The following is a 115,343-nucleotide window of genomic DNA, read 5'->3' on the forward strand; positions in this document are numbered from 1 at the left end:
GCGGCTCCGCGCTCGTCGGCGTCGGCGATCTCCTCCGGCACCGGCACCGAGCCGGACAGCGGCAGCCCCTGGCCCGGGTTGGTGCCCCACGTGACGAACGGCTCGAGGTCCTCGGCCTTGAGGACGACCTCGACGTCGAACTCGGCGTCCTCGTCGGTCTTCAGCGTGCTCCAGTAGGCCACCGCGGCGTCCCAGTCGGCACCCTCGGGCGCGTGCGGGCGGCCCTGGAGGTAGTCGAACGTGGTCTGGTCGGGGGCGATCATCCCCGCGCGGGCGCCGGCCTCGATCGACATGTTGCAGACCGTCATGCGGGCTTCCATCGACAGTGCGCGGATGGCCTCGCCGCGGTACTCGAGCACGTAGCCCTGCCCGCCGCCGGTGCCGATCTTGGCGATGATCGCCAGGATGATGTCCTTGCTGGTGGCACCCGGGGGCAGCTCGCCGTCCACCGTGATCGCCATCGTCTTGAACGGCGCCAGCGGCAGCGTCTGCGTGGCCAGCACGTGCTCGACCTCGCTGGTGCCGATGCCGAACGCCAGCGCACCGAACGCCCCGTGCGTGGACGTGTGCGAGTCGCCGCAGACCACGGTGAGCCCGGGCTGGGTGAGCCCGAGCTGCGGCCCGACCTGGTGGACGATGCCCTGGTCCGCGTCGCCCAGCGAGTGGATGCGCACACCGAACTCGGCGGCGTTGTTGCGCAGGGTCTGGATCTGCGTGCGGCTCGTCTCGTCGGCGATGGGCCGGTCGATGTCGAGCGTGGGGGTGTTGTGGTCCTCGGTCGCCAGGGTGAGGTCCGGGCGGCGCACGGGGCGACCCGCGAGACGCAGGCCCTCGAACGCCTGCGGGCTCGTCACCTCGTGCACGAGGTGGAGGTCGATGTAGAGGAGGTCGGGCGCCCCGTCGGTGCCCCGTCGCACGACGTGCGCGTCCCAGACCTTCTCCGCCAACGTGCCGGCCATCTTCTCGGTCCGTTCTCTCGTTCGATCTGTCGGCCGGGAGTGTGGTTTTCCCGGCTCGTCTGCTGCCGTACTTGCATCTCAGCCTTCGAGACGCCAATATCGACCTATGGACAACTCTAGCGGAGTCGGCGTGCTGGACAAGGCCGCGTCCGTTCTCAGCGCCCTCGAGGCAGGCCCGGCCACGCTCGCGCAGCTCGTCACCGCCACCCATCTTGCTCGACCGACGGCCCACCGGCTGGCCGTGGCGCTCGAGCACCACCGGCTCGTGGCGCGCGACATGCAGGGTCGGTTCGTCCTCGGACCGCGCCTCTCGGAGCTCGCGACGGCCGCCGGCGAGGACCGGCTGCTCGCCGCCGCCGGCCCCGTGCTCGCCGCGCTGCGCGACCACACCGGCGAGAGCGCCCAGCTCTACCGCCGCCAGGGTGACCAGCGCATCTGTGTCGCCGCGGCCGAGCGCCCCATCGGTCTGCGCGACTCGATCCCGGTCGGCGCCACGCTGACCATGCACGCCGGTTCCGCCGCGCAGATCCTGCTCGCCTGGGAGGAGCCCGACCGGCTGCACCGCGGCCTGCAGGGCGCCAAGTTCACCGCGACCATCCTGTCCGGCGTCCGCCGGCGCGGCTGGGCGCAGTCGGTCTCCGAGCGTGAGGTCGGGGTCGCGTCGGTGTCCGCGCCCGTGCGCGGTCCGTCGGGCCGCATCGTCGCCGCCGTGTCGGTCTCCGGGCCGCTCGAGCGCCTCTCCCGGCAGCCGGGCCGGCTGCACGCCGCTGCCGTCGTCTCGGCGGCCAACCGGCTGACCGAGGTCCTGCGACGGACGGCGGACTGACGTGGCCGTCCGCGGGGCCGCTGCCTCGCGACGCCGCCTGCGCCGACGCGTCGCGCTCGTCGCGGGCGGGGCCGGGCTCGTGCTGGGCGTCGTCCTCGCCCTCCTGGGCGGCGGCGGCGCCGGCGATGCCGTGGTCACCGGGTTCCTCGTCGGCGCGGTCGCCGCGGTGATCGGCTGGGGCGTCGTCGCGCTCCTGCCGACGTCGTCGCACGGCCCGCCCGGCCAGCACTGATCAGCTCGGGGAACGCCGAAGGCCCGGTCACCGTGGTGACCGGGCCTTCGAGTACGTACCCCCGACCGGATTCGAACCGGCGCTACCGCCGTGAGAGGGCGGCGTGCTAGGCCGCTACACAACGGGGGCCTATACGCTGCTCGGCCCGTGGGCCTCGCTTGCGAGTGAACACTCTACCCGATGCTCCGAGGAGATCGAGCCAGCGGTGCTCGCGCTGGGGTACCAGGACTCGAACCTAGACTAACTGAACCAGAATCAGTCGTGCTGCCAATTACACCATACCCCATGGGGGTATAACGCCCGGAGCTCGGAGGTCGCCTGGCGGGGCGGACCCACGCGCATCCGGACGTCGTACCGGCGGTGAACACTACCCGAGCGCCGAGGCCGGGTCCAACTGGCGGCCCGTCACGTGACGAAGGCCACCCGAAGGCCACCCCCGCCCTCCGGTCAGCGCGGGACGTTCCCGAGCTCGGTCGCGTCGTACCAGAGCAGGTCCCGCTCGTCGAGGCGCGCAGCCGCGGCCTCGTCTCCCCCGGCAGCCAATGCGACATCGGCCGCTGCGCCGGGTTCGTCGACGTGCGCGCAGATGACGTCGCCCTGCGGGACGGCGCGGGTCAGCTCGACCGCGCTCGGCACGTCGTCGTCGTCCGACAGGGCGAGCACCGCCGCGTCGGCGACGTCCGCCGACACGACGCACCGCAGCTGCGGGGCGTCCGGTCGCTCTCCCAGGAGGACCAGGGAGTCGTCCGCCGCTGCCAGCTGCGCGGCGTACTCCAGCCCTTCGTCGTCCTCGTCGGGGAACATCGCCCGGAGCGCCGGTGTCACGGCGTGGGCGCGACGGGCCGACAGCGGACCGGACGCGGGATCGAGCTGGTCGAGCGAGGCGGGGAGGTAGATGCGCACGAGCCCAGTGTGCCCGGTCCGCGCACGACCGCCCGCTCACGCGCACCGGCACCGCCCAGGCACGCGCACCTGCTCAGGCGCGCACCGGCTCGGTGACCGGCCCCTCGACGGTGGTCGCGACGAGCAGGGCATCGACCCGCGCGGCGACCCCCGCCAGGACGCGGCGCGCGGGTGAACCCGGTGCAGCCTCCCGCAGCGTCCGCGCCTCCAGCAGGGCCGTGTCCAGAGCCGCACGGTCGTCGGGCACCAGGTGCGCGTCGGTGACTCCCGCGTACCGGGCGAGCGCCTGACCGACCGCCTCCGCGGGATGCGGACCCGCGACAGTGGCCCGGACCCGGTTGACCAGCACGAACCGCGTGCTGCCCAGCCCGAGGTCGGTGAGCTCCCCCAGGCCACGGACGAGCCGCTGGATGCCGACCGGGTCCCCTGCACCGACCACGAGCACGACGTCGGCCGCCTCGAGGGCGCTCAGCGTGGCGGCGTTCCTGCGCGGTGCCCGGGTGTCGTAGCTGAGCGCCTCGTCCTGCTCGAGGCAGAAGCCGCAGTCGATCACGGTCCACTCGGCGAGCCCCCGGGCGACCGTCCACACGGCGTCGAGCGACGAGGACGGGAGCTCCGGCCAGCGGTCCGCCCGCGAGATGCCCGACAGCACCCGCAGGTCGGGGGCGATCGTCGGGGTGAGCCGGGCGAGCGTCATCAGGTCGAGCGTGCCCTGCCCGGCGGCACGTGCGGCGGCCGCGAGCCCCGGTGCCTCGTCGAGCATCCCGACCACCTGCGCGACGCTCCCGCCGTAGGTGTCGGCGTCCACGAGCAGCGTCCGGCGCCCGGCCGCGGCGAGCTCCGCGGCCACGTTCACGGCCACCGTCGTGCGGCCGGGCGCGCCCGTCGGACCCCAGACGGCCACGACGAGGCCCCGCGCCGGACGGCGGACGGTGTGCTCGTCGGGCCACGACGGCTCCGGCGCACCGTCCGGTGCGGCACCGAGGATGGCGAGCGCCTCCCGCACGACGTCGCTCGCGGACGCCTCGTCGTGCGGCGCGACGGCCACCAGGTCCGCACCGAGCGCCACCAGCCGCTCGCCGAGCCACGGACGCGTGGCGTCGCCGATGCCCACGACACGGACCCCGGCCCGGTGCAGCAGCTCGATCGCCTCACGGTCGAGCAGGTCGAGGTCGCCCGAGACGACGGCCAGCCGCCCGAGCCCGGCCTCGGCGGCCGCGAGCAGCTCGGTAAGGTCGGCGCAGCGCCGGGTCACGCTGAGCCGGCCGCCCGTCTGCTCGACGGCCTGGACGATGATCGCCTCCGCCGACCCCTGGACGGCGCAGAGCACCCCGACCGCCACGTCAGCCTCCCGTGCCCAGGACCGGGACGACGTCGACGGTGCCCTCGGCCGCGAGCGCCGTGAGGATCGCGGGGAGCAACGAGCTCGGGACCAGGACCTGCACGGCGCTCCCCCCCGACGCGCCGAAGGCTCCGGACGGCGTGCTCACCTCGGCGACCGTGAGGCCGCCCGCCAGCTCGTCCGGTGCGGCCGGCTCGGCGTCGTCCGTCGGGGCCGGCGGGGTGAACCACAGGTCCACGAGCGCGCCCGGGACCACGTCGCTCGACGGTGCACGGGTCAGCGTCACCGAGACGGGCCGCAGGTCGAGGTCCGCCGACGAGCCCACCGCGGACGCGGGCACCAGCTCGCCGCGGCCCACGGCACGCACGGCCACCACGTCGGTCGCGACCGGCCGGTCGGCGCGCAGGTAGTGGTCGAGGTTGACGGTGCCCAGCCGGACGTCCACGACGGCGAGCTCCTCGGCCGCCACGCGGTCGCCCGGTACCAGCGCGGCGCGCGTCACGTAGACGGGGACCGTGGCCTGCGCCGTGCGCACCGCCCACGAGCCGAGCAGCACCGACGCGGCGACCATCGCGATGCCCGCCAGGAGCCGGGGGTCACGCCAGCCGGGACGCCGCAGCCGAGCCGCCGCCGGTGCGGGCAGGTCCATCACGCTCGTGTCCATCGGCTCCCCTGGTTCGTGGTGCGTCGCAGCAGACGGCCATCCTGCCGTCTGCGGACCGACGCGAACGGAGCATTGTGGACAACCAGGTCCGGGCGCCACCGCGTGCCACACTGCGGTCATGTCTTCGCGGTTCCTGACCCTCGCGGACGTCACCGAGGTGCTGAACATCTCGGCGCCGCAGGCCTACGCACTCGTCCGCTCCGGCGAGCTGCCCGCCATCCAGATCGGCGGGCGGCTGCAGTGGCGCGTCGAGTCGACCGAGCTGGAGAAGTACATCCAGCGCATGTACGAGCAGACGCGCGCCCGCATCTCGAGCGACGGCAGCACGATCGACGACGGCGCCGGGGACTGACCGGCCCTCACCCCGTCTGGACCACCCGCAGCGTCGTGAACGCGACGGCCCACCCGCCACGGCGTGCCCCGTCGACGTCGGCGAGGTCGAGGTGGTCCGCCCCGACGCGCTCGATGCGGCCCGTCAGGTCGGCGTCACCGGCCCGCACCCGGACCACGGCGCGGTCCCGTGCCAGCGCACGCAGCGCGTGACCGAGCCCCAGCCGCGACTCCACCGCGCCGGGGGCGGGAGCGGCGTGCCCGACCAGCCCGTCGACCGCCGTCGCGGCTGCGAGCGGGACGAGGGCACGCCGCACGGGCGACGTGGCCAGCAGGAGCCACTCCGGCGCGGCGTCGACCAGCTCACCCTCGACCACGTCGTCGCCACCCACGAGCATCCGCACCGGTCGGCCGACCGACGCGCGAGCCCGCGCCGCGAGGGTGATCGACGCCCGCTCCGCGCGCGCGAGCTCGGCCACGTCGGCGCGGACGTCGGCGAGCCGACCGGCCGCGAGCTGGGCCTCCATGTCCGCGAAGAGCGACTCCCACCGCATGCGTGCACGGTACCGGTGGCGGGTCGTCGTCACCGACGGTCGTCGGCGGCAGGGCGTCGACGGGTCCACGTCTCGTCGACGACGGCGGCGAACCCGACGAGGACGACCATGGCCCAGAACGAACGCCGGTCCGACGCGTACAGGTCGACGACGAACCAGACGAGCACGACGCCGGAGACGGCGACGGCCACCGCGGTCAGCACCGCGGACGCGCCGAGCTCGGTGCGCAACCGGAACGCCGCCACGGCGACGAGCAGGAAGACCGCGAGCGACACCGCGCTGCCGACCGAGGCGAGAGCACCCACGCCGAGCACGGTCACGAGCGCGACCATCAGCGCCGCGGTGATGAGCAGCCCTCCGTGCGGGCCCAGCCGCGTGCCCGGGCCGAACACCCGCGGGAAGGTCCCGGAGTCCGCCAGCGCCGCGCTCAGCCCCACCGCGCCGTACAGCGTCGCGGTCACCGTGGACGCGGTCGCCAGCAGCGCCGCGCACGCCATCATCACGAACCCGGCCTGGCCGAGCGCCGGTTCCGCGGCGACCGCCAGAGCCGTCGGGCCGGCTGCCACGACCTCGTCGACGCTCAGGGTGCCGAACACCGACAGCGCGACGGCCACGTAGAGCACGGTGGTGATCGCCAGGGCCGAGTACAGCGCGACGGGGAGCTCCCGCCGGGGCGCGGCCAGGTCGCCCCCCGAGAACGAGATCACCGCGAAGCCGAGGAACGCGAAGAACGTCAGGGCGATGCTGGCCACGATGTCGTCCACGCCGGGGTAGGTGCTCGGCGCGAGGAGCGCTGCGTCGACGTGCGGGAGCGTGCCGACGACGAACACGGCGAACACGGCGAGCAGCAGGCCGACGACCGCCGTCTGCACCCGGTCGACTAGGCGCGGCCCGGCGACCGTGACCCCCGCGCCGAGCACCACCAGCACGACGGCGCACAGCCGTGACAGCCGGCCGCCCGGGGGTGCGTCGGCGAGCAGGACGGCGGCGTAGTCCCCGAACGAGGCGGCGACCATCGCGCCCACCACCACGATCGCCGTCAGGTACCCCAGCCACGCGGCGACCCCGACGAGCCGGCGGCTGCGGAAGCCGTGCTCCAGGTAGACGATCAGACCGCCGGACGACGGCCAGCGCATCGCGAACTTCACGAGCGTGTACCCGAGCGTCGCGGACATCGCCCCGGCCAGCAGGAACGAGATCCACACCGCGGAGCCGGCGATCGCGCCGGCCTGCCCGAGCAGCGCGAAGATGCCGGCGCCGACCATCGCGCCGATCCCCAGCACCACGGCACCGCGCACGGTCAGCCGGGCTGTCGCCGCCGGTGCCGGCTCGGACATGGGTGCCCCCTCGGGTGCTGCCGCGGGGCCGCGGCCCGTACGCCCGACGATAGCGGCGCTCAGCCCACGGGCTTGCGCGCCACCAGGAGCAGGTGCGTGCTCGGCCACACCGCGTCGGCGCCTCCGGCGACGGTCACCGCGACACCGTGGGACAAGCGGTTCTCCACCAGCCAGTCGTTGCGCCACGGACCCGAGCCGGGCGCGACCTCGAACCCGACCGACGTCACGAGGTCGACCCAGTCGGACCAGGTCAGGTCGCAGAACCGCTCGTGGCACTCCGAGAGCCAGTTGTCGGTGTAGTCACGGGTGTAGAGGAACTCCATCGCGTCACGACGGCTCAGCCACGCACCGCGCACCTCGCCGTCGGGGCCCCGGTCCCAGTCCACGGGAAGCTGTGCGCCCGCCAGCTTCGGGAAGTCACGGGCGAACTGCGCCAACCGACCGGCCGGCGTCAGCGCGACGATCCGGTCGTGCACCCGCTGCCGGTCCCAACCGGTCAGGTCGACGGCGTCCGCGACCGGCTCGGGCGGCGGCTCGAAGCGCAGGTGGACCCGCGTGTCGCCGTCGTCGGGCCCGAGGACGTCGGAGTTGATCCACACGCCTCCCGGGGCGGTGTGCTCGAAGATCCGGGTGGCGAGCCGCTCGAGGTCGGCCCGACCGTCCCCGTAGGAGCTGATCTCGTGGGTCAGCGCGACGGTGATGGTCGTGTTGACCGACGAGCTCGGGAACACCGACGAGCGCAGCAGGTTGCGCTGCGCGAAGTAGACGCTCGGGTTGGCGAAGACGCCCTGCGCCTTGCGGTGCTCGGCCTCCGCGACCAGGTGCCGGGACACGTCCACGCCGTACAGGTCGGACTCGGCCAGGCGCGGGTCGCGGGCGGCGCGCTCGAGCAGCCCGCCCGCCGCGCAGCCCAGGTCGACGACCCTGCCGGGGACGACGAACGGGGCGACCTGCTCCCACTTGCGGTCGGACGCGTCGTCGAACGCCGCGGTGTAGGTGCGGTAGTCGCGGGTCTCGGTCAGGTCGCCCTCGGACCCGACGGTGGGGTCGGTGTGGATGAGCCGGACGGCGTCGTCGAGGCGGTACTGGTCGTAGAAGGTCACCGACTGGTCGTGCGCGAGGTCCCGCCAGGTCGGGTCCCCCGCGACCATCAGCTCCAGGACGTCCCACGGCCGCGCGGGGGTCGGGTCGACGCCCGCCTCGACGGTCACGATCCGGAACCCGAGCTCGGCGTACATCGCAGCGACCGCGGGCGTGGAGCAGGCGACGACGGTGTTCTGCGGGGTCAGGGAGCGCCCCGTGGTCATCTCGACGTTGCCGAGCACGGTGACCGCGAACCGTGCGGACATCGGCACGTCCGGGATCGGTGCGACGAGGGACGGCAGGTGCTCCGACACGCTGACGCGCTCGATCATCGCCTCCCGTCGGTGCGCCGGCAGAGGGTTGCGGCGCGTGCCGGTGTGCGTGGCGGAGGTGACGCCCCAGACGACCACCGCCGCCGGGTCGAGGGCGACGACCTGGCCTCCGGTGTCGGTGATCTCGCCCCGGGACAACGCGTGCAGGTACTCGACCTGGAACCGCGTGACCAGGTGGTGGCGGCCGGGGAACAGGACGTGGTCGACGGAGGTCATGCGGGAGGGTATCCGCCCTCGCGATCACGCTGGTGCACCTTCCGGGCGGCGCCGTACCGCCGCATGCCGGACATCGCTGGACACACCGGCTCGCACTCAGGTACATCTATGTCACGCGAGCATCATCAAACTGCATCAAACAACATGGTCAGGGGCAAACATGGTGGGCACGAGGATGCGACGAGCAGGGACTCCGATCGGAGGTCTGCTCGCGGGGACGCTGGCGTCGGCCACGCTGGCGGGGGTGCTCGCGCTGCACGTGCGGACCGTGCTGTCGGCCCACGTCGGCCCGTGGCAGGTCGACGCCGTGACCGAGGTCGCCGTGACCGCCGTCGGAGCGCTCGTCGCCCTCTGGCTCACGTTCGGCGCACTGCTCGCGACCGTGTGCGTCCTCGTGCGGGTCGCCGGTGCGAGCTGGCGGGCCGGTGAGCGGCTCGTGCACCGGTGCGCGCCGCAGGTCGTGCGCAAGGCACTCGTGCTGGCCGTCGGGGCGGGGATCGGGCTCGGCACGGCGACCGGCGCCTCGGCGGTCGCTCCCGAGCCGTCAGCACCGGCGTCCGCGGTCGTCGAGCCGGTCGACTCCGCCGTGCGCGACGACCTCGGATGGGCGGTGAGCACCACCTCGACGAGCACTCCGACCCTCGCGCCGCAGGCGACCCCCGCGGCCACCGCGACCCCGGGCGTCGCACCGACCGCCCCGGAGCCGGCCGACGGCTCGGCGACGACGGCGCCCGCTCCCCCGGCCGAGGTGGCCGTCGAGACCACCGCCGCCGACCACCCCGTGACTGCCCCGGCGCGCACCGGGATGGGCGCCGTGGTCGTGGAGGCCGGGGACAGCCTCTGGTCGATCGCCGCGCGCCACCTCCCACCGGGCGCGACCGACGCGCACGTCGCCGCCGCGTGGCCGCACTGGTACCAGGCCAACTCGGCGGTGATCGGTGCCGACCCGGACCTCATCCGACCAGGTCAGGTGCTCACGGTGCCCGCCACCGTCGCGGTGCCGGCCCTGTGAGCGCCGACGTCGGGGCCGTCGTGCTCACCCGTGGCAGGACCCCCGCCGAGGACGCCTTCGCCCGGGTCCGCGGGTCGGAGGACAGGCAGCGCCCGCCCGGCACCACCCGGCCGGGACGAGCCCGCGCGCGCCGCCCTCAGGTCCGGCTGGTCCCCGCCCTGGCGCCGACGGTCGTCGAGGAGGCGACCGGTCCTGCGCACGCGGCGCCCCCGACGGCGGACGGTCGGATCGCGGTCCTGCGGGTCACCGACCGGTCGCTCGTCGTGGAGGCCGACGACGACGCCCCCCGCCTGCTCCCCGACGGCGATCCCGCGACGGTCGCCCGCGCGGTCGCGCTGGCGTCGCTGGAGGTGCTGGCCGGCCGGCGCTCCGTCGCGCAGCTCGCCCGCTGGCTGACCCCGGGCGTGTACGAGTCGCTGCAGGTCCGGGCGGGGCTGACCCAGCGCGTCCTCGGCACGACCGGCGGTGGCCGTCCGCCCGCGATCCGCCGCAGTCGCGCCTGCCGCGTCGACCCGCACGTGCTCGAAGCGAGCCTCGTGGCCGACGACGGCGTGCGGGTGCGCGCCGTCGCGCTCCGGCTCGAAGGGCACCGCGGCTCCTGGCGCGTCACGGCGCTCGAGATCGGCTGAGCAGACACACCGAAGCCCGCCCCCGGACAACGGGGGCGGGCTTCCGTGTGCGTCAGCGCTTGCGCTGCTGCTTGGCGGCCTTGCGACGCGCCTCGCGGTTGGACTCGCCGTCGGCCGCGGCCGGACGGGCGCCCGCGTTCCCGCCACCTGCGTCGCCCCGGGTCACCACAGCGCCGTCGCCGTCGACCGACGGCGCGCTGTACTGCAGCGGTGCACGCTGCTCCGGCCCGTCGATGCCCTTGGCCACGAGCTTGCCCGGCGTCGGGCCGTCGGAGACCGAGCGCGGGAGCGTGGCCTGGGCACCGGCGCTGGCCGCGGCAGCGACGGCGGAGTCGGCGGTCACCGCAGGAGCGTCGGGCGCGGCGACCTGGACCTCGAGGTTGTAGAGGTAGCCGACCGTCTCCTCCTTGATGGCGTCCGTCATCGCGTTGAAGAGCTGGTAGCCCTCACGCTGGTACTCCACGAGGGGGTCGCGCTGCGCCATCGCGCGCAGACCGATGCCCTCCTTGAGGTAGTCCATCTCGTAGAGGTGCTCGCGCCACTTGCGGTCCAGGACCGACAGGGTCACGCGCCGCTCCAGCTGGCGCATGTTCTCCGACCCGATCTGCTCCTCACGCTCCGCGTAGGCGTGCTCGGCGTCGGAGAGGATCTCCCGCTCGATCAGCTCGGCGGACAGCCGGGTGGGTCCACCGGCCTGGTCGACGACCTCGTCCGGGGTGATCGTGACGGGGTACACGCCCTTCAGGGCGGTCCACAGCGCGTCCAGGTCCCACTCCTCCGGCCGCCCCTCGGTGGTGGCGCCGGTGATGTACGCCGAGAGCACGTCGGAGCGGAAGTGCCGGACCTGCTCGTGCAGGTCCTCACCCTCCAGCACCCGGCGGCGCTGCTCGTAGATGACGACGCGCTGGCGGGACATGACGTCGTCGTACTTCAGGACGTTCTTGCGGATCTCGAAGTTGCGGGACTCGACCTGCGACTGCGCGGACTGGATCCCGCGCGTCACGATCTTCGACTCGAGCGGCATGTCCTCGGGGAAACCGGCGCGCGTCATCATCGACTCCGCGAGCGAGGAGTTGAACAGGCGCATCAGGTCGTCCTGCATCGACAGGTAGAAACGCGACTCGCCCGGGTCGCCCTGACGGCCGGAGCGCCCGCGCAGCTGGTTGTCGATGCGACGCGACTCGTGGCGCTCGGTGCCGAGCACGTAGAGCCCGCCGAGCTCGACGACCTCGTCGTGCTCCGCGGCGACGGCTTCCTTGGCCTTGTCGAGCGCGGCCGGCCACGCGGCCTCGTACTCCTCCGGCTGTTCGGCGGGCTCGAGGCCACGGGCGGCCAGGTCGGCGACGGCCATGAACTCGGCGTTGCCGCCGAGCATGATGTCGGTCCCGCGGCCGGCCATGTTCGTCGCGACGGTGACGGCGCCCTTGCGGCCCGCCTGCGCGATGATCGACGCCTCACGCGCGTGCTGCTTGGCGTTGAGGACCTCGTGCGGCACGCCCTGCTTCTTCAGCTTGGACGAGAGCAGCTCGCTCTTCTCGACGCTGGTGGTACCCACGAGCACCGGCTGACCGTGCGCGTGCCGCTCGACGATGTCGGCGACGACGGCGTCGAACTTGCCGTCCTCGCTCTTGTAGACGAAGTCGCGCTGGTCGATGCGCTGCATGTCGCGGTTGGTCGGGATGGGCACGACGCCCAGCTTGTAGGTGCCCTGGAACTCCGCGGCCTCGGTCTCGGCCGTACCGGTCATCCCGGAGAGCTTGCCGTACAGGCGGAAGTAGTTCTGCAGCGTGATCGTGGCGAGCGTCTGGTTCTCGGCCTTGATCGCCACGCCCTCCTTCGCCTCGATCGCCTGGTGCATGCCCTCGTTGTAGCGGCGGCCGGGCAGGATGCGCCCGGTGTGCTCGTCGACGATCAGCACCTCGCCGTTCATCACGACGTAGTCCTTGTCCCGCTTGAACAGCTCCTGCGCCTTGATGGCGTTGTTGAGGAAGCCGATCAGCGGGGTGTTGAGGGACTCGTAGAGGTTGTCGATGCCGAGGTAGTCCTCGACACGCTCGATGCCGGGCTCGAGCACGCCGACCGTGCGCTTCTTCTCGTCCACCTCGTAGTCGCGCTCGACCTGCAGGCGGCGGACCACCTTGGCGAACTCCGCGTACCAGCGGTTGGTGTCCCCAGAGGCGGGGCCGGAGATGATCAGCGGGGTCCGCGCCTCGTCGATGAGGATCGAGTCGACCTCGTCGACGATCGCGAAGTTGTGACCGCGCTGGACCAGCTCGTCGGTGCTCCACGCCATGTTGTCGCGCAGGTAGTCGAAGCCGAACTCGTTGTTGGTGCCGTACGTGATGTCGCACGCGTACTGCTTGCGGCGCTCGGCGGGGTCCTGGTTGGACAGGATGACGCCGCTGGTCAGCCCGAGGAAGCGGTACACACGCCCCATGAGCTCGGACTGGTAGCTGGCCAGGTAGTCGTTGACCGTGACGACGTGGACGCCCTTGCCGCTCAGTGCGTTCAGGTACGCGGGGGCGGTCGCGACGAGCGTCTTGCCCTCACCCGTCTTCATCTCGGCGATGTTGCCCAGGTGCAGGGCGGCACCGCCCATGAGCTGCACGTCGAAGTGGCGCTGTCCGAGCGTGCGCCGGGCCGCCTCGCGGACCGTGGCGAACGCCTCGGCGAGCAGGTCGTCCAGCGTCTCCCCCTCGGCGAGCCGGGCCCGGAAACGTTCGGTCTCCTCGCGCAGCTCGGCGTCGGACAGCGCGACGAAGCTGTCCTCCAGGGCGTTGACCTGCTGGGCGATGCCCGACAGCTTCTTGACGATCCGGCCTTCACCGAGGCGCAGGACCTTCTCGAGGATCGCTGGCACGCACTACTCCCGACGTGTTCGCGCTCCGGGCGCTAGCGGCGTCGGAGCGGCTGAGGTGACCGGCCGCACGGCCGGGCGCGTCCATCGTAGGCGAGCCTGCGCGGCGTGGGCGAAGAACGACCACCGCAGCCGCCAGCAGGATGGCCCCGACCACACCGGCGGGGCCGAGGCGCTCGTCGCGCAGCAGGACCGCCCCGACGGTCGCGGTCAGCGGCTCGAGCAGCGCGAGCAGGGCCGCGGTCGTCGCGGGAACGCGCCGCAGGCCCGTGAAGTAGGCGCTGTAGGCCGCCGCGGTGGGGACGACCGCCAGGTAGGCGAGGAGCACCCAGCCCTCCGCGTCGGACGGGACCCCGAGGCCCGGACCGGCCACCGCGGCGACCGGCAGCAGCGAGATTCCGCCGAGCGTGAACGACGTCGCCGTCAGCGGCAGCGGGCCCAGACCGGGCACGTCGCGGCGGTTCAGCCCGGTCATCGTCGCGAACGCCGCGGCAGCCACGAGGGCGATCAGGGCGCCGGCCGCTGTCCCCGGACCGGCCGCGTCCGACGGCCCCACCAGGAGCACCAGCCCGGCCAGCGCCATCCCGAGCGCGACGAGCGTCCGCGGCGACGGGAGCCGCCGGGCGGACACGGCGGTGCCCACCGCGACGAGCAGCGGCGCGGCCCCGAGGGCGACCAGCGTGGCGACCGCGACGCCCGCGCGCTGGACCGCTGCGAAGTACGCGGCCTGGTAGACGGCGGCGAGCAGGGCGGTCTCCACCACGAGCAGGACCACCGGGCGGGTCCGGGCCAGCCCGCGCAGCGCACCGGTCACCGCGAGCGCGAGCAGGAGCACCCCCCCGCCGCCGAGGAGCCGGTAGGCGGCGACGGTCAGCGGCGGCAGCCCCGCGGAGTCGGCCAGCGCGGCACCGGCCAGACCGCCAGTCCCCCACAGGACGCCGCCCAGCGCGACGAGGGCGAAGTCGCGGGGGCGCGTCTCGTGCGTCACGCCGACCGGACGGCGTGCGCCAGGGCTGGTGCGAGGTCACCGCGCAACGACCCGTCCCGGTCGCCGACGACGATGTCGGGCAGGCCGAGCCACCCGGCCAGCTCGTGCAGCTCCGCCGCCAGCGGTTCCACCACGTCGGCGTCGGGCACCGACGAACCGGTCGCGCGGTGGGCGGCGAGCACGCGCAGGGTCCCCGCCTGACGGTCGGCCTTGAGGTCGACGAGCGCCGGCAGCGACTCCCCCAGCAGGAACGGGAGGACGTAGTACCCCCAGACCCGCTTGGGCTCGGGGGTGTAGATCTCGATGCGGTAGCGCAGGCCGAAGAGCGCCTCGAGGCGGCGGCGCTCGAAGACGAGCGGGTCGAACGGGTTGAGCAGCGCTCGGCCGGTGGCCCGGCGCGGCAGGTCCGCGTCGCGGTGCCGCCACACGGTGCCCTGGTTCCACCCGTCGACCACGACCTCGTGGAGCACGCCCTCCTCGACGAGGTCGGTGATGGCGGCGGCGGCGCGGGACTCCTTGATGCGGAAGTAGTCGGCGATGCTGCGCAGCGTGCCGATGCCGTGCGCGCGCGCGCCGATCTCCGTCAGCGCCCGGACCGCGTCCTCGTCCGACGGCTCGGGCAGGGCCAGCACGTCGGGCGGGAGCACGCGGCTGGTCAGGTCGTAGCGGCGCTCGAACGCGCTGTTGCGACCGGCCGACGTGATCTCCCCGGTGAAGAACAGGAACTCCAGCACGCGCTTGGCCACCGACCAGTTCCACCCCCACTCGCCGCGCGTCGTGGGGTGGTCGGCCTCGAAGTCCTCCTGCACCTGCCGCGCGGTGAGGGGGCCGCGCTCGGCGATGATGGCGCGGACCTCGTCGATGATGGGCGAGTGCTTCAGCGGCACCTCCGCGATCGCGCCCCACGCCTGGTCGACGTAGGCGCGCTGCCGCCACCCCAGCAGCCGGAACGTCTCCGGCGGCACGTAGGACGCCATGTGCGCCCACGTCTCGACGAGCCGGCGCGGCGCCGTCCCCGACGCCCTGTCGAGCAGCGCAGGGTCGTACGCGCCCAGCCGGGAGAACGTGGGCAGGAGGTGCGCGCGGGCCAGCACGTTGACCGAGTCGATCTGCAGCACGCCGAGCCGGTCCACCACCTGCTGGAACTGCCGCATGGTCGGCTCCGCGGTACGCACCGGGCGCGGGCGGTCGAGCCCCTGCGCGCGCAACGTGATGCGACGGGCCTGCGACAGGGTGAGGCGTTCGGCGGTCACCCGCCCATCCTGCCGTCCTCCACCCACACGACGACGCCCGGCCGGTCGTGTCGACCGTGCCGGGCGTCGTCGTCGATCGAGTCTGGTCAGCCGCCGACCGTCGCGAGCGGGGCTGCGGTCACCGCGGCGTCGAGCTTGATGACGCCGTAGCTCCACCCGCGCCGGCGGTACGCGACCGACGGCTGGGCGGTCTCGGCGTCGATGAACAGGAAGAAGTCGTGACCGACGAGCTCCATCTCGTAGAGCGCGTCGTCGACCGTCATCGGCTGTGCCTGGTGGACCTTCTCGCGGATGACGACGGGCGAGTCGCCGAGCGTCGTCTCGACCGCGGCGTCCGGGTCGACGGGTGCGGGCGCGGCCGGCTCCGGCTCGGGCGGACGCACGTCGACGGGGGCGATCGGAGTGTGGTTGCGGTGGTCCTTGCGCCGGTCGCGCGTCCGACGGAGTCGCTCGAGGAGCTTCCCGAGAGCCAGGTCCAGAGCCGCGTACCTGTCGTCCGCACACGCCTCGGCGCGGATCACGGGCCCGCGGTCGACGACGGTGAGCTCGACGCGCTCACTGCTGCCTGCCTGTCGGGGGTTCGTCTCGTGCGACACGACGACGTCGATGCGCTGGGCGCGGGGGGCCAGCTGCTCGACTTTCGCGAGCTTCTGCTCGACGTGCGCCCGATACTTCGGGAGCACCTCGGTGTGCCGGCCGGCAACCACGATCTCCATGTGAGCCTCCTGAGAGGGTCAGGGGCGGGTCGTGCCCGCCCGGGGTGACAGTGCGATGGGCTGCCCCAGGGGGCAGTCGGGCGGCGTCACCTCCTCCCGCGGCCGGCCCGGTCGACCCGTGGGGGTCGGTCCGAGCTCGCCGTCGGCTCAGGACCCCACGCTAACCCCGCGCCAGCGCTCGAACCACCCGCGCCGCTCAGTGATCACCCTGTGGACTGCGCTCGCGGGAGTCGGGGCGCAGCCCATGGGCCGGGAGTCGACGCGAGCGTCACCGCGCCCACGACCTGCGCGCCGGCACGCTCGAGCGCGGAGCGGCACGCGGCGATCGTCGCACCCGTGGTGAGGACGTCGTCCACGACCAGGACCCGCCGGCCGGCCAGTCGCGCGACGTGCCTCGTCGGCACGCGGACGTGACCGGCGAGGTTGCGGGTGCGCGCCCGGGCGCCGAGACCGACCTGGTCGTGACCCCGCGTCCGGACGAGCACCGGCGCCGCCGCGGCGACCACGCCCCCGAGCGCGAGACCGTCCGCGACGCCCGTCGCGAGGGCGTCGACCAGGTTGCCGCCCCGGCGTCGACGCGCCGCGCCCGTCGACGGGCTGGGCACGACCAGCAGAGGCCCAGCCACGACGTCGGAGGACAGCCCGGGGGCTGCGTCGGCGAGGGCGGCCACGAACGGGCGCGTCAGGTCGAACCGTCCGCGGTCCTTCCACGCGACGACGGCGCGCCGGACCGGGCCGGTGCAGTCCGCGAGCGTCCACACCGGCAGCGGACCCGACCCGTCCATGCGGTCGAGCCGAGGGACCCGGTCCTCGCACCGCCACAGCCCACCCGCGAGACGGTCCGCGCACGCTGCGCACCACGCGACGTCGTCGAGCCCGCAGCCGGCGCACTCGACCGGGACGAGCAGACCGAGCAGCTCACGCGCGAACGTCATGCGCTGAGCGTGCCCGGCCCCGGCCCCGACCCGCCCTCGACGTGGGGACGACGGTGGGCTGTGGGCGGCTCGTCAGCCGGGGAACGACGGGGACGACACACCCGTCACACCGAGGATCTGTGCCCATGTGGTGCCGAACCTGCGCAGCTCACCGTCGGTCGTCGTGACGTAGATGACCGTGCTCGCGGCGAGGTCGGCGAGGTTCGCGACCTCCGGCAGCGGCCTCGTCGGCCCGGCGACCGGGACGAGGTGCACGTTCGCGCTGCCGACAGACCGCCCGACGACCGCCAGCGTCGACTCCCCCGACCACACGACCGACGACGCGTCCACCAAGGACGCACCCGCCCGGACCGGGGACCCCAGCTGCTGCGGCGCGCCGGAGTCGTCACGGGTGATCGCAGCGATGTCCACCTGGACACCGTCGGCGCCGGCGGAGACGACCGCGATCCGGACGCCGTCACGCGCCACCCGGACCGCACGGACCACCCGGCCCTCGAGCCAGTCGGCGCTCACCTGCACGGACGGTGCTCCGACGCGCGCGGCGACGAGACCGCTGGCCGGCTGCGCCGTCCACGCCCAGTCGAACCGGTCGACGGACGGTGCGGCCAGGCCCGAGCCGGTCACGAGCTCCTGCGGCCCGACCTCCGTGGTCGGCACCGTGGTCAGCGTGCTGGGACCGGACAGCATGACGCGCACCGAGCCGTCCTCGTTGCGTGCCGGGCTGCGCGGGTCGAGCCCGTCGAGGGCGTCGAGGCCGGGCACCGGCTCGATCTGGCCGTCGACGAGCGCGACGAGGCGGTTGTCCTGCACGAGCTCGAGATGTCCCGACGGACCGGAGCCGCTCTCCAGGGTGGCCGAACCCTCGAGCGGCACGTCCCGGGCGTACACCTGCACCGAGCTGATCTCCCGCACGGGTCGCAGGCTCGCCTCGATCTGGGCGATCAGCAGGTCCCGGTCCGCGCGGGTCACGGCGAGCGCGGGCTCCAGGCGGACCGACGCCACCCCGTCCGCCTCGTCGATGAGCACGGCCTCCGGGTTGAGCTCGACCCCGTCGGGCACGGCCGTCACGACCGCGTCCTGCAACCAGGCCGACGGCCCGGCGAGCAGCTCGCTGACGATGGACGTGCTCAGGTTCTTGTCCGGGAACCAGCGCTCCTCGGGGACCAGGAACTTCTGGTCCGGTGAGACGAAGTAGAGCGACGCCGGTCGGTACAGGCGGGCGAAGTCCTCCTGCTGGAGGATCAGGCCGGGTGGCGTCGCGGCGATCCGCCACTCGTCGGCGTCGTTGCGGACCATCCCGAACGTCACGGACTCGCGACCGTCCGGCGGCGCCTCGGCGTAGACCCCGCTCTCGCCGACGCGGGCCTCGACGGGGACGTCGATCGTGACCTCGGTCTCCGTCGTCGTCGGCGCGGGCTCGACGGCACCCGAGACGAGCACACCCGCCGTCGGGTCCCACGTGGCCTTCGCCTCGCCGGCGAGGTACTCGCGGGCCGTCCCGAAGTTGTCGGTGAACCCTGCGGCGCCCGCGGCGAGGAAGCCGTCGACGATCTCGGCCGGGGTGTCTCCCGGCTGTGGGCCCTCGGCGAGCACGTCGATCTCCGAGGGCTCGGTGACCTCCGTGTCACCCTCCTGGACCGGTCCGGACGTCGGGATGGCGGTGCAGGCCGTGAGGACGACGACCGCGCCGAGGGCGACGGTGGCGCGACGGAGCCGGAGCGCGATCATCGGACCTCCTGCCGCTCGTCGTCGGACAGCGTGGCGTCGAGGTCGTCGGACCCCATCTCCGGGAGCGCTGCCGGGTCGTTGTGCGGGCGCGCGACGATCCGCAGGGAGCCCGTGATCGGCGACTCCTCCGGCTGCAGCGGCAGGGGTGACGCGGTGAGCCGGATCCCCGCGCGTCGCGGGAGCGTGAGCCGGAAGCTCGCCCCGCGGCCGGGCCTGCCCCACGCCTCCAGCCAGCCGCCGTGCAGGTGGGCGTCCTCCAACGAGATGGCCAGCCCGAGCCCTGTGCCGCCCGTCGTGCGAGCCCGTGCCGGGTCGGCGCGCCAGAAGCGGTCGAACACGTGCGCGGCCTCGTCGGGGGTCATTCCCACGCCCCGGTCGCGGACGGTGACCGCGACGGCGTGCGCGTCGGCGCCGACGGTGACCTCGACGGTGCTGCCCTCGGCGTGCTCGACGGCGTTGACCAGCAGGTTGCGCAGGATCCGCTCGACCCGGCGGGGGTCGATGTCCGCGACGCAGCGCTCCTCGGGAACCACCACGTGCAGCCACGCGCCTCGGCGCTCGGCGAGCGGGGCGGCGTGGTCGACCGCCTGGATCACGACGTCGCGCACGTCGCGGCCCTCGGCTTCGAGCATCGCCGCACCCGCGTCGAACCGGCTGATCTCGAGCAGGTCCGCCAGGAGGTCCTCGAACCGGTCGAGCTGGGTCTGCAGGAGCTCCGCCGAGCGCTTCGCGGCAGGGTCGAAGTCCGCGCGCGAGGCGTGGATGACCTCCCCGGCCATCCGGATGGTCGTCAGCGGGGTCCGCAGCTCGTGCGACACGTCGGAGACGAACCGCCGCTGCAACGTGGACAGCTCCTCCATGCGGTGGATCTGGTCCTGGAGGCTGTCGGCCATCTCGTTGAACGAGCGGGCCAGGGTGGCCATCTCGTCCTCACCCTTCTCCGGCATCCGCTCGGACAGGTGCCCGTCCGCCAGCCGCTCGGCGACCTCCGCCGCGCGCCGCACGGGCCGGACCGTCTGCCGCGTGACCAGCCACGTCATGCTCCCCAGCAGCACGACCAGCGCGACCGCGGCGAGGCCCAGCGTGCGCTGCAGGAAGTCGAGCCGGTCCTGCTCGGACTGCAGGCTGTAGAGGAAGAAGAGCTGGTACGTCCCGTCGACCGGCACGGTCACGTCCTGCCCCACCATCACCCCGGGCGAGACGCCACCGGTCTCCCGCGGGATCGCCACGGACTGCCAGTGCTGCCCCCCGGTGGCCGTCGCCAGGCGCAGGTCGCGGCTGACGAGCGGGACGAGGGCCTGGTCCGACGCCGCACCGGGGATGAACATGTCGCCGCCCTGCTGCCCGGGTGCGCGCAGCAGGAACACCTCGCGGCGGTCCGACCCGCCGGTGCGCTGTGCGCGGGCGACGTCGCCCTTGAGCCGCTGCACGTCGGGGCTGGTCGCCGCGGTCGAGTTGTCGAACGTGGCCTGGGCCTGCAACGTGGACCGGGCGCTCTCCTGGAGGACCTGGTTCAGACGGTCCTCGAAGAGATCGGCCGCCGTGCGGGCGCTCACGTAGGCACCGATGAGGGTGAGCGCGACGAGGCCGATCGCCAGCGTGGAGGTGATGACGCGGATCTGCAGGGACGAGCGCCAGGCCCGGGTCCACGAGCGGACCCGTCGCCTCGACCGTGCCCGGAGCAGCCGCCAGGCGCCGCTCACCCGCACGGGTCTGCTCCCGACCTCACGTCGAGGCCACGCCCGCCTTGTAGCCGACACCGCGGACGGTGACGACGATCTCGGGCTGCTCGGGGTCGTTCTCGATCTTCGAGCGCAGACGCTGCACGTGGACGTTCACCAGGCGGGTGTCGGCGGCGTGCCGGTACCCCCACACCTTCTCCAGCAGCACCTCGCGCGTGAACACCTGCCACGGCTTGCGCGCGAGCGCCACCAGCAGGTCGAACTCGAGCGGCGTCAACGAGACGGGACGGCCCGCCCGCGCGACCCGGTGGCCGGGCACGTCGATCGTGACGTCGCCGATCGTCAGGTGCTCGGGCGCCGGCTCGTCGCTGCGGCGCAGGCGCGCACGGACGCGGGCCACGAGCTCCTTCGGCTTGAAGGGCTTCGAGATGTAGTCGTCCGCCCCCGACTCCAGGCCGAGCACCACGTCGACCGTGTCGCTCTTGGCCGTGAGCATGACGATGGGCACACCCGACTCGGCGCGGATCTGCCGACAGACCTCGTTGCCGTCCTTGCCCGGCAGCATGAGGTCGAGCAGGACGAGGTCCGGCTGCGTGGCTCGGAACACCCCGATCGCCTCGTCGCCGTCCTCGCAGAACACCGGGTCGAAACCCTCCGACCGCAGCACGATGCCGATCATCTCGGCCAGCGCGGTGTCGTCGTCGACCACCAGCACGCGTCCCTTCATGGCGGCATTCTCGCACCGCACAGGCCCGTACCTGGGCCACCTGGCGCTGCGACGTGTCCCGACGCGGACAGATCACCCGGTCGCGCATCCCGGGACCGTGCCGTCGTGGCACGATGATTCCTCCGTGGGGGGCCCGACGACGGTGCCCCCGACCGCCTGCACCACGACAGCCGAGGAGCCGCGCTCGCATGACGAGCCCGCACGACGACGCGCCGCGACCGCCCTCCTGGGCGGCCCCCGCAGGCCCGGGAGCACCACCGCCGGAGACCGTGCCGCAGCCCGGCCCGCCCGTCGCACCACCTCCGCCCTCACCGTCGGGCTGGGGACAGCAGCCGCCCGGCGGGTACGGCGGCTGGACCCCCGCCGCACCCCCGCCGCCCGGGGTCTCGTGGCGCCCGCAGGCGCTGCAGCCCGGGATCATCCCGCTGCGTCCGCTGGGGATGGGCGAGATCTACGACGGCGCCTTCCGTGCCGTGCGCGCCAACCCGCGCGTCATGTTCGGGCTCGCCGCCCTGGTCATGACGATCGCCGTCATCCTCCAGTCCGTCATCCAGTGGTACGTGAAGGGCATCCTCGCGCGGCAGCTCACGGGCGTGTCGGAGGACCTCGACCCGTCGGGCCAGCTGGGCGTCGCCGACCAGCTGGGCGCTGCCCTCGGCCTGCTCGCCGGGGCACCGGTGGTCACCATCGCGTCGACCGTCCTGACGGGCCTGCTCATCGTGTCCGTCAGCCGGTCGGTGCTCGGCCAGGTGGCGACGATCGGCGAGGTCCTGCGCTCCTGGCGCGTCTGGCTCGTCGTCGGCTTCACGTTCCTGTCCGGGTTCGTGGTGCTGGCGGTGCTCGCGGCGCTCGTCGCGGGGGTCGCACTGCTCGCGGTGAACGACCAGGTCGCGCTCGCGGTGCTGGTCGGGTTGGGTGGCTCGCTGGCGTTCCTCGCCGCCGTCCTCTGGTTCGCGACGCGGACGCTGCTGGTGCCACCTGCGCTGATGCTGGAGGGCAAGAAGTTCTGGCCGACGATCGGCCGGGCGTGGCGGCTCACCCGCCGGACCTTCTGGCGCCTGCTGGGCATCTACCTGCTCACCGCGATCCTCGCCGCGGTCATCGAGTGGATCATCACGGAGCCCGTGGCCCTCGTCGCGCAGTTCGTCCTGCGCGACCCCACCCTGACGTCCTTCGCCTCCGTCGTCATCGTCGGCGTCGCCACGATCATCGCCACCACCCTGTCCACCACGTTCCTGTCCTCCGTGGTCGCCCTCCTGTACATCGACGTGCGGATGCGCCGCGAAGGTCTGGACGTCGAGCTGGCCCGCGCTGCAGAGAGCACCGCGTGAACGTGCTGGCCCGGGTGGTCAGCGGCATCCCGGTCGAGCCCGACGCCGCGACAGCACGGCGCTGGGCCACCGAGGAGCTGCTCGACCCCGTCTACCACGAGCAGCGCTCGCTGCTCAGCCGACTGCTGGAGTGGCTGACCGAGCTGCTCGCGGGCATGCGCACCCCCGCGGCGTTCGAGCCGCTCGCGGTCCTCGCGGTCGTCCTGGTGATCGTCGCCGTCGTCGTGATCGCGTTCCTGGTCGCCGGACCCGTACGCCTGTCCCACCGCCGCGGGGGTGACCGCAGCGTGCTGGCGCACGACGACGCGCGCACGTCGGACGAGATCCGGGCGGCCGCCGACGCAGCGGCTGCGGCCGGCGAGTGGTCCGTGGCCGTGCTCGAGAGGTTCCGCGCGATCGTGCGCGGGCTCGAGGAGCGGGCCGTGCTGGACGAGGTGGCCGCCCGGACCGCGCACGAGGCCGCGCTGGCGGCCGCGGCCCGGCTGCCCGCGCTCGCCGCGGAGCTCGTCGCGGCCGGCCGCACGTTCGACGACGTCGCGTACGGCGACGAGCCCGCGAGCGCCCAGGACGAGATCCGCCTGCGCGGGCTCGACGCACGCGTCCAGGACGCGCGCTCGACGACGGGCTCCGAGGTCACCGACGAGACCCTGGCGGTGCCCCGATGAGCACCCCCGTGGTCACGGTGCACGAGACGGTCGTCGGCGACGGCACCACGACCCGCAGCAGGTCCGCGCGGCGGTGGCGGCGGGCACGCCTGCCTCTCGCCCTGCTGGCGCTGCTCCTCACGGCCGGCATCCTGACGGCGCTGCCGGAGCCACAGACCTCGACCCTGACCCTGGCACCCGACAACCCGGCCGACCTCGGCGGCCGCGCCGCGGCGCAGATCCTCGGCCGCCAGGGCGTAGACGTCCGCTACGTCCGCACCATCGCCGACGTCGAGGAGCTCGCCGGTCCCGGGTCGACGCTGCTCGTCGTCGGCGACTACCTGCTCGGCGACGAGCAGATCGACGTCCTGGACGAGACGGAGGCGGACCTCGTGCTCGTCGACGCGGAGTGGGCGGTCGGGCTCCTCACCCCCTCGCTCACGTCGAGCGGCGGATTCACCGACACGCCCGAGGTCCGTTCCGCGCAGTGCGAGGACCCGGACGCGGTCGCCGCCGGCACCATCACCGCGAGCGGCGGCCTGCTGTCCACCGGCCCGGGCGCGGTCGTCTGCTTCCCCGCGCCCGGCGCCTCGACGGACCAGGGCGGCGCGTACGGCGTGGCCGAGTCCGACGGGCGCCGGGTCGTCGCGGTCGCCGACCTGGCGCCCTTCACCAACCAGTACCTCGCCGACGAGGGCAACGCGGCCCTCGTCCTGCGCACCCTGGGCCGGCACGAACGGCTCGTCTGGTACATCCCGTCGCTCGACGACGTGGGAGCGGGCGGCGGGTCCGGGCCCGCACCGGGGCAGGTGCTGCCGCCCGTCGTCCAGGTCGTCGCGCTGCAGCTGCTGCTCGTCGTCGTGGTCATCGCGGTCTGGCGCGGACGCCGGCTGGGCCGCCTCGTCACCGAGCGGCTGCCGGTGGTGGTCCGCGCAGGCGAGACCACCCGGGGTCGCGGGCGCCTCTACCGGCGCGGCCGGTCCTACGGGCACGCCGCCGCGGCGCTGCGTGCAGGGACGGCAGCACGTAGCGCGGCCCGGCTCGGCCTGCCGCGCTCCGCGCCCGCACCACTCGTCATCGACGCGATCTCCCGCGCCGCCGGACGCCGCCCCACGGACGTCGAGACGCTGCTCTACGGACCCCCACCGACCGACGACCGCGGGCTGGCCCAGCTGGCCCGTGACCTGGACCATCTCGAGAGCGAGGTTCACCGAACGTGAGCGACCAGAGCCCCACGTGGGGCGCGACCGCCCCGACCGACCCGACCGCCCCGCCGCACCAGCCGTCCGAGGAGCTCCGAGCCGCCCTGGGTGCGGTGCGCACCGAGGTCGCCAAGGCGGTGGTCGGTCAGGACGCTGCCGTCAGCGGCCTGGTCATCGCGCTCCTGTGCCGCGGGCACGTCCTGCTCGAGGGAGTGCCCGGCGTGGCCAAGACCCTGCTGGTGCGTGCGCTGTCCGCAGCGCTCGACCTGGAGACCAAGCGGGTCCAGTTCACCCCCGACCTGATGCCCGGCGACGTGACGGGATCGTTGGTCTACGACGCCCGCACGGCCGAGTTCTCGTTCCGGGCGGGTCCCGTGTTCACCAACCTGCTGCTGGCCGACGAGATCAACCGGACCCCGCCCAAGACGCAGGCGTCGCTGCTCGAGGCGATGGAGGAACGTCAGGTGTCGATCGACGGCACCCCGCGCCTGCTCCCCGACCCGTTCCTGGTCATCGCGACCCAGAACCCCGTCGAGTACGAGGGCACCTACACGCTCCCCGAGGCGCAGCTGGACCGGTTCCTGCTCAAGCTCGTGCTCCCCATGCCCGAGCGGCACGAGGAGATCGAGGTGCTCACCCGGCACGCCGCCGGTTTCGACCCGCGCGACCTCGCCGGTGCCGGGCTGCGCCCGGTGGCGACCCCGGAGATGCTCGCGCGCGCCCGGGCGGAGGTCGGTCACGTGCAAATCTCCCCCGAGGTGCTCGGCTACGCCGTCGACGTGTGCCGCGCCACGCGGCAGTCGCCCTCCCTCTCGCTCGGGGTCTCCCCGCGTGGAGCGACGGCACTCCTGGCGACGTCCCGCGCCTGGGCGTGGCTGTCGGGTCGTGGGTACGTGACGCCGGACGACATCAAGGCGCTCGCCCACCCGACGCTGCGGCACCGGGTCCAGCTGCGCCCCGAGGCCGAGCTCGAGGGTGTGAGCACGGAGAGCGTCCTCGACACGGTGCTCGCGTCCGTCGCCGTCCCCCGCTGACGTGGCGGTCACCTGGCGAGCGGTCGTCCTGGCCGCGCTCGGACTGCCGGTGGTGCTCGTCGTGCCCGCCGTCGGCACCGTGCTGCTGTGGACGCTGCTCGTCGTGGTGGTGTGCGCGGTGGACGTGGCGCTCGCGGCGTCGCCCCGGCAGGTCGCGATCCGTCGTGAGGTCCCGGCCTCGGTCCGCCTCACCGAGCCGGCGACGTCCACGCTCACGCTGACGAACCGCGGCGGTCGCCTGCTCCGGGCGCTCGTGCGCGACGCGTGGCCCCCGTCGACCGGTGCGCAGTCGGACCGGCACCGCGTGCTGGTGCGACCGGGCGACGGCGCGCGCGTGCGGACCGTCCTGGTGCCCACCCGGCGCGGCGACGCGCTCGCGGACCTCGTCACGATCCGGACGTTCGGCCCGCTGCGGCTCGCGGGCCGGCAGGCGTCGCTGACCGTGCCCGGACGCCTGCGGGTGCTCCCCGAGTTCGCGTCACGGCGCCACCTGCCCAGTCGCCTCGCCCGGCTCCGGGAGCTGGACGGGCGGGCGTCGGTCCAGGTGCGCGGCCCCGGGACCGAGTTCGACTCACTGCGGGAGTACGTCATCGGTGACGACGTCCGCGCGATCGACTGGCGTGCGACGGCCCGCCGCTCCGACGTCGTCGTGCGTACCTGGCGACCGGAGCGTGACCGTCGGGTGCTGATCGTGCTCGACAGCGGCCGCACGTCCGCCGTGCGCGTGCTCGACGCCCCCCGGCTCGACGCGTCGATCGAGGCGGCGCTGCTCCTCGCCGCACTCGCGACGAAGGCGGGCGACCGCGTCGAGCTCGTGGTCTACGACCGCCGCGTCCGCGGCCGGGTCGCCTCCACCACGGGTGCCCGGGTGATGGCGTCCTTCGCGGACACGCTCGCCCTGGTCGAGCCCGAGCTGGTGGAGACCGACTGGCCGGGCGTCGTCGCGCAGGTCCGGCAGCGGCTGAGCCAGCGCGCCCTCGTCGTGCTGCTGACCGCGCTGGACCCGTCCGCGGTCGAGCAGGGCCTGCTCGGCGTGGTCGGGCAGCTCACCGAGCGGCACCAGGTCGTGCTCGCCTCGGTGTCCGACCCCGAGGTGGATGCGCTGCGCACGGCACGCGACGGCGCGACGGCCGTGTTCGACGCGGCCGCCGCAGAGCGCGTCGGGCTCGAGCGCGCGGCTGTCGCCGTGCGGTTGCGCCAGCGTGGCGCCGAGGTCCTCGACTCGCTGCCCGACGACCTGGCGCCGGCCCTCGCCGACACCTACATCGCGCTGAAGGCTGCCGGCCGCCTCTGAGCGTGTGTCGGTCGGCGTCGGTAGGTTGCCCGGTGTGACGGACCTGCTCACCCGCGCCCACCTCAACCGTGCGCTGCTCGCCCGCCAGCACCTGCTCGACCGCCGGCCCGGTCCGGCGACCGAGATGGTCGACCACCTGGTGGGGCTCCAGGCGCAGAACGCGTGGTCGCCGTACGTCGGCCTCTGGAGCCGCGTCGCCGGGTTCCGACCGGACGAGCTCGGCGAGGCGTTCTGGGACCGCAGGGTCACGCGGATCGCGGTGATGCGCAGCACGATCCACCTCGTCACCGCCGCCGACGCCCTGCTCCTGCCCGGTCTGATCGCGCCGCTGCACGCCAAGGACCTCCGGGTGAACGCCCAGCACGGCGCCGCACTGCGCACGCTCGACCTCGCCGAGGTCACGGCCGCCGCCCGCGCCCTGGTCGAGCAGGAGCCGCGCGTGACCACGGAGCTCGGCCGCCTCCTCGCGCAGCGCTGGCCGGACGTCGCCCCGAGCACGCTCGCCTACGCCGCCCGCGGCACGCTCCCCCTCGTCCAGGTGCCGCCGCGGGGCGTGTGGGGCCGGTCGGGTGCGACGACGTGGACGACGGCGTGGACGTGGTTCGGACCCGAGCGGACCGCGTCAGCCCCGGACCTCACCGATCCGCAGGTGCTGGCCGCCGAGCAGGAACGGTTCGTGCGGCGCTACCTCGCGGCGTTCGGTCCGGCGTCCGTCGCTGACCTGCAGAGCTGGTCGGGGCTCACCGGGATGCGCTCGGTGGTCGACCGCCTCGACCTGGTCCGGTACCGCGCCGAACCGTCGCCGGGTGCCGTGCGCGAGCGCGAGGTCCTCGACCTGCCGGGGGCGCCGCTGCCCGATCCGGACGTACCCGCGCCGGTGCGCTTCCTGGCCGACTACGACAACGTGCTGCTGGGCCACGCGGACCGCACCCGGATCCTGTCGCCCGAGCACCGCCCCCACCTGGCCAGCCCGAACGGCGTCGTCCCCGCGACGTTCCTGCTCGACGGACGCGTCGCGGGCACCTGGGACGTCCCCCGGGACCCGAAGCACCGCGGACCGGTCACGCTCACGGTGCGGCCGTTCGTTCGCCCGACGGCCGTCCAGGCGGATCAGCTGCGGGCGGAGGCGGAGGCCCTCGTCGGGCTCATGGCCGCAGGGGCGGACGACCGCCGCGTCGACGTCGTCGACCCGGGGTGAGACCTCAGCCGGCGGTCGCCAGCACGTAGCCGGCGCGGTCCGGCTCGAGGTCGCCGGTGTACCCCGCGCGGACGGCCCGACGGCCGAGGACCAGCGTGTACGCCCAGAACGCCGCGAGGGCGACCACACCGATGCCGATCTTCACGGCCCACGGCAGGTTCGACCCCGTGACGAAGCCCTCGATCAGGCCCGACACCGCCAGGACGCCCACCAGCCCGACCGCCACGGTGAACAGGGCGCGGGCCTCCTGCGCGAGCGCCTTGCCGCGGGTGCGCGGGCCGGGCTCGATCCAGGTCCAGAAGATCCGCAGGCCCGCGCCCCCGGCGACGAACACCGCGGTCAGCTCGAGCAGCCCGTGCGGGGAGATGAGCTGGAGGAACACGTCCAGGTGTCCGTGCGCGGCCATCATGCCGCCCACGGCTCCGACGGAGATGGCGTTGTTGGCCAGGAAGTAGACGGGTCCGATCCCCGTGATCCCGGTGGCGATGCAGACGGCCGTCAGGAACGCGTTGTTGGTCCACACCATCGTCGCGAAGCCCGCACCGGGCGTGTAGTACTCCGCGAACGAGTTCTCGACGTACTCCTCCTGCTGGCTCGGCGTCCCCATCGACGCGAGCGCGTCCGGCTGCGTCGCCACCCACACCCCGGCGACGGTGCCGAGCGCGAGGAACGCCACCGTCACGCCGACCGTCCACCACCGGATCCGGTAGAGGGCCGCGGGCACGGCGACGGCGACGAACGCCGTGACGTCACGCCAGCTCGGCTCGTGCGTGCCGGCGACGGCGGACCGGGCACGCCCGACGAGCATCGAGAGCCGGGTCACCATCTCGGGGTCCGGGGCGGCCGAGCGCACGCTCGAGAGGTCCGTGGCGACACTCTGGTAGAGGCGCACCAGCTCGTCGGCCTCGGCGCCGGTGCGGCGACGCAGCCGCACCAGCTCGTCGAGCCGCGCCCAGTCGGCCGCGCGTGCCCGTTCGAAGGCGTCCAGGTCCATGGCGCACAGCCTGCCATCCCCACGGACCGGTACGGGCTAACCTGCGCAGCATGGACGGCATCCTCACCGGCGAAGGCGTGCTGCTCGACGCGCGCCCGACCTCCGCGGCGACGCGTCTGCTCGCGGCCCTGCTCGACCTGCTCGTCATCGTGGTGGGGGTGGTCGTGCTGATCGTCGCGCTGGGGGCGCTCGTGCCCAACGCGTCGGAGGAGCTCAGCCGGATCGTCTTCATCATGCTGCTCGCGACGGTCTGGGTCGTGCTGCCCACGACCGTCGACACGCTGACCCGCGGCCGGTCGCTGGGCAAGCTGGCGATGGGCATCCGCATCGTGCGCGACGACGGTGGGCCCCTGGTCTTCCGGCAGTCCCTGATCCGGGCGCTCGTCGGCATCGTCGAGCTCTGGCTCACGTTCGGCGTCGTGGCCCTGGTCACCTCGATCGTGCACCCGCAGGGCAAACGCGTCGGAGACATCCTCGCGGGCACCTACGGGGTACGGGTGCGCGGCGCCGCGCGGGTGCGCACGCCCGTCATGATGCCGCCGCAGCTCGCCGGCTGGGCGCACACCGCGGACCTCGCCCGCCTGCCCGACGGCCTGGCCCTGTCGGTGCGGCAGTTCCTCAACCGTGCCGCCCAGCTGCACCCGGCCTCACGCGTGCAGCTCGGCTCCCAGCTGACCACCGAGGTGCAGCGCTACGTCAACCCGATGCCTCCGCTGGGCACGCACCCCGAGGCCTTCCTGGCGGCCGTGCTGGCGGAACGCCGGGAGCGCGAGCTCGCGGCACGGCTGCGGGCCGGGCAGCGGGACGCCGCGGAGTCGTCGCAGCTGCACCGACTCCCCCACGGCGTCCCGGACCCCGTGAACTGACCGCGCTCAGTAGCGGTAGTGCTCGGGCTTGTACGGTCCCGCGACGTCGACGCCCAGGTACTCCGCCTGCGACTTCGTCAGCTCCGTCAGCCGCACCCCGAGCGCGTCCAGGTGCAGCCTCGCCACCTTCTCGTCGAGCACCTTGGGCAGCCGGTACACCTCGCGGGCGTAGTCGTCCGGCTTGGTGAACAGCTCGATCTGACCGATGACCTGGTTGGAGAACGAGTTGCTCATCACGAACGACGGGTGCCCGGTCGCGTTCCCGAGGTTCAGGAGGCGGCCCTCCGAGAGCACGATGACGGACCGCTCCGGGCCCAGCTCGTCGGCGGGGAACGTCCACTCGTGCACCTGCGGCTTGATCTCGGTGCGGACGATCCCCGGGACGGCCGCGAGCCCGGCCATGTCGATCTCGTTGTCGAAGTGCCCGATGTTCCCGACGACCGCCTTGTTCTTCATCCGCGCCATCTGCGCCGCGGACACGACGTCCTTGTTGCCGGTGGTCGTGATCACGAAGTCGGCCTGCTCGATGACGTCGTCGAGCCGCGTCACCTGATAGCCGTCCATCGCCGCCTGGAGGGCGCAGATGGGGTCGACCTCGGAGATGATCACGCGCGCGCCCTGGCCCCTGAACGCCTCCGCCGCACCCTTGCCGACGTCCCCGTAGCCCGCGACGAACGCGACCTTGCCTCCCATGAGGACGTCCGTGGCGCGGTTGATGCCGTCGGGCAGCGAGTGCCGGATGCCGTACTTGTTGTCGAACTTCGACTTGGTCACGGAGTCGTTGACGTTGATGGCCGGGAACAGCAGGCCGCCGGCCTCGGCCAGCTGGTAGAGCCGGTGCACGCCCGTGGTCGTCTCCTCGGTGACCCCCTTGATCTGGGCCGCGATCGACGTCCAGCGCTGCGGGTCGGCGGCGAGCGAGCGGCGCAACGTGCCGAGGATGACCAGGTACTCCTCCGAGTAGCCCTCCTCCCCCGGCTGCGGGTCGGACGGCACCGCACCGGTGGCCTCGTACTCGACGCCCTTGTGCACCAGCAGCGTCGCGTCGCCACCGTCGTCGAGGATCATGTTCGGCCCCGCACCGCCCGGCCACACCAGGATCTGCTCGGTGCACTCCCAGTACTCGTCGAGCGACTCGCCCTTCCAGGCGAAGACCGGGACACCGGCGGGCTCGTCGACAGAGCCGTGCTGGCCGACCACGACCGCCGCGGCCGCCTCGTCCTGCGTCGAGAAGATGTTGCACGACGCCCAGCGGACCTCGGCGCCGAGCGCGACGAGCGTCTCGATCAGTACCGCCGTCTGCACCGTCATGTGCAGCGACCCGGCGACGCGGGCGCCCGCGAGGGGCTGCGTGGGGCCGAACTCGGCACGCAGGGCCATCAGGCCGGGCATCTCGTGCTCGGCGAGGCGGATCTGGTGCCGACCGGCCTCGGCAAGGGTCAGGTCCCGGACCTTGTACTGGCCGGGGAGCTCGTCGAACGAAGACATCTCACTCCAGGGGTGCGCGATCGGTTGCGGGCGCGACGCATCAGGGCACTCGCCCTGGTCGTTCGCGCCGGCGCGACCCCTCTCGGTCTGCGGGCATCACCCACGCCGTCCGGGCCATGGTAGCCCCGGGTGAGCGACGTCACAGCAGGTTCGTCAGCCTCGTCGGACCGGCACGCCCTCGTCGACGAGGAGAACCGGGATCCCCTCGCGCACCGGGTACGCCAGGGGGTTGTCCGGATCGGTCGACACCAGCGTCGGCGCGCCGTCCGGACCCACGCCGTCGACGAGCGTCGCCCCCGTCACCGGGCACCGCAGCAGCTCACGCGCCCAGGGCTCCAACGAGCGCCCCGTCGACCCGGCCATCAGCCCTCACCGTCCTGCCGCACCAGCGCGAGCACGTCGTCGCGGACCTTCTCCATGATGTCCTCGTCGGCCGCCTCGACGTTCAGCCGCAGCAGCGGCTCCGTGTTCGAGGCGCGCAGGTTGAACCACCACTGCGGGTGTCCGTCCCAGTGCGACACCGTGAGGCCGTCCAGCTCGTCGACCTGCACCGGCCCGGCGCCCTGCTGCGTCACGTACGCCTCCACCACCCGGGCACGTGCGGCCGCGACATCGGTCACCCGCGAGTTGATCTCCCCGCTCGCCGAGTACGGCTGGAACTGCTCCGACAGCGCGGACAGCGGGTGCGGCTGACCGCCGAGGGCCGCGAGCACGTGCATCGCAGCGAGCATCCCGGTGTCGGCGAAGAAGAAGTCGCGGAAGTAGTAGTGCGCGCTGTGCTCACCCCCGAAGACCGCGTCGTTCTGCGCCATCTCCGCCTTGATGAACGAGTGGCCCACCCGGGTGCGGACGGTGGTCGCGCCCGCGGCCGTCAGCAGGTCCGGCACCACCTGCGACGTGATGAGGTTGTGGATCACCGTCGGCGTGCGGCCCGCGGCCCGCTCACGCTCGACCTCGCGCAGCCCGACGAGCGCCGTGATGGCCGACGGGCTCACCGGGTCGCCGTGCTCGTCGATGACGAAGCACCGGTCCGCGTCCCCGTCGAACGCGAGGCCGAGGTCCGCGTCGTGCTCGACGACCGCCGCCTGCAGGTCCCGCAGGTTCTCCGGCTCGAGCGGGTTGGCCTCGTGGTTCGGGAACGTGCCGTCCAGCTCGAAGTACAGCGGCACGATGTCGAGCGGCAGCTCGGGCAGCCCGGCTCCTGCGCCCAGGACGGCCGGCGCGGTGAACCCGCCCATGCCGTTGCCCGCGTCGACGACGACCTTCAGCGGGCGGATGCCCGACAGGTCCACCAGGGAGCGCAGGAACGACGCGTACTCGGCGAGCAGGTCGCCGTCCTCGACGCTCCCCCGCTGCGCGGCGTCGACCTCGGGCACCGAACCGGCCAGGTAGTCGCCGGCGAGCTCGCGCACCGTCGTCAGGCCGCTGTCCTGGCCCACCGGGCGGGCACCGGCGCGACAGAGCTTGATCCCGTTGTACTGCGCCGGGTTGTGGCTCGCCGTGAACATCGCACCGGGGATGCCCAGCGAGCCGGAGGCGAAGTACAGGCCGTCGGTGGACGCCAGGCCGATCCGCAGGACGTCGACTCCTCGAGCGGCGAGCCCGTCGGCGAACGCCGCCACGAGCTCCGGCCCCGACGGACGCATGTCGTTGGCGATGACCACCCGCGGGCGGTCCGTCGACGTGGCCTCGGGGAGCACGACCACGTCGGCGAACGCGGCGCCGATGGCCCGGGCGACGGAGGGGTTGAGCTCGCTGGGGACGAGGCCCCGGACGTCGTACGCCTTGATGAGGGCAGTCAGGTCGACACGTTCGGATGCAGGGGAGGTCACCGCGTCATCGTACCGGGGCGCCCGACGCCGCCCGGCAGGTCAGGAGTCGTCGCCGAGGACGTCGCCGCGGTCCAGCGGCACGCCGTTCCCGTCGAGCGGGAACCAGTTGCGCTGCTCGCACGCCGGGCAGGACACGAAGACCACCTGGCGCCCGTCCGCGAGGGCCATGCGGATGCGGGTCAGGTCGGTCTCGCCGCACCGCAGGCACGCCTGGGTCCCCGGGACTCCGGGCCCGGACGGCTGGCTGATCGAGCCGAGCGGCTCTCCCGCGCGCTCGGCACGAGCGCGGGCGGCCTCACCCTTGCGGCGGGCCACGTCAGCCCTCGCCCCGCAGCACCCGCAGGTGCCCGCGACGAGGCGCGTCGTTCAGGACGGCGCCGACGGCTTCCGGGAGCGGCGCGGGATCCGGCTCGGTGCGCCTGCCGGCCTCGCGCACCGCGTCCGCCAGCGCGAGCAGGTCGTCCCGGCTGGGCGGTGCGGGAGAGAACTCCGGGGTGAGCCGGACGACCTCCCACCCGCGCGGGGCCGTGAGGCGCTCCGCGTGCTCGACGCACAGGTCGTACGAGTGCGGCTCGGCGTGCTGCGCCAACGGGCCCAGCACCGCGGTCGAGTCGGCGTACACATAGGTCAGCGTGGCCACGGCCGCACGGCCACAGGCCGTGCGCGAGCACTGCCTCACGGATCTCACGGGCTGACCGTACCCCCGAGGGACGACAGGCCGTGTCCCCCACGCCGTCGCCCGTCCGCGATCTACAGTGCAGAGGTGAGCTCAGCACCGCCCCCGCCCGCCCGCCGGCCTCCCGGCATCGGCCGCCGCACGGTCGCGCTGCCCACGACGGCAGTGGTGCCCGTGCGCCGTCGTGACCGGCGCGGGCGCGGACCGCGCGGGCCGCTCATGCCGAGCACCATGCCCGCGTACCGGACCCGGGCCGAGCGGTTCGACGACCTCGTCCTCGACGCCGTCGAGCGGATCGAGCGGACGTGGGCGCGTCAGCTGCAGGGCACCGAGTTCGCCGTCGAGGACGTGCCGCCGTCCAACCCGGCGCCGTGGGAGCACGGCGGTGTCCCCCTCGGCCGGTACTTCCCGCCCGACGCGGGCCTCCCGGCGCGGGTCGTGATCTACCGGCGGCCGGTCGAGTCGCGCGCGTCCGACCCCTTCGACATGGCCGACCTCGTGCGCGACGTCGTCGTCGAGCAGGTCGCCCACCTGCTGGGCCGCGCCCCGGAGGACGTCGACCCGCGGTACGGCGACGCGGGCTGAGCCCATTAGCCTGTCCGCACGATGAGCACCTCCGCCCCGCTCCCCCAGTCCCCTCCCGCCGTCCGCGTGGTGTGCGTCGTCTACCACCCCGGAGACGAGCTGGCGACGTTCGCCCGGACGCTGGCCACCTCCTCGACGGCACCCGTCGAGCTCGTGATCGTCGACAACGGGACCGACCCCACCGTCGCACGCGAGGTCGCCGACGAGGCCGGGGCACGCCTCGTGGCCTCGGGGGCGAACGTCGGCTACGGCGGAGGCGCGAACCTGGGCGCGGCGGGCGCGACGGCACCGTGGCTCGTGGTCGCCAACTCGGACATCGAGTGGCAGCCCGGCGCGCTGGACGCGCTCGTGGCGGCCGGGGAGGCCGACGCGCGTGCCGGGTCGGTCGGGCCTGCGCTGCTCAACACCGACGGCACCGTCTACCCGTCCGCGCGCGAGCTGCCGTCGCTGACCCGGGGCGCCGGGCACGCGTTGTTCGTGCGGATCTGGCCGGGCAACCCATGGACCCGCCGGTACCGGGCGCACGAGCGGGACGCGGGGCGGCGCCGAGCCGCGGGCTGGTTGTCGGGCGCGTGCCTCCTGCTGCGGCGCGAGGCGTTCGAGGCCGTCGGCGGGTTCGACGACGGCTACTTCATGTTCTTCGAGGACGTCGACCTGGGCGAGCGGCTCGGCCGCGCCGGGTGGACCAACCTCTACGTCCCGCAGGTGCAGGTCACGCACGTGGGCGGCACGTCCTGGCGGGCCAAGCCGGCCTCCATGATCTCCGCGCACCACGCGAGCGCCGCCCGCTACGTCAGGCGCCGGTACCCGCACTGGTACCAGTGGCCCGTGCGCCGGGCGGCCGTCCTCGGGCTCCGCCTGCGCGAGCGGGCGGAGCTGCGCGCCGCGGGCTGAGTCAGCGGGTGCCGAGCCGCGGGTCCTCCCGGACCGCCACGTCCGGGGTGGTGCGGGGCACGGGCACCGGGTCGAGCACCGAGACCAGGACGCCGTCGGGCCGGTCGGCCTCGGCGACGAGCGCCCACGCGATCGCGGTCTCGGCGTCCTCGTCGGTCACCAGGTCCACGCCCACGACCCCCGCGGGGACCGACGGACCCGAGCCGAGCTCGGTCACCGCGAGATCGCCGCTCCCCGTGGCGAGCTGGTCGACGGACCACGCCCCGGTCGAGCCTGCGTCCAGCCGCAGCCGGCGCTCGGCCAGCACCGATCCGTCGGCGCCGAGCAACCGGAGGGTCGCGGTCGCGGGCCGGCCCTCCGCCGGGTCCGTCCCGGTGGCGACGGCCCCCGCGACGAGCGTCCCCCGGGTGCCCGACGGCACCGCCACGACCCCGCTGCGCCCGACCGCGGTCGAAGCCGCCCACGCCCGCTCGACGCTCGGCACGTCGTCCAGCTCACCGACGGAGCCGGGGCGGGTCAGCACGGCGGACGCCAGCACCGGCTGGTCCGCGTCGACGACCGCCGTGTACGCCCCGGCGGGCAGCCCGCCCAGGGGCACGTCCGTCACCTCACCGGGCACGAGCGCGACCGCCCCGGCCCCCGGCAGCTCGGTGACACCCGAGGGTCCGAGCAACGTCACGCTCGCGGTGGTCCCGGTGTCCCCCGGGGCCAGCAGCCGCAGGGCCGGCGCGGACAGGTCGCCCACCGTCGAGTCGACCACAGCGAGCCCGGGAACCACCTGCCGCCGGGCAGGCGCCGCCCCCGGGACGACGAGCTCGGTCCCCGCCGGGGTGAAGCCGTCGATGGCCGAGTCCTGGACGTGCGCTCCGACCCGGCCGCCCGTCGCGGACACATGCAGCGCGAGCCGCCGCTGCTCGGCGGCGATCCCGCCGAGGACCACGACACGCTGTGCGCCGGGCGCGACCAGGAACCGCTCGCCGGTGAGGTCCACCGGACCGGACGGCCCCCAGATCGCGAGGGTCACCTCGGCCGGGGTCGAGCCGGCGTTGCTCAGCACGAGCTGCGCGGTGCTGGTCAGGTCGGTGGCCCCCCCGAGCAGCCAGGCGTCGGCCGTCGGCTGCTGGCACGACGCGGCCGCCAGGCCTCGCAGGTCCCCCGCGGTGACCAGACCCGCGCTCGCCGCCGCCACCCGGGCGGGTGCCGTGCCCGGCTCGGCGCGGACGACCTGCGGCCCGGTCACGTCCGGCACGACCGCGGCGCTGCCCCCGCCGGGCAGTGTCGCGGTCACCGCGGACCGGTCGAGCGGGGCCACGGTCGTCGCGGAGCTGCCGTCGCGGTCCGGGACCGACGTCACGACGGTGACGGTCGTGACAGGTTCCACCGGGGTCGGGTCGAACGCGGAGTCACCCCTGCCGGTGTCGTCGGGCTGGATCAGCGGGCCGGCACAGACGAGTGTCGACGCGGTCGGCGGCACGGGGATCTCGGTCGGCGGGACGGCGTCCGTCCCCTCGCCCGGGAAGCGCGCGCCCGCGACGACCACGACCACGACCAGCCCGACGACGGCGAGCCCGGACAGCGCACGCGCGGTCCGACCGAGCCAGACCTGCGCCCGCGACGGCACCGTCCCCGCACTGCTCGTCCCGGGGTCGCTCATGTGCGCACCCCCCGACGCCGGCGCACGGGCACCGCCAGGAGGACCGTGACGAGCGCGACGAACCCCTGCAGCGCGAGCCACAAGCCCCGGTTCGGGTCGTCGTACCGCACGACCAGCTCGCCGGCGTCGGCGCCCAGGGCGAACGTCTGCCGCCACCCGCCGTCCACCGACCGCAGGGACCGGCCGTCGAGCGAGGCGTGCCAGTGCGCGTCCGCGCGCTCCGCCAGCACGAGCAGGCGGTCCGCGTCGCCCGCGGGAACCGCGGTGTCGACCGCACGGTCGGACGACGCCACCGCCACGGTCGCGGCGGACGGGTCCGTCACGTCGGCGGTCGCGGGCAGGATCCGGGCCCACGCGGGGACGACCGTCGGGGCGGCGACCCCCGCTGCCGATGCCGTCGCCTGCACCCGCCAGAGCGTGCCCGTGGCGTTCTGCGTCACGCGCTCGAGCCCGGCGGTCGAGTCGAGCCGGCTCACGAGCTCCTCGCGCTGGGCGGCAGCCACCTGCGGCGCGACACCGCCGAGGTCGTCCGGCAGCGGAGGCACCACGACGTCGGCGACCGCGAGTGCCGCCAGCTCGCCCGCGACGTCACCCGTCGCTGCGGAGGCCAGGCGCGCGACGAGTGCGTCGACCTCCTGCGTCGCCGCGTCGTCGGCCGTCACGTCGGGTGCCAGCAGCTCGCCGGTCAGGGACCGGGTCGTCTCCGCGGCGGCCTGGTCGACGAGCTGCGGGCCGTCGGCGCGCATCAGCTGCCACGTCACGGCGGACCCGGCGGTGCCGGGGTCGTCCGTCGGCTCGATGCTCACCGCGAGCACCCGGGACGACAGCGCCGACGCCTGCGCCTGCTGACCGACGGCGGGCACGATCGCACGCTCGACCGCACGCAGTGCGACGGCGTCACCGGTGCGCGCCTGCCACGCCCACGAGCCGAGCCAGACCGCGGGCACCACGACCGCGACGACGGTCACGAGCGCGACGAGCGGCTGCCGCCACCCGAAGGTGTAGCCCGCGAGGCGCTCGCGCAGCCGGTCCGCGCCGAGGACCGCGGCGGCGAGCAGCCCGACGCCGGCCAACGAGAGCGCGGGACCGGCCCATCCGTACGCGACCGTCTGGTCCGCGACCGCGACGGGGACCGCGACGACGACCGTCGCCGTCGCCACACCGATGCCCGCGACGAGCCAGGCGCCGCGCACCGCCCGGGCCACCGGTGCGCCACGCAGGAGCGCCAGCACGGCCAGGAGCAGCACGACCGCACCGAGCGCGAGCGGCCAGGCCGTGGCGACCGCCGCCGGCAGGGCGTCGGGGACCAGCGACGACGCGTCCTCGGGGACACCGAGCAGCCGGCTCAGAGGGTCGGCCGCGGGCGACGCGCTCGGCAGGCCGGGGTCGGCGACCAGCAACCGCCAGCCCGCCAGGCCACGTCCCGCCGCCTCGGCGAGGGTAGGCCCGAGCAGGACGAGCGCCGGCACGGCGACGAGCAGCACGCGGCCGCGTCGTCGCGGGGCGCACAGCGCCACGACGCACAGGGCCAGCAGCCCGGGGACGAGGAGGCTGGGCGCTGCGGCCGCCACGCACGCGAACGCGATCGACGCGGCGGCGGCCGCGGCGATGGACCCGGTCGGGTCGGGAGCGCCGACCCGCTCTGCCGGGACGGGGTCGGTCCCGGCCGGCGCGTCTCCGGAGACCCTCGGCGTCGGCACCGTCGGGGTGCCGCGAACCGGGGTCTCGACCGCGCCCTCGTCGAGGTCGTCCTGCGCACGCCGCGCGGTCGCGACGCCCGACAGGACCTGGTCCACCCGCTGCGCACCGACCGCGCGGACGAGGCCCAGGGCGACCCACGGCAGAGCGACGTGCGCCATGACCGCTCCAAGGCGGCCGTCGCCGAGACCCAGGAGCAACGCAGGAGCACCCGCCCAGACGATCGCGGCCCACGCCCGCACACCCACCGACCGCGTCGCGGCACCGGCCGCTGCCCAGGCACCGAGGCCGGCGAGCAGGACCGATCCGAGCAGCAGCAGCGTCACGGCGGCCGACGACGAGCCGCCGGACAGCAGGGTCGGCACGGTCAGCGCGGAGAGCAGCGCATCAGCCGGCCCCGGACCGCCCAGGCCGTCGGGGACCCAGCCCGACGTCGCGGCGGACCAGAGCTCACCGAGGCGCGTGCTGCTGGGGAGCAGCGCGGCGCCGACGAGACCCGCTCCCCCGAAGGCAGCGGCGACGAGCGAACCCAGTCCGACCCCTGCCACGGCGACGAGACCGGTCACGACCACCGCGAGCGCGACGCGCCGGGTGGTCGCGACCGCGGCCAGCTCGCGCAGCTCCAGCTCGCTCGGCGCCTGCGTGACCCGCCGGGCCTCGGCCCGCGCGAGGCGCCGGTCCCGGGCCTGCGACCACACGTCGCGCCAGCCGGCCTGCAGCGGTCGCAGCGCACGGCGTGGCACCCGCCTGCTGCCCGTGGCGCGGACGCGGGAGCGGACGACGCCGTCCGGCCGGGCCAGCGCGACGAGCGCGGCCCGCACCTCGTCGACCGCCAGGCCGGGCTGCTTGGCCGCGAGCTGACCGAACGCGCGCAGCACGGCACCGAGCAGCGCGGCGAGCGCGACGACGGGCACCAACGGCAGCGGGGCCGAGACGAGCCGGCTGTGCACCAGCGCGCGCCGCCGGGCGGCGAACGAGCGTCGCGGGTCGGCGCGGTCGTCCTCGCCGTCCCCGTCCCGGTCGACGGGTCGGGTGCCGGGCTCGACCGCGTCGGAACGCAGCCCGAGGTACCCGGCCTGCGCGTGCCGGACCACGGCCGACGGCACGACGATCACCCGGTGCCCCGCCAGGCGTGCCCGTCTCGACAGGTCGAAGCCGTCACCGAACGGGCCGAGGAGTGGGTCGGTACCGCCGAGGTCGGTCCAGACGTCCCGCCGGACGAGCGCGCCGGCGATCCCGACGCCGAGGACGTCCTCCCGGCCGTCGTGCTGGCCCTGGTCGAGCTCGCCCGGCTCGACGTCGGTCATCCGGCGGCCCGACCGGGACGAGCGCACCCCGACCTCGAGCAGTCGTTCCGGGTCGGTCCACGTGCGCTGCTTGACGCCTGCGACAGCGACCGACGGGGCGTGGCTGACCGCGCGCACCAGCTCGGCCAGGGCGGACGGTGCGGGTGCGCTGTCGTCGTGCAGCAGCCAGAGCCAGGTGGTCGGGAGCCCGTCGTCGGCCTCGAGGGCACGGCGGACGGCGTGCCCGAAGGTCCGCGCGCCGGGCGTGCGCACGACGCGCAGCGTCGGAGTCGCGGAGCCGCCGGCGGCCGTGAACGCGCTGTGCAGGAGCTGTTCGACGGCCTCGTCGCCCGTGTCGGAGACGTCGACGAGCAGGACCCGCACGGGCCGCCGCGTCTGCGCTGCGAGGGCCGCGAGGGTGGCGGCGAGGTACGGGGTGCGGCCGCGCGTGACGACGACCGCGGACACCGGCGTCGTCACCGGTGTGGAGGAGGTCGCGGTGGGCAGGTCCACCGGCAGGAGGGTGTCAGTCATGCTCGGAACATCATGCCGTCGCGCGGGCCGAGGCCCGCGCGCGACACTCCCCGCCGGCGCAGACCGTCAGACGACACGCCGCTTGAGCTTGCGCCGCTCCCGCTCGGACAGCCCGCCCCAGATGCCGAAGCGCTCGTCGTTCTGCAGGGCGTAGTCGAGGCACTCCGAGCGCACGTCGCAACCCGTGCACACCTTCTTGGCCTCGCGCGTCGAGCCGCCCTTCTCCGGGAAGAACGCCTCAGGGTCGGTCTGTGCGCACAGGGCGCGCTCCTGCCACCCCATCGGTCCCTCGTCCTCGAGGGCGCCGAAGATCGGCAGGACGTTGGAAGCGTGCGTCTGTGCACTCTTCCGTGCGTCCGACGGGAAGATCTCGTCGTTGTCGAGCAGATTCCACATGCGTGCCTCCGTGCGGTTTTCGTGCTGGTCCACTGCTCGTTCCAAGGCTCGGCGTGCGACCCTCTCCCGAGTGCCGCGGGTGGTGCTCGCTCATGAATCCGTTCTAAGGAATTACACGCGTGTCGTTCGCGTTGGTCAAGCGGGAGCGTGGTAACTGTCCGGTTTTGTCGGGTGAACTTGTGGCAGACGGGTGATCCGGGCGTGTCCCTTCCCCCCTCGAGGACGCCTGCGGCGTGCAAGTCGGTTGCCTGAGGTCAAGAGTCGCCCGGGCGGTGCCGATGAGGTGGTGCACGTGGGGTGCCAGCACCCCCGTGGACCGAGCCTGCTCCCGAGGGGAACCACTGTGTCGCTGTCGCTCCGCCGAGCAACCGCCTTCGTCGCCGTCAACGTCCTGGCCGCGGGGTTGCTGACCTCGCTCGGTGCCGGCACCGCGTCGGCGGCCCCACCGCAGGACACGCCCGTGCTGTCCTCCCCGGCCGACGGCCCCGGCAACCCGGTGCTCGCGTGGGAGTCGGTCCCGGGCGCCACCACCTACCGCGTCGAGGTGTCGACCAGCTCCACCCACGCGTCGGGCGGGAAGATCTACTCGACCGACACCTACGGCCTGCACGCGACACCGCCGACCGACCTGCCCCTCGGCACGCTGTACTGGCGGGTCGCCGCGCTGAACGGCAGCGAGCTCGGACCGTGGGCGTACGACGACTTCACGAAGACCTCGGCGCAGGCACCCGCCGCCGTCTCCCCCGCCGACGGCGCGGCGCTCGCCTACCCGGACGACGCCCCGGTCCTGCGCTGGGGCGTGCTGACCGGGGTCAAGGGGTACGAGGTCGAGCTCGACGACGCCGACGACTTCGTCAGCGCGCAGCTGTTCACCACCGCCAACACGTCGCTGGCGATCACCACGCCGCTGACCCTCGACAAGACCTGGTACTGGCGCGTCCGCGGCACGTCCGCGACGAACGGCGTCACCAGCGCGTGGTCGACCGCGCGCTCCTTCACCGTGTCGTGGGGGTCCGCCGACGGCGTCCCGACCCTGATCAGCGCGGGGGACATTGTCTCCGTGCCGGGGGCCCAGGAGGTCCAGGACGTCAGGTTCACGTGGTCGCAGGTCCTCGGCGCGAAGGCCTACGAGATCCAGGTCAGCCCCAACGGCGACTGGGCCAACAACGTGACCGACTCCAAGACGGTGCGTGGCACGCAGTACTCGCCGACGGCGACCTACGCGGCCGGCGGCTACTACTGGCGCGTGCGCGCGATCGCCAGCGCCCCGGGACTGACCGGGCAGGCGGGCCAGTGGTCGAGCGCCGCGCAGTTCACTCGCGGCTGGTCGAACAAGCCCGAGCTCACCTTGCCCGCGAACGGGGCCGAGGTCCGGGCGAACGACTTCCGCCTCGCGTGGAACGGTGTCCCGCACGCGGGGCACTACCGCGTGAACATCTCCACCGACCCGAACCTCTCGACCGCAGTGACCTCCTGCTACACGCTGCACACGTCGCTGACGCCGCACCTCACCTCCCCCAAGGTGCCGTCGTCGCTCGTGGTGGGCTCCGACTGCACCTTCGAGCCGCGCCCTGGCGCCGTCTACTACTGGCAGGTGCAGGCCATCGACACCTCACCGGGGACGTCGACCACGGTGCTCGGGGTCCTGTCCGACCGACGCTCCTTCACGTTCGACCAGCGCGTGGTGCAGCCGCTCTCGCCGACGAACGGGGCGGAGGTGTCCGCCATGAGCCTGCGGTGGTCGCCCCTGGCCGGCTACCACCGCTACCAGGTCACCCTCGTCAAGGACGCGCCAGGCGCGCCGACGACCGTCGGTGAGACCAGCGCCACGACGTGGTCACCGACCGTGAAGGACCCCGGCCCCGGCGCCTACACGTGGTACGTCCGCGGCATCTCGCCCGACGGGTCGTACACACCGGTCCCCGGCGCGCGTGGATCGTTCACGCTCGTCGCACCCCCGACCACGGCGCCGGCCATCACGGCGATGTCCGCGACCGGATCCGGCCTCGCGCAGGACGCCCCCGTGCTCAGCTGGACCCCCGTGACCGACGCTGCGTACTACCGCGTCTACCACGCGCCCGCGGCGAGCAACGTGTTCACCGAGCTCACCGACGACAACGAGGAGCTCCCGCAGGCCGCGTTCACGCCGACGAGCGCCCTCACCGCCGGTACGTGGAAGTGGTACGTCAAGGCGTTCACCGCCGAGGACGTGCTGCTGGACGACTCCCCCGTGTCGACCTTCACGATCACGGAGAGCCCGTTCGTCTCGTTCGTCGCCCCCGCGCGGGGCTCGCAGCAGCCGGACGTCCCGGAGCTGCGGTGGGCGCCGGTCCCGGACGCGTTCGAGTACAAGGTGTGGCTCGCCAACGACCCCAACTTCACCAACGTGGTCCGGACGTACATCACCCGGTTCCCGTCCGTGACCCCCCGGGAGTCCATCCCCGACAACACGTCCGACCAGCAGTACTACTGGTACGTCCAGGTCTGCCGGTCCGAGACGGTGTGCGGACCCGGGCCGCAGGCGGCGTACGAGGCCGGCGAGACCAACATCTCGACGTTCCGCAAGGCGAGCCCCGCGATCGTCCTGCAGACCCCCGCCAACGGCGCGGGCGTCGTCGACCAGGTCGCGTTCGACTGGCAGGACTACTTCGAGACGGACCCGAAGGCGCCGGGCGCGAAGATGTACAAGATCGACGTCGCGACCGACCCGTCGTTCAACACGATCATCGACACCGCGACCGTCGACCAGTCGCTGTACGCGCCGTGGGGCAAGACGTACCCCGACTCGGTGTACTACTGGCGGGTCCAGGCGATCGACAACGCCGGCCAGGCCCTGACCAGCAGCGTCAACGGGCAGGACCCGCGGTCGTTCCAGAAGACGTCGGCACCCCCGACCGACGCGGACGCCTTCGTCGTCAACGGGCTGCCGACGCTGACCTGGTCACCGCTCAGCCACGCCGGCACGTACACGGTCGAGCTCTACAAGGGCACCACGCCCACCTACCCGGCCGTCAACAAGCTCCGCACGGACACCACGTCGTACGCGGCCTTCACGCCGGACAAGGCACTCCCCGTCGGTGAGTACAGCTGGCGGGTCCGCAAGAACGACATCGCGGGCAACCCCGGGACCTGGGCGGCAGGCGAGAACTTCACGGTCGTGGCCGCGACGCCCACCCTGCTCGAGCCCGACCAGGACGCCCGTCCGACGTCGAACGACATCGTCTTCGGCTGGTCCTCGGTCCGGGGCGCCTCGGCGTACCGCATCGAGGTCAGCACGTCGGCGGCCTTCTCGTCGACCTTCGAGTCGCAGAAGACGACCGGAACGTCGTGGGCGACACCGAAGTACTACCTCGACGGCACCGCGTACTACTGGCGCGTCACGGCCCTGGACGCCGCGGACAACGTCGTCGGCTTCTCGGACGTCCGGAACTTCACCAAGAACGAGGTGACGGTCACGCTGGCCAGCTCGGCCAACCCCGCCGCCTCGCGCCAGTCGGTGACCCTGACGGCGACGGTGGCCCGCAGCGGCAAGGTCCCCACGGGCAAGGTCGGGTTCTACGACGGCGAGACCAAGCTGGGCGAGGGGACCCTGTCCTCCGGCACGACCACGTTCCAGACCACCACGCTGGCGGTCGGCACGCACCAGCTCACCGCCCGGTGGGTGGGCGACTCCAGCTCGGCGGCGACGACGTCGGACCCGCTGAACCAGACGGTCACCCCGGCGGGTGCCGCGTACACGCCGGTGACGCCGACGCGTGCGATGTCGTTCGAGCAGGTCGGGGCCGGTCAGACCTACACGCTCCAGCTGGACGGTGCCCCCACCGGGGCGACGGCCGTCGCGCTGAACGTGACGGTCGCCAACCCGTCCTCGAACACGTACGTCTCGGCGTGCCCGGGCGGGACGTCGACGACGGTCTGCAAGAAGTCGTCGAACGTGAACCCGTACGCAGGCCGCAACACGCCGAACATGGTGATCGTCAAGCTGGGCGACGACGACGACGTGACGTTCTACAACGACGCCGGCACCGTCCAGCTCATCGCCGACATCCAGGGCTGGTTCGTGGAGGGCGGCACCGGCGGTGCCACGTACTCCCCGGTGACGCCGACGCGAGCGATGTCGTTCCAGAGCATCTCGGGCGGGCAGATGTACACGCTCACGCTGCCGAACGTGCCGACGGGGGCCACCGCGGTGGCGCTCAACGTCACGGCGGCCAACCCGTCGTCCAACACCTACGTCTCGGCGTGCCCCGGCGGCACCGGGCTGACGATCTGCAAGAAGTCGTCGAGCCTCAACCCCTACGCGGGCGCCAACACGCCGAACATGGTGATCGTGAAGCTGGGCAGCGGCGGGAAGGTGTCGTTCTACAACGACGCCGGCACGGTCCAGCTCATCGCGGACGTGCAGGGCTGGTTCGTCGACGGGTCCGGTGACGCGTCGTACCTGCCCGTCGAGCCCACCCGCGCGATGGCGTTCCAGAGCGTGGCGGGCGGCAAGACGTACACGCTCACCGTGCCCGACGCCCCGGCGGGTGCCACGGCCGTGGTGTTCAACGTGACGTCGGCCAACAGCACCAGCAACACCTACGTCTCGGCGTGCCCGGGCGGGACGGCGCTGGCCGACTGCAAGGCGTCGTCCAACCTCAACCCGTACGCCGGCAAGAACATCGCCAACCTGGTGATCGTCAAGCTCGGCACCGGCAACAAGGTGACGTTCTACAACGACGCCGGCACCAGCCAGCTGATCGCCGACGTCCAGGGGTGGTACGTCAAGTAGCCCCCGCGCACGGCACGACGCCGGTCCGACGCTCGCCGTCGGGCCGGCGTCGTGCGTCCGCCGCCCTACGCTGTGCGGGTGCCGCCCACCACCGTCGCCGACCTGCTCGCCCTCCTCGTGCGGGAGCCCGGACGCCCGCGCGTCACCTGGTACGGAGACGGCGGCGAACGCGTGGAGCTCTCCGGGGCCGTCCTCGGCAACTGGGTCAGCAAGACGACCAACCTCCTGGTCGAGGAGTTCGACGCCGCTCCGGGCACCCGGATCACGCTGGACCTGCCGCCGCACTGGCGGACCGTGGTGTGGGCGCTGGCCGTGTGGCGCAGCGGTGCCTGCGTGGTCGCGCCTGGTGGGGCGGACGGGGACGTCCTCGTCTCCGACTCCCCCGCCGGCACACCCACCACGGCCCAGGTCGTCGCCGTCGCGCTGCCCGCGCTCGCGCGGGCGTTCCCCGGCACGCTGCCGCCCGGGGCGATCGACGCGGCGAGCGCCGTCATGACGTACGGCGACGCCATCGGGTGGACAGCTCCGGTCGACCCCGCCGCTCCCGCGCTCGAGGGGGCCGACGAGCGCTCCCGCACCCACGAGGACCTGCTCGCCGGTCCCGCGCCGAGCCCCGGACGGGTCCTCCGGGCGGCCGGGGACCGGACGCAGCTCGCGCCGTTCCTCCTGGACGTGCTCGCGGTCCTGTCCGGCGACGGGTCCGTGGTCCTGAGCAGCCCTGCGACCGCCGCGGAGCTCGCCGCGGACGCTCCTCGCCGCGCCCGACTGGTCGACTCGGAGCGCATCACCACGGAGGCCTGACCGGCTCACCCGGCCCGGCCGGGGCACACGGGCGACCGGTTATCGGGAGGAACCGGACGGCGCGGGTTTCGAACCGCCGATCCGCGCCGGCGGGAACCTACATTTGACGTACCTGTCCCCCCGCACAAGGCCCTCACCCATGAATGCTGGTCCCCGGCGCCTCGTCGTCACGGCCGTCGCGGTGCTCCTCGCCGTCGCCGTGGCCGTCACCGTCATCGCCCTGATGCGCCCCGTCGACGCAGGCACGGGTGCGACGCCGAGCCCCAGCCCGTCGCCCTCGGCCTCCGCGAGCACCACGGCCACCGGCACCCCGAGCTCACCGGTCGCACCGTCGTCGAGCGCACCTCCCGCGACCGACGGTCCCTCGGTGCCCCCGGCTCCGGGGCCCGGCCCGACGGACGCACCGCCGGCACCGGCCACCGTGACGGTGACCTTCTCCGGGTACGACGCCGCGGCGGCGGCCGCGGTCGTCGGCGGCTACGTCGACGCGCTCGAGACCACGGGGACCTGCACGATCACGATGACCCTCGGGAGCAGCGTCGTCACGAGGGCGGTCGCAGCCACCCCCGACGCGACGACCATGAGCTGCGGTGAGGTGGCGGTGCCGCGCAGCGCGCTGTCCGCCGGCACGTGGCAGACGGTCCTGTCGTACTCGTCCACGACCCGCGCGGGCTCGGCGCCCGCCGTCACCATCGAGGTCCCCTGATGTCCCCCGCACCCCTCCGTCGGCGCACCGTCGCGCTGCTCGCCGCTCTCGTCGTCGTCGTCGCGCAGGTGGTCACCGTCGTCGCCGGTCCGCTCGCCACCCCCGCCCAGGCCGCGGACCTCAGCAAGTTCGACCCCGGCTTCATCATCAGCGACGCGATCTTCTACGACTCCGGGGCGATGAGCGCCGCGGACATCCAGTCGTTCCTCAACCAGAAGGGTGCGTCGTGCGTCGCGGGCGCCGACGGGACGCCCTGCCTGAAGAACTTCCGCCAGGCCACCTCGTCCCGGGCGGCCGACGCGAAGTGCACGGGCGCGTACTCCGGGTCGGCCGACGAGTCGGCCGCGTCGATCGTCGCCAAGGTCGCACAGGCCTGCCGGATCAACCCGCGCGTGCTGCTCGTGATGCTCCAGAAGGAGCAGGGCCTGGTCACCGGGTCCGGCAGCGGGCTGTATGCCAACCGCTACCGCAGCGCCATGGGCTACGGGTGCCCGGACACCGCCCCCTGCGACGCCCTGTACTACGGCTTCTTCAACCAGGTGTACTCGGCGGCCGCGCAGCTGCGGAACTACGCCAACAACCCGACGCGCTACAGCCACCGTGCGGGCCTCACCAACAACGTGCGGTACCACCCGAACGCCGCGTGCGGCACGTCGCCGGTCTTCATCCAGAACCAGGCGACCGCCAGCCTGTACAACTACACGCCCTACCAGCCGAACGGCGCCGCCCTCGCCGCGGGCTACGGCACCGGCGACGCGTGCTCGTCGTACGGGAACCGCAACTTCTACCAGTACTTCCGCGACTGGTTCGGCCCGACGACCGACCGCCAGCCCGTCGGGTCCCTCGACTCGGTCACCACGACGGGGAGCACCGTGACCGTCACCGGGTGGGCACTCGACCCCGACACCACCGACCCGATCGCCGTGCACATCTGGATCGGGTCGTCGTCGGCCGCGTTCACGGCCAACCTGTCCCGCCCCGACGTCGGCGCCGCGTACAAGAAGGGTGACCTGCACGGGTTCAGCGCGACCATGCCGGCATCCCCGGGCACCGTCACCGTGTGCGTGTACGCGATCAACGACTGGGCCGCCGGCGGCAACTCCCAGATCGCCTGCCGCACCGTGACCGTGGTCAACCGTGCCCCGTTCGGGAACATCGAGACCGTGACGGCCGGCAACGGGACGGTCTCCGTGACCGGCTGGGCCCTGGACCCGGACACCGACGACCCGATCACCGTGCACATGTACGTCGACTCGGCCTCCGCCGCCTTCGTGGCCAACGGCTCACGACCCGACGTGGGCCGGGTCTGGGGGCGCGGCGACGCGCACGGCATCTCCGCGACGATGAACGCGACCTCCGGCCCGCACAACGTCTGCCTCTACGCGATCGACGCGTCGCAGGGCACCAACCCGCAGCTCGGGTGCCGCACGGTCACGGTGCCCGCCGTCGTGACCCCGCCCGAGGCGAACCGCCCCCCCATGGGCAACCTCGAGACAGCCGCCGTCGGCGAGGGCACCGTGTCGGTGTCCGGCTGGGCCCTCGACCCCGACACCGACGACCCCGTCACCGTGCAGGTGTCCGTGGACGGCAGCGTGGCGACGTCCCTCGTCGCGAAGGGCTCGCGACCGGACGTCGGCCGGGTCTGGGGCCGGGGCGACCTGCACGGCTTCGCGACGACCCTGAGCACGACGTCCGGTGCGCACGAGGTCTGCGTCACCGCGCTCAACGCGACGACCGGGCCGAGCACGCAGATCGCGTGCCGCACCGTCACCGTCCCGGCGGTGCAGACTCCCCCGGGATCGAACCGACCGCCCTTCGGGAACATCGAGACGGTGAGCGCGACCGCCGGCGCCGTGACGCTCACCGGCTGGGCCCTGGACCCCGACACCAACGACCCGATCACGGTGCACATGTACGTGGACTCGGCGTCGGCGGCGTTCACGGCCAACCAGTCCCGGCCGGACGTCGGGCAGGTGTGGGGCCGCGGCGACCTGCACGGCTTCACCACGACGATGGCGGCAGCCCCGGGGGTGCGCACGGTGTGCCTCTACGGCATCAACGCGACGGCCGGGACCAACCCGCAGATCGGCTGCCGCACCGTCACCGTGCCCTGACCCGCTCGTGGGCCGGCCCGACCGTCACCAGCTGACGACGCGGTCCGCGAGCCCGTCGCCGGCGAGCCCCGCCCGGACGGGCTCGAGGAAGTCGGGGCCGACGACCACGATGGCCACCGGGTCGGCGGTGAGCACACCCCGCGTGCCACCTCGACGGCACGGGCGGGCGTCTGCTCATCGACGCCGAGGAGACCTGCGGTCGCGTTGCCCTCGTCGGTCCACGCACCGGTGAGGGCGTAGAACCACTGCGCGGCCGCCACGGGGTGCACGCCGCCCGCTGCGGGGAACGACAGGTAGACGGGGTGCGACCAGCCGGAGGGCAGCGCCGCGTCGGCGGCGTCCAGGAGCAGACGGGCCGTCAGCGGCGGGTGGGCGGAGGCTTCCGCGAGACTCCCCCGCGCGGCGAAGCCCGGCGCGGCGTCGGGTCCGACGGCCGGCAGTGCAGGATGCACACCGCCCCAGCCGAACAGCGCCACCGCGACGACCGCCGCCCCGGCGAACGCCCGACCGGCCCGCGCGGGACGCGACCGTGCCGCGCGCACCGTGCTGAACAGCGCGGCGGCACCGACCGCGAGGAGGACGACCGACAGCAGCTGCAGCGCACGCGTGAACTTCCAGAAGTAGTACCCGAGCGACCCGTCCGCACTGATCTGCAGCGCGGCGATCCCGGCGGCCGCAGCGAGTCCGACGATCACGACCAGCATGCTGGCGGCCGAGCGCAACGAGACGGTCGAGCGGGCCCCGCGCCGCCGCAGGACGAGCAGGACGACGGCGACCACGACCGACGCGCCCGTCAGCAGCGCGGTCAGCCGCAGGGAGGCCGGGCTGATCCCGCCGTCCACCACGAGGATCGCGCCGACCTGTTGTCCTCCGATGACCGCGACCCCGTAGGCGGTGGCCGCCAGCGTCGCGAGGGCCAGGGTGGCGGTGCACCACGACGCCGCGCGACCGCCACGCCGCCGGGCGCGGCCCCAGGGCAGGAGGACAGCGAGGGCGAGGGGTGCGGCGAGGCACAGCAGGAGCGTCCAGTTGTGGGCCACCGCGACGACGGCCCCGCCCGCCGCCGCGGCGTGCACCGGCAGGATGATGCGCGCCGCGGGCACGAGCACGAGCGGCAGCGCGGCGAGCATGAGGGCGGCCACGAGGAAGTTGGGGAACCCCTCGGACAGCATTCCTCCGCCCGGGCCGAGCACGAGGGCCGACCAGGTGACGATCGCGACGACGGCGGCGGCCCAAGGTCGGCGACGCAGCCCGGGCAGGGCGCACACGCCCGCGACGACCACCGTCACGCAGACCACCGCGACCGTCGCCATCACGCGCGTGTAGTCGACCAGGTCGGCCGCCGCGGAGACCCGCACCGGCGACACCAGCTCGAGCAGGGTCGCCGCGACGGCGTGGAACCCCTGCGGGTAGTGCGCGTACGCCCAGTGCTCGCCCCCCGGTGCCGCTCCGAGCTGCCCGATGACGACCCCGTGCTGACGCAGGGACTGCGTGATCCCGGCGTGGGCGGAGTGGTCCCACCCGGTCGCCAGCATCGCGAGCGCGGACTCGGCCGACGGCACGCGGAACCACGGCGCGAGGACCCAGACCGTGACCGCGGCCGAGCCGACCGGCAGTACGTCCACGGCGCGCCAGCGCGGGACGTACGACCGCAGCCGCGCGACCGGGTCGATCGCACCCGCCGCGACGCCCGCCAGCGTGCCGGCGAGGGCCGCGAGGATCACGGTGGCACGACCGAGCGTCCCGACCGGTCCGGGCAGCCACCACAGGACGGGCACCCAGCCGAGAGCGAGGCAGCCTGCGAGCAGCACCCGCCGCGCGAGGTCCCGCGACGTGGGCACGGCCAGGGTCAGCGCCACGAGGACCACCGCCGCCGCGGCGTGCTCGAGGACGCCGACCGCCCGCAGCGCTACGACGACACCGGCGACGAGGAGCCCGACGAGGATCCCCCGCCCCCGCCGCGCCCCCGGCCCTCCCGAAGCGCCAGGAAGGGCCGCAGGGCGCGCGACGGTGAGGGCGTCGTCGGTGACGTGCACTGGTCCCTCGCTGTCCACGCGCCGGCCGACTGCTTCGACCGGGAGTCGGGTGCGAATCTTACTGAGTGAAGAAGCCCTGGACGTCCACGACGAGATCGGTGTCGAAGGACTGCGAGTAGAACGACACCGAGCCGTTGGCGCCCACCGGCACCATGACGAGATTCGGCTCGTCCCGCCCGCGCACCACGTTGAGGTTCGACACCGTCGGCACCGGGCCGCCGACGACCGTCGGGAAGACGCGGATGTTCGTCGTCCCCCGCGGCGAGGCCGCCGTCACGTTGAGCACCACCGCGGTGGCCCCCGACGGGACGCCGCCCACGCCGGTGACCTTGAGCTGCGAGGTCACCCCCGCCCGCAGCGTCGACGAGAGGCCGACCCCGGACCGCGTGTCCGCGATGCGCGACGGGTCGACCGGGGTGAACCCCTGCCTCCCGGTCGGGCTGTAGTAGCCGGCCAGGTCGGCGATCAGCCACAGGTCGTGGCTCTGCGTGTAGAACCGCACCTTCCCGCCGTCGCCGACGAGGACGGTCACCAGGTTGGGCTGGTCCCGGCCGCCGGTGAGGTTGAGGTTCGAGACCGCGGGCGGCTCCTGCGGCTCGGACGCCGCCGGTCGCGGGTACACACGCACGTTGGTCATGCCGCCGGGCGCGACGCCCGTGACGTTGAGCACGACCGCCGTCGCGTCGGCAGGGACACCGTTCACCCCGGCGACCTGGAGGTCGACGTAGTGGTCGTACCGGAGGCGGCCGGTCGGCACGCCGCCCGTCCCGTCCATGAGGTTCATGACGCGCACGGGGCTCACGGGTGTGTAGGCCGTCCCGCCGCCCTCGCTGTAGTAGCCCGCGATGTCGGCGACGAGGTCGGCCGTCGCGCCCTGGATCGCGAACCGGACGGACCCCTCCGCGCCGAGCTTGACCGTGACGAGGTTCGGCTGGTCGGCCCACTGGGCGAGGTTGAGGTTCGACACCGTCGGCACCGCGTCGCCCGACGCCGGGGTGGGGAACACCCGGACGTTCCCCAGCCCGCTCGGCGACACCGCGGTCACGTTGAGCACGACGGCCGTGGCCGTGTCGGGCACCTCCCAGCCGCCGAGCTGCAGGTCGATCGGCTCCCCGGGGACCACCCGCCCGGGCTCGACGCCCGTGCCGTCGCGGGTGTCGAGGACGCGCACCGGCTCGAGCGGCGTGAACCGGTCGCCGCTCGCGCCGACCGTGAAGTACGTCCGGTAGGCCTCGTCCTGCACGGCACCGTCGGCGTCCGTGAGCCCGGCGACCCGCAGCTGGTAGTGCCGACCGACCACGAGGTCGGCCGACGGAGTGATCCGGATGGTGTCGGTCGCCGGGTCCACCGTGCGGGTCGCCGCGACCGCGGAGCCCGTGGTGCCGTCGACGAGCCGGACGGTCGACGTCGTGGCGGCACCGGCCGGCAGCTGACGTCCCGAGACCACCGTCAGCGTCGGTCGGACGGGCACGCCGCTGCGCTGCGTCTGCGGTCCGTCGACGATCCACTCCGCACCTCCGGGCGGCTCGGCGAGGTAGCGGTTGCGAAGCACGTTGATCGTGCCGCCGGCGCTCGCGACGAGGACGTCGCCCCGCCCGTCACCGGACAGGTCACCGACGGCCAGCCCCCGTGCGCCGGTGTCGGAGGCCGTCCCGATCTGCGAGACGTTGGTCCGTGCGCCGAACGTCCCTGGCCCGGTGCGGCGGACCCAGGTGACGGAAGAACCCCTGCCGGAGAGGATGTCCGGCAACCCGTCCGCGTCGACGTCGAGGACCGCCGCGTTGCGCGACACGTACCCGGTGAACGTCGAGGTGGCGGCACCCAGGGTGTGGTCCGCCCCCTGGGCGTGGAACGTCACGGAGTTGCTCGTCCCGTCGACCCCGATCGCCAGGACGTCACCGTCACCGTCGCCGTCCACGTCCGCGACGTCGACGAACGCCGGCGCCTCACGCGTGGGGACGAGGCTCGACGCGCCGAACGTCCCGGCCGGTGCCTGCGGGACGACCTCGATCGACGCGGCACCTGCGGGACCGGCACCGACCAGGTCGGGGCGACCGTCGCCTGTGACGTCGCCGACCGCGAGCCGCACGACCGGCCCGGCCAGCAGCGTGACGGGGACGAGCGCGCTCCCGTCGTGCCGCAGGAGCACCGTGGACGCGGCGGTGGTGAGCACGAGGTCGTCGTCGCCGTCACCGTCGACGTCGGTGGCGCGCACGGCGGTGGCGACGTCGGCGGACAGCAGCGTGGCCGCGCCGAGGGTCCCGGCGCTCCAGGGCCACGCGCGGACGCCCGACGGGGTCGCGGCGACGACCTCGTCGCCGCCGCCCGGGAGCACGTCGGCCAGCACGAGCGTGTTGTCGACGAGCGCCTCCGGGACGACGACCTCGGCGCGGAGGGTCGTCGGCACGCCTGTGACGACCGAGAGGACACCCGTGCTCCCGTCCGTCGACGCGACGACGCCGTCGAGAGCGCCCCCCGGCACCAGGTCCCCGACGGCCACCTGCGACGAGGTCGCCGAGACGTCGTCCCGGACCAGCTCGGGGTTCAGACCGAGCTCGGTCCCGGCCCGCACGTCGAGCCGGTAGGACCCCCCGGTCGCCGCCGCCACGCCCCGGACCCTCAGGTACACCGTCCCCGCGGCCGCGACGGGGACCGTGGTGCTTTTCGTGCCGCCGTACTGGCCCGTGCGCGCGGTGCCCAGCCGGCGGTACGACGCATCGACGACGTCGACCTCGACGTCCGCGTTCGTGCTCGCCGTCAGGGTGATCTCGCGCCACCCGGCGCCGCTCACGGGCACGGACCACCAGTCCGCGTCGCCGTCCACGTCGATCACGCCGTTCCAGTTCCCGGCCGGCTCGGTCGTGGGGAGCGGGTGGGCGCGCGCCGGGACGTCGTCGTCGGAGTCCCCCTCGGCGCCCGTCGCCCGGTCCAGCGGCACGCCCCGGGTCTGGCCGAAGGCGGCCGACACGTCGAGGACGCCGGCACCGAGGTACGGGTCGCGCCCACGGGACCCGGCGTCGCGCGCGGACGCCACGAGCGCGTCCGCGACCTGCGCGGCGGTCCAGCCGGGCTTGGCCTGGCGCAGCATCGCGGCGGCCCCGGCGACCAGCGGCGACGCCATCGACGTCCCGGTCCCCACGACGAACTGGGCGTCCCCCAGCGACGACGGCCCGACGATGTCGACCCCCGGCGCCGCGAGCGAGACGGTGTCGCCCCAGCTCGAGAACCCGGCGCGCGTGCCCCAGTCGTCCGTCGCGGCGACCGACAGCACACCGGGGACCTGCGCGGCGTACGCGGCGGGGTACAGCGGCGCCTCGGTGCCCTGGTTGCCGGCCGCCGCCACGACGACGACCTTCTTGCCGACGGCGTACTGCAGCGCGGCGAGGATCGCGGGTGCCGGTTCCGGCCCGGTGAGCGACAGGTTGATCACCGTGGCGCCCTTGTCGACCGCCCAGGTGATGCCCGCGGCGAGGTCGGAGTCGTTGCCGAACCCCTCGTCGTCGAGCACCCTGACCGGGAGGATCTTCGCGTCCCAGGCCGCACCCGCCACGCCGAACCCGTCGTTGCCGCGTGCAGCCGCGATCCCGGCCACGAGCGTGCCGTGGCCCTGCTGGTCGCTCGCGTCGGTGTCGTCGTCGACGAAGTCGTACCCGCTCGCGGTCAGGACGCGGCCGCCGGCGAAGTCCTGGTGGGTCGAGCGCACGCCCGTGTCGAGCACGGCCACCGTGGCACCCGCACCCCGCGTCACGTCCCACGCGCGCGGGAACCGCGTGAGGTCGAGGTAGGGCCACGTCGAGGACTGCACCAGCGTGTCGTCCGGCCACACCGCCGCGGACCGGACGTGGTCCACCTGGACGTCGGCCACCCGCGGGTCGTCGGCGAGGTCGGCCGCGACCTGCTCAGGGTCCTGGTCCCCCACCGCGACGGCCACGAAGCCGGTCGCGCCGACCGTGTCGTGCTCGGTCACGCCCGCGGCCGAGAGTGCCGAGCGCTCCTGCGCGTCGGCCACCCCGTCCACGAACCGGACGAGCACCTGGTCAGGCTCGGGCGCTGCGTTGCCGGTCTCGGGCACGCGGGGGATCTCCGTCCGCGCCGACGGCTCCGAACCGGTCGGGTCCTCCCCGCGCGGGACCGCGCCCGCTGCGGTCGGGACCAGCGACGTCGCCAGGAGGAACGCCGCGAGCGTCCCCCCGAGAACCGTCCTCGCGCGTCGTGCGCGCCTTGTCGTCGACCGCACCGACTTCACGCGTGAGCTCCCTCTGGTCCGCTGATCCACGCGGAGGGTATCGGCACGAACAGGGCCTGACAGGAGGGTTGCGGCAAACCCGCCGGTCCCGATCTCTCGGCACGTCCCCGGGCGTCCGCGGAGCCTGGCCCGCGGGACGCCCGGGTGCGGTGCTACGGCGTGAAGTAGCCCTGGACGTCCACGATGATCTCGGTGTCGAACGACTGCGAGTAGAAGGACACCTCACCGTCCTCGCCCACGGGGACGATCACGAGGTTCGGCTCGTCGATCCCGAGGTTCACGTTGAGGTTGGACACCAGCGGGACCGCGCCCCCGGCGGCCGCGGGGAAGACGCGGATGTTCGTCGTGCCGCGCGGCTGCGACGCCGTCACGTTGAGCACGACGGCGGTGGCGTCCGCCGGCACGCCACCGACGCCGGTGACCTCGAGGTCGGCGGTGACACCCGCCCGCACCGTCGAGGCGAAGCCGAGACCGGAGCGCGTGTCGCCGATCCGGGCCGGGTCGACCGCGGTGAAGAGCTGGCCGCCGGTCGGGCTGTAGTAGCCCGCGAGGTCGGCGACGAGGAACGTGTCGTACGCGTAGTTGTAGAACCGCACCATGCCCTCGGCGCCGATCTGCACCGTCACCAGGTTCGGCTGGTCCTCGCCGTTGCCCACCGGGTTCAGGTTCGAGATCTCCGGCGGCTCCTGCGACGCCCCGTCCGCCGGGCGCGGGTACACGCGGATGTTGGTCGGCCCGAAGGGAGCCACCGCGGTGACGTTCAGCACGACCGCCGTCGCGTCGGCGGGCACGCCGTTCCTCCCCCGGACCAGCAGGTCCACGTGGTCCCTGAGCCCGAGTCGACCGGCATCGACGCCGCCCGTCCCGTCGCGCAGGTCCATGGCCCGCACCGGGCTGACCGGCGTGTACGCGGTGGCTCCGGTGGGGCTGTAGTACCCGGCGAGATCGACCGCGAGGTCGGCCGTCGCGCGCTCGATCGCGAACCGCACCGCACCACCTGCACCGAGCTTGACCGTCACCAGGTTCGGCTGGTCGGTCCACTCCCGGACGTTGAGGTTGGACACCACCGGCACGGCGTCGCCGGAGACCGGCGTGGGGAAGACCCGGATGTTGCCGAGGTCGCTCGGGCGCACGGCGGTGACGTTGAGGACGACGGCCGTGGCGTCGGCGGGGACAGACGTCCCCCCGAGCACCAGGTCGATGGGGGCCGACGGCTCGAGGCGCTCGGCGTGGCCGCCGGTGCCGTCACGCGTGTCGAGCACCCGCACCGGACTGAGCGAGGTGAACCGGTCCCCGCCGGCCGCGGGCGCTGCCCCGGCCGTGGACGGGACCAGCGCGATCGCCAGCGCGACCACCGCCACGACCCCTCCGAGTGCCGCCCTGGAGCGTCCTGCCCGCCATGCCGTCGTCATCATGCCCTGTCTCCCTCGGTCGTCGTTCCACGCGGAGGGTAGCGCTGGGACGAGCCGCACGGAGCACATTGCGCGGGACTCACCCGTCCGGTGCGGCACACTAGGTGCCCATGCGCGGAATCATCCTGGCCGGCGGCTCCGGCACGCGGCTGCACCCGATCACTCTCGGCGTCAGCAAGCAGCTCGTCCCCGTCTACGACAAGCCGATGATCTACTACCCGCTGTCGACGCTGATCCTGGCGGGGATCAAGGACGTGCTGGTCATCACGACGCCGCACGACGCGGAGCAGTTCGAGCGGCTCCTCGGCGACGGCTCGCAGTTCGGCATCTCGATCACCTACACGGTGCAGGCCGAGCCGAACGGCCTCGCGCAGGCGTTCGTGCTGGGCGCCGACTTCGTGGGCACCGACTCGGCGGCACTCGTCCTCGGCGACAACATCTTCTACGGCCCGGGACTCGGCTCCCGGCTCCAGCGGTTCGAGAACATCGACGGAGGAGCCGTCTTCGCCTACCGCGTCGCGGACCCGACGAGCTACGGCGTGGTCGAGTTCGACGACTCGGGCAAGGCGCTGTCGCTCGAGGAGAAGCCGACGAAGCCGCGCTCGAGCTTCGCCGTCCCCGGCCTGTACTTCTACGACAACGACGTCGTGGAGATCGCCCGTGACCTGCAGCCGTCGGCGCGCGGGGAGTACGAGATCACCGACGTCAACCGGGTCTACCTCGAGCAGGGTCGGCTGCAGGTCGAGGTCCTCCCCCGCGGCACGGCCTGGCTGGACACCGGCACGTTCGACTCGCTGCTCGAGGCCTCGGACTACGTGCGCACCATCGAGCACCGGCAGGGCCTCAAGGTCGGCTCGCCGGAGGAGGTCGCCTGGCGCCGAGGATTCCTCACCGACGACGAGCTGCGCACCCGCGCCGAGTCGCTGGTCAAGTCGGGGTACGGAACGTACCTGCTCGGTCTGCTGGAGGAGGGGCAATGAGCGCCGCGAGCGCCCTCGAGGACCCGCAGTCGCAACCGCGGCCACCGTGGCGCGCGCGGCTGCGCGGCCTGACCGGCCGGGAGCTCGACCCCCGCAACAACAGCTTGAACCTCATCCGGCTGGTGCTGGCGTCGACCGTGCTGTTCGCGCACGCCTACTACATCGCCGGCATGGGTGTCGGGCCCCACATCGACGGTGAGAACCTCGGCGGCTGGGCGGTGTTCGGGTTCTTCACCATCAGCGGCTACCTCATCACCGCGAGCCGCCTGGGCAACAACCTCGGTACCTATCTCGTGCACCGCATCGCCCGCATCATGCCCGCGTTCTGGGTCTGCCTGATCGTCACCGCCGGCGTCTTCGCGCCCATCGGGTACTGGGCGGCGCACCGGACCTTCGACGGCTTCCTCACCACGCCGACCGCGCCGGCCAGCTACGTCTTCGCCAACTTCTTCCTGAAGATCGGCGCCTACGACGTCGCCGGGACGCCCGCGAACGTCCCGTACCCGGGTGCGTGGGACGGCTCGCTGTGGAGCCTGTACTACGAGTTCCTCTGCTACCTGGTCATCGCCGGCCTGCTCAGCCTCGCCTGGTTCCGGCGCTCGGCCTGGCCGCTGGCCGCCGCGTTCCTCCTCTCGGTCGCCGTGTGGGCGAAGATCGAGGTCGTCCTGCCGTACCTCGGCGGCAACCCGGACGTGCTGCTCCTGTCCAAGCTGCTCCCGCTGTTCCTCGGCGGGGCGCTCGTGCAGGTGCTCCGCTCGCGGCTCCCGCTGCACTGGGTGGGGGCGCTCGCCGCCGCCGCGCTCTCGGGTGTGGCCATCGCGGTCCTCGACGGCTGGGGGGCGCAGCTGACGGCACCGCTGATCACCTACCTGCTCCTCTGGATCGCGTCGGTGGTCCCGGCCCCGCGCCTGATCCAGAAGCACGACATCTCCTACGGCGTGTACATCTACGCGTTCCCGGTGCAGCAGCTGCTCGCCATCGGCGCCGTGTACGTGCACGGCCTGTGGGTCTTCAACATCGCCGCGCTGCTCGGCACGATCCCGCTGGCGATCGCGAGCTGGCTCCTGGTGGAGCGCCCGATCATGCGGCGTGCGCGCCGGACCACGAAGGCCGCGTCCACGCCACCCCCGACGCCGGCCCCCGAGCCGACGCCCGAACCGGAGGACGGCGTACCCGCGGGCCGCACGACCTCCCCCACCCCGGTCGGCGCCTGAGCACGCGATAGGCTCGACGCCACCTCCACCACCTCACGTACGGGACACCATGACGCGCGCTCTCATCACCGGCATCACCGGCCAGGACGGCCTCTACCTCGCGGAGCTCCTCCTGTCGAAGGGGTACGAGGTCTACGGCCTCATCCGGGGTCAGAACAACCCGAAGTACGAGCTGGTCGAGCGCACCGTCCCGGGCGTGCACCTGGTGACGGGTGACCTCACCGACCTGTCGAGCCTGCTGCGGGCGCTGGCTGTCTCCCAGCCCGACGAGGTGTACAACCTGGGCGCGATCTCGTTCGTGGCGTACTCCTGGGAGAACGCGCACCTGACGTCGGACGTGACCGGCAAGGGCGTGCTGAACATCCTCGAGGCGATCCGTCTGCACGCGGGCGAGAACGCCGACAAGGTGCGCTTCTACCAGGCCTCCAGCTCGGAGATGTTCGGCAAGGTGCAGGAGGTCCCGCAGCGGGAGTCGACGCTGCTGTGGCCCCGCTCGCCGTACGGCGTGGCCAAGGTGTTCGGCCACTACATGACGATCAACTACCGCGAGTCGTACGGCATGCACGCCTCGTCGGGCATCCTGTTCAACCACGAGTCGCCGCGCCGCGGGCCGGAGTTCGTGACCCGCAAGGTCAGCCAGGCGGTCGCGCGCATCTCGCTGGGCCTGCAGGACGGCATCACGATGGGCAACCTCGACGCCAAGCGCGACTGGGGCTTCGCCGGCGACTACGTCGAGGCCATGTGGCGGATGCTGCAGCAGGACGAGGCCGACGACTACGTGGTCGCGACAGGCGAGACGCACTCGATCCGGGAGCTGCTCGACATCGCGTTCCGCCGCGTCGGCATCGACGACTGGGCAGGCCTGGTCCACCAGGACGCCCGGTTCATGCGCCCCGCCGAGGTCGACCTGCTCATCGGCGACCCGGCCAAGGCGCACGACGTCCTCGGCTGGAAGCCCCAGGTCGGCTTCACCGAGCTCATCGAGATGATGGTCGACAACGACCTGCAGGAGCAGCGCGCGCTCGCCGGGAAGTGACCGCGTGAGCGTCGCGCTCGTCACCGGCATCACCGGGCAGGACGGGAGCTACCTGGTCGACCGGCTGCTCGGGGACGGCGTCGAGGTGCACGGCATGGTGCGCGCCGGCGACCCGTCGACCAGCGCCCTGCAGGCGGCGCACCCGGAGGTGCACCTGCACGAGGCCGACCTCGCCGACGGCCCCGCGCTGCACGGGCTGGTCCGGGACGTCGCGCCCGACCACCTGTACAACCTCGCCGGCATCAGCTCGGTCGCCACGTCGTGGCAGGAGCCGGCGCTCACGGCCCTGCTCAGCGGCGTCGCGGTCGCCGAGCTGCTGGCCGCCGCCCTGGAGGTCCAGGAGGCGACGGGCAGACCGGTCGCGGTGGTGCAGGCCTCCAGCGCCGAGATCTTCGGCGAGCCCGACCGCGTCCCCCAGGACGAGGCCACGGCCGTCCGTCCGACCAACCCGTACGGCGCCGCGAAGGCGTACGCCCACCAGATGTCGGGCATCTACCGTTCACGCGGGCTGGCGGTGTCCAGCTGCATCCTGTTCAACCACGAGTCGCCGCGTCGACCACCGGCCTTCGTCACGCGCAAGATCACGCAGGCCGCGGCCCGCATCGGTCGGGAACGCACCGGGGAGATCACGCTGGGCAACCTCGACGCCCGGCGGGACTGGGGCTGGGCGCCCGACTACGTCGACGCGATGGTCCGGGCCGCGCACCATCCCGGGGGCGGGGACTTCGTCGTCGCGACCGGCGAGACCCACTCGGTGGCCGAGTTCGCGGCCGCGGCACTCGCCCGGGTCGGGATCGACGACTGGGAGCGCTGGGTCCGCACCGACCTCGCGTTCGTCCGTCCGACGGACACCGCACAGCTGGTCGGTGACCCGACCCGGGCGCGCGAGGTGCTGGGCTGGGCGCCCACCCGCTCGTTCACCGAGGTCGTGCACGCCATGGTCGACCACGACGTCCAGCTGCTCGGCTGACCCCCGCACGACAGAGCCCCGGCGTCCACCTGCGACCGCCGGGGCGCTGTCAGTGGGTCAGATGCTCACGCCGGGCTGGGTGTCGATCCAGGAGGCGAGCCGGGCGACGCCGGCCTCGAGGCCGAGCTCGGGAGTCCAGCCGATCGCGTCGCGGGCATGGGAGACGTCGGCCCACGCGTGCCGCACGTCGCCCTGGCGGAACTGCCCGGTGACGTGCGGAGCCGGGGCGCCGTAGTGGGCCGCGATGAGCTCGGCGGCACGGGCGATGGTCTGCTGCTCCCCCGAGCCGATGTCGATCGGGGCGGTACCGGGCGCGTCGGCCAGCGCCGCGGCGACCACGGCCCGCGCGACGTCGTCGATGAGCACGAAGTCGCGGCGGACCTCGCCGTCCTCGTACAGCGGGATCGAGCGGCCGGCCTTCGCCAGCCGGCAGAACAGCGACATGATCCCCGTGTACGGGTTGATGAGGGACTGCCCCGGGCCGTAGACGTTCTGCAGCCGCAGCGTCACCGGCTCGACCCCGACGGACTGTGCCCAGGAGGCCAGGACGTGCTCCTGCGCGAGCTTGGTGGCGCCGTAGACGCTCACGGGCGCCGGGGAGACCACGTCGGCCGCCATGGCGACGGGCTCGGCTCCCGGGAAGTCCCACTGACCCGCCTCGAGGATCGCGCTGGTGCGCTGCCCCGGGTAGAACAACGAGCCGTCGGGGCGGCGCCAGGCACCCTCGCCGTACACGGCGCGGCTGCTGGTCAGGACGACGCGGGCGGGCAGCGCCTCGTGGCGCAGCAGCGCGTCGAGCATCTGGGTGGTGCCCACGACGTTGACCATCGCGTGCCGCGAGGCCTCGGCCAGCGACTGCCCGGTGCCCGTCTCGGCGGCCAGGTGCACGACGACGTCCGGGCGGACCTCGGCCAGAACGGCGTCCCAGGTGCCCGGGTCGGTGACGTCGCCGACGCGCAGGTCGACGCGGGCGTCCAGGTCGGCGGGGCGGGCGGCGCTCGGGTGGATCTGCGGGTGCAGGTTGTCCACCGCGACCACGTGCTCGAACGCGTCGGCCAGGGCCGGGGCGATCGCCGTCCCGATGAAGCCGGCACCCCCGCTGACGAGAACCGTGCCCCGTCGCGTCGAACCGGACTCGGACGTCGAGGACATGCTCACTGCTCTCCTAGGGTTTGTCGGCCCACCGATCTTTCCACGGGGGGCCGGGCGGGTCACTCGGGTGCGGTGCCCGGCCGGAGCGCGTGGCGCAGCAGGGTGCCGACGGCACCGGGCCGCTTCGACGCCACGGCCTGCGGGACCAGCGTCAGGGCGTGCAGCCGCGAGGTCAGGTGGGTGCGGGCGGCGCGCTCCGCCCGGCGCCAGCCCAGCTCGGCGACCTGGTCGCCGGCCTGCCGGAAGTAGTCGCGCTCGCCGCGGAAACGGCTGCCGTCGAGGGCCTTGGCCGAGGAGGCGCTCGCCGTGTGCCGACGGTAGGAGAAGCACAGCGTCGGCTCGAGCAGCATCTGACCGCCCGCGCACACCACGTCGATGACGAGCGCGAGGTCCTGGATGATCGGCATGCCGTCGCGGAACGGGGTGGAGACGAGGATCTCCCGCCGGAACGCCAGCGACGGCCAGTAGAGCCAGTCCGCGCGCAGGAGGCTGGCGGCCAGGTCCTCCCCGGACAGCACGCGCGGTCGCTTCGTGCGCGGCATCATGAGCCTCTGCTTGACGGTGTCCGCGAGCGTCGAGACGACCGTCCCGGACTCGTCGATGACCTGCACGCCCGGCTGGATGATGTCGACCGTGGGAAACGCCGCCGCCGCCGCGAGCACGACGTCGACGTAGTTCGGCAGGAGCACGTCGTCGCAGCCGAGCAGGACGACGACGTCCTGGGTGGCCAGGGAGACGCAGGTCCGGTAGTTCTCGGTGATCCCCTGGTTGCGCTCGTTGCGCACGTAGGTCACGCGCGGGTCGTCGAGCTCGGCGAACCAGGCGGCGACGGACGCGTCGGGGTATGCGTCGTCGACCACCGTCAGCAGCCAGTCGTCGTTGCGCTGCGCCAGGACGCTGCGCACGGTCTCGCGCAGCAGCGCGGGCTCGCCCCAGAACGGGACGAGGATGTCGAGAGGCATGCGGACGGGCCTTTCCGGGGGTGGGATGCCCCGACTCTACAAGGGACGCGAGTTCGTCGGCGCCGCTCCCCATGGGCCACACTGAGGGCGCGCGACGACGAGCCGCGCCCGACCGGCCGCGGGACGCGCCCCGCCCAGACTTCACGGAGACGCACCCGATGACACCCCAGAACGACCCGCTGCGGGTCGCGCTGTCGATGCTCACCCTCGTCCCCGGCGGGATGGGTGGGTCGGAGACGTACGCCCGCGAGCTCGTCCGTGGTCTGGCTGCGTCCTCGACGGTCGACGCGACCGGGTTCGTCGCGGAGATCGGCGCGGGCTTCTGCGCCCCGCTGCCCGAGCACGTGGCGCACGGCGTGACCGGCGGGCACTCGACGGTCGACCGCGTCCGCACGCTCGCCCAGGCCGGTCTGCGCGGCCGCGCGCTGCGCCAGGCGATGAGCGGGTTCGACCTCGTGCACGTCCCGTTCACGGCCCCGGTGCCGAAGCCCCCGCGCGGCGTGCCGATGGTCCAGACGTTGTTCGACGTCCAGCACCTCGACCTGCCGCACCTGTTCAGCCGCGCCGAGCTGCTCTACCGGACGCGCTTCTACGAGGGTGCCGCGCGCGACGCGGCCGCGGTCGTCACGATCAGCGAGTTCGCCCGTCAGCAGATCATCAGCCAGGTCGGCGTCGACGCCGACCGCGTGTTCGTGGCGCACCTCGGGGTGGACGCCGACGCGTTCACCCCGCACCTCGGCGAGCGCGAGCCGTTCGTCTTCTACCCCGCCCGCGGTTGGGCGCACAAGAACCACCCCCGCCTGATCGAGGCGGTCGGCCTGCTCCGCGAGACGCGTCCGGACCTGCGCCTCGTGCTGACCGGTGGTGCGCTCGACTCGCTCGGACCCGTGCCGTCCTGGGTGGACGTGCGGGGGCTCGTCCCGTTCGACGAGCTCCGCCGGCTGTACCGCACCGCGAGCGCCCTGGTGTTCCCCAGCCTGTACGAGGGCTTCGGCCTGCCCCCGCTCGAGGCGATGGCGTCAGGCTGCCCGGTCGCCGCGTCGACTGCCGGGTCGCTGCCCGAGATCTGCGGCGACGCCGCGGTCCTGTTCGACCCCACCGACCCCGCGGACATCGCCCGCGGTGCGCTCGAGGCGATCGCCCGGACCCAGGAGCTGCAGCCGCTCGGTCTGACCCGCGTCGGCGAGTTCACCTGGGAGAACTGCCTGCGCGTGCACGACGACGCCTACGCCGCGGCGGTGCGCACCGCATGACCTCGCCCGAGACCGAGTCTCCGGGGGCCATGACCCGCGGGAGCGCCACGGGGGTCGGCGTCGCGTCGATCATCGCGGCCGCCTCCGGCTACGGCGTGATCCTCATCGCCGCGTGGTCCCTCGAGCCCGCCCGCAACGCCGACTTCCTCGCGTTCTGGTCCTTGCTGTTCTTCTCGTTCGGCATGCTCGCGGGGATCCAGAACGAGACGACACGGGCGGTGCGGAGCGCCTACGACGGTCTCGCCGGGCGCGCCCCGGGCGCGCCCGTCCTGCCGCTGGCGCTCGCGATCGGTGCCGGGCTCGGGCTTCTGCTGGCCGTCACCTCGCCGTGGTGGGCCGGACCGGTCCTCGGTGAGCACGAGCCCGTGCTCATCGGCGTGCTCGCGCTGGCCGTCGTCGCGTTCGCCGGGCAGGTCGCCGTGGCCGGGGCCCTCGGCGGGGCCGGCCGCTGGTCGGTGTTCGCCGTGCTCGTCGGCTCCGAGGCCACCGTGCGGCTTGCTCTCGTCGCGGCCGCCGCCGTGGCGGGTGCCGCCATCGCGGGGCTCGAGGTCGCCGCCGCTGCCGCCGCCGGCACCTGGCTCCTCGTCCTGGCCGCCTCGCCTGCCGCCCGGCGGGCCACGGGCGCCCGCGCCGACGTGACCACCGGGCCCTTCCTGCGCCGCGCCGGAGCCGCGATCGTCGCGGCCGCCTCGAGCGCCGCGCTCGTGGTCGGCTTCCCCGTGCTCCTGCGGCTGACCTCGACGCCGGCGGAGTACGCGCTGTCCGCACCGCTGCTCATCGCCGTCTCGCTGACGCGCGCACCGCTGATGATCCCGCTGGGCGCCTACCAGGGCGTCGCGATCACGCACTTCCTCACCCACCGCGACCGCGGCGTCGCGGCGCTGCGACCCGTCGCGCTCGCCGTCCTGGGGGCCGGGGTCCTCGGCGCCCTGCTCGCATGGCTCGTGGGTCCGTGGCTCATGACCACCCTGATCCGCTCGGACTACCGCGTGGACGGGGTGGTGCTCGCAGGCCTGACGTTCGCCGCCGCGCTGCTGGCGCTGCTCACGCTCACGGGCGCCGCCGTGCTCGCGGTCGACCGGCACGCGGCCTACACGGGCGGCTGGATCGCGGCGACCGCCACCTCGGTCGTGGTGCTCCTCCTGCCGCTGCCGGTCGAGCTGCGCGCGGTCCTCAGCCTCGGCGTCGGTCCCGTCGTCGGCGTTGCCGTCCACCTCGTCGCGGCGTCCCGAGCGCCCCTGATCGGTCGGTAGAGTGCAGGCCATGCCCGCCAGCCCCGAGCAGAGAGTCCTCATCATCGTCCCCGCGTGGAACGAGGAGGAGACCGTGGGCACCATCGTCCACGAGGTGCGCGAGACCCTTCCCGACGCCGACATCCTGGTGGTCAACGACGGCTCCACGGACCGCACCGCGACCGTCGCCAGGGCTGCGGGCGCCCGCGTCCTGGACCTCCCGATCAACCTCGGCGTGGGTGGGGCGATGCGGGCCGGCTACACCTTCGCCTACCGCAACGGCTACGACCGCACGGTCCAGCTCGACGCCGACGGCCAGCACGACCCGGCGGAGGTCCGTGTGCTGTTCGAGACGCTCGACGCCGAGCAGGCCGACATCGTCATCGGTGCCCGGTTCGCCGGTGTCGGCGAGTACGAGGTCCGCGGCCCGCGCAAGTGGTCGATGACGATCCTGTCGAAAGTCCTCTCCCGCGTGGCGGGCACCCGGCTGACCGACACCACGTCCGGGTTCAAGGCGTGCGCCCCGCCGGCGATCCGCCTCTTCGCGTCCAACTACCCGGCCGAGTACCTCGGCGACACCATCGAGTCGCTCGTGATCGCGTCGCGTGCGGGCCTACGCGTGCGGCAGGTCGGCGTGAACATGCGCATCCGTGCAGGTGGGCGTCCCTCGCACAGCCCCGTGAAGGCAGCCGTGTTCCTCTCCCGAGCGATGCTCGCCCTGCTCATCGCGCTCTCGCGCCCGAGCGAGCCCGTCGCGGTCGAGGGTGCCACGGCATGAGCGGCTACCTGTTCGCGGTCTCCCTGTCCGTCCTGGTCGTCGGGCTGCTGTTCTTCCTCCTGCGCACGCGCCGGATCCGGGAGAAGTACGCCGGCATCTGGATCGCCCTGGCCGCGGCCGTGGTGATCGTCAGCATCTTCCCGCAGCTGGCCTTCTGGCTCTCCCGGCTGTTCGGGGTCGAGACCCCGGTGAACCTGGTCTTCGCGACCGGCTTCGTGGTCCTGCTGCTCGTGTGCATCCAGCTGTCCGCCGAGGTGTCCAACCTCGAAGAGGAGACGCGGACGCTGGCGGAGGAGATCGCGCTCCTGCGCCTGGAGGTCACCGAGCTCGCGGAGCGTCAGAGGGCGATCGAGCCGGGCTCGGAGCCGCAGGCGGGAGCGGACCCGCCGCTCACTCAGGGCTGAGCACGCACACCACGTCGGACGTCGACAGCACCACCTTGAGCGCGGGGAAGTAGACCGCCCGGCGCAGCGTGCCGGCGACCTCGGCGTACGCCCCTGCCGTCATCCGGTGCACCCCGTGGATCAGCGAGGTCTGGAACCCGCGCCGCCGGGCGCCGCGGAACAGCACGATCCGCAGACCCGCCTCGTGCGCGTAGTACGTCATCTTGTGCGCCCCGATGGCGTTCACGTGCGTGGGGTCGCCGTTCTGGAACGCGTTGCCGAGCCAGCTGTCGGCGTTGGGGAAGCGCAGGAACAGGGCGCCGTGCGGCCGCAGCTTGGCGCGTAGACCGCGCAGGAACTCCACGCTCTGCGCGGGGTCGATGTGCTCGAACACGTCCCACCCGGCGATGAGGTCGAACGACGCGTCCGGCAGGGTGTCGAGCTCGTCGGCCCCGAGCGCCGTGAACCCGGCGCCCCGGGCGGTGGTGACGAGCTCGGGCAGGATCTCCGTCCCGGTGACGGCCCAGTCCTGGCGTCGGCAGTAGCCGAGGAACTCCCCGTTCCCGAAGCCGACCTCCAGGACGTCGCGGACCTCGGTGAGCCGGCAGACCTCGCGCAGCTCGGAGCGGAAGTATGCGTCGTCCCCCCGCCCGACCGCAGCGAAGGCCTCGGGCTCGTCCCAGCCCTTCCAGGCGCTGTAGACGCTCTCCGCGCCGGGGCGCACCGTCGCCTGGTCCCGGTCCGCGCGTCGCTCGTGGCTCACGCGCCGAATGCTAGCCACATTCGACGCGTACCGGTCAGTCCCTCGCCCGGTTCAGGCCAGGACCGTGGGCGCCGCGACGTCCCACCGCCCCTGCCAGTCCCCGATGCCGGCCACCCCCGCGAGCGCGAACGCGTCGTGCCCGAGGACCGAGTACGCGGGCCGGGGCGCGGGGCGGACGAACGCCTCGCTCGTGGTCGGCCGCACGATCGCCGGGTCGAGCCCGGCGGCACCGACGACCGCCTGCGCGAACTCGTGCCAGGACGCCGCGCCCGAGGAGGTGCCGTGGTAGGTCCCCGCCGGCGCCCCGGCGACGACCAGGCGGGCGACGAGGTCAGCCAGGTCGACCGTCCACGTCGGCTGGCCCACCTGGTCGGCCACGACGTCCAGGCCACCGCGCTCGCGGGCGACCCGCGCGATGGTCTTCGGGAAGCACGGGCCGCCGGCACCGTAGAGCCACGCGGTGCGCACGACGAGGTGGTCGGGGCACGACGCCCGCACCGCCCACTCCCCCGCGGCCTTCGTGCGGCCGTACGCCGACCGCGGCGCGAGCGCGCCGTCCTCGGGGTAGGGGGTCGTCGCGACCCCGTCGAACACGTAGTCGGTGGACACCTGGACGATGCGCGCCCCGTGCGTCCGGGCGGCCCGGGCGAGCAGCCCCGCACCCGTCGCGTTGATGGTGAACGCTGCCGCCTCCTGCGTCTCGGCATCGTCGACGGCCGTCCACGCGGCGCAGTTGACGACGACGTCGTGCCCGCGCACCGCGTCGTCCACCGCGGACTCGTCGCTGATGTCCAGGTGCGCGCGCGCCGCCGCCGTGACCTCGTGCCCGTCCTGCGCGAGCCGTCGGACCAGGTCCTGGCCGAGCATCCCACCCGCACCTGTCACCAACCAGCGCACCGTGCACTCCTTCGGTCGTCGTGTCCGGGCCGTCGCCGCACAGTCCGCCAGCCTAGCCGCGCCGCTAGGATGGGCGGTCGCTCCGGCCCGTGCGTGGACCGGTGACCGATCGACGGAAAGAGGACGACGTGGAGTTCCGCGAGCTCGAGGTCCCGGGGGCCTGGGAGATCACCCCGAAGCAGTTCGGCGACCCGCGAGGCGTCTTCCTCGAGTGGTTCAAGGGGGGCCTGTTCGAGCAGACCGTGGGCCACCCGCTCGACCTGCAGCAGGCCAACGCCTCGGTCTCCGCGGCCGGGGTGCTGCGCGGGATCCACTTCGCCGACGTCCCTCCCGGCCAGGCCAAGTACGTCACGTGCGCCAAGGGGGCCGTGCTCGACGTCGCCGTCGACATCCGGGTGGGCTCGCCCACGTTCGGCCGCTGGGACAGCGTGCTGCTCGACGACGTCGACCGTCGTGCGATCTACCTGTCCGAGGGCATCGGCCACGCCTTCATGTCGCTTGAGGACGACTCGACGGTGCTCTACCTGTGCTCGACGGGCTACTCGCCCGGTCGCGAGCACGGCATCCACCCGCTGGACCCCGAGGTCGGCATCGACTGGCCGACGACCGGCCGGGACGGTCGCGCGCTGACGGCCCAGCTGTCGGACAAGGACGTCGTGGCGCCCTCGCTGTCCGAGGCGGCGGCGCAGGGGCTGCTGCCGACCTTCGCCGCGGTCCAGGAGTACGTCGCGTCGCTGCGGGCCTGACGCGTGCCGCTCTCGTCCGCCGGCCCGGCCCGGGTGGTCGCGGTCGTCGTGACCTACCGGCCGGACGTCCCGGCGACCGCTCGACTCCTCGGCTCGCTCGCCGCGCAGGTGCACGGCCTCGTCGTCGTGGACAACGGCAGCGACCCGCAGGTGCGCGCGCAGCTCGCCGTGGCGGTCGACGAGCTCGGCGGCACCCTCGTCGCGCTCCCCGAGAACCTCGGTATCGGTGCGGCCCAGAACGTGGGCACCGAGCACGCACGCGCGGCGGGTGCGACGCACGTCCTCTTCTCCGACCAGGACAGCCTCCCCGCGCCCGACATGGTCGCGCAGCTGCAGGCCGGCTTCCGACGCGCGCAGGCGCGGGGCGTGCGCACGGGTGCCGTCGGGCCGCTCCCGGTCGACGACCGCGACGAGACCGCGACGCTCCTGTTCGAGCCGCAGCGCTGGGGTCCCCGCCGCGCGCCGGTCCCCGAGGACCCGGACGCGCTCGTGCCGGTCGCGTTCCTGCTGGCGTCGGGCTGCCTCGTACCGCTGGAGGTCCTCGACGACGTCGGCCCCATGCGCGCGGACTGGTTCATCGACCACGTGGACCTCGAGTGGGGTCTGCGGGCCCGGCGCGCGGGCTACGAGCTGTTCGGCGTCGTCGGCGCCCGGCTCGGCCACCAGCTCGGCGACCGGCTGGCGCGCGTGCCCGGCCGCCGTCGAGAGGTGCACATCCACAGCCCGCTGCGCAACTACTACATGGCTCGCAACACCCTGCTGCTCGTCCGGTCGGGCCTCATGCCCTGGGCGTGGCAGGTCGGCTACGTCGCGTGGATCGTCAAGTACTCGGCGTACTACGTGCTCGCGGTCAGCCCCCGCGCGGCGCGGCTGCGCCAGCTCGGCGCCGGGCTGCGGGACGGGGTGCTCGGCCGCACGGGCCGCCGCTGACCCGCGTCAGAGGTAGTAGTGCTGCACGACGACGCCGATGGACATCGCCTGGAGCAGGAACACCCCGGCGGCCACGACGACCATGGGGACGGTCGGGCTCCACCGACCACGGCTGAGTCGCGCGACCAGCAGACCGGGCAGCGCCAGGAGCGCGGGGACGGTCATCAGCGCGTACCGGCCCTGGAGCAGGTCGGTCCGGCCCGACGAGGCGAAGTAGAAGTACTCGATCCCGTACAGCAGGAGGAGCGTCGCGACGCCGAAGCCGACGCAGACCGCGATGATCCGGTCGAGCTGCGCGGACCCCTCCGTACGGAACCGCTTCATCGGCAGCACGACGAGCCAGGCCAGGACGCCCAGCGCGATGAGCAGCGAGAAGAACCACAGCGCGTTGTAGACGACCTGCGGCAGCGGGGTGTTCACCCAGCCGAAGTCTCCCCACAGCTGCGAGACCCAGATCAGCCGGAACTCGGCGAAGTCCGGCGCGTACTGCGACGCGAGGTAGACCACGAGCGAGCGCCCGGCGGGGTCGCCGTCCGCCGTGGGGAAGCCGTTGCTCGTGGCGATCCCGAGCAGGCGCGCCACGACGACCCAGAGCCCGTAGGTGAGCGCCACCCCGAGCGCCGCGAGCAGGGGCTCACCGACCAGGACCCGCCACGACCGCACCCGGTACCGGAGCTTGCCGAGCAGCCAGCCGATCGCGACCGGGACCACGGCGGCCACGACGAAGGGCTTGCCCAGGAGCCCGAACCCGACGAGCGCACCGGCGAGCAGCATGAGCCACGGGGCACGTTCCAGCCGGGTGAGCCGAGCGCCGGCCCACAGGGCACCGAACCCGGCCAGGATCACGACGGCGTCGTTGTTCACGATCGCGAACTGGTGCGCGATCATCGGCTGCAGCGCGACCGCGACCACCAGGCCGGCCTGGGCGAGGCGCCGACCGGGGAAGGCCTCGCGCGCGAACATCCAGGCGAGGAAGATGGCCAGCGCGCCGAGCAGCACCGTCCAGAGCCGGATCGCGTGCACCTGGTCGACCGTGTCGTCCGCCGCCACCAGGTAGAACGGCACGGCGGGCGCGTAGTAGACCGGGCCGTAGCCGGCCGCAGGACCGGCGCCGTCGGAGTACGTGCCGGCGCGGGCGTCGTCCTGCCGGAGCTCGGCGACGGCCTCCAGCGAGTAGTCCGGCCGGTCCGTGGGGACCACCGCGGACACGTGCATGCCCTCGCTGGCCACCTGGAGCGAGGCACTGTACGGCGTGTACGGGGTCCCGGGGTCGTCGGCGTTGGGGACCCGACCCTCCTCGGCCATGAACTGCACGTTGGCGAAGTGCGCCCCCTCGTCCATGCCCTGGAGCGGCGGGATCAGCGCGGACCAGAGCAGCCCGCGCACGACGACGAGCGCGAGCAGGGCGACCAGGCCCCAGCGCGGACGGGTGAGCAGCAGCACGATGCCGGCGGCCGCGAACACCACGAGCGAGACGATGCCGACGGGCGTCCCCCACACCGGTCCGTACGCGGCGACCCGGTCGAGCACCTGGCCCAGGTGACCCGCCATGAGCGGCTCGGGGTCGTAGGCGGCGACGAGCGCGTCGTCGCCCTCCTGCGTGTCCCACACCGACGGGCCGACGACGCTGCCCGGAACCAGCTCGATGTCGAGGTCGAAGGTGCGACCCTCGCTGTCGGCGACCGGCGGGAACGAGAGCACCGGCGTGAGCAGGTTGTCCTCGAGCCCGTCGCAGTCGACCGTGTCCGACCCGACGACCTCACCCGAGGCCGGGTCGGAGAGCCGGACGTCGAGGGTGCAGTCGATCGAGCCGAGGTACGTCGCGAAGATCACCGAGATCCCGGCGAGACCGTCCTGCGTCGCCTCGAGCTCCCCGGAGTACGGAGCCGTGGCGGAGATCTGCGGGAGGGGCGACTTCAGCGAGTGGTGCTGCGTGTCCTCACCGGTGATCGTCCCGCCGGGACGGAGCAGCCCACTGGCCAGGACCGCGAGGAACGCGGCGACGACGGCGAGCGTCGGGATCCACCAGGCGACGCGGCGCTCGGCCGTCGTCGCGGGGGTCACGAGATCGGCGTCCTGAGCAGCGTCCGGGCCCTCGGCCACCTCGGTCGCACGTCCGTCCGGACGCGTCGAGCTCGACATCGTGCGACTTCCCCCGACCCTCTCGTCATGGCTGCGGCGACCGTTCGGTCCCGGCACGCTCCGAGGCACCGTCCGGCGCCTCGCTGCGCGGCGGGCAGGTCGCAATCGGCGCTCATCCTCTCATGCGACCCCACGGCGTCCGGCATCGATCACGTCACCTGCACCGCACCGGCACCGCACCGGCACCGCAGCCGCACGTCATCGACCGAGGCGGCGGCGAGCGACGTCGACCGACTTGCGCGCCACGCCCCGCACACCGCCGGTGCCGTAGACGCGACGCACCGCGTCGAGCGTCGGACGCACCGCGCCCGGCACCCGGGACCGGTGCCCGTCCACCGGGATCCCGGGGTACGGCTCGACGTACGCGTCGGTGGCGCTGAGCGGCTCGTCGTCGGCGACAGGCTCCCAGGTCACGGTGCGCTCCCGCCCACCGTCGCGCACGTGCTGCGCCGCGTCCCGCAGGATCGACTCGTACACGGCCGCCTGCGTGTGCGGCGAGAGCGTGAGGAGGGCGTGCCGGCCGGCGCGCCGACCGAGGGCCGCCCGCTCGGCGTCGTCGTCCAGCAGCCGGGCGAGCGCCGCCGCCCACTCGTCCGCGTCCGACGCGAGCAGACCCGTGCGGCCGTGCTCGATCACCTCGGCGAACGGCTGCGTCGGCGTCGCGATCGTCGGCGTCCCGACCATCGCGGCCTCCAACCACTTGATCGCCGACTTCGACTCGTTGAACACGCTCCCGGGGACCAGGGGCGCGAGGTTGACGTCGACGTCGCGCAGCAGCCGCGGGAGCTCGTACCAGGGCACCATCGGCTGACGACGGACCCGCTCCCCCATCTCGTCGAGCGCCGGGGTCGGCACCAGGTGGCCACCGAGCCAGAGCTCGACGTCGGGCCGGGCCCGCATGACGTCGAGCACCGCAGGCTCGACCTGCGCCCAGTCCGCGTCGTGCGTCGTCGTGCCCGAGAAGTAGCCGATGCGCAGCGGTCCCGGCGCGCGGGGTGCGGCGGCCGCCCGCTCGCTCACCTGCGCCATCGCACGGCCCACCCCGTTGGCGAAGCGCCGCGTGGGCAGGCCCGTCAGGTCCCCGACCCGCTCGCACAGCAGCTGCGTGCTGCCGACGTAGAGGTCCGCCGCCTCCAGCGTCGTGCGGTACCGGGCGACCCCGTGCCACCAGAGGTCCTGCTCGGCCTCGGAGAGCACGTCGAGGCCGTGCACGCTCCCGCGCAGCGAGGGATCCACGATCAGGTCGTCCACGTCGAACAGCACCGGGACCACCCGCGGGCGGGCACGCACCCGCTCGATCAGCTCGAGCGTCTGGACCGTCGCCGGGACCCGGTAGAGGACCACCGCGTCCGCGCGGTCGACGAGCTCGGTCAGCTCGGGGTCGCGGTAGTGCCGCACGAGAGGGGTGGCACCACGGGTCCGCAGCGCCTCGGCGGCGAGCTGCACGCGGTAGCGCAGCGGGGCGCCGTTGATGCCCGTGACGAACAGGACGTTGCGCAGCAGGCCGTCCTGGGCGGTCTGGACCGCGCGTGCGGACGCCACCGCACCGTCGTCACCCGCCTCGCGGTCACCGAGCAGCTCGAGGTAGAGCGCCTCGAGCCCGGCGACCTGGTCGCTGGCCCGGCGCAGGGTCGCGGACGGCGTGTGCGTGCGCATCGAGGCGACGAGCGCGGGGTCGGCGACGAGCCGGCTCAGGGCCGCGGCCAGCGCGGCCGGGTCCCCCGCCGGGACCACGAGCCCGTTGCGGCCGTCGTCGACGGCCTCCTCGGGCCCGAGCGTGTCCGTGCACACGACGGCCAGACCGGCCGCCAGCGCCTCGCGCGTGACGATCGAGTGCGACTCGCGCATGACGGACGGGAGCACCAGGACGTCGTGGGTCGCGAGCACGTCCCGCAGCTCGTCCGGCCGGTACGGAGCCCGCGACACCACGGCGGACGGCAGGCCAGACGGCAGGTCGCCCGCGCCGAAGAGGTCGAGCGTCCAGCCGTCGTCCGGCAGGTCCCGAGCCGCCTCGAGCAGGACAGGCAGGCCCTTCATCGGGTCGGCGCCGCCGGTGAACAAGAGGCGCAGCGGCCCGCCGTGCCCGGGGGTCGAGCGGGCGGGCGCCGGTGCCGCCACGTCGTCGAGCACCTCGTCCGGGACACCGTTCTCGTCGACCCGCAGGATCTCCGGGTCGACGCCGTTGGCCGCGAGCACCCGCGCGGCGCTCGCCGACGGCGCCAGGACGACGTCCGCGTGCACCAGGTGCGCCGACAGCGCAGCGTCCCGGCGCAGCAGCCACTCGTGGTCGACCTGGCACGCACAACCGCCGCAGTCGACCACCAGGGAGCACGGCCGCATGTCGCGGTCGACGAGGAACTGCCGCGCGCACGACCACCAGAAGTCGTGCATGGTGACCACGACCGCCGCGCCGGAGGCCTTCGCGGCGTCGACGAGGCCCCCGCCGAGCGTCTGCAACGAGTGGATGTGCACGACGTCGGGCCGGATCTCGGCGAGCCATGCGTCGAAGTCGGCCGCCACCGCCGGGTTCTCGCTGTTGCGCGGGTCCGCCCAGCCCGTCCACGGCGTCGTGACGACCCAGCGGACGTCGACGCCGGCCCCGTCCGACTCGGTCCACGTGGACAGCGGCTCGCGGTCCGCGTCCAGATGACCCGCGTAGACCCACGACTCGTGCCCGCGTTCCGCCATGCCTCGGGCGACCCGCTGCGGCACCAGGGTGCCGCCACTGACGAAGTTCGGCGGGTAGTGGGCGGAGACCTGGACTACGCGCATCGGTTCATCCTAAGGGGGCTTCCTGGACAGTCGTGCGAGTGTCCAGGAGTGCTATACCCTCTCGCCATGCCGCACGACTCAGGAACACCGACGTTCCGGGAATGGCACGCTGCACTGGCTGCGAACGACCTCGCGGCCCGGGCTGCCGAGGACGCGCGCGTGCGTTCCGCGGCCGTGGCCACGCTCGAGGAACGACTCGACACCGCCGCCGCCGAGCTGCGTGCGCTGCGCGCCTCCGTCACGCTGCGCGACAACCTCCTGCGCGAGCAGCAGGTCGCCCTGGCCGAGCGCGACGCGCGGATCGACCAGCTCCAGACCACCGTCGTCGCCACCGAGCAGCGCCGTCCGCTCACCCGCCGCGCGCTGTCGCGGGCCCGCCGGTACGCCGCGGGGATGAAGGCCCGGATCGCCGCATGACCGTGCCGATCAGCCTGCTGATCGCCGACCCCACGCTGGACAGCGTCGCCGTCGCCCGCACCCTCGCCTCCGTCCGTCGGCAGGCGCCTGCCACGTGCGACGTCGTCATCGCCCGGCCCCGGTCCGCGGACCACGACGCCGCCCCGCTCGAGCACGGCTCCCACGTCCGCGTCATGCTCGTCGACCTCGGCTCGACGCCCACCGAGGACGTCACGTCCGTGCTGCTGCTGAGTGCCCTGCGCGCCGCCCGGACGACCTACGTCGGCGTCCTCGCGCCCGGCGACGAGCTCGAGCCCGGTGTGCTGGTCGCGTGCCGGGACCTGCTCCGGTCGCGGCCGGTCGACGTCCTCTTCACCGACGAGCAGTACGGCGGCGAGGGCGGCGGCATCGTCACCAAGCCCGGGTGGTCGCCCCACTACCTCGAGAGCTACCCCTACCTCGGTCGGCTCTGCCTCGTCCGGCGCGAGCTCCTCCTCGAGGTCGGCGCGTTCTCGCCCGGCCACGGCGGGCTCGAGGAGTGGGACGCCGCACTGCGGGTGACCGAGCGGACCCGCTCGATCTCCCACCTGCCGGTCATCGCGGTCACCCGTCCCGCGGTCCCGGGCGTGGGTACCGAGCGTGCGGCGGTCGCCACGGTGACCGAGCACCTCGACCGGACCGGTGTCACGGGCTGGGCCGAGGCGGGCTCCCCCGCACCGGGCGTGCGGGTCTGGCGGACCATCGCCGACGAGCCCCTGGTGACCGTGGTCGTCCCGACGGCAGGGACCGTCCGCGAGGTCCGCGGGCAGGACCGACGGCTCGTCACCAACGCGCTCACGTCGCTGCGGGACCGGACGACGTACGACCGGTGGGAGGTCGTCGTCGTCACCGGGCCGAACACCGCGCCCGAGGTCCGCGACGAGCTGACCGCCCTCCTCGGCGACCGCGTGCGGTTCGCGCCCGTCGACGGTCCGTTCAACTTCTCCCGGGCCGTCAACGAAGGCGCCCGCCACGCCCGCGGTGACCTGCTGCTCCTGCTGAACGACGACACCGAGGTCCTCGAGCCCCGCTGGCTCGAGCGGATGGTCTCCGTCCTGCAGGATCCCGCGGTCGGCGCGGTCGGCGCGAAGCTCGTCCTCGAGGACGGGCTCATCCAGCACGTCGGCGTCGTCATGGGCGAGCGCCTGGTACCGGCCCACGCGTTCGCGTTCGAGGCGGACGTCGACGACCGTGCAGGGGCCAAGACCCTGGACCGCGACTACATCGCCGTGACCGGCGCGTGCCTGCTCACCCGGACCGAGCTGTTCCAGCGGGTCGGCGGCCTCACCGAGTCGTTGCCGCTCAACTTCAACGACGTCGACTACTGCCTCAAGGTCGGCGGGGCGGGCTACGACGTCGTGGGGACGCCGTTCGCTCTCCTCGCCCACTACGAGAGCAGCACGCGCACGCCTGTGCTGACCGAGGAGGACCAGCTCTTCCTCGAGCGCTGGTGGACGCTGCGGCTGGCCGCGGACCCGCACGTGGCGTTCCGCTCCGACCGCTGACGCGGCGGCTCAGCCGCGGCCGAGCCGCATCCGGACGCGCTCGACGAGCAGCTTGGGCCCCCCGGCGCGCAGGTGACGCGTGGCGGTCACGACGTCCCACCACAGCTGCTGCACCCGGTGCTGGGCCGCGACCCGCGCGCCGTGGCTCGCCCAGTCGGCCGCCCGGTGCGGTGCCCGGCAGAACTCCACCAGCGGCGACAGCGCGCGCGACCAGCGGAACCGCTGCGCGACCACGGCGACCTGCGCGCGGTACCGGTCACGGTCCACGTCCGAGACGAGCACGTGCTCGAGCGCGTCGGCGAGCGCGTCGACGTCCTCGGGCGGCACGACCCGTCCCAGCCCTTCCCGTTCGACCAGGTCGGCGAAAGCGTCCCCCTCGGTGCACACGATCGGCAGGCCGGCCCACAGGTAGTCGAGGATGCGGGTGCGGAAGCTGAACTCCGTCTCGACCTGCGGGAAGTGGCAGCTCACCCCGAGGTCGGCGTCGAGCAGGTAGTTCGCCCGGTCCTCGTACGCCACCCACGACTCGTTGAAGAACACGTGCGTGCCGGTCAGCCCCAGCTCGTCCGCGAGCGCCCTCGTCTGGCTCGCGACGCGCATCTCGGGGACGTCCGGGTTCGGATGCTTCATGCCGAGGAAGAACAGCCGGACGTCCGGGACGCGGTGGCGCAGCTCGTCGACCGCACGGACCAGGGTGATCGGGTCGAACCAGTTGTAGACGCCGCCGCCCCAGAGGATGACCTTGTCGTCCGCCCCGATGCCGTCGACCTGCCCCTTGATGGCGTGCCTCTGCTGGACCGGAGGCTCCTCGGGCAGGCCGAAGGGTGCGATCCGCAGGAGCGAGCCCAGCGTGGGGTCGTCCTCGTACGTCAGCGGGTTGATGCGCCCCCGGCCCGCGAGGTGCCCGATCCACAGGTCCCGCTGGCGGTGGGACGCGCACAGGAAGAAGTCGCCCCGCACGGTCTGCGCGTCGAGCTCCCGCAGCGCGTTCGCGAGCGCCGCGTCGCGGCGGGCGAGCGGCTTGAAGCGCTCCACCTCGAGGCTCTCGAGGTGGAACGGGTCGTACAGGTCGACGACCAGCACCCGGTCGATGGCGTGCAACCACGGGAACGTCGCGACGACGTAGCCCTGCACGACGACCACGTCCGACCACTCCACCTGCGCGCGGAAGCCGGCGACGTCGACGTGCTGGACCTCGAACCCCGGCCCTCCCCGCTCGGCACGGCCGAACGTCAGGAGCCGGACGTCGTGCTCCTGGCCGAGCAGGGACGCGATCTCCCACGCCCGGATCGCGGGACCCGCCATCCGTTCGGTGATCTGGTCGAGGGTCACGACGAGGATCCGGCGCGGACGCTCGGACCCCCCGGCCGACGCCGCCTCCAGCTCCGTCGTCATGCGCGCTCCACGCCCGACCGGACGCCCGACCACCGGGGCTGGAGGGCCATGGGTCCGCCCGACTCGCGGACGGGACCGTGGTCGACGCTGAAGCGCCCGGCGTCCCGCAGGTAGTCGTAGGTGTGCGTCGTGGTGCTGTCCACGATCGACGCGAGCACCACGAACGTCCCCGGCTGCAGCGCGAGGCTCGGCAGCCGGCAGTCGACCGACCCCCGCCCCGAGATCCGGTCGACGCTCAGCCCGGCGTCGCGCGTGTTGCTCGCCCACAGGTAGGTCCCGTCGGACGTCTCGATCGCGAGGCCGAACACGGGCTTCTCGACCGGCTCCTTCGCGTCGAAGTGGATGCGCACGATCGCCTCGTCGCCCGAGCGCAACGTGGCGCCCCCGTGCTCCGAGATGACCTCGACGTCCCGTACGCGCGCTTCGCCGGAGCCCCAGCGGACGCGGCCCTGCTCGTCGATCTGGACGTCCGAGTGCGTCGAGTCGAGGTACCGCTCCAGCACTCCCGCGGCGGGGCCCGCCTCCTTCAGCACACCGTGCTCGAGCCAGGCGGCGTGGTCGGCCATCGCGCGCAGGGACGGCATCGAGTGCGACACGACGACGACGGTGCGGCCCTCGCGCTTGAAGGTCGCGAACTTCTCGGCGCACTTCTCCTGGAACGCGGCGTCGCCGACGGCCAGCACCTCGTCGACGAGCAGGATCTCGGGCTCGACGTGGATCGCGACGGAGAAGCCGAGCCGGACGTACATGCCCGACGAGTAGTTCTTCACGGGCTGGTCGATGAACCGCTCGACCCCGGAGAACGCGACGATCTCGTCGAACTTCCGGTCGATCTCGGGCCGCTTCATCCCGAGGATCGAGCCGTTGAGGTAGATGTTGTCGCGCCCGGACAGCTCGGGGTGGAACCCGGAGCCGACCTCGAGGAGCGCCGCCATCCTGCCGCGGGTCACGACGCGTCCCTCGGTCGGGAACAGGATCTTGGCCAGGCACTTTAGCAGCGTCGACTTCCCCGAGCCGTTGTCGCCGACGAGGGCGAACGTGCTGGCCTCGGGGATCTCCAGCGCGACGTCGCGCAGCGCCCAGAACTCCTCGTACTGCGAGCGGCGGCGGCGCATGACCGCCGCCTTCAGCGTCTGGTTGCGCTCGTGATAGATGCGGAAGCTCTTCGAGACGTTCTCGACCGAGACGGCGGCGGGGCTCACAGGACCTCCGCCAGTCGCTCGGTGTGCCGGTTGAACACCCAGGCACCGATGAGCAGCGCGGCGACGGACCACACGGCGCAGGCGACTGTGTCCCCCAGCTCGGGCCAGCGGTTGTCGTACATGAGGTTGCGGAACACCTCGGCGAACCGTCCCATCGGGTTGAGCTCGTACAGGTCCAGCAGCGTGACCGAGCCGAACAGCGGGCCGATCGAGGCGGACTGCTCCGCCACCAGACGCACGGGGTAGACGATCGGTGTCAGGTAGAACCAGATCTGCAGCAGGATCGCGACGAAGTGCTGCGTGTCCCGGAAGTACACGTTGGCGACGCTGAGCATGAAGGCGATGCCGAGCGAGAAGCACGCCAGCAGCACCATGAACACGATCACGAGCGGCAGCCACACGAAGAGCTGGGACCCCACGAGCACGAGCACGGCGGCGAGGACCACCATCTCGATCGACCACTGGTAGGTGGCCGAGAACGTGCTGGCCACGACGAGGGTGGACCGGGGGAAGTACACCTTCTTGATGAGGTTCTCGTTGCCCACCAGCGCGCCCATGCCGCCGTTGACCACGGCGGTGAAGAACGTCCACGGCAGCAGCGCGCACATCAGCCACAGCGCGAAGATGTCGAGTCCGCTGGGGTCACCCGGGTCCGGCTCCATCCGGATGATGAAGCTGAACACCACCGTGAAGATGAGCATCTGCGCCAGCGGGTTGGCCAGCGACCAGAGCTGACCGAGCGCGGTGCGCTTGTACTTGCCCTTGACCTCACGCCGAGTGAGGTTGACCAGCAGCTCTCGCGAGTCGCGCAGGTCGGCGACGAGACTCACGCGCGGCCCCTCGACGTCGCACGGCGCGCGGCGGCGTACCACCGGCGCGGCACGGTCAGCGCGCGGAACCCCGCCGTCGAGCGCAGGGTCTCCACGTCGTGCTCGGCCGCGAGCCGCGCCTCCCGCTCGGTGTCCCGCTCGCGTTCCGCGCGCTGGAGGCGCTCCTCCGCGTCGGCGGCCCGGTGGGCGAGCTGGGTGACCGCGGACTCGGCGTCGTCGACGACCGCCCGCACGACGAACTGGTAGGTGTCGGCGTCGGGCTGACCCGCGAGCCACTCGACGACCCCCGCCGGGAGCTCGGCGGCGTCGATCTGCACCTCGACACCCAGCGGGTCGGCCGTGGTCCGGCGCACGTCGACCGGCGCGAGGCCGGCCGAGGCCAGCAGCTCGAGCAGCGACCGACGGGTGAAGAAGCGGATGTGCGTGCGGTCCAGCAGCCCGGTGTCGGTGTAACGCCACCGGCCCTGCAGCAGGGCGAGCCGCAGCGACCCGTGCGCGACGTTGGGGATCGAGATGACCACGGAGCCGCCGGGGGCGAGCAGCGGGACGGCGCTGCGCAGCACGCTCACCGGGTCCAGGAGGTGCTCGAGCACGTCGCCGAAGACGAGCACGTCGAACGTGCCGGCGCCGAACTCCGCGACCAGGTCGAAGTCGTTGAGGTCCGCGACGACGAGCTTCTCGAGGAAGGGACGCGCCTTCTCCGCTGCCTCGGGCACGTACTCCACGCCGCTCACCGTGCACCCGTTGGCGCCCAGCGCCTCGGCGAGGTACCCGGTGGCGCACCCGAGGTCGAGCACCCTGCGGTCCGCCCCGACGAGCGAGAGCAGCAGGCCGTGACTGGTGTTGTCCGCCGCCGGGTCGATCGTCGTGTCGTACTGGAACATCCGTGCTCGCTTCCGTCGCAGCCCGCGGCTGGCGAGCCGCGTCATCATACCGGTCCAGGTCAGAGGCCCTGAGGCCGGACGTCAGCGGAAGTAGCCGAAGACGTCGCCCACCAGGTGGGTCGAGCCGAGGTTGTTGTACACCCGGATCGCACCGCCCGACGATGGTCGCACGACGGTGAGGTTGGACTCGTCCCGTCCGCCCCCGGTGTTCAGGTCGGACGTCGGGGGCCGCGGCACGCTGCCGCTCCACGCGGTCAGGTACGTCGCCCACGCGGTCTGCTGCGTCGCGGTGACGTTGAGCACGATGCCGACGGCACCCGCCGGGACACCGGCGGCCGTGCCGACCGCGAAGTCACGGGTCTGGCCGGCTCCCAGCGCCCCTCCGGACGCGCGGGTGTCGAACGCCCGCTCCGGCTCGATGGGCGTGAATGCGGCGCCGGAGCCCGGCGCGTACCACCCGACGAGGTCGACGACCACGTCGGCGCTGCCGCCGACGTCCCGGATGTCGAGCGCGCCCCCGGCGAGGGTGACCGTCGCCCGGTTCGTGGCGTCGCCGCCCGGCCGGTGGTTGACGGTCGAGGCGGTCGGCGAGGTGCCCTTGGGCACGGCAGCCAGGTACCCGGCGGCACTGGCCGCCACGGAGGTGATGTTGACCACGACCGCCTGCGCGTCGGACGGCACGCCCGCCACCCCGGCGACCGGGACCGTCCGGGTGCCGCCGGACTGCAGGCGCGGCCCGGACAGCCGGGTGTCGAGCAGACGGGCCGGTGTGGCCAGCGTCTGGAACCCGGTCCCGCCGGACGCCACGTAGTAGCCGGAGACGTCGACGGCGACGTGGATCGAGCCGGTGTCGTTGTAGACGCTGATCTTGCCCTCGCCCCCGACGCCTGCGACGACGTGCGCGGCGACGGTGCGGCCGGGATCGGTGTTGAGCACGGACGACGGCGGCATCGCCTGCCCCGCGGGCCAGGCCCGCAGGTGGGTGCGCGAGGTCGCGTGGACCCCCGTGAGGTTGAGGGCGACGGCCTTGGCGTCGGCGGGGATGCCGGCTACCCCGGTCACCGCGACGTCCATGCGCGACGCGGGTCCGAGCGAGGTCACGGACGTCCGGGTGTCGGCGATCCGCTGGGGGGTGATCGGCACGAACCTGAGATCGGAGCCGAGCGGGACGGGACTGACCGTCGGGGGGTTCTGCGAGCCGGTGACCTCGAGGTTCATCGACCAGGGGACGACCGGCGTGCCGGTCGCGCGGTCGGTCGCCTCGAGCGCCAGCCGGTACGGACCGGCACCCACCACACCTCCCGGACCCCGTCCGTCCCACCGCGCGGCGAGGATCGCCCCCGACGCGGCGACGCCCGTGGTGCGCGAGACGAGGACGCCGGTGCGCGCGTCGGTCACGGTCAGGGCCCAGTCCAGGTCACCGAGCGCGCCGGCCTGGACGTCGACCGGGGTGCCGCGTGCCACGGACGACGTGACCGTCGGCGCGGGGTTGACGAGGCTCGCGCCGATGATCTGCCGTGCTCGCGCGCGCAGCCAGCCGAGCGTGTTGTAGCCGAGCTGGCCCGGGCAGGCCGTGAACGCGACGTCCCGGTGCCCGAGGACCACGGGCAGCGCGAGCGTGGTGCCGGCCGCGTAGCGCGAGTTCTCGCCACCGAGCGTGGTGTAGGTCGTCGTGCTGGCCGGGTCGCGGTGGTAGGCGGACAGGCGCCACGCGATCAGGCGCGCCACGGACTCCTGGACGCCGGCCGACGGGGGGATGCTGCTGTAGTCGCCGAGCATCGAGATCCCGACGGTGCGGGTGTTGAACCCTCCGGCGTGCACGCCGATCACGGGCCGGAACGAGCTCTCGGCGCGCCCCTCGTAGATGTTGCCCCACTTGTCGACGAGGAAGTTGTAGCCCATGTCGCACCAGCCGCGGCCCTGCTGGTGGTACCGCTGGTCGTTGCGGATCTGCGCCATCGCCTCGGCCACCGAGTTGTAGCTGTTCGGTCCGGCCGTGTGGTGCACGACGGCCGCCACGAGCGTCGACGCCACGTCGAACGCACACGCCTGCGGCGCCGCGCCCCACTGGGCCCGGGTGAACAGAGGTGGTCCGGCGACAGCCGCGGCGATCACCGAGGAGGCGGTGTCGGAGGTCGAGGTGTCGGCCGAGACGTCGTCGGCGGTGGCCGTCCGTGCGCCACCCGCGCCCGCCGTCGCGTCGACCGGTCCGGTCCCGACGAGCGCGAGACGGACGTCCGCGGGCGTCCCGGTGGCGGGGAAGGAGAGCTGGACCGCGTCGGAGCCCCCGATCCACACGGAGCTCGTACCACCGCGCAGCGTGCGGGCGCTCTCGGCGGTCCCCGCGTCGGGCGTGGTCGCCTCGTCGCCGAGCTCGACCCAGTCCGACCAGACAGACCCGGTGCGCGTGCGCACCTCGACGTCGACCGCCACCGCGGGATCGGCCCAGGTCACCCCGAGCGACTGCCGGCCGACGACCGGGACCTCCGCGGTGCGCACCCGGTCGGCCCCCTCGGCCTGGTCCGCCGCGATGGCGCCAGGGGCAGCAGCGGCGCGACGGCCGCCGGCCGCCGGCGCGAGGATCGTCACCGGGGTCTCGTCGAACGTCGCGGGCGCCGCGCTCCCGGTCGTCCCCACGCTCGCGGTCGCCGCCGCGCTCGCGGTCGTCGCCGCGAGCGGGACGGCACCGACCTGCGCGGCGCCGGACGCACTCGCCGGGAGACCGCCCAGCACCAGTGCTGCGGTCACCACGAGCACACGTATCGACATCGGTCCTCCCCCGGCTTCCCCCGCAGTGTCCGGGGGCCTCCTGCCGCGGTCAAGGACCGCAGGTCGGCGCGCCCGATATGATCTGCATGCTTCCCACCCCTCCTGGAGGTCCCCCCGTGCACGTGCTCGTCACCGGCGGAGCCGGCTTCATCGGTTCCAACTTCGTCCACCAGACCGTCCGCGAGCGTCCCGACGTGCAGGTCACGGTCCTCGACGCGCTGACCTACGCGGGTGACGAGCGGAGCCTGGACCCGGTCGACGGCAAGGTCGTGTTCGCCAAGGGGGACGTCGCGGACCCTGACATCGTCGACAGCCTGGTCAAGGACGTCGACCTCGTCGTGCACTTCGCGGCCGAGTCGCACAACGACAACTCCCTGCACGACCCGTGGCCGTTCCTGCGCACCAACATCATCGGCACGTACCAGCTGCTCGAGGCCGTCCGCCGCCACGACGTGCGCTTCCACCACATCTCGACCGACGAGGTCTACGGCGACCTCGAGCTGGACGACCCGGCGAAGTTCACCCCCGAGACCCCGTACAACCCGTCGAGCCCGTACTCCTCGACGAAGGCGTCGTCGGACCTCCTGGTGCGCGCGTGGGCCCGCAGCTTCGGCGTGCACGCGACGATCTCCAACTGCTCGAACAACTACGGCCCGTACCAGCACGTGGAGAAGTTCATCCCGCGGCAGATCACCAACGTCATCGACGGGGTGCGGCCCAAGCTCTACGGGTCGGGCGAGAACGTCCGGGACTGGATCCACGTCGAGGACCACAACAGCGCCGTCTGGGCGATCATCGAGCGGGGCCGCCGCGGCGAGACCTACCTGATCGGCGCGGACGGCGAGGAGAACAACAAGTCCGTCGTCGAGGACATCCTCGAGATCATGGGGCAGCCGGCCGACGCGTACGACCTGGTGAGCGACCGCCCGGGCCACGACCTGCGCTACGCGATCGACTCCACGAAGCTGCGCGAGGAGCTCGGCTGGAAGCCGCGGTACCCGAGCTTCCGGACCGGCCTGGAGGCCACGGTGGCCTGGTACCAGGCCAACGAGGCGTGGTGGCGGCCCCAGAAGGACGCCACGGAGGCGAAGTACGCCCAGCTGGGCCGCTGATCTGCACAGATCCTCCACGACGCCCCTGCGGGCGCTCCCCCGCAGAGGCGGGTCGCCCTCCTACGATCGTCACGTGACCTCCCGCCACGCTGCTGTCCAGCGCCCTCGTGCCGCCCGGCACTCCCGACGCCTGCACTCGCACGGTGTCGTGCGGGGGATCGCGCTCACCGTCGCCGCACTGGTGGTCTTCGGCGCCAGCGGGGTCGCGGCCGTCGCCGCCAAGCTCAACGGCAACATGGACAAGGTCGACGTCTCGGCACTGGTGAACCCGATGCCGGAGCCCACCAAGGAGCCGGACCCGGACGACCCGAACGCCGGCCAGGCCGTGAACATCCTGATCATGGGTTCGGACCAGCGCGACGGTCTCAACGGGGAGATCGGCGGCGAGGCGGCGGGCATGCGCTCGGACACGACGATGGTGCTCCACATCTCCGCCGACCGGTCGCGCGTCGAGCTCGTCTCCATCCCCCGCGACTCCCTCGTGGACATCCCGTCGTGCACCATGACCAACGGCAAGACCAGCCGCGCGACCCACGGCATGTTCAACTCGGCCTTCGCGACGGGGTGGGACAACGGCGGGGACATGACCTCGGCAGCGGCGTGCACGATCAACACGGTGCAGCACAACACCGGTGTCCCGATCGACCACTTCGTCGTCGTCGACTTCGCGGGCTTCCAGCAGATGGTCAACTCCATCGGCGGGGTGCCCATGTGCATCCCGAACGACATGACCGCCAAGGAGGCCGGCCTGCAGCTGTCCGCCGGGTTCCAGACGCTCGACGGAGGCACCGCCCTCGCCTACGCCCGGGCCCGCAAGGGCGTCGGGGTCGGCGACGGGTCCGACACGAACCGCATCGGCAACCAGCAGAAGCTCATCGCCGCGATGGTGCGCGAGGTCCTCTCCCGTGACGTCCTGACCAACCCGCAGAAGCTGATCTCCTTCCTCAGCGCCGCGACGGGCTCGCTGACGACGGACAGCGGGATGTCGATCGGCAACATGACCGGCCTCGCCTACAACCTGCGCAACATCAGCAGTGGCAACATCACCTTCATGACGATCCCGTTCGCTGCCGCGAAGTCGGACCCCAACCGCGTCGAGTGGACGTCCGCGGCCGATGCGGTGTGGGAGAACATGGCCAACGACGTGCCGGCTCTCGGCGAGACCCCCACCGCGCCGGCCACGACGGCCCCGCCCGCGGCACCCGACGCCACGACCGCCCCGGAGACACCGACGACGCCGGTGCAACCGGCCCCGGTGGAGACCAAGAAGGCCGGGCACGAGGCGTTCAGCGTCGACGACACGACGGACGTCTGCTGAGGTATGGCTCCCGACGAGCGGACCTCACGCACCCCTCCGCCGAGCTTCGCGCCGGGAGCGTCGGCCCGTCCGGCCCGACCGGCCGACGCGGAGCCGATCGTCGTCGGTCGCCCGTCGCGACCCACGTCCCCGTCACGCCCCTCCCGCACGCCCGGTCCGGGTGCGGCCCGGCCGGCCGCGCCGTCCGCTGACGGGCGGCCGGCGAGCAGCCGTCCCCCCACGATCGCTCCCGCAGGGCAGGGCGCCCGGCCCTCCGGTCCGTCCGCACCCGTCGAGGTTCCCGGCCGAGCCGGTCGCCAGGCGACCCCGGCCGCGGCACCGACCCCGGCCGCGGCACCCCGGTCCACTTCTTCCCGGCCCGCGACCAGCCGCCCCGCGCAGCCGACCCGAGCTCCCGCCGGACGTCCACCGTCGGGGCCGTCAGGGCCACGGCCGCCGACACCGGTGGCGCAGCCCGGGGCACGACGCAGCCGGAAGGCCCTCGTCGGCGGGATCGCCGCCCTGGTGGTCGTCGCCCTGCTCGCCTGGCCCATCGGCCTCGCGGTGTGGGCCAACGGCAAGGTCCAGCACACTGCGGCGCTCAGCGGTGCTGCGAACACCCCGGGCACGACCTACCTGCTGACCGGCTCCGACTCGCGCGCCGACGGTGGTGTCGCGCAGGACGGGACCGAGGGTGCCCGGACCGACACGATCCTCCTGCTGCACGTCCCCGACAGCGGGCCCACCGCGCTCATCTCGCTCCCCAGGGACACGTACGTCGAGATCCCCGGGAACGGCCCCGCGAAGCTCAACGCCGCCTTCTCCTGGGGGGGTGCCCCACTCCTCGTGCAGACGGTGGAGGGGCTGACCGGCATGACCGTCGACCACTATGCCGAGATCGGCATGGCGGGTGTCGAGCAGATCGTCGACGCGGTCGGCGGGGTGAACCTGTGCCACGACGCCGACGTCAACGACGCCGACTCGGGGATGGTGTGGGTGGCGGGCTGCCACGACGTGGACGGCACCCAGGCGCTCGCGTTCGCCCGGATGCGCAAGGCCGACCTCACCGGCGACGTCGGCCGGGCGGAGCGCCAGCGGCAGCTGATCGGCGCCGTCATGGCCAAGGTGAAGCCCAGCCAGCTGGCCGTGCGGCCGGGCCAGCAGGTCGCCCTGATCGACGCCGGCACCCAGGCGCTGACGGTGAGCGACGAGTCGAACATCCTCGACATGGCGAAGCTCGCGCTCGCGTTCCGGGCGGCCAACGGCCCGGGGGGCATCACCGGCACGCCACCGATCGCGACCATCGACTACCGCCCCGGCGGCAACGTCGGTTCCACGGTGCTGCTGGACCCCGACGCCACCCCGGCGTTCTGGGTGGCGATCCAGGACGGGTCCCTGCCCGCCGGCACCGTGGGCGGCATGCCCGGCGCCTGAGCCGCTCGCGGTCAGGGCCGGTCCGCCACCAGGGTCAGACGCTGAAGCCCACGCTCGGCCGCGCGGTCGTCTGGGCGCGCAGGCGCTCCCCCTTGCCGTCGGCCTGCCCCTGCAGGTCGACCTGGAAGGCAGCCATCGCGGTGCGCAGCCGGGCCGCCTGCTCGCCCTCACCGGACGCGAGGATGCGGACCGCCAGCAGGCCGGCGTTGCGTGCGCCGCCGATCGAGACGGTCGCCACGGGGACCCCGGCGGGCATCTGCACGATGGAGAGCAGCGAGTCCATCCCGTCCAGGTAGGCCAGCGGGACGGGGACACCGACCACGGGCAGCGTGGTGACCGCGGCGAGCATGCCCGGCAGGTGCGCTGCCCCGCCCGCGCCGGCGATCACCACACGCAGTCCCCTGTCCGCGGCGCTGCGGCCGTACGCGACCATCTTCTCGGGCTGACGGTGCGCAGACACGACGTCGATCTCGACGGCGACGTCGAACTCCGCGAGCGCTTCGGCGGCCGCCTTCATGACGGGCCAGTCCGAGTCCGAGCCCATGACGATCCCCACCAGAGGCTGCGCAGCCATCACTGTCTCCGTTCCTGACGCCGTCCCGGTGACGCCGCGCGCCCATCATGTCCCAGGCGCACCACGGTGCGGCGCACTGTTCGCGTCAGGCGGACGCGGCACCCTGCAGCAGGTCTGCGGCAGCGACGGCACGGCGGCGGACGTCGTCGAGGTCGTCGCCGCTGACGTTCACGTGCCCGAGCTTGCGCCCCGCACGGACCTCCTTGCCGTACAGGTGAACCTTGGCGGCCGGGTCGAGTCGACCGACGTCGGCGAGTGCGTCCGTCGGCTCCGGCAGTGCGCTGCCGAGCACGTTCGCCATGACCGTCCAGCGGGCGCGCGCGGCGGGGTCGCCGAGCGGCAGGTCGAGCACGGCACGCAGGTGCTGCTCGAACTGGCTCGTGACGGCGCCGTCGATGGTCCAGTGGCCCGAGTTGTGCGGGCGCATCGCGAGCTCGTTGACGAGCACCCGCGGCGGACCGCCGGCCGGGTCCGCGACCTCGAACAGCTCGACGGCGAGCACGCCGGTGACACCCAGCCCCTCGGCGATGCGGGTGGCCACGTCGACCGCCTCGGCGCGGGTCCTCGGGTCCAGGTCGGGGGCGGGGGCGATGACGAGCGCGCACACGCCGTCGCGCTGGACCGACTCCACCACGGGCCACGTGCGCGTCTCACCGCCGGGCCGCCGGGCGACCAGGACCGCGAGCTCACGGGTGAAGGGCACCTTCTCCTCCGCGAGCAGGGGCGCGCCCGTGCCCTGTGCAGCAGCGGCGAACCAGTCCACGACGTCGTCCGGGTCGCGGACGACGCGCACACCCTTGCCGTCGTACCCGCCGCGGGCCGTCTTGACCACGGCCACCCCGCCGTGGCCGGCCAGGAAGTCTGCCAGCTGCGCGGCCGACGGGAGGACGGCCCACGAGGGGACGGGGATCCCCAGCGCGGCCAGGCGGGTCCGCATGACGATCTTGTCCTGCGCGTGGACGAGCGCGGCCGCGTCCGGGTGCACCGCGACCCCCGCGCTCTCCAGACGGTCGAGCAGCGCGTTCGGGACGTGCTCGTGCTCGAACGTCAGCGCGTCGGCGCCCTCGACCAGCCGGGTGATCGCCTCCTCGTCGGACGCCGACCCGACAGGCGCGTCGACGACCACCTGGGCCGCCGACGACGTCGGGTTCTCGACCAGCACCCGCAGGTGCACCCCGAGAGCGGTCGCCGCAGGCGCCATCATCCGGGCGAGCTGCCCACCACCGACCACGGCCACCACGGGTGCTGTCACGGGCGACGACACTAGCCGAGCGCCGGGCGGAGGCCGAAACGCTTCGCACCGGCCTCGATCGACCGGCTCACAGATCTGCGGGCTATCCTCTCCAGACCGCTTTGTCCGACACCGAGGAGCTCCGTGAGCGCCAGCGACGAGCTGACCGACAGCCGGACCGTCGGCGCGCCCCCGGTCGCCCCGGCCCTGCGCGCCGCCGCACTGCGCGCCCGCGCCTACGAGCTCGCCCGGTTCCTTTCGGTGGGCGGCATCGCGTTCGTCGTCGACCTGGGCCTGTTCAACCTGCTCCGGTTCGGCCCCGGCGAGGTGCTCGGGCACAAGCCGCTCACGGCGAAGGTCATCTCCGTCGTCGCCGCGACGCTGGTCGCGTGGCTGGGGAACCGGCACTGGACGTTCTCGCAGCAGCGCACCGACCGGAGGGTGCGTGAGCTCGCCGTGTTCGCAGGCATCAATGTCGTCTGCGCCGTGATCCCCGTGCTCACCCTCGCGTTCTCGCACTACGCGCTCGACCTCACGACCCCGCTCGCCGACAACGCCGCGACGGTGATCGGGATAGGCATCGGCACCGTCCTGCGGTACCTCGGCTACAAGCGGTGGGTCTTCACGGGGCTGCGGGTCCCGACGACCTGACCGCCGCGACTCGTCAGGGCACGTCCGCCTGGACGACCGTCGCGTCGCCGGACCCGGTCAGAGCACCGTCGGACGCCGGGACGAACACGGACTGTCCCCGGGTCAGCAGGAGTGCGCTCCCGTCGTGCGTCGAGATCTCGACCTCACCCTCCAGGCACAGGACGATGCGCGGGCCTCGACCCGGCAACCGGGTGGGACCGTCGTCCGTGAAGCGCGAGACCGAGAGCTCGAAGTCGTCCACCGGGGCGTAGAAGATCCGGGTCGACGTGAACACCTTCTCGGGGGCGATCCTGATCGGCGGTGCGGCGATGCAGTCCACGTTGTGGAGCAGCTCGACGACGTCGACGTGCTTCGCGGTCAGGCCGGCTCGGAGCACATTGTCCGAGTTCGCCATGATCTCGACGCCGACGCCGTGCAGGTAGGCGTGCACGGTCCCCGCGGGCACGAACAGCGCCTCTCCCCGGTTCAAGGTCACCGGGTTGAGCAGCACGGACGTCACCGCCCCCGGGTCTCCCGGGTACGCCGCCGCGAGGCGCATCACCGTCCGGTCCGTCCGAGGGGACGGCGACCCGTCGGCGAGCCGGCGCGCGCACGCCTCGGCGAACTTGGCGACGTCCGCTGCGCCTGGTCGGGTCTCCGGCCGCAGGAGCCACTCGAACGCCGTCCGGACGCCTGCCGAGCTCGGGTCCGCCGCGAGGAGCGCGTGGAGGTCGGCAGCCAGGGGTGCGTCAAGGTCCGCCAGCAGCTCGGCGGCGCGTCGCGGTGCGCGGAATCCGACCATCGCGTCCAGCCTGCTGAGCGCGTACACCAGCTCCGGCTTGTGGTTGTCGTCGCGGTAGCTGCGCTCGCGTGCGGAGACCGGGATCCCGGCCGCGTCCTCGGCCGCGAAGCCGGCTCGCGCTCGCTCGAGGGTGGGGTGCACCTGGAGCGAGAGTGGTGCGTTCGCCGCGATGATCTTGAGCAGGTAGGGCAGGTGCGTGCCGAACCGCGACGTGACGTCCGCACCCAGATGGTGGTCCGGAGCCTGGGCGATCAGCTCGTCGAGCCCGCGTGGGCCGTCGGCGGTCTGCGCGACGGCCGGCGCGCTCGCGTGGGCACCGAACCACGCCTCCGCCACCGGGCGACCGTCCGGTACGAGCGCCAGCACGTCCGGGATAGCGGTCGTCGAACCCCAGGCATAGTGCTGGGTCGCTGGGGTGATCCGGTACACGGCTGCGCTCCTGAGTGGTGCTGGTCGGCCAGGTGGCATCCCAGATTACTGGTCGCCCGGCGCCCCCCGAGCCGATCACCGGGCGCGACCGGACATACCGGTCATCGGCGGCGGCGGTCCATCCGCGACGAGACCACCGCGCCGAGCGGCAGGACCACGTCGGGTCGCATCGAGGCCGGCACGCCCGAGAGGAACAGCGCGAACACCGCGGGCCGACGCTGCGCCAGCTCGAGCCTTCCGCCGTCCGCGGACGCCAGGTCACGGGCCAGGGCGAGCCCGAGCCCCGTGCCCTTGCCGGAGGTCACCTCCCGCTCGAAGATCCGCGGGGCCAGGTCGTCGGGCACACCGGCACCCTCGTCGGCCACCTCGACCACGACCGCGCCCGACGGCCCGCTCGGCCGCGAGCGCACGGTCGTGGTGCCGGCGCCGTGCCGCAGGGAGTTCTCGATGAGCGTCGCGATGACCTGGGCGAGCGCTCCCGGCGTCGCGAGCACCTGGGTCGAGCGGTCGACCTCGACGACGAGGCGCCGACCCGTCGCGAGGAAGGTCGGCTGCCACTCCTCCTCCTGCTGGTGGACGACCTCCAGCAGCTGCACGGCCTCGGTCGTGCCGCCCTGCAGCCGGCGTGAGCTGGCCAGCAGGTCGTCGACGACGCGCACCAGCCGCTCGACCTGTTCGAGCGAGATCCTGGCCTCCTCGCTCACGTTCGGGTCGTCCGTGGCGACCATGATCTCCTCGAGCCGCATCGAGAGCGCCGTCAGGGGGGTGCGCAGCTGGTGGGAGGCGTCGGAGGCGAACTGCCGCTCGGCCGCGAGCCGCGCTGCCATCCGGTCGGCACTTCGCGCGAGCTCGGCGGCGACGAGGTCGATCTCCTCGACCCCCGACGGCTGGAGGCGTGGCCGCACCTGGCCGGCCCCCAGCTGCTCCGCCGACGCGGCCAGGTAGACGAGCGGCGCGGTCAGCCGGTTGGCCTGCCAGATCGCCATCGCGATGCCGGCCGCGAACGCGACGACGGCGGCGACCACGACGAGCGCGATGACGCGGGCACTGAGCCAGAAGACGTCCCACCACGACACGTACAGCGTGACGACCGCGCCGGAGTCGGCAGTCTCCTCCACCGACAGGGTGCGACCCTGGATCCGCTCACCCGCCTGGAAGACGTCACCGTCGGGGGTGCGGACGATCACGGAGGCCGGAACCTCCCCCACGTCGCCGGTGTAGTTCTCGAGCATCCGGTTGCTCAGGTCGACGTCCTGCTCGACGCGGAAGTCGACCGCCCGCGCGGCGGACTCGGCGCGCGCGGAGAGCGCCTGCATCTCGTTCTCCCGGACCAGCTGTGCGCCGAGGAAGGCGAGGGGGAACCCGAGCAGGACGACCGCGACGGTGACCGCGGCGATCGTCGCCTGCAGGACGCGACGACGCAAGGCTCAGCCCCGCTCGGCGCTCGCGCCGCCCGTCTCGAACCGGAACCCCATGCCGCGCACCGTCGTGACGTAGCGCGGGGCGTTGGCGTCGTCGCCGAGCTTGCGGCGCAGCCAGGACACGTGCATGTCGAGCGTCTTGGTCGAGCCCGTCGGGTCCGAGCCCCAGACCTCACGCATGAGCGTCTCGCGGGCGACGACGGTGCCGGCCGCCCCGACGAGCACGCGCAGCAGGTCGAACTCCTTGGCGGTCAGGTGCAGCTCCCGCTCGCCCTGGAACGCGCGGTGGGCGGCGACGTCGACGCGGACGTTCTGCGCGTGCAGCTCGTCCTCGTCGCCCGGGTCCCCCACGCTGCGGCGCAGCAGCGCCCGGACGCGCGCCAGCAGCTCGGCGAGCCGGAACGGCTTGGTCACGTAGTCGTCAGCACCGGCGTCGAGCCCGACGACGAGGTCCACCTCGTCGGCGCGGGCCGTCAGGACCAGCAGCGGCGTCGTCAGGCCGAGGTTGCGGATCGCGCGCGCGACGTCGAGGCCGTCCATGTCCGGCAGGCCCAGGTCGAGGACGACCAGGTCAGCGGCCGCGGCCCCGTCGATCGCACCTTGACCAGTACCTTGCACGCGCACGTCGTAACCTTCACGCCCGAGGGCGCGAGCCAAAGGCTCGGCAATCGCGGGATCGTCCTCGGCCAGCAGCACCTGGGTCATTCGCCCATGCTAGGTCATGGGACGGTCTTGACCGCCAGTGGGGCGCGCACAGATGTTCACGTGAACCGGGTGCGCCTGCGGGCGGACCCGCGGGCGGCCTCGGTCGTCCTGTGGGGGCACGCTGCTGGGAGGCCTCGCGCCTACCCTCGTGGGGTGACGAGATGGGAACGCCTGCTGCGGTGGGAGGAGGCGCACCGGTTCGCCGTGGACGCGACCGGCACCGGGTTCCTGCTGCTGCTCATGGTCACGACGTCGACGGACATCAACAGCGCCGCGGCGAACGCCACCCGCACGCTCGCCACCCCGCTGATCTCCATGGCGGTGGTCGCTCCCCTGGCCTGGCGGCGGGTCCGTCCGACCGCGTCCGCGGTCGCCGTCTACTCCGCCGCGCTGCTCCAGCTGGCGTTCTTCGCCCCCCTCGTCGTCCCCGCGGACTTCGCCGTCCTCCTCTCGCTCTACTCCGTCACGGTGCACGGCCCACGGTGGGCGCACCGCGTCGCGATCGTCAGCACGCTCGTCGGCTCGGTCCTGCTCGGCATCGCGATGAACGGGTGGTTCGACGCCCCCGGGGCCGCGTCGACCGCGATCTTCACCGGGGTGAGCGCCCTGACGGTCTGGGCGTTCGGGCTGGTCCGGCGCTCACGCCGGGAGACGATCGAGGCACTGGTCGACCGGGCCCAGCGGCTCGAGGTCGAGCGCGACCAGCAGTCCCAGATCGCGACCGCGGCCGAACGTGCCCGGATCGCCCGCGAGATGCACGACATCGTCGCCCACTCGCTCACGGTCATGATCGCGCAGGCCGACGGCGGGCGGTACGCGGCCGACGCCGACCCCGCCGCGGCGACGAGAGCGCTCAGCACCATCGCCGAGACCGGGCGAGCGGCCCTCACGGACATGCGGCGGCTGCTCGGCGTGCTGCGGGGCGGATCCGAACCTCCCGTCTCGACGGGCGCCGTCCCCGCGCTCCCCGGTCCGGGCGGGCTGAGCCACGGCACGAGCCAGGGCTTCGCCCCGCAGCCCGCCGAGTCCGACGTCGGCGCGCTCGTCGAGCAGGTCCGGGCCAGCGGGCTGCGCGCCTCCCTGGTCCGGATGGGCGAGCCGCGGAACCTGCCTCCCGGCGCAGGTCTCACGGTGTACCGGATCGCGCAGGAGTCACTGACCAACGTCCTCAAGCACGCCGGCCCGGACCCCAAGGTCACGGTGCTCGTCCAGTGGCTCCCCGACGCCATCGTGCTCGAGGTGAGCGACGACGGCCGGGGTGCGTCGGCGGACACCGACGGGCTCGGCCAGGGGCTGGTCGGCATGCGCGAGCGCACGACGATGTTCGGAGGGACGGTCAGCGCCGGCCCTCGTCCCGGCGGCGGCTTCCGCGTCCGCGCCCAGCTGCCCACCCCGACCGACACCGCACCCACCATCACCTCCACCGACGAAGGGACCACACCCGTGCCGAGCACCCCGGACGAGGCGACCCGATGAGCGGCGACACGATCCGCGTCGCCCTGGTCGACGACCAGCAGCTGGTCCGCGCGGGGTTCCGCATGGTCATCGACTCGCAGGCCGACCTCGAGGTCGTGCTCGAGGCCGGCGACGGGGCACAGGCCGTACGCGCTCTGGCACCCGCCGCGCGGACCGTCACGGGCCCGGTCGACGTCGTGCTGATGGACGTCCGCATGCCCACCATGGACGGGCTCACCGCGACCGCGCAGATCACCTCGCGCGCGACCGACGACGACCCGGCACCCCGCGTGATCGTCCTGACGACGTTCGACCTCGACGAGTACGTCCTGTCGGCCATCCGCGCGGGAGCCAGCGGGTTCCTGCTGAAGGACGCGCCGCCGGAGGAGATGCTCGCCGCGATCCGGACCGTGCACCACGGCGACGCCGTCATCGCCCCGTCGAGCACCAAGCGGCTCCTGGAGCACCTCGTCACCGCGCTCCCCCCCGACGAGCCGGGCGGACCCACCGACCCCGCACGCCTCGCGGTCGCCGACCTGACGGACCGCGAGCGTGAGGTGCTCGTCCTCATGGCGCGCGGCCGATCGAACACCGAGATCGGCGCCGACCTGTTCGTCGCGGAGGCGACGGTCAAGACCCACGTCGGCCGCATCCTCGCGAAGCTGCACGTCCGCGACCGGGTGCAGGCCGTCGTGCTGGCGTACGAGACCGGTCTGGTGCGGCCCGGCTCGTAGTCGGACCACGGGATGACGGGCGACCAGTCCGCGGCCTGATGTGCGGCTGGGGGGCGCGTCCGTAGCGTCGAGCACGTCATCACCGCACCCGAAGGAGCCCCTCCGTGGACACCACCGTCTTCCGCCCGATCGACGAGGACCAGCCGCGCGTGCCGGGCGGGTCACCGGTCGCCGTGAGCGCCCGGTCGCTCACCAAGGTCTACGGCCAGGGGGCTGCCGAGGTCCGTGCGCTCGACGGCGTCGACGTCGACTTCGCGGCCGGCGCGTTCACCGCGATCATGGGCCCGTCCGGCTCCGGCAAGTCGACCCTGATGCACGTCCTCGCGGGGCTCGACCAGGCGACGTCGGGCACCGCCCGGCTCGGCGCCACCGAGATCACGGCGCTCGACGACACCGCGCTGACCCGGCTGCGCCGCGACCGGGTCGGGTTCGTGTTCCAGAGCTTCAACCTGCTGCCGATGTTCACCGCCGAGCAGAACATCCTGCTGCCGCTCGAGCTCGCCGGCACCACGGTGGACCGGGAGTGGTTCGACACCCTCGTGTCCACGCTGGGGCTCGGCCAGCGCCTCACGCACCGGCCGTCGGAGCTGTCCGGCGGTCAGCAGCAGCGGGTGGCGATCGCGCGCGCGCTCATCGCCAAGCCTGAGGTCGTCTTCGCCGACGAGCCCACCGGCAACCTCGACTCCCGGTCGGGCGCCGAGGTGCTGAGCTTCCTGCGCCGGTCCGTGCGTGAGCTGGGCCGCACGATCATCATGGTCACGCACGACCCGACGGCCGCGGCGTACGCGGACCGCGTGGTGCTGCTGGCGGACGGGCGGATCGCGGGCGACATCGCCGACCCGACGCCGGAGTCCGTCCTGACCGGTCTCGAGGCCCTCCGCACGCTCGACCAGGCGGCCCTCTGATGCTGCGACTCACCTGGGCGCAGATGCGCCTCAGTCTCGGCCGGCTGACCGCTGCGGCCGTCGCCATCGCGATCGGCACGGCGTTCGTCGCCACCACCCTGATCGCCGGGAACGTGATGACCCGGACCGGGTACGACGCCGTCACCGCGACGCTCGCCGACGCCGACGTCGTGCTGGGCGGCGACGTGACCGACGACCAGCTCGAGGCGGTGCGCGCCCTGCCGGACGTCCAGTCCGCCGACGTCCTGGCCCCCACCGGCATCGAGGTCCGCAAGGGCGGCACGAGCCGCTGGCAGCTCATGCTGCCCACCACCGACGACCCGCGGCTGAGCTCGCTGGTGGTCGAGGACGGTGCCACACCCTCGGCGACGGGTGAGATCGCCCTGCCGAGCGCGACCGCGGAAGCCCTCGGCGTCGGCGTCGGGGACCACGTGCAGGTCCGCTGGACCACCTCCGAGCCCGCCGACGACGCGACCGCCGGACCCACGGCACCCACCGAGGACGGCGACGAGGTCTGGCGGACGGTCGACGAGGACGTCGTCGTGACCGGCATCGCGTCCGACCCGGGCTCTGCCTGGTCGCAGAGCGGCGGCGCCGGCCTCGTGACCCCTGCCGACGCCCTGCGCTGGTCCGGCGCCGAGTCGCTGACCGAGCTCGGCTCGACGACGCTCGTGGCCGCCGAGCCCGGCGTCGCCGCCGAGACCCTGCTCGACGTCGTCGGTCCGCTCGCGCCCGGGGCCGACGCCCTCACCAGGGACGAAGCCGCGGAAGAGGCCGTCTCGCGGTTCTCCGACGGCGGCAACGTGCTCGTCACCGTCGTGCTCGGGTTCGCCGCGGTCGCCCTGCTCGTCGCCGCCCTCGTCATCGCGAACACGTTCCAGGTGCTCGTCGCGCAGCGCACCCGCACGCTCGCCCTCCTGCGCTGCGTCGGCGCCGGCAAGGGACAGCTGCGCCGCTCCGTGCTGCTGGAGGCGGCGATCCTCGGGGTCGTCGCGTCGGTCGCCGGACTGGTCCTCGGCCTCGTGCTCGGGCAGTCGGCGCTGATGGTGCTGGGCCGGCTCGACCTCGGTGTGCCGCTGCCGTCCACCATCCAGGTGACCCTGCCCGTCCTGCTGCTGCCGCTCCTCGTGGGGACCGTCGTCACGGTGCTCGCGTCGCTGGTGCCCGCCCGGGAAGCCACCCGGGTGTCGCCCATCGCGGCGCTGCGCCCGGCGGAGGCCCCTGCGGTCGGCGCCCGCGCCGGCCGGGTCCGGCTCGCGCTGTCGCTGCTCCTCACGGCCGGGGGTGTCGGGGTCATGCTCCTCGCCACCGTGCTGTCGAGCAGCGGTCGGGCCGACCCCACGCTGCTCCTGGGGGTCGGGGCGCTCGCCGGTGGGCTCTCGTTCGTCGGCGTGCTCGTGGGTGCCGTGTTCTGGGTGCCGAAGGTCGTGTCCTGGGTCGGCCGCGCGCTGGCGAGCACCGGGACCAGCGCACGGCTCGCCGCGGCGAACACCGTGCGCAACCCGCGCCGGACCGCCGCGACGAGTGCTGCCCTGCTCATCGGCGCGACGCTCGTCGCGATGATGAGCACCGGAGCCGCGAGCGCCCGCGTGTCCCTCGCGCAGGAGCTCGACGAGCACTACCCGGTGGACCTCATGGTCGACGGCTCGGTGTACGGGGAGGTCACGAGCCTGCCGTCCGACGTCAGCGACGCGGTCGTCGCGGTGCCCGGGGTCGACACCGTGCTTGAGATGCGGACCGCTGCCGTGATGCTGGGCGACGACTGGGTCACGGTCGCCGCACCCGCCGACGGCTCGGCGACGGACGTGCTGCGCGACCCGGGCACCGCGGACGGTCTGCGCGACGGGACACTGCTGCTCCCGAAGCGGATGGAGGAGCAGGCGACCGGCACGGCGTCCCCGGTGACGGCGTTCGAGGCCTTCGGGGACGACTCCGAGACGGTGCCCGGTGGCTCCGCCGTCGATCTCCGGGCGGTGCCGAGCGAGCTGGGCGGCGTCTACGCGCTCGTCACCCCGGCAACGCTCGACCGGCTCGCGCCGCAGGCCCCCGTCTCGCTGCTGTGGGTCGGTCTCGACCCGGGCGCCGACCCGGCGCTCGTCCTGCAGGACGTCCGGGCGGCACTGCCGGACACCCCGGCGGAGGTGAGCAGCGCCGGTGCGGAGCGGGCCACCAACGAGCGGGTGATCGACACGCTCCTCGCGATCGTGATCGGGCTGCTCGGGGTCGCCGTCGTGATCGCGCTGATCGGGGTCGCCAACACCCTGTCGCTCTCGGTGCTGGAGCGGCGTCGGGAGTCCGCGACCCTGCGGGCGATCGGCTTGTCCCGCCGGCAGCTGCGCCTGATGCTCGCGGTCGAGGGGATGCTCATCGCGGGCGTCGGGGCGGTCCTCGGTGCGGGGCTCGGGCTCCTGTACGGGTGGGCCGGGGCGGTGATCACGTTCGGGGAGATCGGGGACGTCATCCTCGTCGTCCCGTGGACCGACCTGGCGTTCCTGCTCGTCGTGGCGCTGGCCGCCGGTCTGCTCGCCTCGGTGCTGCCGGGCCGGGCCGCCGCCCGCACGTCACCCGTCGCGGCGCTCGCGGTCGACTGACACCACCGGGCCGCCGAGCCGACCGGCGGGCCTGTGGACGGACCGGCTCGTCCCCGGACCATCGAGGGCGGGCCGGTCCTGCGTCTCGACCGCGGCAGGGTCGGACCGTGCGTTTCACGGTGCTCCACCCCGACCCTGCCCGCGGCCACGGTCTCGTCCCGACCGACGTCGAGGCGGACCGCGGCACCGCCCTGTCCGTGCTGCGCCCCGCCCTCGCCCGCGTGAGCGGGTACGCGGGATGGGCGAGCGCGGGTGTCCGGGCGTCCGTCGCGGACGCCGTGCTCGACGAGCACCACGTCGTCGGCCAGCCGCCGCTCGTCGAGGGCTGCGTCCTGCGCGCCGAGCCCGGCGCCCGACCGGACGCGGAGGTCGCGGTCGGTGCGGACTGGTTCGTCGCCGTCGTCGCAGGTCCGGACAGCGGCGGCCTCGCGGCCGTGCCGCCGACGGGGCAGCTGACCGTCGGCCCGTCCGCGGGTGCAGCCCTGCACCACCCTGCTCTGGCCGTCGACGATCCCGGGCTCCCCCGCGTGCAGGTCAGGCGACGCGGGGACCGCGTGCGGGTGCGGCGCGGCGACGGAGTGCTGTGGCGGCGCTGGCGTCCCCACCGCCCGCTGCGCCTCGGCGCGACCACGCTCGCACTGCGGGGCGCGACCCGCGACGAAGTGCCGAGAGCCGCCGAGCCCGGTCTCGAGTCCCGTCCCGCGACATGGCTGGCACCGCTCCTCGGGTCCGTCGCCCTCGCGGTCGCCCTGCGCCAACCCGTCCTGCTCCTCGCGGGCCTGGCCGTGCCCCTCGTCCTCGTCGGCACGGCTGCCGTCACCCGGTGGCGACGACGCCACGACTCCCGCGAGGACCCGACCGTGCGGGACCTCGCCGCCCTGGTCGCCGCCACCACCCGCGCCGCGGTCAGGGCAGAGGACCCGGTCGTTGTCGACCAGCCCTGGGACCCCGGAGGCACCCTGGCGGTCGTGGGCCCCCGTGCCCTGGCGCTGCCGGTCGCCCGGGGGGTCGCCCTCGGCACACTCGGCACCCACCTGACCGCCGCGCTCGTGGTCCGCACCCGCCGGCCGCAGGACTGGTCGTGGTGCGTGTGGGCGGCCGCGCCCGACGCGGAGCTGCCCGGTCCGGGTGGGATGCTCGTGGTCGCGGACGACCCACCGGACCCCGCGGCACTGGCCCGGTGGAGGGCGTCGGCGCCCGCGTCCCAGCGTCTGCTCCTGCTCGCCGAGTCCTCGGCGGCGGTTCCCGCGTGGTGCCGGGCACGGCTCGAGGTGGGACCGCGCGCGGTGCGGCTGCACGGAGCGGACGGCAGGGTGCACGACGTCCCCCGGCAGGCGGTCGGCACGGACCTCGCCCTGACACAGGTCCGCGCGGCGATGGCGGCCCGGGCGACGGCTGGCCGCGGCGCAGGCGACGAGTCGACCCTTCCCGTGCGCGCGTCGCTGGCCGCCCTCGAGGGCGTCCCCCTGCCGGACCAGGTGGCCGCAGCCTGGTCGACCTCCCGCAGCGGACTCGTCGTGGCGCTCGGGCTGGGACCCGGTGGCCGGACCGTCTGCGTCGACCTCGTCGCCGACGGGCCGCACGCGCTGGTCGCGGGGACGACGGGCGCCGGGAAGTCGGAGCTGCTCACCACCCTCGTCCTCACTCTCGCGCTGACGCACCCGCCGGACCGGCTCGCGATCCTGCTCGTCGACTTCAAGGGCGGGACCGGGCTCGGGGCGGTGGCCGGGCTCCCCCACGTGCTGGAGCACGTCACCGACCTCGACGCCGCGCACGCCCGTCGGGTCCTGGCCTCGCTGCGCGCGGAGCTGCGCCGACGCGAAGGGGTCCTGGCCGCGGCGGGTGCCCGCGACCTGCTGGAGCTCGACCCCGCAGACCCCACGACGCCGCCCCGCCTGCTCGTCGTGGTGGACGAGCTGAGGGCACTCACCGAGGACGTCCCCGACGCGTCCGCGGCGCTCACCCGGATCGCGGCCCAGGGCCGGGCGCTCGGCGTGCACCTCGTCCTGGCCACGCAGCGCCCCGCGGGGGCGGTCGGCGCCGACCTGCGCGCGAACGTCGCCCTGCGCATCGCCCTGCGGGTGACCGACCCGGCCGACTCGACCGACGTGCTGGACGCCCCCGACGCCGCCCGGCTCGACCCGGCGACCCCTGGTCGCGCGTGGGTGCGACGCGGGACCCGGCCGCTCGAACCGGTCCAGGTCGCGCGCCCCGTCCACGTGTCCGCCGCCCCGGCCGCGCGCCTCGCCCGCCCGGACGACGGCGCAGCCTGGTCACCGGCCCCGCAGGACGGTCCCCCGGGCGACGACCTGCGCGGGCAGTGGCTGCGGGCCGCGACGCTGGCGGCAGCCGACCGGCCCCCGGGCGAGGGCTGTCCCTGGCTGCCGGGCCTGCCGGCGGTCGTCCGCGCCGCCGACGTGCCGCTCGGGCACGGCCTCGGCCTCGCGGTCTCCGACCTGCCCGAGGAGCAGCGCCGGGGTGCGGTGCGGTGGGACCCCACCGACGGGCCGCTCCTGGTCCTGGGCGGCCCCCGGTCCGGCCGTACGACGACCCTCGTGACCGCGGGCCTCGCCGGGCTCGAGCAGGGCTGGTCCGTGCACACGGTCGGCCTGCCGCCGACGGCGGTCGAGCGGCTGCGGGCGGGCGACCGGCACGGACTGCTGGGCGGCGACCTGGAGACGGACGACGCCCGCGCGGTCGCCCGCCTGCTCGAGCTCCTGGCCGGGCCCGGACGCCCTCGCGCGCTCCTCCTCGTCGACCGCCTCGACCTGCTCCTGGACTCGCTCGGACGGCTCGCGCGGGGGGCGGGCACCGAGCGGCTGACGGCGCTCTGGCGCGGCGGTGCCGACGGCACGGCGCTCGCGGCCGGGGCGGACGCCGGTGCAGCCGCGATGCAGCACGCGGGCGCGTTCGCCCACCGCCTGGTCCTCCCGCTCGCCGACGCGGCGCTCGACGCGCTCGCGGGGGTGCCCGCGGCGCTGGCCGGCCGTCGCACCACACCGGGCAGGGCCGTGCACCTGCATGCGACGGGCGCCGACCTGTGCCAGGTCGTCCTACCCGGGCTGCCGGACGTCGGGGTCGCGGTGACCCACCGCCCGGACCGCGCCGTGGTGCTGGTGCGACCCCTGCCCGAGCACGTGGAGCTCCCCCGGGACGTCACCGCGGGGCCGGGCCACCTCGAGGTTCCCCTGGGACTCGGTGGCGACGATGCGGGCGTGGTGCGCGTGGACGTGGCGCAGGGGCTGCTGGTCGCCGGACCGCCCGGTTCGGGCCGATCCACGGTGCTGAGCGTGGTGGCTCACGGTCTTGTACGGGCCGGCGTGCGTGTCCTGCACCTCGTCGACCCCCTCGGTGGGCCGCGGACCACGCTGGTCGGGGTGCGGGACGTGACACCGGCGGACCTGGCGGTGGCGGACGGCTGCGACGCGGAGGTGCTCCTCGTCGACGACCTGGACGATCTCCTGCGCGACCACCCCGAGCTCGACGACCAGCTGCCCTCGTCCCTCAGCCTCGTCGCCGGCGTGACCTCGGCGGCGGCGGTGCACGCGTTCCGGGGCACCGTCGCGGCGCTCGTCCGCCGACGACGCGTTCTCGTCCTCGACGTGCACGACCACGCGTCAGCCGAGCTCGTGGGTGCGCGCGCGGCGTGGTGCGTCGAGCCGTCCCGTCGGCCCGCGGGACGGGGAGTCCTGCTGACCGGACGGGCCAGCCTCGTCGTGCAGGTCTATGCCGGCGGGTCCTGACGGTGCGCGGTCGCGGCCACCGCCGAGGGCAGCAGGAGCCCGACGCCGATCAGCACCGCCACGACCAGCACCACGACGGGCCAGACCGCCGGCTCCGCCCCGAGCCAGCTGATCGCGAGGACCACGAGCAGGATCTGCCACATGATCAACGGTGAGCGCGCCCACCGACGACCCCGCCAGAGCCCACGGGCTGCGAGCAGGAGCAGGAGCGCGACACCCACGGCGAATGCCACGAGGAACAGGCTCGCGCCCGGCATCGCCGCCGCCCCTCGCACGACGTCGGCGGCCCACGCGACGGCCAGGCCGAGGAAGGCGGCGGCCTCGAGGATCACCAGCAGGCAGACGATGAGGAGCACGGCGGGACGGCGTTCGGTCACAGGAAGGAGCCTAGGCACGCGACGCACGACGTGTCGCCGCCCCCGTTGACCTGCACCGACGCTCACTCTCCGTTACCACGGATCCGAGGTGACTCACGCCACCTCGTGTCGTTCGTCACCGCCGGGTGGCGACGCCCGGTCCTGGACGTTTGTCCGACTGTCCCCCTCACCTGCGGCAACATGCGGGACGCGTCGAGGCACAGCCGGTCCACAGGTGTGACGAACGCCTCAGTCGTTACGGATATGAAACCTCCTCGTAACCCTTGTGGAGTGACCGGACCGGTGCGAGCCTTGATGCAGTACGTCCCCCACCCCCGATCTCGCGTCCAGACTCGCGCGCCCTGACCCCGGGCGTCCCTCGACGTGTGCCTAGGAGAGAACTCATGGATTGGCGCCACCGCGCAGCGTGTCTCGACGAGGACCCGGAGCTGTTCTTCCCCATCGGGAACACCGGCCCCGCCCTGCTGCAGATCGACGAGGCGAAGGCCGTCTGCCGCCGCTGCCCCGTCGTCGACACGTGCCTGAAGTGGGCCATCGAGACCGGTCAGGACGCGGGCGTCTGGGGCGGCCTCTCCGAGGACGAGCGCCGCGCGCTCAAGCGTCGCACCGCGCGTCAGCGCCGCGCCGGCTGACCGCACCGACACCGCTCGACGTCCGGCCCCGCTGCGCACCGCGCGGCGGGGCTGAGTCATGTCCGGGCCGAGCCACGTCCGGGTCGGACCTTGCGGGCCGGTCGGCGGCCCCTGGACCTCCGCGAGGTCTGCCGCGTTGCTCGTGGCCGCTCGTCAGATCAGCGCCGCGGCGTCCCGAGGTCCACGCAGCCGCGCCTCGATGACCACGGACGTGCCGCCGCCCTCGCGGCTCGCCCACTCGATGGTGCCGCGCATCTCGTTGGTGACCAGGGTCGACACGATCTGCGTCCCGAGCCCGGTACCCGCCCCGCGCTCGGTAGGCAGCCCGGACCCGTCGTCGGCCACCTCGACGCGCAGCGCGTCGTCCTGCCGCGCGACGATGACCTCGACCGTCCCCGACTCGCGCCCCTCGAACCCGTGCTCGACCGCGTTCGTGACCAGCTCGGTCAGGATGAGCGCGAGCGCCGTGGCGTCCTCCGCGGGGATCGACCCGAACGACCCGCGCACCAGCGTGCGCACGTGCGCACCCTCCGTCGCCACGTCCGCGGCGAGCCGCAGGCTGCGACCGACGAGGTCGTCGAACGGCACGCTCTCGTCGAGCGTCTGCGACAACGTCTCGTGCACGAGCGCGATCGTGGCGACCCGCCGCATCGCCTCACCGAGCGCCTCCTTGGCCTCGGGCGACGCCACGCGCCGGGACTGGAGCCGCAAGAGGGCCGCGACCGTCTGGAGGTTGTTCTTCACGCGGTGGTGGATCTCGCGGATCGTGGCGTCCTTGGTGATGAGCTCGCGCTCGCGGCGCCGCAGCTCCGAGACGTCGCGGCACAGCAGCACCGCACCGACCCGCTGCCCGTGCTCGGTCAGGGGTACCGCGCGCAGCGACAGCGCGACCCCGCGCGCCTCGACGTCGACCCGCCACGGAGCACGCCCCATGAGCACCAGCGGCATCGACTCGTCGACGGTGTCGTGCTGCTCGATCAGCTCGGCGGTCACCTCGACCAGCGACCGCCCGACGAGGTCGCCCACCACGCCGAGCCGGTGGAAGCACGACAGGGCGTTGGGGCTCGCGTACAGCACCTCGCCCTCGGAGTTGAGGCGGACCAGCCCGTCCCCGACGCGCGGGGCTCCGCGGCGCGGCCCGGTAGGGGCGTCGGGAGCGGGGAACTCACCCCGACCGACCATCGCGAAGACGTCGTCGGCCGCCTCGACGTAGTTGAGCTCGAGACGGCTGGGGGTGCGCGCTCCTCCCAGGTTGGTCTGACGGGCGAGCACCGCGATGGCCTTGCCGCGCCGGACCACGGGGACGGCCTCCTCGCGCACCGCGTACGACCCGAACCAGCGCGGCTCGCGCGAGCGCTGCGCGGCGCGCTCGTCCAGCGACCGCTGCAGCTGGGGCCGCTGGCCCTCCGGGGCGCTCGACCCGACGACGTCGTCGTAGTGGACTGTCGCGCCGGTCGAGGGACGGGCCTGGGCGATCGCGACGAAGTCACCGTCCGTCGTGGGCAGCCACAGCACGAGGTCGGCGAACGCGAGGTCGGACAGCACCTGCCAGTCTCCGACCAGAAGGTGCAGCCACTCCAGGTCGTGAGCATCGAGCGCGGCGTATCGAGCGGCGAGGGTGCTCAGCGTGGACACGGGCACCAGGGTAGGTGGCGGCGGACCGGTGGTGAGCAGGACGGCCAGGACGTGGGCGGATAGCCTCGGAGCCACCGACTCGATCACCGAAGGACCCACCGTGCGACTGAGCGTGACTCTCGACCTCCCGACGGACGCGCACGCCGCGGCGCTGCTGCTGGCGGACCCCGAGTACGTGCACCAGAAGGTCCGTGCCAGCGGCGCGTTCGAGCAGCACGTGGACATCACCGGTTCCGCGGCCGACGCGTTCACGGTGACGACCCGGCGAGCCCTGCCCACCGACCAGATCCCTGCCCATCTGCGGAGCTTCGTCGGCAGCCAGATCGACGTGCGGCAGGTCGAGGCGTGGGAGGCACCCGCGCCGGACGGGTCCCGCGTCGGGACGGTCGTCGTGGAGATCGCCGGCGCCCCCGTCCGGCTCAGCGGACGCACCGCACTGACCCCGACCGGCACGGGTGCGACGACGGTGACGTACGACGGCGAGCTCCGCGCGAGCGTGCCGCTCTTCGCCTCCGCGATCGAGCAGGCGACCGCCGGTGCGATCCGGTCTGCGCTGGAGGTCGAGCAGGGTGTGGCACGCGAGTGGATCAGCGGTCGGGCCGGCGGTCCTGCCGATGGTCACGGACAGGCTCCGCAGCCGTAACGATTCGGTAACACGGACCGATGTCCATATCGCTCTGACCTGCAGGAACGTCGGTGTGGGATCGCTACCACGGCATTTCCCCCACTCCTCGTCCTTGACACTCGGTGAGGCGCCGACGACAGTACTCCGCAGCGCGTGGGAACGCTCCCGCAATCACTGCGGAAGGGAACGTGACCGCGCCGGGTCCACACGGCCCAACCCGATGTTCGCACGCCCCCTTCGGTGGGTGGACGACGGGTGCCCTAGGGGTACGGCGAGGACGCCGTCCGACTGACAAGGGAGTCACAGTGCGCAAGACCACCAGCAAGATGTGGGCAGCCGCGGCGGGGGTCACGGGCATCGCCCTCCTCGCCACCGCCTGCTCGGGCAACGCGGAGACGCCCAGCGACGAGGGTTCTGAGGGCGGTTCCGAGAACATCACCCTGACGCTGGGCACGTTCAACGAGCCCGGCTACACGGACGAGATGTTCGCCGCGTACGAGGCCGAGAACCCGGGCATCACGATCGAGAACAAGAAGGCCGCGACCTCGAACGAGGCCCGCGACAACCTGAACACGCGCCTCGCGTCGGGTTCGGGTTCCTCCGACATCGAGATGATCGAGATCGACTGGCTTCCGGAGCTCATGACGTACCCGGAGAAGTTCACCGACCTGTCGGACCCGGCCCTCGACGGCCGCTGGCTCGACTGGAAGGTCGCGCAGGCCACGACGCCTGACGGCATCCTCCTCGGCTACGGCACGGACATCGGCCCGGAGGCCATCGCGTTCCGCAGCGACCTGCTCGCCGCGGCCGGCCTGCCCTCCACCCGTGAGGAGGTCGCTGCCGAGCTCGGTGGCGCCGACGCCACGTGGGACGACTACTTCGCGTTCGGCAAGCGCTACACCGAGGCGACCGGCAAGCCCTTCTTCGACGCTGCTGGTGCCATCTACCAGGGCATGATCAACCAGGTCGAGAACGCCTACGAGGAGGAGGACGGCACGATCATCGCCGCCACCAACCCCGAGGTCAAGGAGATCTACGACGCCGTCACCACCGCCTCGGTCACCGACAACCTGTCGGCGCACCTCGGCCAGTGGAGCGACGACTGGACCGCCTCGTTCCAGACGGACGGCTTCGCGACCATGCTGGCCCCGGGCTGGATGCTCGGTGTCATCGAGGGCAACTCCGCCGGCGTCGTCGGCTGGGACATCGCGGACGTCTTCCCCGGCGGTGCCGGCAACTGGGGCGGTTCGTTCCTGACCGTTCCCGCGCAGAGCAAGCACCCTGAAGAGGCCAAGAAGCTCGCTGCGTGGCTCACCGCCCCGGAGCAGCAGATCCAGGCGTACAAGAACAAGGGCACGTTCCCGAGCCAGGTCGAGGCGCTCGCCTCGGAGGAGCTGCTCAGCTCCACGAACGCGTTCTTCAACGACGCCCCGGCCGGCCAGATCCTGGCCAACCGCGCCGTCGGCATCGTCGCCCCGTTCAAGGGCCCGAACTACTTCGCCGTCAACGACGCGATGCAGTCGGCTCTGACCGAGGTCGACGTCAACGGTGGTGACGCCGCTGCACAGTGGGACACGTTCGTCTCCGCGGTCAACGCACTCGGCTGACGCACGCCACGGGGCCGGGCCGATGGGTCAATCCATCGGCCCGGCCCTGCCCGCGTAGGCTCCTGACCACCGCCACGAAGGACACCTGATGGCCACCTCCACCACCCCACCCCAGCTCGACAGCGGTCGGCTGCGCGACCCCGAGCGCGCCCCGCGCCGGGTCGGCTTCAGCCAGACCCTCGGTCGCTGGGACGTCAAGGTCTCGCCCTACCTCTACATCTCGCCGTTCTTCATCCTCTTCGCTCTCACGGGTCTGTTCCCGCTCGTGTACACGGCCTACGTGTCCGTGCACGACTGGAACCTGATCGGCGGCAAGGGTGCCTTCGTCGGCTTCGAGAACTACCTGTTCGTCGTCCAGGAGCCGAACTTCTGGAAGAGCCTGCGCAACACGTTCAGCATCTTCCTCCTGTCGACGGTCCCCCAGCTGATCATCGCGATCGTGCTCGCGGCCCTCCTCGACGCGAACCTGCGCGCGCGCACCTTCTGGCGGATGGGCGTCCTCCTGCCCTACGTCGTCGCGCCGGTCGCTGTCAGCCTCATCTTCGGCAAGCTCTTCGCCGACAAGTCCGGTCTCATCAACACGGTGCTCGGCTACGTCGGCATCGACCCGATCGGCTGGCACGCGCAGATCCTGCCCAGCCACATCGCGATCGCGACGATGGTGGACTTCCGCTGGACCGGCTACAACACGCTGATCCTGCTCGCCGCGATGCAGGCCATCCCGCGCGACCTGTACGAGGCGGCCGTCCTGGACGGTGCCACGCGGGTGCGCCAGTTCTTCTCGGTCACCGTCCCGATGCTGCGCCCGACGATCATCTTCGTGGTCATCACGTCGACGATCGGTGGCCTGCAGATCTTCGACGAGCCACGCCTGTTCGACCAGACCGGCCAAGGTGGCCCGAGCCGCCAGTGGATGACGGCGACCATGTACATCTACGAGCTCGGCTGGGGCAACCAGAAGAGCTTCGGACGAGCGTCCGCGGTCGCGTGGATCCTGTTCGTCATCATCCTCGTCATCGGCCTGATCAACTTCTCGATCACGCGCAGGATCTCGTCCGACTCGTCGACGACCAAGCGGAAGAAGGTTTCCCGATGAGCGCCCCCTCGCTCCCGGTCATCCAGCAGACCGCCGGCCGCGGCGCTGCCCGCGCCGCCGGGCGCAGCCGCTCGACGGCCGCAGGCTCCGAGCGCCGGCCGGGCTGGGTCACGTACGCCCTGATCGGCGTCGCGGTCGCCCTGGCCATCGCGCCGCTGTACTACGCCTTCCTGCTCGCGTCGTCGAACTCGGCGTACATCGCGCAGAACCCGATCCCGTCGCTGATCCCGCAGGGCGAGTTCTTCACGAACGTCGGCAAGGTCCTCAACGGCGACATCCCGTTCTGGAAGGCGCTCGGCAACTCGATCATCGTCGGGACGATCACCGCGCTCTCCGTGGTGCTGTTCTCCACGCTGGCCGGGTTCTCGTTCTCCAAGCTGCGGTTCCGTGGACGCAACGCCCTGCTGGTGTTCGTCATCGCCACGACCGCCGTGCCGACGCAGCTCGGCATCGTCCCGCTGTTCATCGTCATGTCCCAGCTCGGGTGGACCGGCAAGCTCGTCGCCGTCATCGTCCCGGGTCTGGTCACCGCGTTCGGTGTCTTCTGGATGACGCAGTACCTCGAGTCGGCCCTGCCGTACGAGCTCGTCGAGGCCGCTCGCGTCGACGGCGCATCGATGATCCGGACCTTCTGGCACATCGCCCTCCCGGCGGCGCGCCCGGCGGCCGTGATGCTCGGCCTCTTCACGTTCGTCTCGTCGTGGACGAACTTCTTCTGGCCGTTCATCGTCCTGGGACCGCAGAACCCGACTCTGCCGGTCGTCCTCCAGCTGCTCCAGGCGTCGTACTTCAAGGACATGTCCCTGATCATGGCGGGCGTCACCATCTCCACGATCCCGCTCATCATCCTGTTCTTCATCGCCGGCCGTCAGCTCGTCGCCGGCATCATGCAGGGTGCCGTCAAGGGCTGATCCGCGCACACTGTTCGTGGCACGCCCCGGGCGTGAGCCCGGTGGATGGGAAGGGCGGGGTGCTACCCCAGCACCCCGCCTTTCTCATCACCAGCTAGTCATCGCTGCCTCGGCAGCCACAGGAGGGAAGACCAACGGTGGTCGACAACATCCCGGTCCACGTGGACCCTGCGCGGCCTGCCGCGCCGACGCTCGAGCAGGTCGCCGAGCGCGCCGGTGTCTCACGCTCAACAGCTTCCCGCGCCATCAACGGTGGTCTGCGCGTGTCTCCCGAGGCGCTCGCCTCGGTCGAGGCCGCGGTGACCGATCTCGGGTACACCCCGAACCGCGCTGCACGCTCGCTGGTCACCAAGCGCACGGACTCGATCGCCCTCGTGGTGCCCGAGCCCGACGAGCGCGTGCTGTCCGACCCGTTCTTCGCGGGCACCCTGAACGGGCTGAGCACCTCGCTCGCGGACTCGGACATGCAGGTGGTGCTCGTCATCGCCCGGCCGGGTGAGAGCGAGCGCACGGTCCGCTACCTGCGCAACGGTCACGTCGACGGTGCGATCGTCGTGTCGCACCACGCGAACGACGAGCTCGACCGCGCACTGCAGATCAGCCGCGTGCCGAACGTGTTCGTCGGCCGCCCGCTCTCCGCGGACGAGCGCGACGTCCAGTACGTCGACACCGACAACGTCGAGGGCGGTCGGCTGGCCACCCAGCACCTCATCGACCGGGGCTGTCGACGCATCGCGACGATCGCCGGTCCGGCGGACATGTCCGCCGGCATCGACCGACTCACCGGCTGGCGCAACGCGATCCGTGCCGCCGGGATGCCGGACGACGCGGTGGTGCGCGGGGACTTCACGATGGCCTCCGGCACGATCGCCGTCCGTGAGCTGCTCGCACGGTTCCCCGACGTCGACGCCATCTTCATCGCGTCCGACCTGATGGCAGCGGGCGCGCTCAGCGTGCTGGCCGAGCACGGCAAGGATGTCCCGGGGGACATCGCCGTGGTCGGGTACGACAACCTCGGGGTCGCGGCGTCGACCACTCCCCCGCTGACCAGCGTGATCCAGCCTGTCGTCGCGATGGCTCGCGCTGCGGGTGCCCGTCTCCTGGACCAGCTGAACGGTGCGCCGCCGTCGCCGCCGCTGATCTTCGCGCCCGAGCTGGTCATCCGCGCCTCGGCGTAGACGCTCGGACGAACGGCCCGGTGGGACGTCCCACCGGGCCGTTGCGCGTTCCTCAGTCCGTCGTCGGCGGCACGTGCCCGAACCGGTGCAGCGTGCGGCTCACCGCCTGCTCGCGGACGACCGTGAGCAGCTCGCGCGCGGCGCTGGCGAGCACGGGTCCGTCAAGCACCGTGACCTCGCCGACGCGCGTCGCCGCTGCGTCGCGCAGGCCGGGCGCCGATCCGACCACCCGTACCCGGCCGGTCACCGCACCGGCGCGGACCCGCGCGGCGAACGCCTCGTGGGACTCACCGGAGACGTCGCTGACCGTCACGCGGATCCCGGCGGTCCGTGCTGCGTGGCACACCCGGTCGACCTCCCGGGCGGGTGCGTCGGAGCCGGTCCGGACGGTGAGCTGCGGGACACGCCGGTAGCGCAGGACGTTGGCCTCGACGCGCAACCCGGACGGGTCGTGCTCGCGGGAGAGCTCGTCGGCCCACACGCGTGCGTCGTCGGCCTGCGCCCAGGCGAGCCAGGCGTCGTCGTCCTGCGGGACCTCGGCGGAGTCCTGCCAGTCGCCGATCTGCGCGACGTAGTGAGGTCCACCGGCCTTGGCACCGGGACCGACGGTGGACGCCTTCCACCCGCCGAACGGCTGGCGCTGCACGATCGCCCCGGTGATGTGCCGGTTGACGTACGCGTTGCCCACCTCGACGCGGTCCAGCCAGTGGTCGATCTCGGCCTCGTCGAGGGAGTGCAGCCCACCGGTGAGTCCGAACGCCACGGCGTTCTGCAGGTCGATCGCCTCGTCGAGGGTCTCGACGCGCATGATCCCGAGCACGGGACCGAAGCACTCCGTGGTGTGGAACCAGGACCCGGGTGCGACGCCGTACTTCACGCCAGGGCTCCACAGTCGGCCCTCGCCGTCCAGCTGCCGCGGCGCGACGAGCCACGACTCGCCGGGGTCGAGCGTGGTCAGGGCGCGCAGGAGCTTGCCGCTCGCCGGCTCGGTCAGGGGACCGACGGACGTGCCGAGGTCGGTCGCCGGCCCGACGCGCAGGGACGCGACGGCGTCGGCGAGCTGGCGGCGCAACCGGTCGGAGCGACCCGCGGAGCCGACGAGGATCGCCAGGGACGCCGCAGAGCACTTCTGGCCGGCGTGCCCGAACGCGGAGCGCACCAGGTCGGCGACCGCGAGGTCCACGTCGGCGGACGGGGTGATGACCAGCGCGTTCTTGCCGGACGTCTCGGCGAGGACGTCGAGGTCGGTCCGCCAGCCGGCGAACAGCTGCGCGGTCTCGATGGAGCCGGTGAGGATGACGCGGGCGACGTCGGGGTGGGTGACCAGCCGACGTCCGACGTCCCCCTCGGGGCTCAGCACGACCGTGAGGATGCCGCCGGGTGCGCCTGCCTCGTCGAGCCCGCGCTGGATCGCCGCCATCGCGACCTGCCCGCACCGCAGCGCCTGGGGTGCCGGCTTGACCAGCACCGGGCTCCCCGCGGCGAGGGAGGCGAGGACCGAACCGACGGGGATCGCCACCGGGAAGTTCCACGGCGGCGTGACCACGGTGAGACCGGTGGGGCGGTGCACGGCGCCGGGGACGGAGCCGTCGGCGAGCTCGGCCGCCCGGTCGGCGTAGTAGCGGGCGAAGTCGACGGCCTCGCTGACCTCCGGGTCGGCCTCCGCGACGGTCTTGCCCGTCTCGTGGACCATCGTCGCGACGAGGTCCGCCCGGGCGCCCTCCAGCGCGACGGCGACCGCGTGGAGCGCCCGGGCACGGTCCTCGGGCGATGTCGCGGCCCAGGCGGGCAGCGCCGCGGCGGCACGCGCGACGACCGCGTCGACGTCGTCCGTCGTGGCGACCGTGACCGCGCCCGCCGGCACCGGCACGTCCCGATCCGCCAGGGCCCGTGCCCATGCACGGGAGGCTGCCACGGCGGGGTCTGTGTCCGGGGTGTTGGTGAAGGCGGCGTCGACGGGCGGGCGACCCGAGCGCCGGGCCGCGGTCGACGGCTCGTCGCGGTCACGGAACGCCTCGCGGAACGCCGCCTCCTGGGCGTCCATCGCGGCGCCTTCCGCGAAGAGCGCGTGCAGGAAGTTCTGGCTCGCGGAGTTCTCCTCCAGACGCCGCACCAGGTAAGAGATCGCGACGTCGAAGTCGTGCCGGGCGACCACCGGCGTGTACAGGAGGACCGCGCCGACCTCGTCCCGCACCGCGCGCGCCTGGGCGGGTGCCATGCCCTGGAGCATCTCGACGTCGAGCGCCTCGCTGACCTCCCGCCGCTGCGCGAGCAGGTGGGCGGCGGCGACGTGGAACAGGTTGTGACTGGCGACGCCGACCCGCAAGGCGGACGTCCGAGCAGGGTCCAGGGACCGGTCGACGAGCCGCAGGTACGCCGCGTCGACCTCCGCCTTCGAGCCGTACGGTGCCTGCGGCCAGCCGTGCAGCTCGGCCTCGACCTGTTCCATCGCGAGGTTGGCGCCCTTGACCAGGCGGACCTTGAGGCGGGCGCCACCGGCGGCGCGACGTGCGACCGCGATCGCCGTGAGCTCGTCGAGGGCGTCGGCCGCGTCGGGTAGGTAGGCCTGCAGCACGATGCCCGCCTCGGCGTCCAGCAGGTCCGGGTCCATGACGAGCCGCTCGAACACCCGCACCGTCAGGGCGAGGTCGCGGTACTCCTCCATGTCGAGGTTGAGGAACGTCCCGTGCCGGGCCGCGGTCAGGTACAGGGGCCGCAGCCGGTCGACGACGCGCTCGACGCTCCCGTCGGTGTCCCACGTGGAGAGCTGGCTGGCCACCGCCGAGACCTTCACCGACACGTAGTCCACGTCGGGCCTCTCGACCAGTGCCGTCACGCGGGCCAGCCGTGCCGCGGCCTCCCGCTCCCCCAGCACGGCCTCCCCGAGCAGGTTGAGGTTGAGCCGGAAGCCCTCAGCCCGCGTCGCGGTCAGGTGCCCGGCCAGACCGGGACCGTCGTCGGCGACGAGGTGGCCGACGAGGCTGCGCAGCCGCATCCGGGCGGCCGGCACCACGACGTCGGGCAGCACGGGCGCGACCAGCGCACCGACCCCGAGCATCGCCCGGTCGAGCGGTCCGAGGAAGCTCGCCGCCGCGCCCGACGTGAGACCGGCGAGCTCCCGGGCCGCGACCCGGACGTCCTGCGGGCGGGCCACCCGGTCCACGAACCGCACCGCGAGCTCGAGACCCGCCGGGTCCGCGACGAGGGCCGCCAGCCGCCCCGTCGTGCGCCGTTCCGTGGCCGTCTGGCCCTCCGCCGTCGCCGAGAGCCAGGACCGGGCCAGCCGGATCGCGTCCTCGGTGACGTCGTCAGTCGTCGACATGCTGCTCCTTCGTCCGCCGGCCGGCCGGGTCGCGGCCGCACCTCGCTGTGCAAGTCGGCCGGATCCGGCCTGGGCCCAGTCTGGCTGTCAAGCGCCGTCCGTGCGACGTCCGTCGCTCGGATGCCGGTTGACCACCGCGTCGGCAGTCGTCAGGGTGAGCGCAACCGCACGCGACGCCGACGTCGACCCCGAGGGAAGACCTATGCCGACACCTGCACGCACCCGCCGCGCCCTGCTCTCCGGCCTGAGCGCCCTGGCCCTCCTCGCCGGTGGCATCGTCGCCGCCGCGCCGGCGGTCGCGGCCGACCGCCTCGACCCCGCGCTGCTCGAGGTGCAGCGGGGTTCGGGTGGCGTCGTCCAGCCGTTCGCCACGATCGAGAACGAGGAGGCCTTCTGCAAGTGGCTGACCGGGGTCTACGTCAACCACCCCACCTACTACACGGTGCGCGTCTACAACTGCCGGTCCACGGACATCTTCGTCAAGGCCGTGTACCTCAACGGCACGTTCGGGACCTGTGTCCTCGTCCCCGCCCGGCACTCGCGGCACCTCGGCGGGTCGATCGTGAAGCCGATCGACGACGCACAGATCTGCTGACCCCTGCCCGCTGGTCGGACACGCACGGCTCGCCTGTCGGTCCTCACGTGCGCGGGCGCCCGGTGATGCCAC

The 115,343-nt window shown here is 73.5% G+C and carries 92 protein-coding genes and 2 tRNA genes (1 of these 94 running past the window's edge); 46 read left to right on the forward strand and 48 right to left on the reverse strand.

What is annotated here, in order from left to right; genetic code table 11:
• On the reverse strand, positions 1 to 959 hold the 5' portion of the coding sequence (leuC, locus tag ASF78_RS04555) for a 3-isopropylmalate dehydratase large subunit (RefSeq protein WP_056585238.1). The gene continues 496 nt to the left of window position 1, outside the view; the window shows 959 of its 1,455 coding nt (coding positions 1–959); it begins with the start codon at positions 957 to 959; its stop codon lies off the left edge, out of view.
• 106 nt (positions 960 to 1,065) lie between these two features.
• Between leuC and ASF78_RS04560 the strand changes: the two genes are divergently transcribed.
• Together ASF78_RS04560 and ASF78_RS04565 are read left to right on the forward strand one after the other, a co-directional pair.
• Entirely contained in the window at positions 1,066 to 1,785 is a 720-nt protein-coding gene (locus ASF78_RS04560; RefSeq protein ID WP_028046824.1) for an IclR family transcriptional regulator, read from the forward strand.
• 1 nt (position 1,786) lies between these two features.
• A complete protein-coding gene (locus ASF78_RS04565) occupies positions 1,787 to 2,017 on the forward strand; it encodes a hypothetical protein (RefSeq protein WP_056585240.1) in 231 nt (76 codons plus the stop codon).
• A gap of 56 nt (positions 2,018 to 2,073) precedes the next feature.
• Here the strand turns inward: ASF78_RS04565 and ASF78_RS04570 are convergent.
• The 5 genes from ASF78_RS04570 to ASF78_RS04590 all read right to left on the reverse strand — a co-directional run bounded on the left by ASF78_RS04570 (position 2,074) and on the right by ASF78_RS04590 (position 4,926).
• Positions 2,074 to 2,146 (reverse strand) — tRNA-Glu (locus ASF78_RS04570).
• A gap of 85 nt (positions 2,147 to 2,231) precedes the next feature.
• Positions 2,232 to 2,303, reverse strand: a tRNA-Gln gene (locus ASF78_RS04575).
• Positions 2,304 to 2,464: 161 nt separating this feature from the next.
• Positions 2,465 to 2,920, reverse strand: a complete 456-nt coding sequence (locus tag ASF78_RS04580) for a hypothetical protein (protein ID WP_056585242.1) — start codon at positions 2,918 to 2,920, stop codon at positions 2,465 to 2,467.
• Positions 2,921 to 2,993: 73 nt separating this feature from the next.
• Entirely contained in the window at positions 2,994 to 4,262 is a 1,269-nt protein-coding gene (locus tag ASF78_RS04585) for a P-loop NTPase (protein WP_056585244.1), read from the reverse strand.
• A 1-nt stretch (position 4,263) separates the two neighbouring features.
• Positions 4,264 to 4,926 carry a hypothetical protein gene (locus ASF78_RS04590; protein WP_056585246.1) on the reverse strand — a complete coding sequence of 221 codons (663 nt, stop codon included), beginning with the start codon at positions 4,924 to 4,926 and terminating at the stop codon, positions 4,264 to 4,266.
• Between the two features lie 118 nt (positions 4,927 to 5,044).
• On the opposite strand from ASF78_RS04590, the gene ASF78_RS04595 reads away from it, so the two are divergent.
• On the forward strand, positions 5,045 to 5,278 hold the full coding sequence (locus tag ASF78_RS04595) for a helix-turn-helix domain-containing protein (RefSeq protein WP_056585248.1): 234 nt from the start codon (positions 5,045 to 5,047) through the stop codon (positions 5,276 to 5,278).
• A gap of 7 nt (positions 5,279 to 5,285) precedes the next feature.
• Here ASF78_RS04595 and ASF78_RS04600 read toward each other — a convergent pair whose 3' ends face one another.
• The 3 genes from ASF78_RS04600 to ASF78_RS04610 are packed head-to-tail and all read right to left on the reverse strand — an operon-like array spanning position 5,286 to position 8,778.
• Positions 5,286 to 5,810, reverse strand: a complete 525-nt coding sequence (locus ASF78_RS04600) for a hypothetical protein (protein WP_056588149.1) — start codon at positions 5,808 to 5,810, stop codon at positions 5,286 to 5,288.
• Between the two features lie 29 nt (positions 5,811 to 5,839).
• Positions 5,840 to 7,147 carry an APC family permease gene (locus ASF78_RS04605; RefSeq protein WP_056585250.1) on the reverse strand — a complete coding sequence of 436 codons (1,308 nt, stop codon included), beginning with the start codon at positions 7,145 to 7,147 and terminating at the stop codon, positions 5,840 to 5,842.
• A gap of 59 nt (positions 7,148 to 7,206) precedes the next feature.
• The gene (locus ASF78_RS04610; RefSeq protein ID WP_056585252.1) at positions 7,207 to 8,778 is read right to left on the reverse strand and encodes a methyltransferase domain-containing protein; all 1,572 of its coding nucleotides are present in this window, start codon (positions 8,776 to 8,778) and stop codon (positions 7,207 to 7,209) included.
• A 175-nt stretch (positions 8,779 to 8,953) separates the two neighbouring features.
• On the opposite strand from ASF78_RS04610, the gene ASF78_RS04615 reads away from it, so the two are divergent.
• Together ASF78_RS04615 and ASF78_RS04620 are read left to right on the forward strand one after the other, a co-directional pair.
• Entirely contained in the window at positions 8,954 to 9,790 is an 837-nt protein-coding gene (locus ASF78_RS04615; RefSeq protein WP_056585254.1) for a LysM peptidoglycan-binding domain-containing protein, read from the forward strand.
• Positions 9,787 to 10,419 (forward strand): Rv3235 family protein, encoded by a 633-nt coding sequence (locus ASF78_RS04620; protein WP_056585256.1) that lies wholly within the window; start codon positions 9,787 to 9,789, stop codon positions 10,417 to 10,419. The genes ASF78_RS04615 and ASF78_RS04620 overlap by 4 nt, the downstream gene beginning before the upstream one ends.
• 52 nt (positions 10,420 to 10,471) lie before the next feature.
• Here the strand turns inward: ASF78_RS04620 and secA are convergent, their stop codons facing one another.
• The 8 genes from secA to mtrA form a co-directional block, all read right to left on the reverse strand.
• Positions 10,472 to 13,279, reverse strand: coding sequence for a preprotein translocase subunit SecA (gene secA, locus ASF78_RS04625; RefSeq protein WP_056585257.1), 2,808 nt, complete (start codon positions 13,277 to 13,279; stop codon positions 10,472 to 10,474).
• Complete coding sequence (locus ASF78_RS04630; protein ID WP_056585259.1) at positions 13,242 to 14,264, reverse strand: DMT family transporter; 1,023 nt, start codon at positions 14,262 to 14,264, stop codon at positions 13,242 to 13,244. The genes secA and ASF78_RS04630 overlap by 38 nt, the downstream gene beginning before the upstream one ends.
• The gene (locus ASF78_RS04635; RefSeq protein ID WP_056585261.1) at positions 14,261 to 15,517 is read right to left on the reverse strand and encodes a winged helix-turn-helix domain-containing protein; all 1,257 of its coding nucleotides are present in this window, start codon (positions 15,515 to 15,517) and stop codon (positions 14,261 to 14,263) included. The genes ASF78_RS04630 and ASF78_RS04635 overlap by 4 nt, the downstream gene beginning before the upstream one ends.
• An 86-nt stretch (positions 15,518 to 15,603) precedes the next feature.
• On the reverse strand, positions 15,604 to 16,233 hold the full coding sequence (gene hpf, locus ASF78_RS04640; RefSeq protein WP_056585262.1) for a ribosome hibernation-promoting factor, HPF/YfiA family: 630 nt from the start codon (positions 16,231 to 16,233) through the stop codon (positions 15,604 to 15,606).
• A gap of 203 nt (positions 16,234 to 16,436) precedes the next feature.
• Positions 16,437 to 17,168, reverse strand: a complete 732-nt coding sequence (locus ASF78_RS04645; protein WP_056585265.1) for a ComF family protein — start codon at positions 17,166 to 17,168, stop codon at positions 16,437 to 16,439.
• A 72-nt stretch (positions 17,169 to 17,240) separates the two neighbouring features.
• Positions 17,241 to 18,896, reverse strand: a complete 1,656-nt coding sequence (locus ASF78_RS04650) for an LpqB family beta-propeller domain-containing protein (RefSeq protein ID WP_056585267.1) — start codon at positions 18,894 to 18,896, stop codon at positions 17,241 to 17,243.
• On the reverse strand, positions 18,893 to 20,599 hold the full coding sequence (gene mtrB / locus ASF78_RS04655; RefSeq protein WP_235518383.1) for an MtrAB system histidine kinase MtrB: 1,707 nt from the start codon (positions 20,597 to 20,599) through the stop codon (positions 18,893 to 18,895). The genes ASF78_RS04650 and mtrB overlap by 4 nt, the downstream gene beginning before the upstream one ends.
• 22 nt (positions 20,600 to 20,621) lie before the next feature.
• The gene (gene mtrA, locus ASF78_RS04660; RefSeq protein WP_055912929.1) at positions 20,622 to 21,305 is read right to left on the reverse strand and encodes an MtrAB system response regulator MtrA; all 684 of its coding nucleotides are present in this window, start codon (positions 21,303 to 21,305) and stop codon (positions 20,622 to 20,624) included.
• A 188-nt stretch (positions 21,306 to 21,493) separates the two neighbouring features.
• Between mtrA and ASF78_RS04665 the strand changes: the two genes are divergently transcribed.
• Genes ASF78_RS04665 through ASF78_RS04690 form a run of 6 tightly spaced genes read left to right on the forward strand, consistent with a single transcriptional unit; the run spans position 21,494 to position 28,008 of the window.
• Positions 21,494 to 22,636: a glycerophosphoryl diester phosphodiesterase membrane domain-containing protein gene (locus tag ASF78_RS04665; protein WP_056585270.1), complete on the forward strand. Its 1,143-nt coding sequence runs from the start codon at positions 21,494 to 21,496 to the stop codon at positions 22,634 to 22,636.
• Positions 22,633 to 23,301: a DUF4129 domain-containing protein gene (locus ASF78_RS04670; RefSeq protein WP_056585273.1), complete on the forward strand. Its 669-nt coding sequence runs from the start codon at positions 22,633 to 22,635 to the stop codon at positions 23,299 to 23,301. Before ASF78_RS04665 ends, ASF78_RS04670 begins: the two co-directional genes overlap by 4 nt.
• Positions 23,298 to 24,500, forward strand: coding sequence for a DUF4350 domain-containing protein (locus tag ASF78_RS04675; protein WP_056585276.1), 1,203 nt, complete (start codon positions 23,298 to 23,300; stop codon positions 24,498 to 24,500). Before ASF78_RS04670 ends, ASF78_RS04675 begins: the two co-directional genes overlap by 4 nt.
• On the forward strand, positions 24,497 to 25,516 hold the full coding sequence (locus tag ASF78_RS04680) for a MoxR family ATPase (protein ID WP_056585278.1): 1,020 nt from the start codon (positions 24,497 to 24,499) through the stop codon (positions 25,514 to 25,516). Before ASF78_RS04675 ends, ASF78_RS04680 begins: the two co-directional genes overlap by 4 nt.
• A 1-nt stretch (position 25,517) precedes the next feature.
• Complete coding sequence (locus ASF78_RS04685; RefSeq protein WP_056585279.1) at positions 25,518 to 26,810, forward strand: DUF58 domain-containing protein; 1,293 nt, start codon at positions 25,518 to 25,520, stop codon at positions 26,808 to 26,810.
• A gap of 34 nt (positions 26,811 to 26,844) precedes the next feature.
• A complete protein-coding gene (locus tag ASF78_RS04690; protein WP_056585281.1) occupies positions 26,845 to 28,008 on the forward strand; it encodes a winged helix DNA-binding domain-containing protein in 1,164 nt (387 codons plus the stop codon).
• A gap of 4 nt (positions 28,009 to 28,012) precedes the next feature.
• Here ASF78_RS04690 and ASF78_RS04695 read toward each other — a convergent pair whose 3' ends face one another.
• On the reverse strand, positions 28,013 to 29,002 hold the full coding sequence (locus tag ASF78_RS04695; protein ID WP_056585284.1) for a stage II sporulation protein M: 990 nt from the start codon (positions 29,000 to 29,002) through the stop codon (positions 28,013 to 28,015).
• A 50-nt stretch (positions 29,003 to 29,052) separates the two neighbouring features.
• Between ASF78_RS04695 and ASF78_RS04700 the strand changes: the two genes are divergently transcribed.
• Positions 29,053 to 29,868 carry an RDD family protein gene (locus ASF78_RS04700; RefSeq protein WP_056585286.1) on the forward strand — a complete coding sequence of 272 codons (816 nt, stop codon included), beginning with the start codon at positions 29,053 to 29,055 and terminating at the stop codon, positions 29,866 to 29,868.
• Between the two features lie 6 nt (positions 29,869 to 29,874).
• Here ASF78_RS04700 and ahcY read toward each other — a convergent pair whose 3' ends face one another.
• The 5 genes from ahcY to ASF78_RS04725 form a co-directional block, all read right to left on the reverse strand.
• Positions 29,875 to 31,356 (reverse strand): adenosylhomocysteinase, encoded by a 1,482-nt coding sequence (gene ahcY / locus ASF78_RS04705; RefSeq protein ID WP_056585288.1) that lies wholly within the window; start codon positions 31,354 to 31,356, stop codon positions 29,875 to 29,877.
• A 153-nt stretch (positions 31,357 to 31,509) separates the two neighbouring features.
• The gene (locus tag ASF78_RS04710; protein WP_056585290.1) at positions 31,510 to 31,719 is read right to left on the reverse strand and encodes a Trm112 family protein; all 210 of its coding nucleotides are present in this window, start codon (positions 31,717 to 31,719) and stop codon (positions 31,510 to 31,512) included.
• Positions 31,719 to 33,188 (reverse strand): phosphomannomutase/phosphoglucomutase, encoded by a 1,470-nt coding sequence (locus ASF78_RS04715; RefSeq protein WP_056585292.1) that lies wholly within the window; start codon positions 33,186 to 33,188, stop codon positions 31,719 to 31,721. The genes ASF78_RS04710 and ASF78_RS04715 overlap by 1 nt, the downstream gene beginning before the upstream one ends.
• Positions 33,189 to 33,227: 39 nt before the next feature.
• On the reverse strand, positions 33,228 to 33,503 hold the full coding sequence (locus ASF78_RS04720; RefSeq protein WP_056585294.1) for a hypothetical protein: 276 nt from the start codon (positions 33,501 to 33,503) through the stop codon (positions 33,228 to 33,230).
• Position 33,504: 1 nt separating this feature from the next.
• A complete protein-coding gene (locus ASF78_RS04725; RefSeq protein ID WP_056585296.1) occupies positions 33,505 to 33,876 on the reverse strand; it encodes a DUF3499 domain-containing protein in 372 nt (123 codons plus the stop codon).
• Positions 33,877 to 33,951: 75 nt separating this feature from the next.
• Here ASF78_RS04725 and ASF78_RS04730 point away from each other — a divergent pair, with 75 nt between their 5' ends.
• Together ASF78_RS04730 and ASF78_RS04735 are read left to right on the forward strand one after the other, a co-directional pair.
• Positions 33,952 to 34,449 carry a metallopeptidase family protein gene (locus ASF78_RS04730; protein ID WP_235518384.1) on the forward strand — a complete coding sequence of 166 codons (498 nt, stop codon included), beginning with the start codon at positions 33,952 to 33,954 and terminating at the stop codon, positions 34,447 to 34,449.
• 21 nt (positions 34,450 to 34,470) lie between these two features.
• A complete protein-coding gene (locus tag ASF78_RS04735) occupies positions 34,471 to 35,343 on the forward strand; it encodes a glycosyltransferase (RefSeq protein WP_056585299.1) in 873 nt (290 codons plus the stop codon).
• Position 35,344: 1 nt separating this feature from the next.
• Here the strand turns inward: ASF78_RS04735 and ASF78_RS04740 are convergent, their stop codons facing one another.
• The 3 genes from ASF78_RS04740 to ASF78_RS04750 all read right to left on the reverse strand — a co-directional run bounded on the left by ASF78_RS04740 (position 35,345) and on the right by ASF78_RS04750 (position 40,911).
• Positions 35,345 to 36,997: a DUF5719 family protein gene (locus ASF78_RS04740; RefSeq protein WP_156374036.1), complete on the reverse strand. Its 1,653-nt coding sequence runs from the start codon at positions 36,995 to 36,997 to the stop codon at positions 35,345 to 35,347.
• Positions 36,994 to 40,515 (reverse strand): glycosyltransferase family 2 protein, encoded by a 3,522-nt coding sequence (locus ASF78_RS04745; RefSeq protein WP_056585304.1) that lies wholly within the window; start codon positions 40,513 to 40,515, stop codon positions 36,994 to 36,996. Before ASF78_RS04745 ends, ASF78_RS04740 begins: the two co-directional genes overlap by 4 nt.
• A 66-nt stretch (positions 40,516 to 40,581) precedes the next feature.
• Positions 40,582 to 40,911 (reverse strand): WhiB family transcriptional regulator, encoded by a 330-nt coding sequence (locus ASF78_RS04750; protein WP_055912877.1) that lies wholly within the window; start codon positions 40,909 to 40,911, stop codon positions 40,582 to 40,584.
• Between the two features lie 343 nt (positions 40,912 to 41,254).
• Between ASF78_RS04750 and ASF78_RS04755 the strand changes: the two genes are divergently transcribed.
• The 4 genes from ASF78_RS04755 to ASF78_RS04770 all read left to right on the forward strand — a co-directional run bounded on the left by ASF78_RS04755 (position 41,255) and on the right by ASF78_RS04770 (position 49,306).
• The gene (locus tag ASF78_RS04755; RefSeq protein WP_056585306.1) at positions 41,255 to 45,685 is read left to right on the forward strand and encodes an Ig-like domain-containing protein; all 4,431 of its coding nucleotides are present in this window, start codon (positions 41,255 to 41,257) and stop codon (positions 45,683 to 45,685) included.
• A 78-nt stretch (positions 45,686 to 45,763) separates the two neighbouring features.
• Positions 45,764 to 46,486 (forward strand): TIGR03089 family protein, encoded by a 723-nt coding sequence (locus tag ASF78_RS04760; RefSeq protein WP_056588155.1) that lies wholly within the window; start codon positions 45,764 to 45,766, stop codon positions 46,484 to 46,486.
• Between the two features lie 139 nt (positions 46,487 to 46,625).
• Positions 46,626 to 47,192, forward strand: a complete 567-nt coding sequence (locus ASF78_RS04765; RefSeq protein WP_056585308.1) for a hypothetical protein — start codon at positions 46,626 to 46,628, stop codon at positions 47,190 to 47,192.
• A complete protein-coding gene (locus tag ASF78_RS04770; protein WP_056585310.1) occupies positions 47,192 to 49,306 on the forward strand; it encodes a hypothetical protein in 2,115 nt (704 codons plus the stop codon). Before ASF78_RS04765 ends, ASF78_RS04770 begins: the two co-directional genes overlap by 1 nt.
• Here the strand turns inward: ASF78_RS04770 and ASF78_RS04775 are convergent.
• From ASF78_RS04775 to ASF78_RS04785, 3 genes are all read right to left on the reverse strand, one after another.
• A complete protein-coding gene (locus ASF78_RS04775; RefSeq protein WP_056585312.1) occupies positions 49,240 to 51,342 on the reverse strand; it encodes a hypothetical protein in 2,103 nt (700 codons plus the stop codon). The two genes, ASF78_RS04770 and ASF78_RS04775, sit on opposite strands and share 67 nt — an antisense overlap.
• Positions 51,343 to 51,400: 58 nt before the next feature.
• The gene (locus ASF78_RS04780; protein WP_056585314.1) at positions 51,401 to 55,588 is read right to left on the reverse strand and encodes a S8 family serine peptidase; all 4,188 of its coding nucleotides are present in this window, start codon (positions 55,586 to 55,588) and stop codon (positions 51,401 to 51,403) included.
• A 152-nt stretch (positions 55,589 to 55,740) separates the two neighbouring features.
• Entirely contained in the window at positions 55,741 to 57,003 is a 1,263-nt protein-coding gene (locus ASF78_RS04785) for a hypothetical protein (RefSeq protein WP_156374038.1), read from the reverse strand.
• Between the two features lie 107 nt (positions 57,004 to 57,110).
• Here ASF78_RS04785 and rfbA point away from each other — a divergent pair, with 107 nt between their 5' ends.
• The 4 genes from rfbA to ASF78_RS04805 are packed head-to-tail and all read left to right on the forward strand — an operon-like array spanning position 57,111 to position 61,200.
• Positions 57,111 to 57,980, forward strand: a complete 870-nt coding sequence (rfbA, locus tag ASF78_RS04790) for a glucose-1-phosphate thymidylyltransferase RfbA (RefSeq protein WP_056585317.1) — start codon at positions 57,111 to 57,113, stop codon at positions 57,978 to 57,980.
• Positions 57,977 to 59,194, forward strand: a complete 1,218-nt coding sequence (locus ASF78_RS04795; RefSeq protein WP_056585320.1) for an acyltransferase — start codon at positions 57,977 to 57,979, stop codon at positions 59,192 to 59,194. The genes rfbA and ASF78_RS04795 overlap by 4 nt, the downstream gene beginning before the upstream one ends.
• Positions 59,195 to 59,243: 49 nt before the next feature.
• Positions 59,244 to 60,230, forward strand: a complete 987-nt coding sequence (locus ASF78_RS04800; RefSeq protein WP_056585322.1) for a GDP-mannose 4,6-dehydratase — start codon at positions 59,244 to 59,246, stop codon at positions 60,228 to 60,230.
• A 4-nt stretch (positions 60,231 to 60,234) separates the two neighbouring features.
• On the forward strand, positions 60,235 to 61,200 hold the full coding sequence (locus tag ASF78_RS04805) for a GDP-mannose 4,6-dehydratase (RefSeq protein WP_056585325.1): 966 nt from the start codon (positions 60,235 to 60,237) through the stop codon (positions 61,198 to 61,200).
• 57 nt (positions 61,201 to 61,257) lie between these two features.
• Here ASF78_RS04805 and ASF78_RS04810 read toward each other — a convergent pair whose 3' ends face one another.
• Positions 61,258 to 62,352 carry an NAD(P)-dependent oxidoreductase gene (locus ASF78_RS04810; RefSeq protein WP_056585327.1) on the reverse strand — a complete coding sequence of 365 codons (1,095 nt, stop codon included), beginning with the start codon at positions 62,350 to 62,352 and terminating at the stop codon, positions 61,258 to 61,260.
• Between the two features lie 59 nt (positions 62,353 to 62,411).
• Positions 62,412 to 63,314, reverse strand: a complete 903-nt coding sequence (locus ASF78_RS04815) for a glycosyltransferase (protein ID WP_056585328.1) — start codon at positions 63,312 to 63,314, stop codon at positions 62,412 to 62,414.
• Between the two features lie 158 nt (positions 63,315 to 63,472).
• Between ASF78_RS04815 and ASF78_RS04820 the strand changes: the two genes are divergently transcribed.
• Genes ASF78_RS04820 through ASF78_RS04835 form a run of 4 tightly spaced genes read left to right on the forward strand, consistent with a single transcriptional unit; the run spans position 63,473 to position 66,981 of the window.
• Complete coding sequence (locus ASF78_RS04820; RefSeq protein ID WP_056585330.1) at positions 63,473 to 64,567, forward strand: glycosyltransferase family 1 protein; 1,095 nt, start codon at positions 63,473 to 63,475, stop codon at positions 64,565 to 64,567.
• Positions 64,564 to 65,820, forward strand: a complete 1,257-nt coding sequence (locus tag ASF78_RS04825) for a hypothetical protein (RefSeq protein ID WP_056585332.1) — start codon at positions 64,564 to 64,566, stop codon at positions 65,818 to 65,820. Before ASF78_RS04820 ends, ASF78_RS04825 begins: the two co-directional genes overlap by 4 nt.
• A gap of 10 nt (positions 65,821 to 65,830) precedes the next feature.
• Entirely contained in the window at positions 65,831 to 66,577 is a 747-nt protein-coding gene (locus tag ASF78_RS04830; RefSeq protein WP_056588158.1) for a glycosyltransferase family 2 protein, read from the forward strand.
• Positions 66,574 to 66,981: a DUF2304 domain-containing protein gene (locus ASF78_RS04835; protein ID WP_082494794.1), complete on the forward strand. Its 408-nt coding sequence runs from the start codon at positions 66,574 to 66,576 to the stop codon at positions 66,979 to 66,981. The genes ASF78_RS04830 and ASF78_RS04835 overlap by 4 nt, the downstream gene beginning before the upstream one ends.
• Here the strand turns inward: ASF78_RS04835 and ASF78_RS04840 are convergent.
• Positions 66,968 to 67,723: a bifunctional 2-polyprenyl-6-hydroxyphenol methylase/3-demethylubiquinol 3-O-methyltransferase UbiG gene (locus tag ASF78_RS04840; RefSeq protein ID WP_056585334.1), complete on the reverse strand. Its 756-nt coding sequence runs from the start codon at positions 67,721 to 67,723 to the stop codon at positions 66,968 to 66,970. The two genes, ASF78_RS04835 and ASF78_RS04840, sit on opposite strands and share 14 nt — an antisense overlap.
• A 51-nt stretch (positions 67,724 to 67,774) precedes the next feature.
• Positions 67,775 to 68,620, reverse strand: a complete 846-nt coding sequence (rfbD, locus tag ASF78_RS04845) for a dTDP-4-dehydrorhamnose reductase (RefSeq protein ID WP_056585336.1) — start codon at positions 68,618 to 68,620, stop codon at positions 67,775 to 67,777.
• Positions 68,621 to 68,748: 128 nt separating this feature from the next.
• Here rfbD and ASF78_RS04850 point away from each other — a divergent pair, with 128 nt between their 5' ends.
• A complete protein-coding gene (locus tag ASF78_RS04850; protein WP_056588161.1) occupies positions 68,749 to 69,366 on the forward strand; it encodes a dTDP-4-dehydrorhamnose 3,5-epimerase family protein in 618 nt (205 codons plus the stop codon).
• Positions 69,367 to 69,369: 3 nt separating this feature from the next.
• Complete coding sequence (locus tag ASF78_RS04855) at positions 69,370 to 70,296, forward strand: glycosyltransferase family 2 protein (RefSeq protein WP_082494796.1); 927 nt, start codon at positions 69,370 to 69,372, stop codon at positions 70,294 to 70,296.
• Positions 70,297 to 70,302: 6 nt separating this feature from the next.
• Here the strand turns inward: ASF78_RS04855 and ASF78_RS04860 are convergent, their stop codons facing one another.
• Positions 70,303 to 72,438 carry a DUF2142 domain-containing protein gene (locus tag ASF78_RS04860; RefSeq protein ID WP_056585338.1) on the reverse strand — a complete coding sequence of 712 codons (2,136 nt, stop codon included), beginning with the start codon at positions 72,436 to 72,438 and terminating at the stop codon, positions 70,303 to 70,305.
• 198 nt (positions 72,439 to 72,636) lie between these two features.
• Positions 72,637 to 75,210 (reverse strand): glycosyltransferase, encoded by a 2,574-nt coding sequence (locus ASF78_RS04865; RefSeq protein WP_056585340.1) that lies wholly within the window; start codon positions 75,208 to 75,210, stop codon positions 72,637 to 72,639.
• 66 nt (positions 75,211 to 75,276) lie between these two features.
• Here ASF78_RS04865 and ASF78_RS22260 point away from each other — a divergent pair, with 66 nt between their 5' ends.
• Together ASF78_RS22260 and ASF78_RS04875 are read left to right on the forward strand one after the other, a co-directional pair.
• Positions 75,277 to 75,627, forward strand: a complete 351-nt coding sequence (locus ASF78_RS22260; RefSeq protein WP_156374040.1) for a hypothetical protein — start codon at positions 75,277 to 75,279, stop codon at positions 75,625 to 75,627.
• On the forward strand, positions 75,624 to 77,150 hold the full coding sequence (locus ASF78_RS04875) for a glycosyltransferase (protein ID WP_056585344.1): 1,527 nt from the start codon (positions 75,624 to 75,626) through the stop codon (positions 77,148 to 77,150). Before ASF78_RS22260 ends, ASF78_RS04875 begins: the two co-directional genes overlap by 4 nt.
• Positions 77,151 to 77,159: 9 nt before the next feature.
• Here ASF78_RS04875 and ASF78_RS04880 read toward each other — a convergent pair whose 3' ends face one another.
• From ASF78_RS04880 to ASF78_RS04900, 5 genes are all read right to left on the reverse strand, one after another.
• Positions 77,160 to 78,545 (reverse strand): glycosyltransferase, encoded by a 1,386-nt coding sequence (locus ASF78_RS04880; protein ID WP_056588163.1) that lies wholly within the window; start codon positions 78,543 to 78,545, stop codon positions 77,160 to 77,162.
• On the reverse strand, positions 78,542 to 79,747 hold the full coding sequence (locus ASF78_RS04885; RefSeq protein ID WP_056585346.1) for an ABC transporter ATP-binding protein: 1,206 nt from the start codon (positions 79,745 to 79,747) through the stop codon (positions 78,542 to 78,544). The genes ASF78_RS04880 and ASF78_RS04885 overlap by 4 nt, the downstream gene beginning before the upstream one ends.
• Positions 79,744 to 80,577 (reverse strand): ABC transporter permease, encoded by an 834-nt coding sequence (locus ASF78_RS04890; RefSeq protein ID WP_056588169.1) that lies wholly within the window; start codon positions 80,575 to 80,577, stop codon positions 79,744 to 79,746. Before ASF78_RS04890 ends, ASF78_RS04885 begins: the two co-directional genes overlap by 4 nt.
• Positions 80,574 to 81,461, reverse strand: coding sequence for a class I SAM-dependent methyltransferase (locus ASF78_RS04895; protein WP_162243339.1), 888 nt, complete (start codon positions 81,459 to 81,461; stop codon positions 80,574 to 80,576). Before ASF78_RS04895 ends, ASF78_RS04890 begins: the two co-directional genes overlap by 4 nt.
• A gap of 81 nt (positions 81,462 to 81,542) precedes the next feature.
• A complete protein-coding gene (locus tag ASF78_RS04900; RefSeq protein WP_082494798.1) occupies positions 81,543 to 84,230 on the reverse strand; it encodes an N-acetylmuramoyl-L-alanine amidase in 2,688 nt (895 codons plus the stop codon).
• 116 nt (positions 84,231 to 84,346) lie between these two features.
• Here ASF78_RS04900 and rfbB point away from each other — a divergent pair, with 116 nt between their 5' ends.
• The 3 genes from rfbB to ASF78_RS04915 all read left to right on the forward strand — a co-directional run bounded on the left by rfbB (position 84,347) and on the right by ASF78_RS04915 (position 88,073).
• Positions 84,347 to 85,342, forward strand: a complete 996-nt coding sequence (rfbB, locus tag ASF78_RS04905) for a dTDP-glucose 4,6-dehydratase (protein WP_056585352.1) — start codon at positions 84,347 to 84,349, stop codon at positions 85,340 to 85,342.
• Positions 85,343 to 85,415: 73 nt separating this feature from the next.
• A complete protein-coding gene (locus tag ASF78_RS04910) occupies positions 85,416 to 86,660 on the forward strand; it encodes an LCP family protein (protein WP_235518385.1) in 1,245 nt (414 codons plus the stop codon).
• 444 nt (positions 86,661 to 87,104) lie between these two features.
• Positions 87,105 to 88,073: an LCP family protein gene (locus ASF78_RS04915; RefSeq protein WP_235518386.1), complete on the forward strand. Its 969-nt coding sequence runs from the start codon at positions 87,105 to 87,107 to the stop codon at positions 88,071 to 88,073.
• 34 nt (positions 88,074 to 88,107) lie between these two features.
• On the opposite strand, the gene purE is transcribed toward ASF78_RS04915, so the two are convergent.
• Both purE and ASF78_RS04925 read right to left on the reverse strand, forming a co-directional pair.
• Positions 88,108 to 88,647 carry a 5-(carboxyamino)imidazole ribonucleotide mutase gene (purE, locus tag ASF78_RS04920; protein ID WP_056585356.1) on the reverse strand — a complete coding sequence of 180 codons (540 nt, stop codon included), beginning with the start codon at positions 88,645 to 88,647 and terminating at the stop codon, positions 88,108 to 88,110.
• An 85-nt stretch (positions 88,648 to 88,732) separates the two neighbouring features.
• The gene (locus ASF78_RS04925) at positions 88,733 to 89,899 is read right to left on the reverse strand and encodes a 5-(carboxyamino)imidazole ribonucleotide synthase (RefSeq protein WP_056585359.1); all 1,167 of its coding nucleotides are present in this window, start codon (positions 89,897 to 89,899) and stop codon (positions 88,733 to 88,735) included.
• A gap of 123 nt (positions 89,900 to 90,022) precedes the next feature.
• On the opposite strand from ASF78_RS04925, the gene ASF78_RS04930 reads away from it, so the two are divergent.
• The gene (locus ASF78_RS04930) at positions 90,023 to 90,529 is read left to right on the forward strand and encodes a GtrA family protein (RefSeq protein WP_082494799.1); all 507 of its coding nucleotides are present in this window, start codon (positions 90,023 to 90,025) and stop codon (positions 90,527 to 90,529) included.
• A 13-nt stretch (positions 90,530 to 90,542) separates the two neighbouring features.
• Here ASF78_RS04930 and manA read toward each other — a convergent pair whose 3' ends face one another.
• From manA to ASF78_RS04945, 3 genes are all read right to left on the reverse strand, one after another.
• Entirely contained in the window at positions 90,543 to 91,739 is a 1,197-nt protein-coding gene (manA, locus tag ASF78_RS04935; protein WP_056585361.1) for a mannose-6-phosphate isomerase, class I, read from the reverse strand.
• A gap of 101 nt (positions 91,740 to 91,840) precedes the next feature.
• Positions 91,841 to 93,163, reverse strand: coding sequence for an ATP-binding protein (locus tag ASF78_RS04940; protein ID WP_056585363.1), 1,323 nt, complete (start codon positions 93,161 to 93,163; stop codon positions 91,841 to 91,843).
• Between the two features lie 3 nt (positions 93,164 to 93,166).
• Positions 93,167 to 93,865 carry a response regulator transcription factor gene (locus tag ASF78_RS04945; RefSeq protein ID WP_056585365.1) on the reverse strand — a complete coding sequence of 233 codons (699 nt, stop codon included), beginning with the start codon at positions 93,863 to 93,865 and terminating at the stop codon, positions 93,167 to 93,169.
• 153 nt (positions 93,866 to 94,018) lie between these two features.
• On the opposite strand from ASF78_RS04945, the gene ASF78_RS04950 reads away from it, so the two are divergent.
• From ASF78_RS04950 to ASF78_RS04970, 5 genes are all read left to right on the forward strand, one after another.
• Positions 94,019 to 95,341: a sensor histidine kinase gene (locus ASF78_RS04950; RefSeq protein WP_056585367.1), complete on the forward strand. Its 1,323-nt coding sequence runs from the start codon at positions 94,019 to 94,021 to the stop codon at positions 95,339 to 95,341.
• On the forward strand, positions 95,338 to 96,054 hold the full coding sequence (locus tag ASF78_RS04955; protein ID WP_056585369.1) for a response regulator transcription factor: 717 nt from the start codon (positions 95,338 to 95,340) through the stop codon (positions 96,052 to 96,054). The genes ASF78_RS04950 and ASF78_RS04955 overlap by 4 nt, the downstream gene beginning before the upstream one ends.
• A 104-nt stretch (positions 96,055 to 96,158) precedes the next feature.
• Complete coding sequence (locus tag ASF78_RS04960) at positions 96,159 to 96,959, forward strand: ABC transporter ATP-binding protein (protein WP_082494801.1); 801 nt, start codon at positions 96,159 to 96,161, stop codon at positions 96,957 to 96,959.
• Positions 96,959 to 99,550 carry an ABC transporter permease gene (locus tag ASF78_RS04965; protein ID WP_056585370.1) on the forward strand — a complete coding sequence of 864 codons (2,592 nt, stop codon included), beginning with the start codon at positions 96,959 to 96,961 and terminating at the stop codon, positions 99,548 to 99,550. The genes ASF78_RS04960 and ASF78_RS04965 overlap by 1 nt, the downstream gene beginning before the upstream one ends.
• Positions 99,551 to 99,657: 107 nt before the next feature.
• Positions 99,658 to 103,293 carry an FtsK/SpoIIIE domain-containing protein gene (locus ASF78_RS04970; RefSeq protein WP_056585373.1) on the forward strand — a complete coding sequence of 1,212 codons (3,636 nt, stop codon included), beginning with the start codon at positions 99,658 to 99,660 and terminating at the stop codon, positions 103,291 to 103,293.
• Here ASF78_RS04970 and ASF78_RS04975 read toward each other — a convergent pair.
• Positions 103,275 to 103,670 carry a hypothetical protein gene (locus ASF78_RS04975; protein ID WP_056585375.1) on the reverse strand — a complete coding sequence of 132 codons (396 nt, stop codon included), beginning with the start codon at positions 103,668 to 103,670 and terminating at the stop codon, positions 103,275 to 103,277. The two genes, ASF78_RS04970 and ASF78_RS04975, sit on opposite strands and share 19 nt — an antisense overlap.
• Positions 103,671 to 104,053: 383 nt before the next feature.
• On the opposite strand from ASF78_RS04975, the gene ASF78_RS04980 reads away from it, so the two are divergent.
• On the forward strand, positions 104,054 to 104,302 hold the full coding sequence (locus ASF78_RS04980) for a WhiB family transcriptional regulator (RefSeq protein WP_055912771.1): 249 nt from the start codon (positions 104,054 to 104,056) through the stop codon (positions 104,300 to 104,302).
• 153 nt (positions 104,303 to 104,455) lie between these two features.
• Here the strand turns inward: ASF78_RS04980 and ASF78_RS04985 are convergent, their stop codons facing one another.
• Positions 104,456 to 105,937, reverse strand: a complete 1,482-nt coding sequence (locus tag ASF78_RS04985; RefSeq protein ID WP_056588180.1) for a sensor histidine kinase — start codon at positions 105,935 to 105,937, stop codon at positions 104,456 to 104,458.
• 100 nt (positions 105,938 to 106,037) lie between these two features.
• Here ASF78_RS04985 and ASF78_RS04990 point away from each other — a divergent pair, with 100 nt between their 5' ends.
• From ASF78_RS04990 to ASF78_RS05010, 5 genes are all read left to right on the forward strand, one after another.
• On the forward strand, positions 106,038 to 106,580 hold the full coding sequence (locus ASF78_RS04990; RefSeq protein WP_056585377.1) for a DUF2505 domain-containing protein: 543 nt from the start codon (positions 106,038 to 106,040) through the stop codon (positions 106,578 to 106,580).
• Between the two features lie 287 nt (positions 106,581 to 106,867).
• Positions 106,868 to 108,169 carry an ABC transporter substrate-binding protein gene (locus ASF78_RS04995; RefSeq protein WP_235518387.1) on the forward strand — a complete coding sequence of 434 codons (1,302 nt, stop codon included), beginning with the start codon at positions 106,868 to 106,870 and terminating at the stop codon, positions 108,167 to 108,169.
• 88 nt (positions 108,170 to 108,257) lie between these two features.
• Complete coding sequence (locus tag ASF78_RS05000; RefSeq protein ID WP_056585379.1) at positions 108,258 to 109,265, forward strand: carbohydrate ABC transporter permease; 1,008 nt, start codon at positions 108,258 to 108,260, stop codon at positions 109,263 to 109,265.
• Positions 109,262 to 110,176: a carbohydrate ABC transporter permease gene (locus tag ASF78_RS05005; RefSeq protein ID WP_056585380.1), complete on the forward strand. Its 915-nt coding sequence runs from the start codon at positions 109,262 to 109,264 to the stop codon at positions 110,174 to 110,176. The genes ASF78_RS05000 and ASF78_RS05005 overlap by 4 nt, the downstream gene beginning before the upstream one ends.
• Positions 110,177 to 110,313: 137 nt before the next feature.
• Positions 110,314 to 111,354 (forward strand): LacI family DNA-binding transcriptional regulator, encoded by a 1,041-nt coding sequence (locus ASF78_RS05010; RefSeq protein ID WP_056585382.1) that lies wholly within the window; start codon positions 110,314 to 110,316, stop codon positions 111,352 to 111,354.
• A 52-nt stretch (positions 111,355 to 111,406) separates the two neighbouring features.
• On the opposite strand, the gene ASF78_RS05015 is transcribed toward ASF78_RS05010, so the two are convergent.
• On the reverse strand, positions 111,407 to 114,676 hold the full coding sequence (locus ASF78_RS05015) for a bifunctional proline dehydrogenase/L-glutamate gamma-semialdehyde dehydrogenase (RefSeq protein ID WP_056585384.1): 3,270 nt from the start codon (positions 114,674 to 114,676) through the stop codon (positions 111,407 to 111,409).
• Between the two features lie 202 nt (positions 114,677 to 114,878).
• Here ASF78_RS05015 and ASF78_RS05020 point away from each other — a divergent pair, with 202 nt between their 5' ends.
• Positions 114,879 to 115,271: a hypothetical protein gene (locus ASF78_RS05020; protein WP_056585386.1), complete on the forward strand. Its 393-nt coding sequence runs from the start codon at positions 114,879 to 114,881 to the stop codon at positions 115,269 to 115,271.
• Positions 115,272 to 115,343 lie beyond the last annotated feature (72 nt).

The organism is Cellulomonas sp. Leaf334 (assembly GCF_001424195.1).
GTDB lineage: Bacteria > Actinomycetota > Actinomycetes > Actinomycetales > Cellulomonadaceae > Cellulomonas.

Coding starts and splice junctions, on each gene's coding strand:
- ASF78_RS04895 (WP_162243339.1), bottom strand. CDS start 81,461: ATGTTCCAGTACGACACGACGATCGACCCGGCGGCGGACAACACCAGT.
- ASF78_RS04735 (WP_056585299.1), top strand. CDS start 34,471: ATGAGCACCTCCGCCCCGCTCCCCCAGTCCCCTCCCGCCGTCCGCGTG.
- ASF78_RS05000 (WP_056585379.1), top strand. CDS start 108,258: ATGGCCACCTCCACCACCCCACCCCAGCTCGACAGCGGTCGGCTGCGC.
- rfbA (WP_056585317.1), top strand. CDS start 57,111: ATGCGCGGAATCATCCTGGCCGGCGGCTCCGGCACGCGGCTGCACCCG.
- ASF78_RS04750 (WP_055912877.1), bottom strand. CDS start 40,911: ATGTGGAATCTGCTCGACAACGACGAGATCTTCCCGTCGGACGCACGG.
- ASF78_RS04860 (WP_056585338.1), bottom strand. CDS start 72,438: ATGTCGAGCTCGACGCGTCCGGACGGACGTGCGACCGAGGTGGCCGAG.
- ASF78_RS04700 (WP_056585286.1), top strand. CDS start 29,053: ATGGACGGCATCCTCACCGGCGAAGGCGTGCTGCTCGACGCGCGCCCG.
- ASF78_RS04600 (WP_056588149.1), bottom strand. CDS start 5,810: ATGCGGTGGGAGTCGCTCTTCGCGGACATGGAGGCCCAGCTCGCGGCC.
- ASF78_RS04980 (WP_055912771.1), top strand. CDS start 104,054: ATGGATTGGCGCCACCGCGCAGCGTGTCTCGACGAGGACCCGGAGCTG.
- ASF78_RS04965 (WP_056585370.1), top strand. CDS start 96,959: ATGCTGCGACTCACCTGGGCGCAGATGCGCCTCAGTCTCGGCCGGCTG.
- ASF78_RS04815 (WP_056585328.1), bottom strand. CDS start 63,314: ATGCCTCTCGACATCCTCGTCCCGTTCTGGGGCGAGCCCGCGCTGCTG.
- ASF78_RS04835 (WP_082494794.1), top strand. CDS start 66,574: ATGAGCGGCTACCTGTTCGCGGTCTCCCTGTCCGTCCTGGTCGTCGGG.
- ASF78_RS05020 (WP_056585386.1), top strand. CDS start 114,879: ATGCCGACACCTGCACGCACCCGCCGCGCCCTGCTCTCCGGCCTGAGC.
- ASF78_RS04810 (WP_056585327.1), bottom strand. CDS start 62,352: ATGTCCTCGACGTCCGAGTCCGGTTCGACGCGACGGGGCACGGTTCTC.
- mtrA (WP_055912929.1), bottom strand. CDS start 21,305: ATGAAGGGACGCGTGCTGGTGGTCGACGACGACACCGCGCTGGCCGAG.
- ASF78_RS05015 (WP_056585384.1), bottom strand. CDS start 114,676: ATGTCGACGACTGACGACGTCACCGAGGACGCGATCCGGCTGGCCCGG.
- ASF78_RS04615 (WP_056585254.1), top strand. CDS start 8,954: ATGCGACGAGCAGGGACTCCGATCGGAGGTCTGCTCGCGGGGACGCTG.
- ASF78_RS04605 (WP_056585250.1), bottom strand. CDS start 7,147: ATGTCCGAGCCGGCACCGGCGGCGACAGCCCGGCTGACCGTGCGCGGT.
- ASF78_RS04880 (WP_056588163.1), bottom strand. CDS start 78,545: ATGACGACGGAGCTGGAGGCGGCGTCGGCCGGGGGGTCCGAGCGTCCG.
- purE (WP_056585356.1), bottom strand. CDS start 88,647: ATGGCTGCGCAGCCTCTGGTGGGGATCGTCATGGGCTCGGACTCGGAC.
- hpf (WP_056585262.1), bottom strand. CDS start 16,233: ATGGAGATCGTGGTTGCCGGCCGGCACACCGAGGTGCTCCCGAAGTAT.
- ASF78_RS04830 (WP_056588158.1), top strand. CDS start 65,831: ATGCCCGCCAGCCCCGAGCAGAGAGTCCTCATCATCGTCCCCGCGTGG.
- ASF78_RS04875 (WP_056585344.1), top strand. CDS start 75,624: ATGACCGTGCCGATCAGCCTGCTGATCGCCGACCCCACGCTGGACAGC.
- ASF78_RS04770 (WP_056585310.1), top strand. CDS start 47,192: ATGTCCCCCGCACCCCTCCGTCGGCGCACCGTCGCGCTGCTCGCCGCT.
- ASF78_RS04745 (WP_056585304.1), bottom strand. CDS start 40,515: ATGACTGACACCCTCCTGCCGGTGGACCTGCCCACCGCGACCTCCTCC.
- ASF78_RS04595 (WP_056585248.1), top strand. CDS start 5,045: ATGTCTTCGCGGTTCCTGACCCTCGCGGACGTCACCGAGGTGCTGAAC.
- ASF78_RS04765 (WP_056585308.1), top strand. CDS start 46,626: ATGAATGCTGGTCCCCGGCGCCTCGTCGTCACGGCCGTCGCGGTGCTC.
- ahcY (WP_056585288.1), bottom strand. CDS start 31,356: ATGTCTTCGTTCGACGAGCTCCCCGGCCAGTACAAGGTCCGGGACCTG.
- ASF78_RS04665 (WP_056585270.1), top strand. CDS start 21,494: ATGACGAGCCCGCACGACGACGCGCCGCGACCGCCCTCCTGGGCGGCC.
- ASF78_RS04795 (WP_056585320.1), top strand. CDS start 57,977: ATGAGCGCCGCGAGCGCCCTCGAGGACCCGCAGTCGCAACCGCGGCCA.
- ASF78_RS04900 (WP_082494798.1), bottom strand. CDS start 84,230: ATGTCGATACGTGTGCTCGTGGTGACCGCAGCACTGGTGCTGGGCGGT.
- ASF78_RS04785 (WP_156374038.1), bottom strand. CDS start 57,003: ATGATGACGACGGCATGGCGGGCAGGACGCTCCAGGGCGGCACTCGGA.
- ASF78_RS04695 (WP_056585284.1), bottom strand. CDS start 29,002: ATGGACCTGGACGCCTTCGAACGGGCACGCGCGGCCGACTGGGCGCGG.
- ASF78_RS04560 (WP_028046824.1), top strand. CDS start 1,066: ATGGACAACTCTAGCGGAGTCGGCGTGCTGGACAAGGCCGCGTCCGTT.
- ASF78_RS04825 (WP_056585332.1), top strand. CDS start 64,564: ATGACCTCGCCCGAGACCGAGTCTCCGGGGGCCATGACCCGCGGGAGC.
- ASF78_RS04675 (WP_056585276.1), top strand. CDS start 23,298: ATGAGCACCCCCGTGGTCACGGTGCACGAGACGGTCGTCGGCGACGGC.
- ASF78_RS04820 (WP_056585330.1), top strand. CDS start 63,473: ATGACACCCCAGAACGACCCGCTGCGGGTCGCGCTGTCGATGCTCACC.
- ASF78_RS22260 (WP_156374040.1), top strand. CDS start 75,277: ATGCCGCACGACTCAGGAACACCGACGTTCCGGGAATGGCACGCTGCA.
- ASF78_RS04740 (WP_156374036.1), bottom strand. CDS start 36,997: ATGAGCGACCCCGGGACGAGCAGTGCGGGGACGGTGCCGTCGCGGGCG.
- ASF78_RS04710 (WP_056585290.1), bottom strand. CDS start 31,719: ATGGCCGGGTCGACGGGGCGCTCGTTGGAGCCCTGGGCGCGTGAGCTG.
- ASF78_RS05005 (WP_056585380.1), top strand. CDS start 109,262: ATGAGCGCCCCCTCGCTCCCGGTCATCCAGCAGACCGCCGGCCGCGGC.
- ASF78_RS04800 (WP_056585322.1), top strand. CDS start 59,244: ATGACGCGCGCTCTCATCACCGGCATCACCGGCCAGGACGGCCTCTAC.
- ASF78_RS04650 (WP_056585267.1), bottom strand. CDS start 18,896: ATGATCGCGCTCCGGCTCCGTCGCGCCACCGTCGCCCTCGGCGCGGTC.
- ASF78_RS04645 (WP_056585265.1), bottom strand. CDS start 17,168: ATGACGTTCGCGCGTGAGCTGCTCGGTCTGCTCGTCCCGGTCGAGTGC.
- ASF78_RS04945 (WP_056585365.1), bottom strand. CDS start 93,865: ATGACCCAGGTGCTGCTGGCCGAGGACGATCCCGCGATTGCCGAGCCT.
- ASF78_RS04865 (WP_056585340.1), bottom strand. CDS start 75,210: ATGCGCGTAGTCCAGGTCTCCGCCCACTACCCGCCGAACTTCGTCAGT.
- ASF78_RS04590 (WP_056585246.1), bottom strand. CDS start 4,926: ATGGACACGAGCGTGATGGACCTGCCCGCACCGGCGGCGGCTCGGCTG.
- ASF78_RS04610 (WP_056585252.1), bottom strand. CDS start 8,778: ATGACCTCCGTCGACCACGTCCTGTTCCCCGGCCGCCACCACCTGGTC.
- ASF78_RS04955 (WP_056585369.1), top strand. CDS start 95,338: ATGAGCGGCGACACGATCCGCGTCGCCCTGGTCGACGACCAGCAGCTG.